We start from the raw sequence: 113,163 nt of genomic DNA, 5'->3' as shown, positions 1-113,163 counted from the left end.
CGGCACGGATCCTTGACGGATATCACGTACACGGCGCCGACGTCGCAGACGCCCGCCGGACACAACCACCTCGGCGTGTACACGCCACCGGGTTATGACCCGAAACGCGCGCAACCGTATCCGACGCGAACCTGAAGGACAGCGTCATTCCATTCGTCGAGGCCCACTACCACGTGTCGACCTCGGCGTCGCAGCGCGCGGTCGGCGGTCTGGGGAACGCGGCGTCCGTGGTGAACTCCCTGCTGTTCAACCACACGGGTGACTTCGGCTACTGCGGCGTCTTCGGGACGGGTACGAACGGCCCGTTCACACTGCCCACCGCATCGACGCTGACGGCCGACCAGGTCGCGGCGCTGAAGAAGGTCTCCGTCTCCGTCCAGGTGGTTTTGAATGACGCGTCACCCGGAAGCGCCCATGCGCTACCGGGTGGCGGGTGCTGATCAGGGGTTGTCAGCCTTCGCGGCGTCCTTGTAAGCCCGCTCCGGATGCCTGTACTGCCCTTATGGCGTGGTCTTCGGTGGGCAGAATTCCGCTTGGAGGACGTCGGTGAAGATGCTGATCGGGTCGTCCCAGGGACCGTTGGCCCAGTCGCCGTTGACGTCGATGACGAGCATGTGCTCGCCGTCGCGGGTGCCGTAGGTGTAGGACCACGAGCCGAAGATGGCGCCGCCCATGCCCCAAACCGTGGTGCCCCATGGCAGCGTCACCGAGGAGATGCCCAGCCCGTACGTCGTGTCGGGGATCCAGTTCTTGGTCGGGACCATGGTGAACATCTGTTCTTGCTGCGTGGGGGGCAGGAGCCGGCCGTCCAGGAGTGCGCGGAAGAACCGGTGGAGGTCTCCGGTCGTGGAGATCATGCTGCCCGCCGCCCAGAACATTGATGAGTCCAGTTCGGTCGCGTCGTGGATCTCCGCGTCGGGGGCGGGGTTCATCAGCTTGGTGTAGTGCCGAGGGTGCGGCCCCTGGATCGTCGGGTCGGTGCCGCTCGGCAGGTATGTCCCGTCCAGGCCGAGCGGCCGGGTGATCCGCTGGGCGATCCGGTCGGCCAGGGCCTGACCGGTCACCCGTTCGGCGATCATGCCGGCGAGGATGTAGTTGGTATTGCTGTAACCCCAGTCTGCGCCCGGTTCGAAGGCGGGCGGATGGGCCATGGCGATGTCCACGAGCAGTTCGGGGGTGTGGCTCTCGTATTGGTTCACCATTTCGGGGTCCTCTGTGTAGCTGAAGATCCCGCTGGTGTGGTTCAGCAGTCGCCGGATGCTGGTCTTCCCGCCCTGGTGACCGTGCCCTTGGACTCTTCCCGGCAGCCATTGGTCCACGGTGTCGTCCAGGCTCAGCTTGCGCTCGGCCGCGAGTTGCAGGATCACCGTGGCCACGAACGTCTTGGTGACGCTCCCGATACGGAACCGTTCTTGCGGGGTGCGTTCGCGCCCGGTGTCGGTGTCGGCCGCTCCCGCCGTGCCGAACCACGGCCCGTGGTCGTCGCGGACCTCGATGACGATGCCGGGAACGCCGCCCTCACCGACCGCCCGATCGAGCAGCCGCTGAAGAAGGTCACGGCCGGTGCCCATGGCCGACGGGGCCGTCGGGGCGGTTCGGGGGCGGGGCTGTGTCATGCCGACTCCTCACGGTGGCTTGAGAGGTGAGGAAAGCTATGTCTCCTTTCCTGGATCGTCAATCTGCCCACTTGGGTGATCATGCCGCTGAACAGTGCTTTCTTGCGGAGAAGATTGCAATGGCCTGTGCTTGATCGCAACGATCGGAAGCTCGGCCGTTGCAATGTGATGGTCGCGAATGGATACTGCGCGGATGCCCGGAAGCAGGCTGAGTGAACAGGAGCGTCGGTGCATCGCGTCGTGGCTGGCGGAAGGGCTCGGCTACGCCGAGATCGCCAGGCGGCTGGGCAGGCCGACCTCTACCGTCAGCCGTGAGGTGGCTCGCAACAGCGGACCCGGAGGCTACCGGGCGGATCACGCCCAGCAGGCCACCGAGCGGCGTGCCCACCGCCGCGGACCGGCTGCGCGACGACGGGCCCCGGCCGCCACGAACACCTACAGACGTAACTCTGAGGCGGTCCGCGCTTTCGCGGAGGATTTCGCGGCGCTGATGGAGCAGATCGGACTTCCCCGAATGGCCGCGCGAGTGCTCGCGCACCTGGTCACGACCGATTCCGGCGCCCTGAGCTCCGCCGACCTCGTCCGGCAGTTGCAGGTCAGCCCGGCGTCGGTGTCCAAGGCGATCGGTTACCTCGCAGGCCTGGACGTCGTCCGACGCGAGCGCGCTCCCCGGCAACGCCGCGAAAGGTACGTCGTCGGGGGCGATGTCTGGCTCCGGGCATGGACGGCGAGCGCCCGCAAGAACGTCCTGTGGGCGGACACGGCCCGACGGGGAGTCGAGATCTTCGGCGCCACCACACCGGCGGGAGCCCGGCTCAATGAGATGGCCCGGTTCTTCGCACGTATCAGCGCCGACATGGTCGGCGTCCCCGGCCGAGCCGCCGTCAGCGACATGCTGACCCTGCTCGCGGCACTCGTGCACGTCGGCGAGCCGCTCACAGTCGCACAACTCTCCGCCGCGTTGGGATGGCATTCGGACCGCGTCACCAGCGCCCTGCGCGGCACCGAACGGCATCCGGAGGTCGGCGACCCGCTCACCGTCCAGGCCGTCGAGCCCGGCGCCTACACCATCGCCGCAGACCACCGGCTCACAACGGCACAACGCGAAGCACTCGGCGAGCACCGGCGGCGGCGATCCGCGGCGCCCACCGACCAGAGCCGTCCCAATGGGGTTCACCGCTGTCAGCCGGTGGGCGACTCGATGCCGGCGGCCGAGGCGCAGGAAAGGCTGTGAACACCCGCAGGGCGCGAACTCGGAAACGTGCGGCGTGCACGATGGCGCACTGCCCAGCCTCCGTAAGGACGCCTTTCAACCTCGGCAGCCCCGGCCTTTTGTTTAGGAGGACTATCTGCCCACCTTCAATTCGGCGCCCAGCCGGCGGATCACCTCGGTCTCGCGAGGAATCCCGGCGTCGTCGGCCGGGGCGTGCTCGGTGATCGCGGCTCCGACCACGTTGTCGATCCGGGAGATCAGGTCGATGAGCCGTTGCGGCTTGACTCCGTCCGGTTCGGGGTAGCAGGTGGCGCTGAACTCGGGCGGATCGAGGACGTCGAGATCGATGTGCACGTAGACCGGCCCGGTGAGACCGTCAAGGACTTTCTCCAGGTCGCTGACGCCGTGGCGACGGATACCTGACTGCTCGATATAGCCCTCGATCTGCTCGCGCACGTCGGGCTCGAATGCCCTCAACCCCGCGATTATCACCTGCTCGGGTGACAACGGCTGCTCCGGAATGAGCGGTGCTGGACCCTCGCCGAGCAGCGTGCGCAGGATCATCCCGTGGAATGAACCGGACGGCAGGGTCTGCGGGGTGTACAGGTCCGGGTGCGCGTCGATCCACAGCACTGTCAACTGGGCGCCGTACCGGGCTCGGGCGGCCGACAGCGGCGCCAGGTCCACTGCGCACTCGCCGCCTACCGTGATCACCGCGTCGTCAATGCCGGCCAGAGCTTCCCTGGTGAGCCGCAGGTTCTCGATGAGCACATCAAGCCCGCGCACGCCGGCTTCGCGTTTGCCGCCGGCGTCGAGCACCGGCACTACCACGCGGGCGTCGGCCCGAATCGATTCCGCGGCGATCCGGGCGCCGGATATCAGCCGGCGGGCGTTCGGTGAGCTTGATCCTTGCCACTGGGGTACGCAGAGCACCGTTGTCATGGCCGTGACCCTATGAGCGATGATCATGAACCAGCGACACATTTCCCGCACCTTCTTGCCAAAGGTCCTTTCCGCACCCGCGGCCGTCGTCGGTGAACAGCTTGTCCACATGGGCGCGGGCGATGGCGCGGTCGCGTGGCGGGCTTGCGGCGGGCTTGCGGCGGGCCGGCTGTCGGGCAGGAGCGGTCTCCAACATCCGGCGGTCGATGTCACGAACCGGAACCGGTGATGGAGGCGAAGTCGTCCGGCGGCCCAGAGGTCGGTGGTTGCGAGGCTGATGGCACGGCGGCATCGGTGCTGGAGGTCTCTGCGTTGCGGGTGCCTTGCGGGCCGCCCGTGATCGACGTGGGGGACCAGTTGAGGGTGCGCGGGCCGCTGGGGGCGACTGGGACTCAGACGGAATGGCCGGCCGAAGTCTGCTGTTGATCGCGTGGGAATCGGGCTTGATATCGCTGCAAAAGCTGCCGGGCCCTGACGGTCACCGTCGGGGCCCGGTGGCGCTGCGGGTTTAGTGGGCGTAGACCTCCAGCGTCCACTTGCCCGCCGGTTTCACGCCTTTCATCAGCTTCGCCAGCGCGGCGTCGACGGTGCCGTGCACCTTGCCCGCCTCCGCCGGCAGCACGGCGATCTCGATCCCGTTCGTCCCGCCTTCGACTTCCTGGTCCCAGACGATGCCCATGGACTCGGCGCTCTCACAGTCGACGACCTTGGTCCGCCCGCCGATCCGGGCGACCGCCACCGCCGCGCCGTCCACACACGTCACCCGCATCCGCATCGACTTCCCCGGCTCCTTGAGCGGCACCGTCCGGGAGCTGCCGTCGGCGGTCCCGGTCACCCGTGCCAGCCGCTTCAGCCCCGCCACCGGAAGCCGCTTCGACTGCGTCGGCGGGTGTATCGACTTGGTGCAGGCGTCGGAGTTGCACTGGCCGCTGTACACCCGGACGCTCCAGTTCCCCGACATCGGCCCGTGGCTGCCCAGATACCGGTTGACGTCGGCCATCGAACTCAACGTGTTCGGGCCCTGTTCGCTGCTGTCCTGCAATGGGACGGCCACGACCTCGATGGTGATCGGCACGCCCGGTGTGACCTTGGAGACCGAGGTGGCGCTGTCGTCAGGCGAGCCCTTGCTGCAGCCGCCGCCGTCGAAGACGCCGGGCTTCACCTCCTTGTAGACCATGAAGTCACCCGAGCACCGGAGGGCGACGCCCATGAACGGCCCGGTCGGTGTGACGGTGAACCGTCCCTTGGCCCGAAGCGTTGAGAACCGCACCTCCTTCAGCGGCTGCATGCCGTCTCGCCCCGCGGACTCCGGGAAGTCCTGGTTGACGACCCCCGTCATCGTCGGCGCCGGTCCCAGCGCATGCCGCCCGCGGGCGTTTCCATCCTGCTGGACGATCCCGAAAGCCGATCCCGCGACCAGCACCACGCCGAAGGCCGCGGCGCCGGCGCGCAGCCGATTGCCGCGCCGGACCCGGCGGCGGACGCCGTCCAGCAGATCCGGGGACGGAACGCCGCGTGCGCTCCCGGCCTCCATGACCTCGGTCAGGTCCTTCAGTTCGAGTGCCATCGGTCACTCCCCTCCCTGCGGTGCGGCGGCCAGAACACCCGGATCGATCCGGAGCTTGGCGAGGGCCTTGCTGGTCTGGCTCTTGACGGTCCCGACCGAACAGCCGAGCACCGCGGCGACCTGCGGCTCCGACAGATCCTCGAAGAAGCGCAGCACCAGCGTGGCTCGCTGCCGGTGCGGGAGCCGGCCGAGCGCAGACCACAGGACCGCCTTGTCCTCGGCGGCGCCGATGCCGTCGGCCGGGTCGGGGCTGTCCGGCGGCCGTTCTGTGGGCCGCTCGCGGCGCCAATGCCGCTTCGCCCACGACGCATGCGTGTTGACGAGGACCCGGTACACGTACGGATCGGGGTTGTCCTCGATCCGCCGCCACGCCCGCCACGCCTTGACCAGCGCCGTCTGCAGCAGGTCCTCCGCCTGCGCCCAGTCGCGGCACAGCAGATAGGCCGTCCTGAGCAGCCGCGGCGACCGCTCCGTCACGTACGCCGCGTAGTCCGGTCGCTCCCGCATCCGACCTCCCAGTAGATCTCTCGCCGATATCTACCGGCTGGCCCCCTAAGATGGTTGCCCGCCCCAGCAACGCGACGAGCGCCCGCATGGCCGCCCCGGTGAGGGGCCCGGCGCACGCGGAGTGGGCCTAGTCGGCAAGGACTCTGCCCTGGGCGCGGCGCGAGCGGCTTAGCCCGCATCAATATCGAGGAGTAGCTCCAGACAAGCGCGCAGAGCATCGACGGCTGCGTGGCGGGCGCTTGAGATGACGTCTAAAGGCGCAGACCCGCCAGGAGGCGGCCGATCACCGCCGAGTACTCGTCCTTGACCCGGGGCTTGTCGGCCTCGGCCGCCTCGGCGAGGGCCATCCCGGCGGCGCCGAGGATGTTGAAGGTGACCCGCGCCATCGGCTCTACGGGCAGCTGGGGGATCTCGCCGGCGTCCATGAGCGCCACGGCCAGTTGCTCGATCAGGCCGTAGGCGAACTTCTCCTCGCACTCCTTCCAGCGCTGCCAGCCGAGCGCGATGGGCGCCTCCTGCCAGACGAGCCGCCCGTAGACCGGGTCGCAGCACTGGTCGAGGAACGACTCCTGCGCCACCATTGCCGCCCGCCACGGGTCGTCCGCGCCCGCGATCGCCTCGGTCACCCTCCGGATCATCTCGGCTTCGAGACGCTCGAACACGGCCTGGAACAGCGCGGTCTTGTTCGCGAAGTGGTGGTACACCGCGCCCCGGGTCGCCTGGATGTCGGCGGCGACGTCCTCCAGCGCCGTCCCCGCAAAGCCGTGCTCGGCGAAACGCCGGGTGGCCGCGTCCAGCAGAGCGGTCTTGGTCTCCTCCGAGTAGCGCTCGCGCCTGCTTCTGGCAGATGACATACACGGAGTATACTAACATACACAGTGCATGTTTCAGACGTGAGGTAGGTGTTCGCAATGTCGTGGAACCAGGCGCACCGGCGCCACCGGCTCGTCCACGCGGTCCTGGACGAGATCGCCCGCACCCGCCGTCCGACGATCCCGCAGGCCCTGCACCCCGAGGTCGTCGCCGAATTCGGCGGCTTCGACGGCTTCCTGGTGGAGGTCCAGCTCCGCTGGTACCGCACCTTCGACACGTGGCTGGACGAACTCCTGGAGGAGCAACCGGCCGACCTGCGCGAGGCCCTCGTCGACCTCTGGCAGGACACAGCCGAGCGCATGCCGGGAGCCCAGATCCTCCTGAACGCTCACATCGCCCACCCCGCCCTGACCGAGGTCCACGACCACCACCGCCGCCGCGTCCAGGCTGCGACGGGCATCCACATGGACCCCCTGCGCGTCCCCCGCCAGCCCACCCGCGACCCCGTCCACGACCGCGCAAGCTTCTTCTGCCTCCGCCTCTTCCATCCCCGCCCCTCAGCCTCCTGAGCATTCGGGAGGAGTTCCTAGCTGCAGGGCCGGGGCCAGGTGCCACCCCCACGGCTCGCCGACCGCGGCGTGCGCGCCGCACTCCGGCCTTCCGGGCGCCAGGACCAGGTGCGCACACCCGTCTGTGCCCCAGGGCGAGGTGCGGCCGGTGCGGGTGAACACGACGTAGCCGCTGCGGGGGCTGCCGATGACCAGGCCCTCGCGGACCGGCACGCCGGCGGCCTGCACGGCCTCGGGGGCGCCGGTCAGTCCAGGGCCACGCTGGTCTACGTGGCCGTCGTGCTCCGCGCGGCCCGGTGGCAAGGGGCCCCGGTGCGCCCCGGGACCTGGACGAGTTGAGGGGCGTCCGCCCCGGCCGGTGTCGGGCTGATCATCCGGCCTGCGGTGCTGTGCGTCGCTCAGCGGCGCTTGATGGCCCCCGGAACCCGTCCGGAGCCCAAGAAATCATTCCGGGTATCACTCAGCGTGATTGGCGTCCCGTGGGTTCGGAAACATGATCGTTCCGGGTCTGGGGCGACGAGCGAACATGAGGCTCAGGCCGGTTCGATTTGGCCGGAAACACTCTCAAGGCAACCGAGAATATGCTGATCAGGCGGGGTGCGCCGTCAGGGGCTTGAACCCCGAACCCGCAGATTAAGACTCCGCTGCTCTCATGTCAGATCAGTGCTCTCAGTGTCAGTCCATACCGCCCTGTGCACGTCTAGCCCGATTCCCGTGCCGCCGGGTGCCGCGGCGTGTCGTCCCGTACCGGGGACGCGGAGCGAACGACGAGCGAACATGGCCGCCCGCGTGGCCCGTATCGAACCATGACCCTGTCACCATGCGTGTCGAGTCATGTGCTCCGGCGGGTAGCGGCCATGTCCGAAACCATCCCATCCCTCATCCGCGGATACGTCAGAGTCATCGGCAGGCCGGGCGTTGAGGCGGTCGACGAAAGACATCCGGTCGGGTGTGCGGGCACCGGTCGACGCGGTTGCGTTCCGTTGTGTCATTCAGGGCGCGAGGTGGACCGTGCCTGTGTCGGCGATGTTGTGCAGCGCGGTTATCGCGATGACGAGCGCGGACAGCGCGAGGGCGGCCCGAGGGCCGGCGGGCGGGGTCAGCAGATCTTGACGTCCTTCTTGGGCGTGGGGGCGACGGACGGTGCGGGAAGACCAGGTTGCACCCACAGCAGGTAGAAGACCCCCTTGCCGTCGCTGGTGTCGGGTGTGGCCATGCCGTAGTGGCCCGAGCCGGTCTTGATGCACCAGACGAGGTACTTGTCTTTTGAGCCGTAGTCCTGGAACTTGTTCGACCATGCCGCGCCTGGCATTGACCGGCAGGCCGCGATGGTCGGCCGACCCTTCCCTGTGAACCGCGCGGCCTGGGCCCCGTTCACCAGGTCCATCGACCCAGTGAACGACTTCGCCCGGATATCGCCCGCGCGGGCCTCGGGCGGATCGGCCTGGCCCAGCTCGTGCCGGAACACCTTGGCCGTCTCCAGGTCGCGCGTGCCGTGCAGGTTCTGGTCCACCTTTCCGTGTCGCGCGACCCCGTCGCCAGCCGAGGTGTCGGTGACCGAGACCCGCGTCATGGAGTTCTCCGGAATGACCACCTTGAACTGGCGCTCCTTCACGTAGAAGGCGAATCGCTGGAGCTCTTGCCCGTTTACGTTCATGGTGACCTTGAGTTCCCGGCCCGTCCCGATCTCGAACACCGTCGTCTTCCGCTGCCCCTGAATGGCCTGCTCGATCAGGAGCCAGGTCCTGTTGGGCTTCACCTTGTGTTCAATAAGGTACTTGGCGAGGGTGTCCACGGTGAACACGCCGAGATTGACCGCCAGGCCGGGGACCGTCTTCGGCAGGACCTCGGGAAGGACAGTAAACACGATCGGCGAATAGATCTCATAGGCTTCGGCGATCGTGGCCACGGTGCACTGCGACCCTGTGTCGCACCCCGCGACCAGGCCGGTCGCCAGGGCGGTGGAGGCGGCAAAGATACGTGTGCGTCCGGACATGGAGATTCCTCAGATCATTTTCGATCACTGGGCTCGATCGCCTGCGAAATGAAATCCCGCATCGGTGGGACATGTCTACTAGACGGCGGTCGGCCATTCCGGGTTCGGGAGTGGCCGGAACTTGCCCACCGATAATTCTGGATCAAGTGAGCGACCCTGTCGGGAATCTCGGGGCTCGTCGGCGCGTCTCACGGGGTGGTCGATGAGTGACCGACAAACTACCGCGGGTTCATGATGACTCTCATGTCCCCCGAGGTGGTCACGTGTCGGTTCGTCCCCGGTCTGGTGTCGAGATCCCAGAGCTGACCGCGCGGGTGGCCCGCGCCAGCAATCCGAAGGGGGCCGCCGCAATGTGGGTCCGTGACCGCCTCGACGGGTTGTGGAGCGATGAGGATTTCGTCGCCTGGTATCCGCGTGACGGGCGCGCGGGTATCTCGCCTGCGCAGCTGGCCACCGTCAGTGTCCTGTAATTCCTGCACAATCTGTCCGACCGGCAGGCGGCCGAGGCGGTCCGCTGCCGGATCGACTCCAAGTACGCGCTCGGCCTGGAGCTGGGAAAGCGGGACTACGGTGCGCCCGCCGCGATCGGCGAGCCGTGGGAGTGGCACCTGGCCCCGGACCTGCCGGGCGGCGGGCCAGAGCTGGAGATCTACACCGGCGGCGCGCCGACCCTGGTTCGCGCCGCCGAGGTCGGCTAGATCGCCGCAGCCGCCCTGGCCGGAGTGGCCGGCGCCGGCCGCGTCACCGAGCACGGCACCCACCGCGAACTCGTGGCCCAAGGCGGGCTGTACGCCGAGCTGTACGAACTGCAGGCGTCGGCATACCGGCAAGACGGAGACGACGACGGCGTTCTCGCCACCAGTTCGAGGAACGGACACCTCGAACCGGGACCCCAACCCTGAGGACACCGCCCGCGGCCTCGCCGCCTGCCCTGGCGCTGGCGCACGGCAGGGTCGGTGTCCGCGCAGGCAAGGACCGTCAGGACGATGGCAGCGCCTGGTCGACCCCGCCGACACCGCCAAAGTCACCCGATGTGCTGGTCGCCTTCGTCCTGGGGTGCGGGCTGGACGATGACGAGGCGGCGTCCTGGGCGGCCGTCAGGCAGCGCATCGCGTTCGGTGGTTGCGTCACCGCGGCCGAGCCGAGGGCCCGGAGTCCGCGGTGGCGGCCCGCGGTCGGCTGGGCTGCGGTGTCGCTGAGCCTGGCGCTCACCGGCGGTGCAACGCTCTGCATGAAGGCCGACGAAGTGGTCGAAACCATCCAGACCATTGTGGGGAAGTGCCCCTGTCGGGGCGTTGAACGGGATCGCGGCTGACGTTCACCGAGGTCCAGGCCGCCTGGCCCGACGAGGTTTTTCGATGGACCGCTGCACTTTCGGGAAATGCCTGGGTGCTTGTCACATTCGTGGCCCGGGCCGCGTCAGTGCGGTGACAGGCCAGCGAGGAAGAACCTTGAGAGGGCGGTATTCATGGGTGAGACCAAGAAGTTCGCGGTGGTCGGTGCGACCGGTCGGGTCGGTCGGCACGTGGTCGAGCTGCTGCGGGCCGAGGGGCATCAGGTCGTATCGATGTCGCGTTCGACCGGCGTCGACGTGGTGACCGGTGAGGGGCTGGCGGAAGCGCTGCGTGGAGTGGACGTCATCATCGACGTGGCCAGCACACCGTCGCCCGACCAGGATGAGGCGACGACGTTCTTCACCTCGGCCGCCCGCAACCTGCACCAGGCCGGGCAGCGAGCCGGCGTGCACTGGATGCTGGTCGTTTCGATCATCGGGATCGACGGCGCGAAAGCCGGTTACAACGCGGCGAAGCTGGCACACGAGGAGGCGGCCCTTGCGGGGCCGCTACCGGTGCGGATCCTGCGCGCCGCGCAGTTCAACGAGTTCGTTGAGCTCTACCTGCAGTGGGGCACCCAGGGCGAGGTGGCCTACCTGCCGAAGATGCGCACCCAACTGGTCGCGGCGCGGACCGTCGCCGCCGAACTGGTCGCCATGGCCGCCGGCCCCGCGCCGACGGCTTCGGCGACGGCGCCGTTCCCGGAAGTCGCCGGTCCGCGCGAGGAGACCATGGCCGGCGCCGCCCGGCTGGTCGCCGCCCGGCGCGGCCTGCAGGTGCAGATTCAGGAGGTCGTCAACCCCGACGACCCCGACGCCGGACTGTACGCCGACGGTGCGCTGCTGCCCAGCGCGCACGCCACCCTCGCCGGCCCCACGTTCGAGGAATGGCTCGCCGAAATCCGCTGACGTCCCCGGACATTGAGCGGGCTTCAAGCAGTCGGCGGCGACTTTGCGCCGCCCCGCAGGAGCGGGGCGGCATACCGTCGCAGGTCATGGATCAGACGGCGGGTACGGACGGCTTGCAGCACCAGCAGCCGCCAGCACTCTTCCGGATCTCGTGGTCGGTGCGGATGCCCATCCACACAGCGCCGTCACGGTGGCGTCGAGGTTCCTCTTGGCCCCATAGTCGGGGTCGGATCGTGGTGGATGAAACCGCCCGCCGGTCAAGTCACGGCAGCCCCGTCGGTCAGACGCCACGACCGCGCCCGGCTGGTGATCGGGGTCAGGGGCGAGGCCTGGCGGGAGTGCCGATGCCGTTGGCCAGTTCGGCGCGGAAGGCGGCCGTGATCTCGTCGGGGCCGGCGGCGGTGTGTTGGGAGTGGAAGGTGCGGAGGCGCTCGACGACCGGTTGGTAGTTGGGATGCTCGCCTTTGGCGAGCCAGTACTCGGCCAGATCCAGGGCGGTACGGCCTTTCCAGTCGGGGGTGTCGTGGCCGCCGTGGTGCAGGATCTCCTCCACCAGGGCGAGGAGGATGTCGCTATCCACCTCGTGCTCGTAGTACCCGTAGCGGTCGAACAAGGCGTGCAGGGCGCCTTGGGTGCTCGCGCCGGACTCGAGCCGGAATCTCACTTCGTTCACCCGGATCTCCAAGTCCTCCCTTGACTCATAGGGCAGGTCCCGCAAGAGCGTGGCGAGGCGGTGTTCCGCGTAGTGCATGGTGTGGGCGCCGTGCTCGGTCAGAATGCGGATCGCCTCCTGCGGGTAGGGGCGGGTCCTGATCGCCAGGTCCAGCAGACGCGTGGCGCGCCGGTTGGGCGCGTTCACCGGCGCTCCCGCTTCGACCAGCATGCGGAGGATTCGCCAGTGGCCGTCGTGTTCGATGCGGTCGGCGATGGGCTCGACGGTCCGGCCGCTGCCGAGGGCGGCGAAGTGCGGGGCGTTGCCGCCCGCGGCCTGCAGAGCCGGGTCGGCCCCGGCGGCGAGCAGTGCCGCCACAACGTCCGGGCGGCGCCGCGCGACCGCATGGTGCAGCGGGGACATGCCGCGGTCATCGAGCGCGTTGACGCTCGCGCCGCCGGCGAGGGCGGCTTGGACGGCCGCCGGATCGTTCGCCTCCAGCAGGGAGCGGTCGGCGGGTGAGAGCGCACCGGTCGGACGGAGTTCCAGGACGGCGTATGCCTCATCTTGATGTGGCGAAGAGGCCCTGGTCAGAAACACGAAGCCGGCCGCCGCAAAGTGCCGAGGAGCGGCACCCAGGTAGGGATCATTCCAATGGTCCTCGGTCAGCACGTCCATGAGCGCGATGCGGCTGAGCGCGATCAGCGCGAATATCCGCCGTTCCCGCGCCTGGATCTCGCCCAGCACGGGAAAGTCGTCCTCCGCATCGGCGTGCTCGGCCAGGAGGTCCTCGATCACGCCGGTGTCGAAGGGACCTGCGGCCGCGTGCACCAGCAGATCAAGGGCCCCGTACACGGAGGAGGCCTCGCCGAGCACACGGACACCGGCCAGGTCCTCGTCCTCCTCACCGGCTTCCTCCTGATCCCCCTCCGGGTCGTACATGACCGCGGCGTAGCGCCCGCCGCAGAGTTCGGGGCGCAGCCGTCCCGAATCGGCTTCGGCCAGGCAGCACAGCAGTTCGTCAAGGTCCATGATCGTGGAGTCTGCACCAAGCCGGTCCACCCCGATACCGCGACCGTCTCACGGCGAACCGCGCAGCAGGCGAACTCGCAAGGTTCTCGGTCCGTGGGTCGCAGCGACCCGTGCGGCCGAAGCGAACAGCACAGCGGTCCAGACGAGCGTGGCGTCGGCCGAGGGGTGGGATGTTCGCGTCGAAGAGTTCGGGCCCTTGAATCCGCAGTTGCGGCACGGCCGCACATGCCGGCCGTCATGGTCCTTGTGACTGGGAAGACGGTCTACCGGATCCGCCACCGTAAACGTCGGAGCGAGTGGTGAAGGTAGGGGCGCGGCGGTGGCCGCGTCCCTGGATGCGGACGTCAGAACGCCTCTCAAACGCCGAAGTCGACCGACCTCGTGAACCTCCTGAAGGAGTGGCTCTGCACGACCTCGTGGAGTTCGGTGAGGCTCTCCCACAGAAGCCCCACCTCGTAGGGCGCGACCGAGGCGATGTCCCGCTCTGCGCCGGCGACCTCGGCGGCCGTCGTGGCCAGCAGGTTCACCAGAGACGAGAGAGCACCGCTGAGGTCGGCCAGGACCGGCCTGAGCGCCGTCGACTTGTCGAATTGCACCGTTGTAGGGGCCGTCCTTCCGGAGCCGCCATGGGAAGGTCTTCAACCGGGTGCCGAGTTCCGCAGCCGGTCGTGGTCGAGGCCCTGGCCCAGCCGCTCGGTAAGGAATCGTCCGAAGGACTCGGTCTGAGCGATCTCCATCAGGTGGCCAAGGTGTTCCCACAGCACCCACAGCCTGATCGGCCAGGTCTTGACGGGGCCGTGTGCTGCCGGCTGTGGGCACGATCGGGACGTGGTCTCCTGGGCGCAGGGCGCCGACCGGCAGCTGAGAGGCCTTCAGCCCGACAGCCACGATCTGCTGCCCTGGGCTGGGGTGAGGGTGGTGGTCGGCTGGCTGGGTGACAGCAGTGACCCGGCCCGCAGATCCACCGCCGCGATCTTTCCGGCCACCTCGTCCGCGCGGGCGATGGGGATCGTCTGGACGGGCGTGTTCACCCAGGCACGGGTGGCCGCCAGGTCGGTGGTGGTCGCCGTCACAGCGAGATGGGGCCGAGTTCGGCGGCGGTCTGGGCCAGTGCTCGGATGGTGGGGCTGTCGTCCGTGGTACGCCAGGTCAGGGCCCATTGGAGGGTGGGGGCGTCCTGGACGGGCAGGAAGACGATGCCGGGGGGATTGTTGTAGCGGGCGGCGATCTCCCCCAGCGGATGCACGCAGTGTCCGCTGGCGACCAGGGACAGGATCTCGTGGAAGGTCCGCGCGACGGGGCCGCGGGGGATGCGGCGGCCGCTCGGCGTACTTGTGGGGACCATGGACGCGACCCAGTACTCGGGGGCGTTGGGGCCGAGGTCGACGACGTGGTTGTCGGCGAGGTCTTCCAAGGACGCCGTGCCGCGCTCGGCGAGCGGGTGGTCTGCCGACACGGCCAGAACACGGCCTCCGGTGAGCACGGTGGGGCCGACGGTGAGGTCGGGCTCGGCGACGGGCAGCCACAGCACGTTCACGTCGCAGTCTCCGGTGCGCAGAGCGGTGAACGGGTCGCTGCCGTTGACTTCGTTGAACTGGACGTCGATGCCGGGGTGGCGGGTTCGGAGCGCGTCGATGAGGGGGCGTAGTTCGTGTCCGGCATGACCGAAGACGCCCAGCCGTAGGGTCTGACCCGCACCCAGCCCGGCCGCCTCGGCGCGGGCGAGTCCTTCGTGGAGAAGGTCGAGGGCCTGTTGCAGGTCTTCGCGGAGACGTCGGCCGACGGGCGTCAGGGCCACGCGTCGGCTGGTGCGGTCGAACAGGGCCACGCCGAGTCGCCGTTCCTGCTTGCTGATGGCCTGGCTGACGCGGGCCTGGGACACGTGCAGCCGTTCGGCGGTGCGGCCGAAGTGCAGTTCTTCGGCGAGCGTCAGGAAGATCTCAATGTCCCGTAGCTCCATGAATAACCCCTGCGTTATGGATCCCCCCACGAACCTTACATTGTTCCGCCGCTGACCTGCCCTGATGCTGGACATGTCACCACCCGAGAGGCGGCAGACACCTGACGGGACCATCGACAGGGCGGGGAGACCGATGAGCGACATGCAGGCGATCGCCGATCGCGTCGAGATCGAGACGCTGTGCGGAGAGATCACCGACGCGGTGATGATGCGCGACTACGACCGCGTCGCATCGCTGTTCACCCCCGAGGGCGCGATGCGGTGGCCGCACATCGACAAGGAGTTCGTCGGCCGGGAGGAGATCCGCGCGGGGATCGAGTGGGGGCAGGGGCTGTGGGAGTTCTTCGTGCAGAACGTCCACCCGGGCGTCATCCGGCTCGACGGCGACACCGCCGCCGGCCGCGCATACATCCAGGAGTTCGGCCGGATGCGCGACGGCGGCTCGCATCTGAACTACGCCCTGTACCACGACCGCTACCAGCGGACCCCCGACGGCTGGAAGTTCAGCGAACGGGTCTACGAGGTCAGGTACCTGGACTCCACCCCGCTGCCGGGCTCCCCGAACGGTCGCCCACGCCCTTGACATCGCCCGCCCCTGAACGACGACGACATTCGACCAGTCAATCAGCAAGTAGGAGGAGCTCATGAACGTCGCGCTATGGATCGCTGCCGGACTGCTGGCCGCGATCGCCCTGGTCGGCGGTATCACCAAGACGTTCGTCCCCAAGGAGAAACTGGCCGCGCAACACGGCGGCGAGTGGACGCAGAATGCCAGCGTCGGGTTCGTCAAGTCCCTGGGAGTCCTTGAGCTCCTGGCCGCCGCGGGCCTCATCCTGCCCGCCGCGCTGGACATCGCACCGGTCATGGTGCCGGTGACCGCACTCTGCTGGATCCTGCTGATGGTCGGCGCGATGGTCACCCACGGCCGCCTCGGCCAATCCAAGCTCGTGATGCTGAATTCGGTCTACCTCGTGCTAGCGGCCTTCATCGCCGGGGGACACCTCGCCGCCTGAGCACGACCCGCCCGGCCCCGGCGAGCACCCTCGGCCGCGAAACCACAGGCACCGGGCCGCCGGCAGCTCCTATTCGACCAGTAACTCAAATCAGCCACTCAGCAGGAGAACAACATGACCACGACGAACTCGAACCAGACCTCCGTGCTGATCACCGGGGCCAACAAGGGACTCGGCTTCGAGGCGGCCCGGCGGCTCGGGGAACTAGTGCTGCTCCGCAGAGGTTTGTGGAGGGGTGACTGTGCTGCGCGCTCCAGCCGACGCGCCAGCGCTTCTGGTGGTGAATGGTGTGCTCAGGGGGCGTAATGAGCCCAGGCGTGCAGGGAGAAGGCCCGGCCTTTCTCCTGCACTTGTTCCGGCTCGTCGTTGGTGGGGTGGAAACCCAAGGCCCGTGCGACGGCAATGCTGGGGACGTTGTCATCCTCGATTTCCAGCAGCACACGGGGCAGTTCCAAGACCTGGTGGGCGTAGTCGGTCAGGAGTTGCGCGGCACGCAGGGCCAGGCGTTGTCCACGGTGGGCGGTGCCGACGGCGTAGCCCATCGTGCCTCGGGAGAGGTTGAGCAGCACTTCGCCGAGGGGTTTGCGGCCGTCGGTCGTGATCGCGAGGTGGAGTCGTTGTCCTTCGGCTCGGGTCCGGTCGATCATCTCCAGGTACTCGCGTGCCGCGTCCAGGTCGAAGGGCGAGCGGAGCGGGGTGCGGTCGGCGATATCAGGCTCGTCGAACAGCGAGACCATGGCCGAAAGGTCCGCGCTCTCCCACTCTCGCAGTACGAGATCACGGCCGGTCAGCCGCACCGGCGAGACGGGCAGCGGCATGGAATCCTCCAGGTGAGCGGTGACAGGATGTTGATCTCACGCTGCCCGGGCATGGTGATGCCGCTCGTGCAGCGGCGGGCATGGCGCTCGCCAGCTGTCGCCGAGCTCCGCCAACTCGGTGCTCGGTCACAGTGAGTGGGTGCCGGGGTTGCCCAGGTAGAGGCCACAAGCGCAGTCCAGGGCCTCTTCGGGCGAGCCTGCCGGCAGACCGCTGGGTAGGATGTTGTCTTGGTTACCGTCACGGCTGGCGAGGTAGAGGGCGAAGCCCCAGGTGTGCAGGACGCGGGTGAAGTGCAGACGGCACAGTGACAGCACCTCGCCGTCCTTCAACTCGCCGACAACGTAGGCGAATCCGGCCCGGTAGCGGACCGTCACCCCGGCCAGCTGAGGCCAGTGGGTGCGGGCGTGGTCGTTCACACGCATGATCACCTGTCATGGGTGAGATGACTCGTGCGTTGTCGGCGGTCCCGGTCGTGCTCGACGAGGCAGCGCGCGGGCGGTCTGAGCGGCTGGTGAGGCTCCCCCCACAACCCCCTGATTCTCACACCCGCCACGTCCCGACCAGGAAGACCCTCCTGCTCAAGTCTGTGCGATGAGTCGGCGACCGATTCTAGAGCCCCCGGCCCCCGCGTCCCGGAGGACGGGCACAGCCCGGCGAGTGCGGGCGCCTCGCCCGCCTGGCCGCCATACCGATAATGCGAAGCGAGGGCGCCGAGCCCTCGCCGACCGGTCCCCGCCCAGTTCGAGAGCAGCACGGTCGACTTCAGCAGCGCCCGGTTCGTAGGCAGCGAGGTCAGCTTGAGGCGCGCCCGGTTCGGGGATGACGGCAAGTTGCCGGACGGCGTAGCTGATCACCTGTCGTAAAACGATCTCGTTTGACGACAGGCGCGGCTCGGTGGACGGCGGCCGGCTCAGGTCGAGCGCAGGCAGAAGGGTGTCCGGCCGGGCTGGCGTAGACGCGGCTACCGGTGCGGGTTTCCGGGGTGATCTCGTCGGTGGGCCGCAGTCGGGTGGCGCCGGCGTCGGTGGTCGTGCAGTCGGCGGTTGCGAGGTCGTCGACGCCGAAGTCGAGGTGCATCTGCTAGGAGGTGCCGTCCGGCCAGTTCGGGGCGGTGCGTCCGGGGGCGGGCTGGACGTCGATCATCGGGAGGCCGGGGGGCGTGAACGAAGTGGTGGGTCGGCGTGGGGGTGAGGGAGCCGCCGAGCAGCCGGTGCCAGAAGGAGCTCTCCTTCTCGAGTCGGCGGCGTCGATGATCACGGCGGTCAGGGTGATGGGCATGGGGGGTGTCCTGTTCGTGCTGTCGGTGGTTGCTCAGACGGTCGGGATGATGCCGCCGTCGACACGGAACCGTGCTCCGGTGAGCCATTTCGCGCGGCCGGAGGCGAGGAAGGCGATCATCTCGGCGACGTCCTCGGGGTCGCCGGGGCGGCCCATGGGAACGTTCAGGTGGTCCACGATCTGCTGGGTGACCTCTTCGGTGGTGATGCCCTGCTTCTCGGCCATGTGTTTCAGGTGGGCGGCGACACCGACGCGCACATCGAGGACATCGCCCGCAGCGCCGGCGTCGCCGTCGGAACGCTCTACCGCTACTTCGAAACCCGCGAAGCGCTGATCGAGGAGGTCTACCGCAAAGAGGTCGACGACCTGTGCGCCGCGCCCGGCGTCCTGCTGGACCAACACGCCCCGGAGGAGGCGCTGCGGCGCTTCCTGCTGCTGCTCGTGGACCACGCGGCGGTGGGCAAGGGGATGTCCAGTGTGCTGGAAAGCATCATGGCGACGGACTCACCGGTCTTCGACGACGCACGCACCCGTATGGCCAACGCCCTCTCCCTGCTGCTCGAAGCCGGCAGCGCGGCCGGCACCGTCCGCGACGACGTCACAGGCTCCACCCTGTTGCGCGCCCTGGGCGGCATCTGCGGAATGCGCGCCACGGAGGGCTGGTTGGTCGAGGCCCGTCAGATCACCGCCCTCCTCTTCGACGGCCTGCGACACGGCGCCCACAGTCACCCTGAGTCGGGCGCCGCGCGCCGTGCGCCTGGCAGCAGATCTTCACTGAACTGCAGGCCCGGGCCGACGCGAAGGACCTGATCGCCTGGGACCTCAATGTCGACTCCACCATCGTCCGTGCCCACCAGCAAGCTGCCGGGGCGCGAAAGGGGGGATCTGCAGAAGGAGCCGCCCGCCGGCATCGCCACCGAGCCGGCCGACCATGGCCTCGGACGCTCGCGCGGTGGCCTGACCACCAAGCTGCACCTGGCCGTCGAGCGGCGGCAAAAGCCCATGTCGATCGTCACTACCGCGGGGCAGCGAGGGGACTCCCCGCAGTTCGAGGTCGTCCTTGGCCGCGTCCGGGTTCGCCGGCTGGGGACGGGCAGGCCCCGCACTCGGCCGCGGCGGGTTCGCGCGGACAAGGCGTACGCCTCTCGCAAGAACCGGGCCTACCTGCGGCGGCGTGGCATCCGCTGCACCGTCCCGGACAAGGCCGACCAGGCCTGCAACCGCAAGACACGTGGCTTGCTTGGCGGTCGGCCCGCCGAAGTTCGACCCGATTGACTACCGCGAGCGGCACGCGGTCGAGTGCGGTATTAACCGCCTCAAAAGACACCGGGCCGCAGCCACCGGTATGACAAGTTGGCGGTCCGCTACGAGGCGACCGTTCTTGTCGCGGCCCTCAACGAGTGGCTGTGACCAGCACATTCGATCCACGCCCTAGTTGGGGGGTGACTCGTCGGCGAGCTGGTTGCTGCGGTCGATCTCCGGCATGTGTGTCTGGCCCAGACCCGCAGGGCGGAGAGCGGTCTTTCGAGGGACAGGCCGAGCTCGGTGAGCCGGTAGTGGACGGCGGGCGGCACGGTGGGTTCCACGCGGCGCGCGACCAGGCCGTCGCGGACCAGGCTCTGCAGGTGACGGACAGCATCTTCTGTGAGATGCCAGGAATACGGCGCCGCAGTTCCGCGAAACGGAGCTCGTCCGGAGCCTCCTCGGCCAGCACCTTGACCGCCATCGACGTCCACTTGGTGCCGATACGGTCGAGCAACTGGCGGGTCGGGCAGCGCGGATCCAGCAGATCACCCCGCTCACCGGGCCGCCGGCCGGGTTCGCCGGGCCTCGATGTGGTCACTCAGGGCTCACCACCTGAAGGGGAAGTGCCGTCTTGGACGGACCAGGATAGTTCCCTAGCATGACCTGGTCACTAGTCCTCACCAAACACCGGGAGCCTCTCCACGCCCGAGCTGCGGCGCGTCCCCGTCAACGGTGTCGAACTGAACGTCGCTCTCGTCGGATCGGGCCCGGCCGTACTGCTGCTGCACGGTTTCCCGCACACCTGGGAGCTGTGGACGGACGTCATGGCCGACCTGTCCGGCCGCTACCGCGTCATCGCGCCGGACCTGCGCGGGTTCGGCGCGAGCAGCCGGGCCGCCTCCGGGTACGACGCGGGCACCCTGGCCGAGGACGCCGCGGCGCTCCTCACCACGCTCGGCGTGTCCTCGGTCGCGGTGGTGGGCATCGACGCGGGTACCCCGCCGGCCTTCCTCCTCGCCCTGCGTCGCCCCGGTCTCGTCCGGCGCCTGGTCGTCATGGAGTCCCTTCTGGGCAGGCTGCCCGGCGCCGAGGACTTCCTCGCCGACGGGCCGCCGTGGTGGTTCGGCTTCCATTCCGCCGCGCCCGGCCTTGCCGAGACCGTGCTGGATGGCCACGAGGCCGCCTACGTCGACTGGTTTCTGCGCGCCGGCACGCTCGGCGACGGGGTGCGCCCCGCCCTTCGGGACGCCTTCGTCCGCGCATACACCGGCCGCCAGGCGTTGAGCTGCGCGTTCTCGTACTACCGGGCGCTGCCCGAGAGCGCGGTACAGATCGAGCAGGCGGTCGCCACTGCCCGCCTGACGGTGCCGACGATGGCGTTGGGCGCCCGGCCTGTCGGTGCTGCGCTGGAATGCCAGCTCCGCCCGGTCACTGACGATCTCACCGGACACATCATCGAAGACTGCGGCCACATCATCCCGCTGCACCGCCCGCGCGCCCTGCTCACGCTGCTGCATCCATTCGTGGCCGGGTGAGGACGCGAAAGCAGCGTGACCGGGGCCGGGGGCTGACATTCGATACACGCCCTAGATGTATGAAGCCCACCGGGTTCCATTCACAGCAGGAAGCCGACGCCTCATCGTGTTGAGCGCCTTTGCGTGCTCGATTCGTTGTAGGTGTCGGCGGTGACGATTTCGACAAGTGCCGGTGGGGTGTACCGGCGATGCGGCTGCCTGCACCCCGACACCGGCAAACCCTGGGGCCGCTCCTGCCCAAAGCTCCTGCCAGGTCGACGGCATGGCAGCTGGTATCCGCGGCTGGAGCTTCCCGCTGATCTGGGCGGCCGCCGCAGGCGTATCCGCCGTGGCGGCTTCGCGTCCCGGAAGGCTGCCGAGGCGGCGCTGGCGCGGTTGAGGACACCGAGCGCGGGTGACGCGAGTTCGAGCGTGTTGACGGTGGGGGACTGGTTGTCGCACTGGATCGCGACCCGCAACCGCGCCTCCTCCACCGTGCGCGGCTACACCAGCCACGTCCGTCTCTACCTGACCCCGTACCTGGGCAAGCTCCTCCTCACCGAGCTATCGGTGGCGCATGTGCATGCGATGTTCACCGCGATCGCCCGCCACACCGAGGCGCTGGGCAAGCCGATGTCGCCGGCGACGCTGAACCGGATCCGTGCGACCTTGCGGACTTCGCTCAACGCCGCCGTCCGCCAGGGCCTGCTGATCGACAATCCGGCGGCCCGGGTGGAGTTGCCGGGTGCGCGTCGTCCGCGGGCGGTGGTGTGGACTTCGGCTCGTGTCGAGCACTGGGAGAAGACCGGTGAGCGGCCGCCGGTGGCCGTGTGGACCGCGGCGCAGACGGCCGAGTTCCTGCACGCGATACGCGACCACCGCCTCTACGCCGCCTACCACCTCATCGCACTACGCGGACTGCGCCGTGGCGAGGCTGCCGGGCTGCGCTGGTGCGACGTCGACCTGGAAGGAGGCGTCGCGGTCATCACCCAGCAACTCCAGCAGTACGACGGGCAGCTCACCGCGTGCCCGCCCAAGACCGCCCGCAGCGCCCGCGTGATCGCTCTGGACCGCACCACCGTCGCCGCACTCCGCGACCACAAAGACCGCCAGCGCAACGAGCGCACCCAGGCCGACAAGCGCTACCGCGACAGCGGCTACGTCTTCACCTGCCTCAACGGCGACCCGATGGCCCCCGACCGGTTGACGCGCACCTTCACCAAGCTCATCGCCGAGCACGGGCTGCCGCCGATCCGGCTGCACGACCTCCGGCACGGAGCTGCCACCCTCGCCCTCGCTGCCGGAGTGGAGTTGAAGGTGGTGCAGGAGATGCTCGGCCATTCCAGCATCGTGCTCACCGCCGACACCTACACCTCCGTCCTTCCCCGAGGTCGCCCACAAAGCGGCCGAGAAGACCGCCGCCCACGTCCTGAAGGCCGGCCGCCTCGTTCCGGGAACGAGACGCACGCGCCGCCGCGCATCAACGTTCAAGAAGCGACGCGGACGCAAGCGCCGCGCCGACCGGAGAGTACGGACCGGCCAGTCGAATGCTCATCCGAACCGTCAGATCGGGCGTCCGCAAAGACGCTGAGCCGCACCGCCTTCGGCCAGCAGGGCGGGTTCAGGAGTAAGACCAGAGCTTTTACGGCTCCCTGTCGCTGATCCTTCGATGCGGAAAGGACAACTGAACACCTTCGGCGTGGCGGTCTGACCGAGTCCACGCCCAGATGACCATGTCCGCGACCGGGCGCTAGGAACTCTCGAAACGGCCAAGAGCATCTCGCCCGAAATGCGCGCATAGTGACGGGCGCAGGTTGGCCTCAGTTCGGCCCCATATGACGATGGCGACGACTCCCGTACAGGATGTCGTCACTGGCCAGGGCGGGGTGCGCCGTCAGGGACTTGAACCCCGAACCCGCGGATTAAGAGTCCGCTGCTCTGCCAATTGAGCTAACGGCGCGTGTCGGTATGGGTCTCGGCCGTGGCCGGGGCCCCTCGCGACAGGAAGAACAGTATCAGGACCTGTGGACCAGTGCGAACCGGTTTAGTCGCGGACGGGGAGGACGCTCATCATGCCTCGCCAGAGGGCGATCGCGGTGGCGCGGGAGCTCACGCCGAGCTTGGCGTAGATGCGGTTGACGTGGTTCTTGACCGTCTTCTCGCTGAGGAAGAGCTGGCGGGCGATCTCGCCGTTGGAGCGTCCCGTGGCGATGAGGTCCATGACCTCCGATTCGCGGGCGGACAGGCCGAGGCTGGTGCGGGACGCGTGGCGGACGCCGCGGAGGAGGTCGTGGGCGGTGAAGGAGCCGGGGACGAGGTGGCCGCAGGCGCCGGAGCGGAGGGCCGCCTCGGCGCCGGGGGCGTCGTCCGCGGCGAGGATGAAGACGCGGGAGGACGTGCTGAGCGGGGAGGTGTGGGCGGCGGCGTCGGCGTCCAGCAGGACGATGTCGGGCCGCAGTCGTTCGGCCAAGGGGAGGGCCGCGGAGGGGTCGGGGGTGTCGGCGACGACCTGGAGCTCGTCGCTGGCGTCCAGCAGGGAGATCACGCTCGCCCGGACCCGCGGGTCGCGGTTCACCACGATCACCCGCAGCGGGGCCGTCTCGTCGACACTCATCCGTCGCCCTTGGCGTGTCGCTGACATCTCTTAGGGACGGAGCATAACCGGACGATCATCGAGAGTCGATCGGACACGGCGGACGGCCGGGGCCCGTGAAGAAGCCGAGACCCCGGCCTGACGACCGGGGTCTCGGATCTGGGGTGAGTGAGGGGTCTTGAACCCTCGACATCTGGGGTGGCGCCGACCGTTTCGCTCCGAACGATCTTGGTTGAACCGGTCTCGCCGAGACCGCAAACCAGAAGGAGCTCACAGTGAGCGGAAACCGTCAGGGAAACCGAACTCAAGGCGGGGTCCCGATTCCGGGCCCGGTCCGACACCGTGTTCTCAGGAGGGCCGTTCAGGCTCGTCTCGAAGGGGCTCACCCGGACTGGGAGTTCACCGAGGACGGCGTGTCACGACCGGCTTCGACTCCCGCACCGCAGGACGGGGAGGACTGAACCTCTCTCGCTCATCTGCTGCCCGTAGCGTGCGCTAGTCGGCAGTGAAACGGCGTCCCGGCAGGGTGCGGCGATCGCCGTACTCCGCCGGGGCGTTCTCGAGCTGACCACGTGGCCGGCGTCAGCAACATGGCCATCTGATCGCTACCTGGCGGCCTTCGGGCACAAACACGTCGGTCTGCTGCCTGCTCGATCGGCTGCGGTGCGTGATCAGCCTGCGGCGGACCGTACCTGGCCACCTGTCTGCCCTTGCCTATCGGACTCGCACGTGTCTTGGCCCTCCGCTGCCTATCCGAGAGCGGGAGCCTGGCGCGTGACACAGAGAAGCCCTGGTCATCCTTGCGGTGACCAGGGCTTTTCCTGTTTCTAGCCTGGGGTGAGTGAGGGGACTTGAACCCCCGACATCTTGGACCACAACCAAGTGCTCTGCCAGCTGAGCTACACCCACCGTGGCCGGGACCGATCCCGGCTCCAAGTAGTGTAGCGGCTCCCGGGGGGTGGGTCAGCCGGAGGTGACGCCGGCGGCGATGCCGCGGGCGGTGTCGGAGTCGGGGCCGGGCTGCGGGACGAAGACGGCGGCGCGGTAGTAGCGCAGTTCCTGGATGCTCTCGGTGATGTCGGCGAGGGCGCGGTGGCCGCCCTTCTTCTCCGGGCTGGCGAAGTAGACGCGCGGGTACCAGCGGCGGGCGAGCTCCTTGATGGAGGAGACGTCCACCATCCGGTAGTGGAGGTGGCCGTCGAGGGCCGGCATGTCGCGGGCGAGGAACGACCGGTCGGTCGCGATGGAGTTGCCGCAGAGGGGTGCCTTCTTGGCGTCCTTCACATGGCTCCGGACGTACTTGAGGACGATGTCCTCGGCCTCGGCGAGGGTGACGCCGCCGGGGAGCGCCTCCAGGAGACCGGACGTGGTGTGCATGTCCCGGACGACCTGGGTCATCTGGGTCACCGACTCTGGCGGCGGTTTGATCACCACGTCGACGCCCTCGTCGAGGATGTTGAGCTCGCTGTCGGTGACCAGCGCGGCTATCTCGATGAGCGCGTCGTTGCGCAGGTCGAGTCCCGTCATCTCGCAGTCGATCCAGACCAGCCGCTCGTTCATGGATTCACCCTACGGCCATGAACGACTGCGCGGGGCATTGCGGGCGTTCGATTTAGGAGGTCACGCGGCGGGTGATATGTCCGGGGACGGGGATGCCGGGGCGGAGGAGCGGGTCAGGGGCGGGCGTGCCGAACGTCTGGCGGACGGGGAGGACACCGGCCCAGACGTCCAGGTCGTAGTCGGATTCCTCGTCCCCGGGCGGGCCCTGCCGCACCTTGACGGACGCCTCGTCCAGAGAGAGGGCCAGGACGGAGACACCGGCCATTTCCTTGCGGGTCGGCAGGCGGGCCACGTCCCACTGGCCGGGGGCCAGTTGCTCGGTGACGACGCGGAGGCCGGTCAGCTTCTCGTCCGGGTCGTCCACGAGCCGGGGTGTGCCGAAGACGACGGCGCTGCGGTAGTTGATCGAATGGTGGAACAGGGAGCGGGCCATGACGATCCCGTCGAGATGGGTGACGGTGACGCAGACGTCTTGGGACGGCCCGGCCATGAGGCTGCTCGCTCCGCTGGAGCCGTGCACGTAGAGCGTGTCGCCGAGACGCCCGTAGCCGGTGGGGATGACGCGCGGCGAGCCGTTCACGGTGAGGCCGAGGTGGCAGATCATGCCGTCGTCCAGGATCTCGTAGAGGACGGAACGGTCGGCGCTGGAACGTTCCGGATAGCGGCCCAGGCGTGTGCGTGCGGTCGAGGAGAGTGGGTTCATGTCCGTTTACGCTAGGAGACGAGTGGCCTGGCGGGTATGGCCACTTGATGCGTATAGGCGGAGACCACTTTGTCGATCGATCTGCCCCTCTCCATCGAGAGGGACGACAAGGAGCCGATGAGCGCGCAGCTCGTCGCTCAATTGCGCGTCGCCATGGGGGAGGGACGGCTTGCCGCGGGGGAACGGCTGCCGTCCAGCAGGGCGCTGGCCGTCCTGCTCGGTGTGAGTAGGACGGTCGTGACGGGGGCCTATGAACAGCTCTATGCGGAGGGCTGGCTAGAGGGCCGGCATGGCTCCGGCACGTACGTCACCGAAGGCGTCGCAGCCCCACCCACGCCCAGACCACAGAAGCCCAAGACGAAGCCAATAAGAAGGACGGCGGCCCCACACGAGATCGACCTGAGGCCCGGTATCGCGTGGATCGGAGCGCTGGACACGCCCGCATGGCGCAGAGCCTGGCGGCTGGCGGCGGGGATGCCTCCGCAGCAACGTCAAGACCCGCACGGGTTGCCGGGCCTGCGACGAGCACTCGCCGACTACATCAGACGCAGCCGTGGCGTGACCTGCCCTCTGGACGGCCTCCTCGTCACGCGTGGGGCGACGAACGGGATCGATCTCCTGGCCGCGACCGTGCTTCGTCCGGGGGACCGCGTGGGCGTCGAAGAACCCGGCTATGGCAGAGCACGCGCGGTCCTCAGGGGACGTGGCGCCGAACTGGTTCCCTGTCCTGTCGACGAGCACGGCCTCATCGTCGATGGTCTTCCCGATGACCTTCGCATCGTCTACACGACACCGTCGCACCAGTATCCGATGGGCGGCGTCCTGCCCGTTCCGCGCCGGCAGGCCCTGCTGGCGTGGGCGAGGCGCAACGGGGCGCTCATCGCCGAGGACGACTACGACGGCGAGTTCCGCTACGACGTCGCGCCCCTGCCGGCGCTCTACGGCCTGGACCCGGACGTGGTCGTCTACCTGGGCACCACGGCCAAGATCCTCACCGCGGACATGGGCGTCGGCTGGCTGGCGGGACGGCCCGACCTCGTGGCGGAGGTGGCGCTGCGCCGCGAGGAGCTGAACGACCGCACCGCCATCGTGCCGCAGGACGCGTTGAGGGTGCTCCTGGAACGCGGTGATCTCGACAGGTACGTCCGCCGGATGCGCGGCGAGTACGCGCGCCGCCGCGAGGTGGTGGTGCAGGCGCTGAGCGGGCTCCGCCTGCTCGGCGACACGGCCGGGCTGCACCTCGTGGTGGACGTTCCGGAACACGTGGCCGACCGCGTGGTCGGCGAAGCGGCCGGACGGGGGGTCGTGGTCGAGACGCTGGACCGCCACCACATGGGGCCGGTGCGCGCCTCCGGCCTGGTGATCGGCTACGGATCCGCCGCGACCCTGGCCGAGCTCCGCAAGGGCTGCGAGATCGTCCGGGGCCTGGTCGGTTAGCGCGCAGCGCGAAAGGGCCGCCGGCGCGGGCATAGGCCGGCCTCCAGCCGGGACGGTCTCCCGGCCGGGCCGGTCAGTTGGACATCGCGGGCGGGCCGACCGGCACGGGCTCCGAGGCCGGGTGCAGCGGCGCGGGGAGTCCCGGGGGCGGGGGGTCGTTCTGCGGCGGGCGGACGGTCTCGGGAGCGAGCGGACGCGGCGGCAGCAGCCGGGGTCCGCCCGGAGCGGCCGGAAGGCGGGGCTTCGGGATGGGCGCGACCGGGGTGTCGGGACCGGTGATGCGGCGGATGTCGATGCCGCCGGGATCGGGACGGTCGAGCAGCGGCACCTGGGAGGCTCCGTAGTGCCCGCCGCGCGCCCAGTCCCTGCGGCTGCGGTGCGCGTGGTACGACTGCGGCGACGGCAGCGGCGGACCGGCCGGCCAGCGGCGCGCGACGCCCCACGCGTCCAGCCACTGGACGATCGCGTCGAGTCCGGTGAGCGGCGATCCGGTGAACGGTGACCGGGACTGGCCGATCACCATGATCTGCGCGCAGACGCGTCCCTCCCGGCCGACCCGCCCGCCGAGCAGCCGGGCCGCGCGGGTGATCGGGAGCAGTTGGACGATCTGGCCGGTACCGGGGTGCCACACGAGGTGCGCCGGCCGGTCCTCCTTGAGGAGGTCGGCGGCCACCGAGCGCGCGGAGACGCTGTGCGGGTCGTGCTCGCCGGCGCACCAGACCGCGCGGGGAGCACCTCCCCGCAACGCTCCACCGTCGTGTCGTGCGTGCATGCGGCCGGCTACCGGCAGCCATGCGTCTGCCACGGTGTGTCCCCCCCAATCGGGCGGTCTAGGCCCCCGAATGGTCTAGTCCTCTTCTCTTAGCCCAGCGAGACTCGTAAGTCCAGCCTGCCGTCTCATGGGCCGGGATGACGGCTCTCGGCACCCGTGCCTGGTTGGACCCAGTCTGCTCGGGTGTCGGTGCAGATGAGTACCCCCGGTGTCCGAGGATTCCACCTTGCGTCACCATTTTCCTTTGAGACTCTCACGAAATCACCCGTCCGGTATCGGACGCCGCGATGTCGGCGCAGGTCAGCGTCGATTCTGGAGAAAAGGTGAGGTTCGCCTCCAAGTCGGCCGGAAGTGGCCGGGAAGGCGCCGCCGCGGGGTGGTAGGGGGGCGGGGTTCACAGCCCGGACCGAGCCGCGTTCTAATAGTGCGTCATGACCGTTGACGCAGAACTTCCCGCCGGGGTGCCCGGCATCGACGTCCCCCGGCTGGCGGCCTGGCTGGCCCGTGAGCTGCCCGGATCGGGACGTATCGGCGCGATCGACCTGATCGCGGGCGGGCGTTCGAACCTCACCTACTGGATCACCCTGGACGGCGGACGCCGCGTCGTGCTGCGCAGGCCGCCGCTCGGGCACGTCCTGCCGACGGCGCACGACATGGGACGCGAATACCGGGTCCTGTCGGCGCTCGGCGGCGGAACGTCGGTGCCCGTGCCGAGGACCCTGGCGTTCTGCGACGACGAGGAGGTCATCGGCGCCCGCTTCTACCTGATGGACTTCGTCGAGGGACGCGTCCTGCGGACCCGCGAGGACGCCGCGGACATCACCCCCGGGCAGGCGCGCGGACTCAGCGAGGCGCTCGCGGCGGCGCTCGCCGCGATCCACACGGTCGACGTGAAGGCGGTCGGGCTGGGCGACTTCGGCCGGCCGAGCGGTTACATGGAGCGGCAGCTCAACCGCTGGGGCAAGCAGTGGGACGGTTCACAGCAGGCCATCCGGGCCACCGGCAACACCCACGACCTGCCCGAGTACGACCGTCTCGTCGCGCGCCTCGCCGAACGGCTGCCCGCGGACGCCCCGGCCCGCCTCGTGCACGGGGACTTCCGGCTCGACAACGCGCTGGCCCGGCTGGAGCCGCGTCCCGAGATCGCGGCGGTCGTCGACTGGGAGATGTCGACGCTGGGCGACCCGCTGTCCGACCTCGGGCTGACGCTCGTCTACTGGGCCGAGGCCACCGACGACCAGGAGCTCCCGGTCGGCGCGACCATCACCTCGGCGCCCGGCTTCTTCACCCGCCGGGAGTTCACCGAGCGGTACGCGGCGCTGACCGGCTTCGACCTCGCCGACCTCGATTTCTACGTCGCGTTCGCGTGCTTCAAGCTCGCGGTCATCCTGGAGGGCATCCACGCCCGCTACCTGCAGAACGCGACGGTCGGCGAGGGCTTCGACCAGATCGGCGGCGGTGTGCCGCTCCTGCTGGAGCGCGCACACCGCACCCTCGACGCCGGCTCCCTCTGGTAGGGAAGCGGGATCAGCCTCCGGGCGGGTCCGCCTAGCAGATGTAGGACACGGACGCGGATCCACCGGGCGAGACGGAGACGGAGCCGGTCTGCTGGCCCAGGCAGAAGCCGCTCGCGCGGGACACCCGCACGCCACTGCTCTGCCCGGCGCTGAGGTGCCCTGACCCTCCGGCCCGGACGGGCCCGGACGTACCGGTGACCTGCCAGTTGACCGGGCCGCCGATCGCCCTGATCGTGACGGTGCAGGAGTCGCTCCGGCCCATGTTGCAGCCGGAGACCGACAGACGTCCGGGGGACGGCGGCTGCGGCGCGCGGGTGGTCGTCGGCGGTGCCGGTGACTTGGTCGACGGCGTCTCGGACGGGCTCTTGGACGGCGACGGCGACTCCGACGGCGACTTCGACTCGGTCGGGGACGGCGACGTCACCGTGGGCGACGGGTCGGTCGGGGCGGGCTCGGGCGTGCCCGAGTCCCCCGGCGAACCGCTGGTACCGGGCGCCGCCGGCCCGGTCGCGGCCGCGTTCGTGCCGTCGTCGCCGCCGCCCAGCCAGGTCATCGCGCCGGCGAACAGCACCAGGACGCCGACGCCCACGGCGACGGCGGCCAGCAGCGGCCCGCGGCGGCGGGGCGCCCGGTCACTCCGCCGCGGCGCGGTCTGCTGGTAGGGGAGCGGCCAGCCGTACTCGTCGAACGGCTCGGTCCAGGCGGCGATGGCGCGGCGGTTGCCGGCCCGGTCCTCGGCGGTCGCGGCGGTCAGCACGTCCAGCCGCAGGTCGGCGGGGATCGCCGCGATCGGCAGCACCGACAGCAGCCGGTCCGGCGGCAGCGGCGGCGTCTCCCGCGCCCCGCACACCGGGCAGTTCTCCACGTGCCGGACGAGCGCCGCCGACGTCTGCGGGTCCAGCGGCCACGACTCGGTCAGCGCCGCGACGCTGGGGCAGTCCTTCCAGTGGTTCTGCGCGATGAGGGACGCGTGCAGCGCGGCGGCGAGGTCCTCGCGGGCCTTCTCCACCAGCGCGAGGGTCTCCTCCAGCGGCATCCCGAAGATGCCGGCCAGGTCCACCTCGTCCAGCTCGTGCCGCACCGACAGGTCGATCGCCTCGCGCTGCCGCCCGTTGAGCGCGGCCAGCGCGCTGTGCGCCAGCAGCCGGCGCTCCTCGCGGCGGGCGAGCTGCTCGGAGGTCAGCTCGTCGTCGGCCTCGGGCGCCTCCTGCCCGGTGTGCCGGTTCGGGCTGTCGCGGCGCCGCATGCACTCCTTGCGGGCGATCGCGTACAGCCAGCCGCGCAGCCGCGCCGGCTCGGTGAGCCGGTCCACGTGCTCACGGGCGGCGATGACGACGTTCCGCAGGGCCCCGGCCGCCTCGACGCGGTCGCGCAGCAGGCCGTGGCAGTAGTCGTAGAGGAACGGCGCGTAGGTGTCGTAGACCTCGGTCAGCGCTATGACGTCCCCGGCCCGCAGCGAGTCCGCCAGCCTGATGTCGTCGCTCTGCCCGGGACCTGGCTCACCGGCCACGGGAACCCTCCCAGTCGAGTTTTTCGGTGTTCAAGAACGTGCCCCCGGTCGAGCCCCGACGCCTGTCGGCCGACTCCGGTTGCCTGATCTTGCCACCAAGTCGCTGGAATTTCTCCCCTATGTGAAGATTTCCGTGACGAATACGGCACGCGCCGTGGCCGAATCGCCTTGTGGGAGGGCCCTTGCGCAAACAAAAGTGATCTGGATCACGTTTGAGTTCAGCCGGTGCCGTTGTCCCCGGGCCCGCCGTTGTCGCGGCACGTCCACGAGACCGGCGCGCTGCCGTTGGGCGAGAAGGTGACGGCCCCGGAACCGGACTCGGTGCAGTTCGCGGAGAGGCTGACCGTCGCGCTGCTCCTTCCGCCGCTCGGCAGCGTGCCGCCGCCGCTGACGACGAGCGGCGAGGGGCCGGACGCGGACCAGGTGACGGTCCCGCCTACGGCGCGCACGGAAATCGAGCAAGTCTCCCCACGGGACAGCTGACAGGATCCGCTCACCGACAGCCTGCCGGTTCTCGGGCGTGAACTGGTCGCCGTCGGCCGGGGCGTGCGGGACGGCGTCCGCGTCCGTGTCGGGGTCGGCGTCGGTGTGCTCGTCGTGGGGGTGGGCGTCGGCGTCTCCGACTCGGTCGGCGTGGGGGAGTCGGAAGGGCTCTCGGACTCGGCCGGGGAGGACGGATCGAGGACGGACGCCGACGCCCCGCCCGAGGGGCCGTCCGCGCTCGTCCGTCCGCCGGACGAGCCGGACATGACGAAGTACGCCCCCGCCACGACGACGATGACGGCCGCCGCGGCGGCCAGCGCGGCCCAGAGCCCGCGCGGGGTGCGCCGTCCGGAGGAGTCGTGCGCGGCCTCACGGTCGACCATGGAGGGCCAGCCCCACGGGTCGAGCGGCTCGGCGCGGTGCGCGATCGCGGCGAGGTCGGCCGCGAGCGCGGGGTCGGTGGCGGTCGCCATGACGAGGCCGCGCAGGTCGGTCGGCATCATCGCGACCGGCAGCACCTGGAGGAGCCGCGCCGCGGACACGGTCCGGTCGCGGCGCGGGCCGCAGACGGGGCACGACGCGATGTGGCGGACGAGCCTGCCGACGACCTGCGGCGGCAGCGGCCAGCCGCCGTCGTCGGCGATCGCGGCGACGTCGGGGCAGTCGTCGCGTCCGGCGCGGGCGATGTAGGCGGCGGCGAGCGCCTCGTCCAGGCGGGCGTGGGCCTCGCCGGTCAGGTTCGTGGCCTCCTGCGCGTCGATGCCGAGGACGCCGCCGACCTCGCTCGCGTCCAGGCCGTGCCGCAGCATGAGGTCCAGCGCCTCGCGTTCGCGCCCGCGCAGCCCGGACAGGGCGCCGTGGACGAGCCGGCGCGCCTCCTGCCGCCGGGCCAGTTCCGCGTCGTCGAGGAAACCGTCCTCGACCTCGGGCGCCTCGTGGCGCTCGGCAGGACGGCCCGGGGCGCGCAGCCGCCGCATGGACTCGTTGCGGACGAGCGCGTACAGCCATCCGCGGAACCGGTCGGGCTCGCGCAGCACGGACACGTGCGCGTAGGCGGCGATAAGCGCGTCGTGCAGCGCGCCGGCGGCCTGGTCCTGGTCGCGGAGCAGCGCGTGACTGTAGTCGTACAGGCGGGCCGCGTAATGATCCATGACCTGGATGAGGGCGCTCGGATCGCCGGCCGCCAGCGACCGCGCCAAGCGCTCGTCATCGGCTCGATCGAAATTCGGCCAACCGGACACAGGGTCCTCCCGCGGGCTGTGCTAGGAATCCTCGTCCGCATCGTCAGGGACGGGCTTGAAAATCGAAGAAAGGGGAGCGGATGCGCTCTCCCGGCTCCGGTCGCGGACCGGGCGCTCTTCCCCGTCACGGGCCAGGGAGGAAAGCAGGTTGGAGGCCCGACGGCCCCGCTCCCCGTCGGGCCTCCATAGAAGAAGACGGTCGACGGTCGCACCCGGTTGACACCGATGGCGGGAAAAATCCAGAACTACCTGCCGCAGCCGGAAGATCACCGAGCGCTGGTCACCGGATCACCGGATCACTGGATCCGCCGGGACAGCATCTTCAGGAAGATCTTGGAGATCTCCTGCGGAGTCTGCGCGACCTGGACGTTGCCGTTCGTCGCCGCGGCGATCTGCTCCAGTTCGTTCCGGTCCACCCCCTTGCCGAACCCGATCATGTTGACCTGGATCGGCTTGTTCGGGTCCTGCATGTCCTTCAGCTGCTTCAGCGTCTCCGCCAGCGACGGGCCGCCGTCGTCGTCGTTCTTGCCGTCCGTGAGCAGCAGGATCGAGTTGCCGAACTCGGGCTTGTAGGTCTCGTTCATCTTCTTGTAGGCGGCCAGCATCGTCCGGTACAGGCCGGTGTCGCCGTTCGGCTTCGGCTGCATCTGGTTGAGCGTCGACAGGACGAGCCCGCGCCGCGTGTTCGACCCGATCCGGTCGCCGAGCGCGCCGATCGGCACCGTCTCCTTGTACGGCAGGTCGCCGTTCATGTTCGTCGAGAACAGCCACTGGCCGAGTTCGGTGTCGTTGGACATCATGCTGAGCCCGCCCTGCGACACCTGCGCGATCGCCTGCAGCCGGTTGGTGTCCGGCCCGACCTTCTCGGCCATCGACCCGGACACGTCGATCAGCGTGAGCATGCGCAGCCCCAGCGACAGCTTCGACCACGCCTGCATGACCTTCGCCACGTCGGCGCTCTTCGGCGCGGGCAGCTGCCGCGGCCGGGCCGGGCTGACGCCCGCCGCCTGGGTGAACCCGGACGGCGCCTTGCCGTCCGTCGTCCGGAACCCGGCCTCCAGGACGTCCTTGCGGGTCGCCTCCGTGCCCATCGCCTGCTCCAGCAGCCGGGCGCCCTTCTGCTTTGCGTCGTCCTTGCTGGTGACGGTGAACGGGTAGTCCAGGGACAGCGTGCCCTCGATCGGGTACAGCGCCACCGCGGGCTCGGCCGGCTTCGTCCGGTTGTACTGGTAGAGGGCCTGCTCGGACGACAGCGAGATCGGCTGCTTGCCGCTGCGGTCCTTGCGGAAGTGCTGGAACTCCGCCTCCACGGTGGGGACGGTGCTCTCCCGGACGGTCCGGACGATGCCGGTGAAGATCGAGTCCCGGTTGGGGTCGTTCGCCAGCAGCGTGCTCGTGACCATCAGCGAGCCCATGCCCGCGGCGTTCTTCATCGGGTCCGGCACGACCAGCCGCACCGAGCCCGCCGGGATCATCTGGTTCTTGGTCACCGCGCCGCCCGCGACGCCGCCCGCCGCCTTCAGCAGGTTGTCCCAGGACGGGCTGGCGGTGATGCCCTGCTTCTTCAGCTGCTCCGCGAGCGTCTGCGGCAGCCCGACGACGATCGGGCTCTGCGCCACCGAGGTCTTGGTGGAGATGACGCTGCCCTTGTCGCCCTTCTCCTCGTTCGACTGGGCCAGCGAACTCCACAGCGACGAGTCGGGGATCCACACGTCCGGGCGCTCGTTGGACGCGTTCGCCACGGCCTGCCCGGACAGCACCGTCGTCACGGCCGAGGGCTCGGCCTTCTTCACGGTGGCCTTGACGCACTTGCCGTCGACCTTGTGCTTGGCGTCGTTGAAACGTCCGGCCGCCTTCTCCACGACCGGCGCGATGTCGGGCGCCGCCGCGACCGACAGGTTCATCGCGTCGTCGCCGGAGCAGCCGCCGCCGCTCTCGGCGAACGCGTAGACGCCGACGCCGAGCAGCAGCGCCAGGCCCACCGCCCCGGCCATCGGCCCGATCAGCGCGGTCGCGCTCCGCTTGCGCTTGCGGCGCCCGTACTCGTAGCCGCCGGACCCGCCGCCATAGCCGCCATAGCCGCCCGAGTCGCCGGACCCGCCGCCGTAGCCGCCGGAGTCGCCCGGCCCACCGGAACCGCCGAAGAATCCCGACGGGCCGCCGTCCGAGCTGCGGATGGAGTCGTACTCGCTGTACCCGGTCCCGGCGAGCGGCGAGGACTCCGGAGCGGGCCCCTGCGGCGACGCGGCCCTCGGCTCCCTGCCGTAGCCGCCTGACCCGGCCGGGCCCGGCCGTCCGAGCCCGTAACCGCCCGCGTCGGACGCACCGCTGAATCCACCGGACCCGAAGACCGGTTCCTCGCCCGACTGCCGGGGCGTGAACCACTCGGGGGTCTCGCCCGACGCCCCCGGGGCGACGCCGGGCGGCGCGCCCTGCGGACCGGCCGGGGGCTGGGCGAGCGGCTGGCCCTGCCCGTCCCGCGAGCCGAACCAGTCGGACGACCCGTCGTTGGCCGGGCCGAAGACGGGCGTGGACGCGTCGTACCCGCCCTCGCCCGTCCCCTCGGGGAAGTCATTGCGATGACGTCCGCTCATGGCCTGCCCTCGATTCACCAGAAACCCGCCGATGTTCCCCGGCACTGTAGTAGTACGAACCAGAGGTTACAAAGAACTCAAAACTGATAATGCCGCAGGTCATGAGCCTATGCCCGGATGATCCTGGCATCGCCGCCCCCCGGTCACACGCAGCGATCGGGGCGGTACGAGGCGGTAGGAACATCCCGCGGAACAGGACATTCGGGACCGTCCCGCGGCCGGATCCGGCCGCCGGACCGCCTCGCGGTGCCTTGGCATCCGGTGTCCGGCGGCAGACTGGGACGATGGCCAGCCTGATCCCGGTCTCCGACCCCGCCGACCCGCGCCTCGCGGATTTCGTCCGGCTCCGCGACGTGAACCTCCGCAAGAGCCTGGAGGCCGAGCACGGCCTGTTCGTCGCCGAGGGCGAGAAGGTGATCCGCCGCGCGGTCGGCGCCGGCCACCCCGTACGCTCCCTGCTGATGGCCCCCCGCTGGGCCGATCCGCTCGCCGACCTGCTGGACGGCCTGGCCGCCCCCGCCTACATCGCCGACGACGCCACCATGGAGTCCCTCACCGGCTTCCAGGTCCACCGCGGCGCCCTGGCGTCCCTGGAACGCCTCCCGCTGCCGCCCCTCGAAGCCGTGCTGGCCGACGCCCGCCGCATCCTCGTCCTGGAGGACCTGGTGGATCACGCGAACGTCGGCTCCATATATAGGTGTGCCGCCGCACTGGGCATCGACGCCATCATCCTGTCCCCGCGCTGCGCGGACCCCTTGTACCGGCGGTCGGTGAAGGTCTCCATGGGCGCGGTCTTCGCGATCCCCTATATGCGCATGACCAGCTGGCACGACGGCCTGGGCAAGGTGCGCGCCGCCGGCTTCACCTTGCTAGCCCTGACACCTGACCAGACGGCGACACCCATAGACACGGCTTCGACGGGCGACCGTGTCGCTCTCATGCTCGGCTCGGAGGGGGACGGCCTCTCCTCACACTGGCTTGACGAGGCGGACGAGCCGGTGTGCATTCCCATGAGCCCGGACGCGATGTCCGCCGGCGTCGACTCCCTCAACGTCACCGCGGCCGCCGCCATCGCCTGCCACTCCCTCATGCACCAGGGCGCATCCCGGAGACAGTGAGAAAGCGCGCCCCTTCTTATCGTGCCGGCAACAGCCTCGGGACAGGCCGTCGCCTGAGCACAGAGACCACCGGCCGGGAGCTCAGCTGGACAGCCGCCTCGCCAGCTGCTCCGTCTCCATGAAGGCCCAGTCCTCGGGCTCGTCCTCCCAGTCGATGCGCTCGGCGGCATCGAGCGTGGACAGGAACCCCTCGTGGAGACCGGCAGGGTTGTACCGCACCACGTCCGAGAAACGCCAAACCCCGACCGCGCCCTCCAGGTCGCCGCGCCCGGCCATCAGCTCGGCCAGCCGCGCCGTGGTGGGGGAGTCGTCGCCGTAGGCCGACACCCACACCCGCACCGCGCCTTCCAGGTCGCCGTGCTTGGCCAGCAGCTCACCCAACCGTCCGGCCGCGTTCCGGTCGCCGGCATCCGCCCGGGCCCGCAGCTCTGCGATCTGATCCCGGTCCGGCATGCCGTCGCCTCCGCCCGTGCCGCTGTCAGTTCCCGAACATGCCGTGACGGGGCCGCCGGTGCGTACCCTTCACGCGCTTCGGCGTCCCGGCCGGCAGGCGGCGGCGCCCCAGCCGCAGCTGCGTCAGCAGGAGGGAGAACGCCACCATCAGCGCCGCCAGCCATGCGATCTGCGTGCTGGCCATCCGCTCGAACGTGAGGTCCTGCGCGATGGGCGCCTTGTTCCCCTGCAGCCGGCTCTGCGGCGTCCCCGATCCCGGGACCGGACTCGGCGCGACGGACGGGCTGGGAGCCTGGATCGACGGCAACGCGACCTGCGGATTCTGCGGATCGAACGACGAGTTCGGCGACGGCGGCACATACCCGTCCGCCCCCGCCCCGTTCCCACCGGACCCGTTCCCGCCGTTCGAACTACCGCCCCCACCGTTGGACGCCCCGGACGAAGTCGTGGACGTCGCCGTGGGCGAGGGCGACTTCGTCGGAGTCTTGGTGGGCTTCTTCGTCGGCGTCTTGGTCGGCGTAGCGGTAGGTGTCACCTTGATGGGCGTGTAGCTCACAGACGTCGTGTCGCCGACAGTCTGGGTCTTGTCCTTGGGTGCAGTGCCCACCACGGTCACCTTGTAGGTCACCGTGACCGTCTTCTTGATGTCCTTCGGAACCGTGAGGAAAGACGTTATGGCCTTGCCGCCGGCGTCTACGGTTCCCAGAGCACAACTGTCGGCGCCCGCTGCGGGGCAGGCTCCGGTGATGCCGGTGTCCGCGTTGGGCTCCGTCGTCACGTTGACGGCGGTCACCTTGACGTCCGTCGCCTCGCCGGTGTCCGTGGAGACCGTCGTCTTGATGGCGACCGAGCTTCCGGCCAGAGCACTGGAGTCGGCCGCGGTGACCCTCACCTTGAGAACCGGCGTCGGTTCGGCGGACCCGGACCCCGACTCTGAGGTGCTGGGGGACGAGGTGTCGGCCACGGCGGATGCGCCTCCGGCGGCGAGGATGGCCGCCGTGCCGAGCCCAACAAAGATCGGTTTCACCGCCGATCGGCAGATCACTGCCGCCGCACCTCCGTCGCGTCGCCGTTGAACGCCGTGCTCGCTGCTACCCGAGGGATCGCCTCGGGAGACATGCGAACACGGATCTAGGCGCCAAATCAACCCCGTTCGGGATCAGATGAACTCTTCGCGGATGTCCTCGATCTCCGAACGCGGCGCCCAGGTCTGCCAGACACCCAGGTCGATGCGGTCGAGCCCGAGTCTTTCGGCGACCGGCGCCCGTCCGCCCGCGTACTCGACGCGCAGCCACGTTTCATGCTCCCCGACGATGACGAAACGTTCCCCGCGCCAGCGGCACGTCGTCCGGGCGTAGCGGAGGTCCTCGACCTCGGACGCGGGGACGATGCGGCGGAAGCGGCCGGGGCGAAGCTCCTCGAACCCGTCCGTCGGCCCGGGCGCGTACAGCCTGATCTCGCCGTCGGCGCCGGGCGCGGCTTCGAAGTCGCGGCCCAGCCACCGTGCGACGTACCCGTCCCGGATCACTGCGTGGCCTCCGTCCGCCCGTTCCACGCCTCGGCGTTGGCGTCCGGCCGCAGCCAGGCGAGCCGGTCGGGGTCGTACATGGCGATGAACCGCTCGGACCGGTCCCTTGCGAGGTAGTACATCTCCGCCCCGTACGGCAGCCGGACGCTGTCCACCTTGTATTCGCGGATGGACCCTGCGCTTCCCGGCGCGAAGCCGCTTCCGAGGAACGGCGGCCGTTCGACGACCCAGCCGGCCTCGCCCCAGGCGGCGATCTCCTCCTCGGTCCGCCCGCCGAACGGGACCCGGTACAGGTCGGGGCAGTATGCGGGCCATCGGATGACGTACACGCCCTCGTCGGCGGCCGAGAAAGGCGAGTCGGCGTACAGCAGCCCCAGCGTCTCGTACAGCTGGACGGGCGTCTGCAGTTCGGCCACATCACCTGTCGAGTGCACGAAGCCGCCGACGCGGTCGTATCCCTGTTCCAGGTACCAGGCGACATGCCCGTGCGGGACGACCTTCTGCATGATCGTCGGCGTGGCGACGCGGTCGTCCGGGTCGGGCGCCATCTGCGGTGCGGGCTCGCGCCGCGGCGGCGGAAGCGGAACCTCCGGCCGCGCCGGGACGAGCCCGACCCGCACCGCCCAGTCGCTCAGCGCCCGCACCTGGTCGCCGCGCAGCGAGGCTCCGATGCGCGTCCCCGGGTTGAGCACCATGGCCCAGTCCTCCCGGGGCCACGCGCCGATCAACTCCCGGAAGTCCGCGTAGACGAACCGGGACTCCGGCAGCACCTCGCGCAACCGGACCAGCGACGTGAACACCTGCACTGCCGACCCGCTTCGCAGCGCGGCGTCCCACCGGAACTCCTGCTGAACCGGCGTCACCTCAAGCGGGGCGTCAGCGGGAATCGGGACGAGCACGTTCGCATTGAGCAGCACCCGCAGGAACGCGTCCGAGTCCCCGCTCGCCGCCGCCTCGTAGAGTTCCTGGTCGATCCGGTTTCCCGGCTCGAACGCCGGCTCGGGTTCCTCCACGGCCCGCAAGGCCCGCTCCGGCCTCTCGCCCAGCCCCGGGCCGGGGGGCGCGGCCTCCTGCTCGCCGACCGGACCGGACTGCGCACCGCCTTGAGCTGCGCCAAGCCCACCCGTCTGGCCACGACCCGCTTCTCTTGGTGCGCCGTCCGCCGGCCCGCCGGGCGCATGGACACCGGGCACAGCCTCCTCGGCCACGCCATGGTCGATGATGCGGTGCCCCGCCGTATCGCCGGGAGACGCGGTCATCTGCGGCATGCCGGAGTGACGACCCCCCGCACCCGACGCCATACCGCCCGGTTCGTTGACCGGGGGCGTGCGGGCGGGATCGCTGGTCTCACCTGCGGTGCTTGGGGCCGGCGGCGCTCCTGCGTGTCCGGCTGGGGCTTCGTGAGACGCGGACGGGGCTGCCTGCTCCGGCACGACGGGGATGCCGGACGCCTGCTCGCCGGGCACCGTTGTGTCGTGTCCAGGGGCCGGGGCGGCTGGTGGCATGGTGTGCTGGGGGGCTGGTTGCCCGGGTGTGCCGGGCGTGGGTGGACCTGCCTGTTCTGGCATGGCCGGCATGTTGGACGCCTGCTCGCCCGGCACGGCTGTGTCGCGTCGACCGGCCGCGTCGGCTGATGGCGCTTCGTGGTGGCGGCCTGGTTGCCCGGGTGCGCCGGGCCCGGGCAGGCGTGCTTGCTCCGACATGGCGGGGATGCCGGGCGCCTGCTCCCCGGGCGGCGTTGAGTCGTGTCCAGGGGTCGGGGCGGCTGATGGCAGGTCGTGGTGGAGGGCTGGTTGCTCGCGGGTGCCGGGTGCGGTCTCTGGAGGGGCGTTGGTGTGCCGTGGCTGTGCGGGGTGCTCTTCGCCAGGTCTGCTGATGGCGGGCCCGGGTACGGGGTCGTGAGGTGCGCCGCCGTGGCGACCGACGGCTTCTCCAGGTGTGTTAGGGGTCGACCCGCCCGGTTCGTTGGCCGGGGGTGTGCTGGCGGGGACGCCTGGGGCTTCGTGGGGTGCGGGCGCGTCTGCCTGTCCTGGCAGGGCCGACAGGCCGGGCACCTGCTCGCCCGGCACGGTTGTGTCGTATCCGCCGGCCGCGTCGGCTTGTGGCACGCCGTTTTGAGGGGCTGGTCGTCCGGACGCGGGTAGGGCTGCCTGTTCCGGCATGGCCGGAATATTGGGCGCCTGCTCGCCGGACGGCGTTGTGTCGTGTCCACGGGGCGCGCCAGCTGGTGGCAGGTCGTGGTGGGGGGCTGGTTGCCCGGGTGTGCCGGGCATGGGTGGACCTGCCTGTTCTGGCATGGCCGGCGTGTCGGATGCTTGCACGCCGGGCGGCGTGGTGTCGCCTCCAGCGGCCGGGTCGGCTTGTGGCAGGTCGTGGTGGCGGGCCGGGTGCTCGGGCGTGCCGGGCGTGGGCGGGCCTGGCTGTTCTGGCATGGCGGGGATGCCGGATGCCTGCTCGCCCGGTACGGCTGTGTCGTGTCCATCGGGCGCGCCAGCTGGTGGCGCGTCGTGGTGGGGGGCTGGTTGCTCGGGGGTGCCGGGCGCGGGCGTTTCTGGAGGGGCGTTGGTGTGCCGTGGCTGTACGGGGTGCTCTTCGCCAGGCCTGCTGATGGCGGGGCCGGTTACGGGGTCGTGAGGTGCTCCGCCGTGGCGGCCGACGGCTTCTCCAGGTGTGTTTGGCGTCGATCCGCCCGGTTCGTTGGCCGGGGGTGTGCTGGCGGGGGCTTCGTGGGGTGCGGGCGCGCCTGCCTGGCCCGTCACGGCGGGGATGCCGGGGGACTGCTCGTCCGGGGCGACGTTGGCGTGGCGGCCGCCTGGTTCTCCGGGCGTGCCCTGTGCCGGCCCGCCGGCCACCGTCGGGTCGGGAGCGGGCGCGGGGGAGGGGACGGCGGGGGCCACCGGGACCGCCGGGGTCTCCGGAGGCGGCGGGGTGGCGGCCGAGGGGGGAGTGGCCGGCCCGCGAAGGGTGCGGACCTGTTCGCCCGGCATGGACGCGTCGATGGGCGTGCCCGGGTTGAGGACGAGCGTCCAGGCGCCGTCGGGCCAGGCGCCGACCATCTCCTGGACGCTCGGCATGATGAAGCGGGATGAGCCGATGGCCTCGTTCATCCACTTCAGGGACGTGAAGATCTGGATGGACGTGCGGCCGTGGACGGGGACGGGCCGCCACGGGAACTCGCGGTCGCCGGGGACGATCCCCCAGGGTGTGTCGGCGTCGGCGGGGACCAGCACCTGGGCGCCGAGGAGGATCGTGAAGAAGCCCTCGGTGTCGCGGCGGCGCGCGGCGTCCAAGAGGCGCTGCTCGATGTCGTTCTGTGGCTCGAAGCGCTCCGTCATGCGCTGGGCGGCGCGCTGGTCGGCCCAGGTGGCGAGGCCGGGGAGCTGCTGGGCGAGGACGGTGCCGCCGGCGGGGGAGCCGGAGTTGATGGCGAGGAGCCAGTCGTGGTTCGGCCAGTACCGCAGCACGACGGTGAACGGCAGCATGATGGACTCGGTCCCGGACCCGGCCGCCTCGGCGAGCCGTTCGGGCGAGGTGAAGACGGGCACCACGGTGGAGCCGTCGACCTCCCGTGTCTGCCACGGGAAACCGGGGCGGCCCGGACGCAGCGTGAAGTCCATGTCGTCCGGGACGGGCAGCAGCACCTCGGTCCCGGCGAGCGTCTGCAGGAACAGGTCGTGGTCGTTGTTGGCGGCGGCGCGCAGGAGTTCGCGTTCGACGTCGTTCGCCGGCTGGAACTCGGACCGGGCCGTCTCGCGGGGCAGCTCGCGGTGCTGGCCGCTGAGCTCCTCCCACGGCGCGGACGCGCGGCCGACCTGCGGCGGGCGGCCGTCGCCCTCGGCGACCTGCCGGACGAACCAGGACGGCAGCCGCGCCTCGATGGGCAGGGCGGCGCCGACGCCGCGGGCGGGCGCGTCGATGGCGAGCCACCAGCGGGCGTCCGGCCAGGTCTCGGCGATGTCGCCGAACCGGACGGTCATGAAGTGCTGGACGGACGGGCCGAGGCAGGCGCGCATCGCCGCCGCTGACGTGTACACCAGGACGTGGACCCGGCCGTCCTCCTCCTGGGTCGGCCATGACGGCTGGGTGTCGCCCGCGAGCACGCCGTCCACCATCTCGGGCGGGACGGGTACGACCAGCTCGCTGTCCGCGATGAGGCGGAAGTAGCTCTCCTGGTCACCGGCCCGTACGGTCTCCTGCAGTCGGCGTTCCAGTTCCGACGTGGGTTGCCACGCGTCGGCCACGGCCGCCACCCCCTGTTTTTCTCCGTGCTCGTCCCCGCGCGACTGCCTACGCTACATGGGCGAACAGGACCAAAGAGCATAATCATCTGTCCGCCCGGGAGAGTCCGCAGGTCAGCGCGCCGCCAGCTCCGCGAGGGCGGTGAGGAGGCGGTCGATGTGCTCCTCGCTCGTCCCGAGGCCGACGCTCGCGCGGACGGCGGTCCGCTCCCCGCCCAGCAGGTGCCGGACGAACGGGTGCGCGCAGAACTTTCCGTCCCGGACGCCGATGCCGTGCTCCTCCGACAGGGTAAGCGCCACGTCGCGCGCGTTCCACCCGTCCACGATGAACGACACGATCCCGACGCGCGGCGCCCGGTCGCCCCACAACGTCAGCTCCCGGACGTGCGGGAGCGCCGCCAGCCCCGACCGCAGCCGCTCCACCAGCGCCTCTTCGCGGGCGGCCACGTCCGCCCAGGCCGGGGACAGCGTCTCGCAGGCGGCGGCCAGCGCGATGGCGCCCAGCACGTTCGGCGATCCTGCCTCGTGGCGCTGCTCGGCCGACGCCGCCCACCGCGTCGTCGCCCCGACCGACGCGCTCGCGCCGCCGCCCCTCAGGTACGGCTCGGCGGCGCGCAGCCAGTCGGCTCGTCCGGCGAGCACGCCCGCACCGAACGGCGCGTACAGCTTGTGGCCGGAGAACGCGACGTAGTCCAGGTCCAGCGCGGTCATGTCGAGCGGACGGTGCGGGACGAGCTGCGCCGCGTCCACCGCGATGCGGGCGCCGTTCCGGTGCGCGACCCGCGCCAGCTCGCCGAGCGGCCACAGCTCGCCGGTGACGTTGGACGCGGCGGTGACGACGAGCAGCCGCGACCCGGTCGGGGATTCGCGCAGTGCGCGGTCGGCGGCCGAGATGGCCTCGGCCGGGGTGGCGGGCGCCGGCAGCCGGACGGCGCGCTTCCACGGCAGCAGCGACGCGTGGTGCTCGGTCTCGAACACGACGACGCTCGTCCCGGCGGGGACGGCGTGCGCGAGCAGGTTCATCGAGTCGGTCGTGTTCCGCGTGAACACGACCGCCGACCGCCGCCACGCGCCGAGGAACGACCGGACCGTCTCCCGCGCCTCCTCGTACGCGCCGGTCGTGACCTGGGACGCGTAGCCCGCCCCGCGGTGGACGCTGCTGTAGTACGGCAGCGCACGGGTGACGGCCTCGTGCACCGCCTCCAGACAGGGCGCGCTGGCGGCGTAGTCGAGGTTGGCGTAGGGGACGTGGCCCCCGTCCCGCAGCGGCACGGGGACGTCCGCGCCGACGACGCGGGGAAACGGGCGAACCCGGACCCCCTCGGGGCGCGTCACAGCGGGCGTGATGGGAGCGAGCAGCGTGGGCATGCCGGAACCTTCCGGGTCAGGGACCCCGGGACGTCCGTCGGGATCCGCGCTTGCCGGGACGCGATGTCGCGTCCGGCCAGGTCCTCACCCGGGGCACCCCATCGCGGACGAAGGGTTGCCGGCCAGCAAGCCGGGGCTTGACGCTGGCGCTCATGACCTAGTGCGGAAGTATATGCGGGTCCCATCCGGGAGCAAGAGGGAGGGTGCGATGCGGTACGGGGTGGTTCGGGCGCTGGTCGCCGGCGCGGTGACGCTCGGCGCGTCCGGTCTGCTGGGCGCGTGCGGGACGGCGGGCGGCAACTCCGGCCAGGTGTGCACCGACACGAAGAAGGCGTTCCAACAGTACATCGCCCAGGTCCGGAGCATTCCGGCGGCGGAGCCCGCGCGGTGGCGGCAGGCGACCGAGCAGCTCGCCGGGCGCATCGACCGGCTGGCGAAGCAGGCCGACGACGACGCCCTGAAGAAGGCGCTGACGACCGAGGCGGACCGGCTCCGCGCCGCCGCCCCGGGCGTCGGCGGCGGCGACGTCTCCCAGCTCGACGCCGTGATGAAGGACACACCGGCCCGCATCGGCAAGGCCTGCGCCTGAAGGCGCAGGCCCGCGTCTGACCGAGGTCCTAACCGCTGGAGCCGAGACGGCCGATCGGGCCGTCGCCGGTGCCGCCGTCCCCGGGCCCGCCGCCGTCGCCGGTGCCCGGGTCACCGCCGTCTCCGTCGCCTCCGCCGGGGTTGGTCGGCACGATGGTCGGCAGGCCGGTCGGCGGCGCCGGGGTGTCGGGCGCCTCCGTGGACGGCGGCGGCGCGGACGGGCCGGTCGGGCCCGGCTGCTCCGGGCCGCCCGGGGTCGGCTCCTGAGTCGGCTGCTCGCCGTAACTGCCGCCCGGTGTCATCGACGGCGACCCGAACGACTCGGGCTCATATCCCTTGATGTTCACCGCGTCGGTCATGTACGAGCGCCAGATCTGCGCCGGCAGCTGCCCGCCGTAGGACCCGTAGCCGGGGATGTTCAGCGGCTTTCCGTCGCTCCGGAACATTGCGACGGTCGTCGCCATCTGCGGGATGAACCCGTTGAACCAGATCGCGCGGCCCTCGTCGGTGGTGCCGGTCTTGCCGGCGACGTCGCGGCCGTCCGGCAGCTGCGCGCCCGTCCCGGTGCCGCCCTGCACGACCTTCTGCATGGCGTACGTGGCGTCCCGCGCGTTCTGCTGGCTGAACGCCCGGTTGCCTTTCTCGGTGAACGTGCGCTTGTGGTTCTCGTTGTCGGTGACGGACTTCACCACGAACGGCGTCCGGTGGACGCCCTCGGACGCGAACGTCGCGTACACGCCCGCCTGCTGGACGGGGTGCAGCGACACGATGCCGAGCGGGAACGTGGCGGCGTCCCGCTGCGCCGGCTTCATCTGGGACGAGGGGATGCCCATCTTCTCGGCCATCTTGACGATCTGCTCGTTGCCGATGTCCTGGCCGAGGTTGACGTAGGCGGTGTTGATCGAGTGCTCGGTGGCGGTGACGAGGTTCACCATCCCGAAGTTCTCGCCGCTGTCGTTCTTGATGGACGAGCCGCCGAAGTACTGCGGGGAGCTCCCGTCGTAGCTGGTGGCGAGCGACTTCCCGTCGTCCAGCGCGGCGGCCAGCGCGATCGGCTTGAACCCGGACCCGGCCTGCGCCCAGTCGCCGAAGGCGCTGCTCAGCGCCTCCTCCAGGTAGCCGCGGCCGCCGTAGAACGCGAGCACCTGCCCGGTGGACGGGTCGACCGACACGCCCCCCGTGCGGATCTTCTTGCTCATCCCGGTCGGGGTGTTCTGCGTGACGGAGCGCTTCATCGCGTCCATCAGGCGCTTGTCGAACGTCGTGGTGATCTTCAGGCCGCTGCGGTTGATCTCGTCCTCGCTGTAGCCGCGGCGCTCGGTGAGCTCCTTCTTGGCCACGTTGACCATGTAGCCCCGCTGGCCCTTGAGGACGTCGGTGATCTTCTCCTTGACCGGGACCGGGAACTTCAGCGACGCCGCCTGGGTGGAGCTGAGCGCCCCGTCCCGGACCATGTTGCCGACGATCGCGCGCCAGCGCTGCTCGGCGTAGACGCGGTGGACCCCGGTCGGCTCGGCGAAGTTGCTCGGCTGCTGGATCGCGGCGGCGAGGTAGGCGCTCTCCGCGGGCGTCAGCTCCGAGACGTCCTTGTCGTAGTAGGCCTGCGCCGCGGCTTGCACCCCGTAGGCGTCGCGCCCGAAGTAGATGGTGTTGAGGTACTGCTCCAGGATCCAGCCCTTGGACTTCTCCCGGCCCACCTTCAGGGAGACCATGACCTCCTTGAGCTTGCGGGTGACCGAGCGGTCCTTGCCGATGCCGCCGTAGTAGTTGCGGACCATCTGCTGCGTGATCGTCGAGCCGCCCTGCAGTTGCCGGCCGCTGACCGTGGACCAGAGCGCCCGCGTGGTGCCCTGGACCGACACCCCGGGGTCGCTGTAGAAGCTGCGGTTCTCCGCCGCGATCACCGCGTCCTGGGTGCTCTTGGGGATCCGGTCGAGCTTGACGGCGTCCCGGTTCACGCCGGTCTTCGCGATCTCCGTCTTGCCGTCGGAGTAGTAGAACGTCGGGCCCTGGGCGATCGCCTGCTCCTGCGCCGACGGCACCGGCGTGAACAGGTACGCGACGGCGAACGCCGCGATGCAGAACCCGATGAAGCCGAGCAGCAGGAACAGTGTCCGGCGGAGGAACTTCCTCCTGCGGCTGCGCGGCTTGCCGGGCCCCTTGCCCCCGCCGCGTCCGCCGCGTCCCGGGCCGGTGCCGGGCGGCGGCCCTCCGTGGCTGGACGAGCCGTGCTTGGACGAGGCGGCGGGCATGGTCTTGGTATCACCGGTCGCCGGCTTCTCGACACCATCCGGCGCCGTCGCATCGGATGCGGCGGTCGCGGCGGCCTTGGCGGGTTCGGTCGTCTCGGCGGGCTCCGCTGCCTCGGGCTCCGCGGCCTCGGGCTCCGCGGCCTCGGCCGTCTCGGCGGCGGACGATTCGGCGTCGTCCGCGCCATCGGTCGCGCTATCGGCCTTGCGCGATTCGGCCTCGTCGCCCGCGTCGCCGGCCTCTCCGACGCTCTTGTCGCCGTTCTGAGATATGTCGGCCTCGTGGGCGAATTCTGCGTCTTGGGTGGATTGTTCGGTATCGGATGCGGTGTCCGCGGTCAGCGTCGCGGTCGCGGGGCCGTCCGTGCCGGCCGGCGCCCCGCCGTCGGTGTCGTCGCGGTCCACCTCGCCCGTCCCGGTGGGCTCCTCACCCTCCGGGCTCTTTTCGCTGTCGCTCACAAGCCCCCCGTGGTCAATGCGTTACAGACGATACCTGAGGGGATCCGTGCGCCGGGCCGCCCAATGCGCATCTCATGGCCTCCCAATAGGGAGACGGGCGATCCGCCTCTCCGGTTGTCGTGACGGAAGTCGCAACCCCGTTTTCCGGAGAACGCCGAGCGGCGGGCACCCGGCCGGGTGCCCGCCGCTCGCGCGGCTCCGCCGCGGTCAGCTCACTTGTAGACCTTGGCGAGGATGTCCACGACGAACACCAGGGTGTCGTCGCCCTTGATCTTGGGCGGGCTGCCCTTCTTGCCGTACCCCTCGTCCGGCGGCAGCACGAGCAGGACCCGGCTGCCGACCTTCGCGCCTGTCAGGCCCTTGTCGAAGCCGGGAATGGTCTGGCCGGTGCCGATCGGGAAGGTGGCCGGCTGCTTGCTGTCCCAGCTGGAGTCGAACTTGTCACCGGACTTCCAGATCTTGCCGGTGTAGTTGACGACGGCCTCGTCGCCCTTGGCCAGCGCCGGTCCGTTGCCCTGGACGAGGGTCTTGACCTGCAGCTTGCCGGGCGCGTCCTTGCCCGGGATCGTCACCTTCGGCTCCTTGCCGGCGCCCTTGTCCTCGACCTTGGGCAGCGTCTTGTCGTCCAGCTTCTGCGCGGTGCCCTGCGGCTGCTGGCTCTTCGGGACGACGGCCTGGACGTCCATGACGAAAAGGATCGCGTCCTTGGCGGAGATCTGCTGCGGGCTCAGCTGGGTGAGCTCCTTGGACGGCGGGAGCTGCAGGACGAGCCGGCTGCCGGCGGTCTTGCCGACCAGGCTCTTGTCGATGTCCTTCAGCCCGCTCTTGCCGACGACGAGGTGCATGGGGCCGCCGCCCTGCGGGTTCTGCTGGCCCTCCTCGTACGACGAGCGGACCTTCTCGCTGGAGCTCTTCACCCGCGAGTTGTCCTCGTCCTTGTCCTTCGACCACTTGTAGGTGGCGAACTGGACGTAGACGGTGTCGCCGTCGGCGGCGGCGGGACCGGTGCCCTTGATCGGCGTGGTCACCTTGAGCGTCTTGGTCGGCTCCAGCTTGGTCGGGATCTCGACCTTGGGCTCGGCCGCGAACTTGCCGGTCACCTTGACCTCGGGGTCGGGCCGGTTGACCCACCAGTACACGCCGCCGGAGATCGCCAGCGCGGCGACGACGATCCCGGCGATCATCATCATCCGGCGCTTCTTCGCCTCCTTGGCGGTCAGCGCGGACGGCCGGTTCAGCCCGCTGCCGCGGCCGGCGCTGATCCCGTGCGGGGTGAACTCGGGGCTGCGGATGTTCTGGGCGTTCGGGATCTTCGCCTTCGCCTTGACCGCCGGCTTGCCCCGGGGCTTGTCATCCTCGGACATATTTCCTCACTTGCTCCGGGTTCGACGACACCACGAACGTGACCACCCTTCCAGGGCCGGGCTAAGCACAGCGTGAAAACCGTGTAAAGGAGGCCGACCCGCAATCTACCGGTCACGCGCAAGAGGCGGAGCCGTCTGGCAGGGGACAGGGGAAGCCGCCAGGATAACGCCGCCTGCCACCCCTTCTCACGCCCCCACGCCCGATGCGGTGGCAGGCTGGGGGGATGCGCCTTGCGACATGGAATGTCAACTCGGTCAAGGCACGCCTTCCGCGCCTTCTCTCCTGGCTGGACGAGACGAGGCCGGACGTCGTCTGCCTCCAGGAGACCAAGTGCCGCGCCGACCAGTTCCCGGCCGCCGAAGTGGAGGAACTCGGCTACGAGACCGCCGCGCGCGGGGACGGGCGGTGGAACGGCGTGGCCGTCCTTTCCAGGGTCGGCATCGAGGACGTCTCCGAGGGTTTCCCGGGCGAGCCCGCCTACGAGGGCGAGGCGGAAGAGCAGTTGAAGCTGTCCGAGCCCGTCCCGCTCGCGCCGGAGGCCCGCGCGCTCGGCGCCACGTGCGGCGGGATCCGGGTCTGGTCGCTGTACGCGCCGAACGGCCGCACACCGGATTCGGCGCACTACGCCTACAAGCTCGCGTGGTTCGCGGCCCTCCGCGAGGCGCTCGCCGCCGAAATGGCCGGCGGGACACCGCTCGTCGCGTGCGGCGACTACAACGTCGCCCCGACGGACGAGGACGTCTGGGACCCGGCCGTGTTCATCGGCTCCACCCACGTCACACCCGCCGAACGGCAGGCGCTCGCCGAACTCCGCGACCTCGGCCTGCACGACGTCGTCCCGACCCCCATGAAGGGCCCCCACCCTTACACGTACTGGGACTATCGCGCTGGGATGTTCCACAAGAACATGGGCATGCGCATCGACCTGTTCTACGCGACCGAGGACGTCGCTCGGCGGGTCGGTTCGGCCTATGTCGACCGGGAGGCCCGCAAGGGCAAGGGGCCGTCCGACCACGCGCCCGTCGTGGTCGACCTCGGCTAGCCTCCCGAACGGGCGAGGAAGCGCCGCTTGCCGGCGTCGTCGGCCTGTTCCAGGACGGTGAAACCGTCCGGCAGGAGGGAAGCGGGCTCCCCCGCGCCGAGGCACCACGCGGCGGGCAGATGCGGCCGGTCCCGCCGGGCCTCCTCCGTGAACGCCTCCCAGGCGAGCAGGCCACCGGGCAGGACGGCCCCGGCCGTGCGCTCGAACACGGCGCGATCCCAGAAGCCGGTGCACAGGACGAACGCGTATCCGGCCGGGTCCGGCCGCCAGGCGCCGAGATCGGCCTGGACGATAGTGATCAGCTCTTCGAGTCCGCGGCGCCGGGCCTCGGCGCCGAGCCGCCGCAGGGCGGTCTCGGAGATGTCCACCGCCGTCACATGACGCCCCGTCTGGGCCGTCAGCAGGGCGCTGCCGGACGGCCCGGACGCGAGATCGAGCGCCGCGCCGTCCGGGATCTCCAGCGACAGCGAGCGCTCCGCCAGCGGATGGGCCGCCGACAGCCCGGAGGCGCCCTCGTACTTGGCGTTCCACCGGAGCCTGTCCGGGTGCCCTGCCAGTTCCGCCGGGACGTCGTCCATGCGGACGACCCTAACGGCGCTCCGCGATCAGGAGCATGAACATGGCCGTGGGGAAGCCCTTGCGCCACCACGGATCGTCCCGGAGCTGCTCATCGGTCGGGTGCGGTTCGCGCAGGTCCGCGATGACGAATCCGGCGTCTCGGAGCGTTCCAGCGTAGTACTCCAGCGGCCGGAGCCAGCTTGTGATCATCGAAGGGGATTCCAGGCCGTCCACCAGGAACCGCTGATCGATCCCGCGCGAGGCGAAGTACTGCGACGCCGGGACGCTGTTCGACGCGCCCTGCTCGGCGTTCTCCACGTAGAAGCAGGGGTGCAGGGTGAGCAGGATCAGCCGCCCGCCGCTCTTCAGCACGCGGGCGAACTCGCCGATGGCGCGGGTCGGGTCCTGCAGGTGGCTGAACAGGTGGTTGCAGAGGACCAGGTCGAACTGCGCGTCGTCCAGCGGCAGGTCCTCGACGCTGGCGCGGGTGAACGTGGCCGTTCCCTCGGGCGAGGGATGGGACGACGCCGCGTCGATCAGCCCCTGCGCCGCGTCCACCCCCGTCACGTCCGCCCCCATGGAGGCGAGCGTGCGGGACAGGTAGCCCTCGCCGCAGCCCGCGTCCAGGACGCGCAGGCCCGCGCAGGGCCCGACGGCGTCGAGGACCGCGGCGTCGGTCAGTTCGGTGCGGTACCGGTCGCGGCGCTCCCTGATGACCTTGACCCAGTACTGCGCGTTCGCCTCCCACCGCTCACGGGTCAGATTGGCGATGGCTTGCGCCGTGTCCTCCACCGGCTCCCCATTCTTCGAAAAAACCTGGTTCAGGCGTTGCCCTTGAGCCGCCGCACCAGCGTGTTGCAGGTCTGTCTGATCCTTCTGTCCCGGCAGTCGGTGACGCGCAGTTCCAGCGCCTGCACCAACTCGGTGATCTTCCCGCCGAACGCGGGGTCGCGTTTGAGCGCCAGCGGAATGTACGTCGACACCAGGTAGTACAGGTAGGCGTCGTTGTAGGCCGCGATCTCGCGCAGCACCTCGGTGGCCGTGTTGCGCAGCGAAAGGGAGCTCGGGAGGGTGAAGTCGCTGCTGATCCGGCCGTCTCTGGTGTAGGTGGGGAACGCCCATTCCTCAAGGGCGGCGTACACGGGCGTCGCGTCGAGTTCCTGGCGGTAGCGCTCCGCCAGCTCGACGTCGTTCGAGCTGATCAGCGAGCCCATCACGACGCCGCGCATCATGAACGCGGTCTGCCGTCCGGGGACCTCGAAGCCGAGGTCCGCCTCCAGCGACCCGGTGACCTTGCTGACCTGGTGCGTCAGGATGTTGAGCGCCAGGATCGAGTGGAACGAGTAGGTCTTGCGGTTCAGGCGGGGGGCCAGTTCGACGGACGAGTCGAAGAGTTTCTGCGGGTCTTTCAGGAGGCCCTGGCCGGCCTCGACGGAGTAGAGCGCCTCAAGCGCGGTGTCCTGCTCGCGTCCCCAGAAACGGGCGATGAACGAGGACGTCTTCTGCGTCGCCTGGCCGCGCATGATGTAGAGCGCCGCCTCCAGGGCGTTCAGCAGATGCTGCTGCGCGACGGCCGAACGCTCCAGGGCGTCGAGGTTGACGGTGAGCCCTTCGCCGTTCAGGTCGCTGACCAGCCCGTTGCGCCTCTTCCGGACGGCGTGCGCCATCGAGTACTCGGCGATTCCCGGGACGGACGACATGAGGCTCTGCAGCGACCGCCCGCTGACCCGGTCGAGCCATTCCGCGTTGTCCCACAGCCGGAAGATCGTGCTCTCGTCGAGCCCTGAGAAGGCCGCCACGTCGGACATGTTGAGTCCCATGTCCTTGGTGATGTCGGAGAGAGACTTCGGCTCACCGTCCGTTGTCATCACTCGCCCTAGATGTGGCACTTGTTGACGCTTCGATCGTAGCGAAGCGCCGGGCGCCCGGCTCGGGCGATCCGGAGATGTGCCCGTCCTGTCACCGTTCGCGGTGAGCCGGCCGGAGGGCAGCGTCACGGAAGCCATGGCCACCGGTCACTCCGGTACGCGCCCGATGCAGCCGACGAGCGGCAGCGGGGCGGTGACGTCGGCGGTGCGGGGGAGCGGCAGCCGGGCGGGATAGGGGTCGATCATCCGGAGGCTCCGGCAGATCCCGGCGATCTCGTCCTCGCTCCGCGGCCGGAAGGGCGTGTCGACCGGCTGCCGCGGCCCGGAGATCGGGTCCAGCGCCGGCGACCGCTCCGCATGGGTGATCACCACATGGCTGCCGGGGGCGAGCCCGGCGGCCAGCGCGTCCACGATGCCGCGCGGGTCGTCCTCGTCGGCGATGAAGTCCAGCACACCGAGGAGGAACACCGCGGCGGGCTCGCCGAAGTCGATCAGCCGCCGCAGCCCGGGATCGCCGAGCAGCGCGCCGGGGTCGCGGACGTCCCCGGCGAAGGCGCCCATGTCCCCGTCGACGGCGAGCAGCGCCCGCGCGTGCGCGACCACCATCACGTCGTTGTCGACGTAGGCGACGCGGCAGGACGGGTCGGTCCGCCGGACGATGTCGCCCAGGTTGTCGTCCGCCGGCAGTCCGCAGCCGATGTCGACGAACTGCCGGAGGCCGGCGTCCCCGGCGAGCAGCGCGGCGGCGTGGTCCAGGAAGCCCCTGTTCGCCTGGACGAGCCGCGGCACGATCGGACAGCTGCGCAGGACCCGCTCGGCGAACTCGCGGTCCGCGGCGTAGTTGTCCTTGCCGCCGAGGAAGTAGTTGCACATTCGGGCGACGCTGGCGGACGGGCGGCGTCCGGCCCCGGGCGGGGGCGTCTCGGCCCCTAGGCTCAGCGTCGACCCGGATGTCACGGCAGCCGCCACCCCTCCCGGACGCCCACCCCGAACCAGAAGGTGGACGCGCCGTTCTTTCCGCGGCAGGTGCCGAAGTCGGTGGCGAGCGCCTTCATCAGGACGAGCCCGCGCCCCCCGACCGGGAGCTGCTCGTCCACCGGCCGCGGCGGACCCGGGGCGGCGCCCCCGTCGGTGACCTCGACGCGGACGTACCGGTCGACGTGCAGGACCGACAGCGTGATCGTCCCGTCCCGCCGGGGCCGCGCGTGCACCACCGAGTTCGTCATGGCCTCGCTGGTCAGCAGTTCGAGGTCGCCGAGCTCGGAGCGGTCGGCGCCGAAGTACTGGCCGACCAGCTCCCGGACGTAGGACCGGGCGAGCCGCACGGCGGGCGGCGTGGCGGCGAGGTCGATCTCGCCGATGAGGCGCCCGGACGACTTGCCGTTGTTCCAGGCGGACGGGATTCCGATTTCCAGCGAGGGAGCGGGCGGGGGGACCAGCACGGGCGCCCCGGACCACGCGTCTGATGCGTTCATGGCGTCGTTGGTTTCACGTCTCCGTGTCGCACTGTAAGCGAACATGTGTTCTTCGGCCTGGTCGATTTCGGACGTGGAAGTGAAACAACACACACTCTGACGCACCCCTCGCCGACCAGTCACCAACGCTTGCGCGCATGCAAGGACCCTGCTGTGACCTGTGTCGGGTCACCTATCGTCCAAGATCCGCCACGACCTGCGACTTCACCCCTGGATGCGGTGCACGGTGAAGCCCGGCGCGCCCTCGCCGAGGGCGTCACGGACCTGGTCGAACGGCATGAGGACGGCGTATCCGCCCTCGATTCCCACCGGCCGGCCCGGAAGGTTCGCGGCGATCTGCCGGCCCTCGCCGTCCAGGGCGAGGTACTGGGCGGCCCCGCCCTGGACGGCGGGCTCCCGGACGGCGAAGAACCAGGCCCCGATCGCCCCGTAGCGGGTGAGCGTGCCGGTCTCCAGCAGATCGTGGATCTTCGTGACGCCGCCGCCGGTCCGGATCGTCACCGCGCGCCGGCCGGGGTCGAGCCCGGTGGCGGCGCCCGCCTGGCAGACGATCAGCTCGTCGGTGTCCCCGTCGCAGCGGACGAGCGGCGCGCTCGTCCCGGCCAGCTCGCGACCGGTGGCCCGGTCGAGGACGACCCCGCCCTCGGCCGTCCCGATCACGACGGTCTTGCCGCCCTCGTCGTGGAGGAGTCGGGGATCGCGGTAGCGCCCCGCGAGGTTCCACCGGCGCTTTCCGTCCGAGGCTCCGTAGGCGATGAGGTCGAGATGCTTGACGGTCCAGTCGTCGCCCTGATCGGTCTTGGTGGCCAGGACGAGGCCACCGCCGATGCTCGCGGTCTCCACGCCGCGCTTGCGCCACAGCTCCCGCCGGGACCCGGTCGCGTACACGACCATCTCGTCCTGCGCGCCGTGCGACGCCTGGACCGTGAACGTGTCGTCGTCGGCTTCTTCCAAGAGCACGTAGCCGTCCCCGGACAGAACCTGTTTCTTCCAGCGGAGGCGGCCGTCCTTCAGCGAGAGCGCCGCGATGCCGTACTCGTTTCCAGGTCCTTCGTAACCCACGAGCGACAGCGCTTCGGCGCCCTTGCCGACAATGTGGGGGACGCCGACGAAATCCGCCTTGACGCCGTCGCCGAGCGACCCGCCCTTTCTGACCGACCAGCGCACCTCGCCGGTCCGCACGTCGGCGACGACCTGCCTGGTGACGTGGTCGTCCTTGCGTTCCCTGCCGGTGTAGACGAGCACGTCGCCGGCCTGTTCGGTGCTGATCACCGAGCCCAGCCCGGTGTCCTTGACGGGCGGCCGCGCGGGTGCCGGTCCCGCACCGGCGGTCCACAGCGGCGCCGCGTCGATCCGTGGTGGCCGGAGGGTCGGCCTGGCCGGCGGGGTCGGCTCGGACGGTTCGGCGCCGGCGGCCGCCGCGCGCATGACGATGCCGTCCGGGGTGGACGAGGTCGAGCCGGCCCGCCTCACACGGAACGCCGCCGCGCCCTCCGACATGGCGACGATCTCGCCGGGCGGCCCGGACCCCAGCCGGTTCGCGGCCCGATCGACGACGGCGTGCCGCTCGGGCTTACCGTCGCTGGACGATCCCTCGATGAAGATGCGGTCCTTCCAGACCATCACCACGCTGGCCATCGTGTCGCCGAACGGCTGCTTCTTCGCGGCGACGAGCCGCCCGCGACCTCCTGTGCGGATCGTCACCAGCCGCCCGGACAGGCCCGAGCAGGCGATCAGTGTCGCGCCGTCGTCGGCGCAGCCGTAGAGGTCGGACGTCCCGGACTCTCGCGGACCCTTCACGACCTTGCCTGTGGCGACGTCGGCGAGCACGGTGCGTTCGTCGGCGTACGTCCGGCCCGGAGCCGTCTCGCGCACCGTGACGGCGGCGGTCCTTCCGGCGACGGCCTGCAAGTGGGAGGCGTCGAAACGCCCGTCCAGGGTCCAGCGCCTCTGGCCGGTCCGCACGTCCAGGGCGAAGACGTCCGTGTCCCTGCGCTGCTCGCCCCAAGTCGACGGTGCCTCGCCGCCACGCGTCTCCCCGAGGACGACATCCCCTGAGACCCGGTAGGCCCAGCCGTCCGCGTTCTCCCACAGCTTCCGGCCGGTGGCCGGATCGAGCGCGATGGTCTTCGGGTCGAGGCCGTCCTTCGATTCCACGCTCGTGAGCAGGACGCGCCCGTCCGCGGCCAGGAGTCTCACCTTCTTGTCGCGGTCTTCGTCGCCGTCGTCGCCGGAGCGTGGACGGATCAGCGCCTGCTTCCAGCGGACGGAACCGTCCTTTCCGGAAAGTGCGGCGACCCCCGTCTCGGTCTTGCGGCCCTGACCGCCCTTCGTGTACTGGACGAGGACCGTCCAATCGCTCCCCTGGCCGTACACGACCGGCTTCCCCGTCACACCGCGCAATTGCTCTGCCTTGTAGCCGGGCCCCGGATGAGCGGTGGCCCCCTTACCGCCCTTGAGCGGGTAACCGGCGTCGACGACCCAGCGCGGTGCCCCGGTCCGCGAATCGACGACGGCGAGCCGGGCGCCGCCGAGCCGCACATCCCCGGCGACAACGGCGACATCACCGAGCAACTCGACCCCGGCGACACGTTCCATGCCTGGCTTCCGCTCGTCCCACAGCGGTTTCTCGCCGAACGCGACCGGCGCCGGCTGCTTCTCGCCGTCCGGCAGCGCCTCCTCGCCCGTCCCGCCGCACGCCTTCACCGCGACGACGACGACCAGCAGGATCGCCAGCAGGGCACCGCCCCACAGCAGGCGAGGACGGCTCGTCATCGGGCCCAGGCGAGATCGCAGCATGCGAGTTAGATCGCCCGGATCCGGGGGCCGGTTCCCGGCGCCTGCCGCGGATGTTCAGAGCATCCAGTGGCCGCCCGCGTGCCAGCCGAGGAACCGGCGGCCCTGCGGCGGCGTCCCGTCGTCGAGGCTCCCGCCGGTCAGGACGTGCCGGAGTCCCGCCAGCACGGGATCGAGCCGCCGGACGACATGGGACGGCTGCCGGTCGAGTTCGTCCTGCATCCATGCGACGACGGCGACCTGCTCCTTCACTCCGCACAGCGCCAGGTAGAAGACGGCCTGCCGCCACGCGTAGGCGGCGTCCTTGACGGCCCTCAGCGGACGCGGGTTTCCCTCCACCTGCCGCATGAGCCGGCACGCGACGCCGAACGCGCGCCGGGCGAGGTCGCCCCAGCCCTCCGCCGGATCGACCCCGACCGGGTGGACGAGCGCGGCCAGGTTGTGCGTGGTGAGGATCTGCGCCTGCTCGATCACCGTGCCGTTGGCGGCGACCCACGACGCCCCTGTGCGGTCTCCGGCGCGGTCCTTGCAGATGTCGGCGAACCCGTCCTTGAGCGTCCGGACGGCTGCGTAGTCGATGCCGTAGTACCGCTCGTACAGCGAGCCCTCCAGCACTTCACCCGCGAGCTGCGCCGCCCTCAGGAACTTCGGCGAGAACGTGCCCATGAAGATGTCGGCAGCCAGTTCCTCCACGAACGGCACGCGCACGCCGGCGCGCTCGGCCAGCGCGCCCAGCGCGCTGACCATCGGGTTGGGAACGATGGTCCCGGGGAAGCCGTCCAGGGTCAGTTCAGCGAGCTGCACCAGAACGGTTTGCGCGTTGGCCTGCGCGGCCTCGTCCGCCCGCCGGTACCTCGCCACCGCCGCCACCCACGGCAGCTCGTCCAGCCGCACCTGGTGCTCCAGGTTGAAAAGCAGCAGCGACCGCCTGTTGCGAAACGCCCCGGACACGGCCGTCATCAGCCTTCTCAGCGCGGGATCCGGGTAGGACAGCGCCGTCGTCGACGCCACCAGCTGCGGCACGAGTTCCGCCAGCACCTCCGCGGACGGGACGATCCCGCGCTCGACCAACGTGCCGACCGGCGCCTGCAGCGCGTTCTCGACCACGTCCCGAAGCCGTGCCGGCAGCTCGACTTCACGGCCGCCGACGGCGACCGCTGCCAGGAACGGGTCGGTCGACGGCACGCCGTCGTCCTGCGGGACCGAGCCCAGCCGCTCCGCCACGACCTGTGCCAGCACGTGATGCGTCGGCCGAGCGGCGTCGGCGGCCTGCTGCTCCCGGACGGCGGTGTGCCCGGCCGTCCCGGGCGCTCCCCGCTTCGCGACCATCGAGTCGACGGCGTGCTGGAGCAGCCCCGGCGGCCGCCGCCCGGCGAGCACCTCCTCCAGCGACTTCCGCAGGATCGCGAGATTCTCCTTCGGCTTCCGATGCTTCCCGCACAGCGTGTGCTTCCGGGCCAGCTCGGCGTACCGGTCCAGCAGCGCGGCGCCCCGCTCCCGCCACCCGTCGGGCTCGGCCGCGAGGACGCGCCCGTCGCGGACGGTTTCGAGCCAGTGCTCCAGCAGCTCGTCCGCGAACGGGTTCCACACCGACAGCGCCTCGTTCATCGTGGCGACCGCCGTGTTCGGCCGCCGTGCCGCGAGCCGCCTCCGCACGCCGCCGGCCGTCTCCCGGCAGGCGAGCGCCGGGTCGCCGGGCCGTTCGCGGCCCGGCCTCGGCAGGAACCGCAGCCGGGCCGCGAACGGCCCGATGGCCTCCAGGACGTCCAGCGCCGCGACCCGGTCACCGGCCCGCAGCAGCCACGCGACGACGAGCAGCGCCGCCTCCTCCGGCACGGCGGCCTCGAACCGGCCGCCGTCGAGCAGCCCGTTCAGCTCGCTCAGCCCCGCGTCGGTCAGGTGATGCGCGAACAGGGAGTGCCGGTCGGCCGGGATCCCGGCTCGGCGCGCGGTCTCCGCCTCGTACTCCAGCAGCGGGCCGCCGGCGGCGGCGTCCCCGGTCGCGAACCCGCCCCGCACCACCTCGGGCGTGACCCAGGCGGGAAGCCCGGCGACGGGCGTCCGGGACCCGATGGCCAGCGACCCGTCCTTCATCCCGGCGACGACCCGCTCCCAGCGGCCCAGCCGCTCCTCGGCCCGGCGGCGTGTCTCGTCGTCCTCGTGGGTCAGCGCCGTCACCAGCGCCTTGGCCATCTGTCCCGCCGCGTACCCGGGATTCGCCCGCAATTCCTCGTTCATAGCCAGCGTGGCGGGTTCCGCCCCCGCGCCCTCCGAGTCCCTAGCCCGGTGCTCTGCTGCTGAGCTACACGCTGTCGGCGGCCACGATATTGATCAGGCGTTTCCGGCCGCAATCAGGATTTGCGGCCCCAGGCGGAGATGAGCGGGCCCATGGTGAGGTCGAGGCGGCCTGAGGCGATCGCGGTCAGCAGGCGTTCGATCTCTTCGGCGGTGGCGTGGCCCCCGGCGATGAGCCGGTCGCGCACCTGCAGGATGGTCGCGGTCTCCAGCACTCCGCACGCCGGCGACCCGATGGGGAAGAACGCCTCGGCACGGACGTCGGCCAGGCCCGCCTCGCGCAGCAGCCGGGGGAGCTTGCGGCCGTAGGCGAGGTCGGCGCCGCGCTCGGCGAGCAGCTTGCGGAAGCCCTGCCGGACGGTGTTGGCGAGGCGTTCCTCCGGGCCGTGCTCTTCGGGACAGGCCAGCGGCTGCAGCGCGGGGTCGGCGTCCTCGACGAACAGCACGCCGCCGGGACGCAGGCTGTCGATCATCGTCCGGAGCGCCCGGTCGCGGTCGGCCAGATGCACCAGCACGAGCCGCGCGTGGACGAGGTCGAACGGCCCGGCGGGCGGTTCGTCGCGCACGATGTCGTGCTCCCGGACGTCCACCGGCGTGCCCGCGAGCCACGACACGTCGATGTCGGTGGCGAGGACATGGCCGGTGTCACCGACGCGCTCCGCCAGCCAGGAGGGCACCGGGGGAGCGCCCGCGCCGACCTCCCACACCCGCCATCCCGAAGTGACGCCGAGGTCGTCGAGGTGGCGGAACGTCCACGGATCGAACAGTTCCGCGAGCGCCTCGAACCGCGTGCCCGCCTCGACTTGCCGGTTGCTCAGCAGATACTCCATCCCCCGATGATGCCCCCGCCGCGTCCTCAGGGGAGGAGTTCCGGAAGGAGGGTGTCGCGCAGGTTCGCGAGGGCCGTGCTCTCGGACGTGGCGGCCTCCACCCGGCGTGCCAGCGCGGTCGCGAACTCGTCGAATCTCCGGGCTCGGTCGTCGCCGGGCCAGGGGACCTCGAAGGCGGCGACGTCCTGCCATCTGGCGCGGGGCATTCGCGTGCCGTCGCCAATGGCGGAGGCGTGCGCGACGACTTCGTCGCTCGACAGGGCCGCGAGCAGCCAACCCCGGTGAGCGGGTTCTTTCGGACGGACGACGAGGATGTCCGTGGACGCGACGCCGTCCACGAAGGCGAGACCGACCTTATGGAAGTAGGGGCGAAGCTTGCCGAAGAGCACATCACCCGGCGCGAAGCGCTTCTTCGCGCTCGTGACGGCGGACGCGTCGGTCCATGCCGAAAGCCACATGTGCCGTTTCGGCATGTGCTCCAAGGCGATGTAGTTCTCGTCGCGGGCGATGAGGTGGGGCGGCACATTCGAGCGCACCAGCTCCCCGAGCGCGCCGATCGGTATTCGGGACGTGGACGCCGATTCCTCGTACCGGGCGCGGATCAGCGCGTCGCCGCAGGAGGCGATGCGGCCGTTCACGGCGATCTTGTCGTCGAGGGCCCCGAGAACGGACGCCGCCGCGTCCTGTTCCGTCCTGGACAGGCGGCGCACGGTGAGGCGGTTCAGGATCCCGTGGGTGAGGAGCGGCTGCCCAGACCCGATGCGATATCGGTTCAGGCCGAGCCTCTTGAGGAGGTAGTAGACGTAGCGGGGATTCACGTCTTCTTTGGCCGTGGCGATGATGGCGTTGTCGGTGACCCAGCATTGGTCAGGGCTGTAGTGGACGGCGCCGCAGTAGGTCCCGACGCGTCCGATCACGGTGGTGCGGGGCCCGGCGTTGAATCCGCCGGAAACGCCGATGACACCGTTGGCGCCGTAGGTGGTGTAGGCAGTGCCCGCGGCCGGGTGCGACCGGCCGTTCGAGAACGTCACGAGTTCGCCCAGCGCGACGTGTCCGTCAGCCATCCAGGCGCCCGAGTTCCGCCCGGACGACTTGGTCAAGGCGCGCCGACTCCTCGAAATGCGTGAACAGCTCCTTGGTGAGCCGCTCGACCCGGTCGGCCGCGGGCTCGTCACCGGTGTCCGGCTCGATCGCGCCGACATAGCGGCCGGGCGTGAGGACGTGGTCATGCGACCGGATTTCGTCCAGGCCCGCGGAATGGCAGAACCCGGGAACGTCCGAATGGCCTCGGCCGCGCCAGGATCGGTACGCGCCGGCGATTCGCGCGATGTCGTCGCCCGTGAGAATCCGCTCCGTGCGGTCGGTCATCGTGCCCATGTCCCGGGCGTCGACGAAGAGCACCCGGCCCGGCGTGTTCTTGCTCCTGTCGAAGAACCAGAGGCACGCGGGGATCGGGGTGGTGCGGAAAAGCCGGTCGGGCAGCGCGACGACGCACGACACCAGGTCCGCCTCGACCATCGCCGCACGGATCTCGCCCTCACCGGAATGCCGGGACGACATCGAGCCGTTCGCCATCACCACACCGGCGCGCCCGCGTGGGCCGAGCTTGGAGACGACGTGCTGCATCCAGGCGAAATTGGCGTTCCCGGCCGGCGGGACGCCGTACCGCCAGCGCGGGTCGCCGGGATCGCGGTACCAGTCCGACATGTTGAACGGCGGGTTGGCCAGGATGTGATCGGCGGCGAGCCCGGGATGCGCGTCCGCGAAGAACGTGTCGGCGTACCGGATGTCGCCCGCGATCTCGTGCACGGCCAGATTCATTTTGGCCAGCCGCCACGTCCGCTCGTTCGCCTCCTGGCCGTACACCGCGATGTCGTCCAGCCGTCCGCGGTGGCTCAGGACGAACTTCTCCGCCTGGACGAACATTCCGCCGGAACCGCAGCACGGGTCGTACACCCGCCCTTTGAACGGCTCCAGAATCTCGACCAGGAGCTTGACCACGCTCGATGGCGTGTAGAACTCGCCCCCGCGTTTCCCCTCGGCCCGGGCGAACTTCTCCAGGAAGTATTCGTAGACCTCACCGAGCACGTCACGCGCGGACCTCTCGCCGAACTCCACTTCCCCGATCAGATCGACGAGTTCACCGAGGCGCCGCTGGTCGACCCCGGCGAAGATCTGCGGAAGCACGCCGTCCAGCGACGGGTTCGCCCGCATGACCGCGCCCATCGCGGAGTCGATCCGTTCCCCGAGCGAGCCCTCCCGGTTCCCTGGCTTCGCGGCGACATCCGTCCACCGCGCCCCGTCCGGAATCAGGAAGGCTCCGTCCGACACGTACTTGAGGAAGACGAGCCCGAGAACGAAGTCCTTGTACTGCGCCGCGTCGACGGATCCGCGCAGCTTGGCGGCGGCCTTCCAAAGGACCTCGTCCATCCGCGTGACTTTAGCGCGGACCTGCTCGACCAGCCGGTCATGGTGTTGGACGGACGAGTCACCGGCTGCGAGGCTGCGGTCCGTGGTGGTCGTGGGTGTTCTGGCCTTGGCGGCGCTGGCGGGGTGGCTGTATCTGGCTTTCGGCCACGGCGCGTTCTGGAGGACCGGTCCCGGGCTCCCCGAGGCGGCACGACCGGACGAGTGGCCGGAGGTCGCCGCCGTGGTCCCGGCCCGCGACGAGGCGGCCGTCCTGCCGGAGACGCTGCCGACCCTGCTGGCCCAGGAGTATCCGGGCGTGTTCCGGGTGGTCCTGGTCGACGACGGGAGCGGCGACGGCACCGCCGAGACGGCCGTCCGGCTCGCGGGAGGGAACTCGCGCCTGCGGGTCGTCGCCGCGAGAGAACGCCCGCCGGGGTGGGCGGGCAAGGTGTGGGCGATGTCGGAGGGCGTGCAGGCGGCGGGCGAACCCCGCTACCTCCTCTTCACCGACGCCGACATCGCCTACGAGCCCGGAGTCGTGGAGAAACTGGTGAGCGCCGCCATCGCCGATGACCGGGATCTCGTGTCGCAGATGGCGACGCTGAACACGCGGACGCGCTGGGAGCGTGTGATCGTTCCCGCCTTCGTGTACTTCTTCGCCCAGCTCTACCCGTTCCGCCGCGTCACCCGGGACGGGACGCGCACCGCGGCGGCGGCCGGCGGCTGCATGCTCGTCCGCCGCGGTGCGCTCGCCGAAGCGGGCGGCCTCGCCGCGATCCGCGACGCGCTGATCGACGACGTGGCCCTGGGGCGCCTCATCAAGCGCGCCGGCGGACGCTGCCGCCTCGACCTCGGCCGCGAGGTGGTCAGCCGCCGTCCCTACCCCCGCCTCGCCGACCTCTGGACGATGATCGCCCGCAGCGCCTACCACCAGCTCCGGTACTCGCCGGCCCTGCTCGCCGGCACCGTTCTCGGGCTCCTGCTCCTCTACGCCGTCCCGCCCGCCGCGACGATCGCCGGGCTGGCCGCGCGCAGCGGTGTCCCGCTCGTAGCGGGCGCGCTCGCCTGGATGCTCATGGCGGTCACCTATTCGCCCATGCTCCGCTTCTACGGCCTGTCGCCTCTGCGCGCGCCGGCCCTGCCGCTGGTGGCACTGATGTACGCGGCGATGACCCTGGACTCTGCGCGCAGGCACCGCGCGGGGAGGGGCGGCGCATGGAAGGGACGCACGGCCGCGGCTCCGTCGCGGAGATGAGCTCCTGGTGAGGGCCGTTTTGTCGGGAGGTCACAAATCGGGTGCCTCCGATGCGTCCCCGGCCTCATTGGAGTAAGTGTCTAGTTACGTTAGGGTCGGGTGGCCGTCACTCCGGCGGCAAGGGCGATGACGAAGGGTTACCCGCCATGTCCATCACCGTCCGCCTTGTCCTGCGCACCGTGGTGGCGTCCTGCATCGGGATCGCCATGACGGCGGCCGCTCTCCAGGGCCCGGCCGCCGCGGCCCCGCAGAACACTCCGCAGAACGCCACGACTCCCGCCGAGGACCCGTTCTACAAACCGCCGTCCCCGCTCCCGGACGGCAGGCCCGGCGACGTCATCCGGTCGCGGCCGGCGGCGTTCACCGTTGACCCGATCGGCCACTCGCCGTACGAGGGCGTCAAGTCATGGCAGGTGCTGTACCGGTCGGAGACCGTGGAGGGGCAGCCGAACGCCGTGTCGGGCATGGTCCTCGTCCCCACCAAGGCGTGGACGGGCCAGGGCAAGCGCCCGCTTCTGTCCTACGCGGTGGGGACGCGCGGTCTCGGCGATGCGTGCGCCCCGTCCTACACCCTCACCCAGGGCATCGACTACGAAGAGCTGTTCATCGCCGACGCGCTCAGCCGCGGATGGGCCGTCGCCGTCACCGACATGGAGGGTCTCGGCACGCCCGGCCAGCACACCTACGAGGTCGGCGGCTCCCAGGGCAAGGCCCTCCTGAACGTGGCGCGGGCCGCGCAGCGCCTCCCCGACGCCGGCCTCGGCGGAAGCCCGATCGGTCTCTGGGGCTACTCCCAGGGCGGGACGACCGCCGGCTGGGCGGCGGAGCTCGCGAAGACCTACGCGCCGGAACTCACGGTCAAGGGCGTGTTCGCCGGCGGCGTCCCGGCGGACCTGCGGGCCGTCGCCAAGGGCCTGGACGGCTCCCCGTTCGTCGCGCTGATGTTCATGGCGGCGGTCGGCTACGACGCCGCCTACCCCGAGCTCGACCTGGACAAGTACCTCAACGACAACGGCCGGGAACTGATGGACAAGACCAAGGACATGTGCCTGGTCAGCTTCGACGGCCCGGCCACGGTGCTCCAGACCGCGTTCAAGCACATCGGCGACTACACCACCAGCGACCCGATGGCCACGCCGCAGTGGCAGCGGCGCCTCGACGCCAACAAGCTCGGCTCGACCGCCCCGAGCGCCCCGGTGCTCCAGACGCAGGCCGTCTACGACGAGATCATCCCGTTCGAGCAGGCCGACACCCTTCACAAGGCGTGGTGCGCGAAGGGCGCCAACGTGACGTGGAAGACCTACACCCTCGCTGAGCACGCCACCGGCATGCTCTGGAGCGAGCCGGACGCGATGACGTTCCTCGCCGACCGTTTCGCGGGCCGGCCGGCCACCGGCAACTGCTCCGCCTGACGGGAATCCGTAGGGGCCATCCCGCTCCCGCAGGGGGCAGGATGGCCCTTATGGATCTGGTGGAGTTCCTCCGAGCCCGGCTGGACAAGGACGAGCGGATCGCCCGCGCCTGTTCCGGCACCCCCTGGAAGGCCACACCCTCCGGAACGGTCAGCACGGACACCGACGAACCCGCCCATGTCGCGACGGTGGACAACGACGCGTACGCCGAGCACATCTCCCGCCACAACCCGTCCCGGGCGCTCGACGAGGTGACGGCCCGCCGCCAGATCCTCGACGAGTACGAAAAACAGTCGTGGATCCTCGGCCAGGGGCACCGGTCACCGGAACTCGAAGCCGCCCAGGCCGTCCGCGAGACCGTCCTCCGCCTCCTCGCCCTCCCGTACGCGTTCCATCCCGCCTACCAGGAGGAATGGCGTCCCCAGACCTCGCCCTGATCGCATCGTGGAACGCGACTGACACGACGGATCGGGGGAAGGTAACCTCGATGTTGGCCGAGAGGCGCTGCAACGGGCGAGAGCCCGCCACGCTCGGCCCCCTCCACACCGACTTCCGCAAGGGCGCCTCCCACATGACCTGGGAGGTGCTCGGAAAAATATGACTCAGACGAATCTGCGCGAACTTCTTGAGCGGCGGATCGCGGTGCTCGACGGCGCCTGGGGCACGATGCTCCAAGGCGCGGGCCTCACCCCCCGGGACTACCGCGGCGACCGCATCGGCGACGACCACCCGAAGGACGTCACCGGCGACCCCGACCTGCTGAACCTGACCCGGCCGGACGTGATCCTGGACGTCCACCGGCAGTACCTCGACGCCGGCGCCGACATCACGACGACCAACACGTTCACCGCGACGAGCATCGGCCAGGCCGACTACGGCCTTGAGGGCCTGGTGCGCGAGATGAACGTGCAGGGCGCCCGCCTCGCCCGGCAGGCCGCCGACGAGTACGAGGGCCGGTTCGTGGCCGGCTCCGTCGGGCCGCTCAACGTCACGCTCTCGCTGTCCCCGCGGGTCGAGGACCCGGCCTACCGCGCCGTCACGTTCGACCAGGTCAAGGACACCTACGCCGAGCAGATCGCCGGTCTCGCCGAGGGCGGCGTCGACCTGCTGCTGATCGAGACGATCTTCGACACGCTGAACGCGAAGGCCGCGATCGCCGCCGCCCGCGAGGTCGCCCCGCACCTGCCGCTGTGGATCTCGGTGACGATCGTCGACCTGTCCGGCCGGACGCTCTCCGGCCAGACCGTCGAGGCGTTCTGGCGGTCGATCGAGCACGCCGAGCCGCTCGTCGTCGGCGTGAACTGCTCGCTCGGCGCCGACCAGCTCCGCCCGCACGTGGAGGAGCTCGCGCGGATCGCCGGCACCTACACCGCCTCCCACCCGAACGCCGGCCTGCCGAACGCGTTCGGCGGCTACGACGAGACCCCGGACGAGACGGGCGCCAAGCTCGGCGAGTTCGCGTCCTCCGGCATGGTCAACCTCGTCGGCGGCTGCTGCGGGACGGGCCCCGCGCACATCGCCAAGATCGCCGAGGCCGTCCGCGGGACGGCGCCGCGCGAGGTCGCGCGGCCCGCGAAGGCCAGCCGGTTCAGCGGCCTGGAGCCGTTCGAGATCGGCGCCGACACCGGCTTCATCATGATCGGCGAGCGGACGAACGTCACCGGCTCCAAGCGGTTCCGCAAGCTCATCGAGGCGGGCGACCACCAGGCGGCGGTGGACGTGGCGCTGGAGCAGGTGCGCGGCGGTGCGAACCTGCTCGACGTGAACATGGACGCCGACCTGCTCGACAGCGAGCGGGAGATGACGACGTTCCTGAACCTGATCGCGACCGAGCCCGAGGTGGCCCGCATCCCGATCATGGTCGACAGCTCGCGGTGGAGCGTGCTGGAGGCCGGGCTGAAGACGGTCCAGGGCAAGGGCGTCGTCAACTCGATCTCGCTCAAGGAGGGCGAGGAGCCGTTCCTTGAGCAGGCCCGCCGCATCCGCGACTTCGGTGCCGGCGTCGTCGTCATGGCCTTCGACGAGACGGGCCAGGCCGACACGACCGAGCGCAAGGTCGAGATCTGCGGCCGCGCCTACGACCTGCTCACTCGGAAGGCCGGGTTCCCCGCCGAGGACATCGTGTTCGACCCGAACGTCCTCGCCGTCGCGACCGGCATCGCCGAGCACAACGGATACGCGAAGGCGTTCATCGACGCGTTGCCGCTCATCAAGGAGCGCTGCCCGGGCGCCCGCACCAGCGGCGGCATCTCCAACCTGTCCTTCTCGTTCCGGGGCAACGAGGTCGTCCGCGAGGCGATGCACTCGGCGTTCCTGCTCCACGCCGTCCGCAACGGCCTCGACATGGGCATCGTCAACGCCGGTCAGCTCGCCGTCTACGAGGACATCCCCGCCGACCTGCTCGAACTCGTCGAGGACGTGCTGTTCGACCGGCGCCCGGACGCGACCGACCGGCTCGTGTCGTTCGCCGAGAACGTCAAGGGCGAGGGCACCAAGCGCGAGGTCGACCTGTCCTGGCGGAACGCCCCGGTGGCGGAGCGGCTGTCGCACGCCCTCGTCCACGGCATCGTCGACTTCATCGAGGAGGACACCGAGGAGGCCCGGCAGCAGGCCGCCCGTCCGCTGGACGTCATCGAGGGCCCGCTGATGGACGGCATGAAGGTCGTCGGCGACCTGTTCGGCTCCGGAAAGATGTTCCTCCCCCAGGTGGTGAAGAGCGCCCGCGCGATGAAGCGGTCGGTCGCCTACCTGGAGCCCTTCATGGAGAAGGAGAAGGAGGAGGCGCTGCGCGCCGGCCGCGTCGAGGAGGACCGCGGCCAGGGCAAGATCGTCCTCGCGACGGTCAAGGGCGACGTGCACGACATCGGCAAGAACATCGTCGGGGTCGTCCTCGGCTGCAACAACTACGACGTGGTCGACCTCGGCGTGATGGTGCCCGCCGCGAAGATCCTCGACACCGCGGTCGCCGAGAACGCCGACGCGATCGGGCTGTCCGGCCTGATCACCCCGTCGCTGGACGAGATGGTCTCCGTCGCCGCCGAGATGGAGCGGCGCGGGATGCGGCTGCCGCTGCTGATCGGCGGCGCCACCACGTCCCGGCAGCACACCGCCGTGAAGATCGCGCCCGCCTACGACGCGTCGACCGTCCACGTCCTGGACGCGTCCCGGGTCGTCGGCGTCGTCTCCGACCTCCTGGACGAGGACCGCGCCACGGCGCTGGACACCGCCAACCGGGAGGAGCAGGCCAGGCTCCGCGAACAGCACGAGAAGAAGCAGCGCCGCCCGCTCCTCACGATCGAGCAAGCCCGGGCGAACCGGGAGCAGGTCGACTTCTCCGACGTCCCCACGCCCGGCTTCACCGGCGTCCGGATCGTCCAGCCCGACCTGGCCGCGATCCGCGAGATGATCGACTGGCAGTTCTTCTTCCTGGCCTGGGAGCTGAAGGGCAAGTACCCGGCGATCCTCGACCAGCCCGTCGCGCGGGAGCTGTTCGACGAAGGCAACGAGCTGCTCGACCAGATCGTCGCGGACGGCTCGTTCGAGGCCCACGGCGCCTACGGCTTCTGGCCCGCCCACGCCGACGGCGACGACATCGTCCTTCCGGGCGCGGGGAGCTTCCCGATGCTGCGGCAGCAGACGTCCAAGCCCGAGGGACGCCCCAACCGGTGCCTCGCCGACTACATCGCCCCGTCCGGCGACCACCTCGGCGGGTTCGCCGTGACGATCCTCGGCGCCGAGGACCTCGCCGCGAAGTTCGAGGAGCAGAACGACGACTACAAGTCGATCATGGTGAAGGCCCTGGCGGACCGGCTCGCCGAGGCGTTCGCCGAGTACGTGCACCTGGAGGCCCGCCGCGCCTGGTTCGAGCCGGACGCCGACCCGGCGCTGGAGGACCTGCACGCCGAGCGCTTCCGCGGCATCCGCCCCGCGCTCGGCTACCCGGCGAGCCCCGACCACAGCCTCAAGCAGACCCTGTTCGACCTCCTGGACGCGGGCCGCCTCGGCATGAAGCTCACCGAGTCGTTCGCGATGGCGCCCGCCGCCAGCGTCAGCGGCCTCATCTTCGCCCACCCGTCGTCGCGCTACTTCACTGTCGGCCGCGTCGGCAAGGACCAGATCGAGGACTACGCCCGCCGCTGCGACCTCCCCGTGGCCGAAGTCGAACGCTGGCTGGCCCCCAACCTCGCCTACGACCCCACCTGACGTCTCCCCTGAACCCGCCTGACACCCGCCGCCCCGCGGCCGTCAGGCGGGTTCTTCTATGCCGAATGTCGCCGAATAGTCGGATTTCTACTCGAACATTGAATGGCAAAAATCGAAAAAGAGCAGCGTTGCCAACCGATTACCAATAGTCTCCATCCATGCCCACGACAGAACACGAGCTGCCTCTGGAGATGGTCCGCAACCGACCGCAGCTCGTCCCAGCAATCCTGCGGACCGTCTTCGGCCTGAACCTGCCCGAGGGTGGACGTATCACGCTGACCTCGGAGTCCTATGCCGAGCTGAGCCCGGCCGAACTGCGCTGCGACGCCACAGTCCTGCTCGATGACCCCGAGACCCCGACCCACGGCATCGTCGTGGAGTCCCAGACTCGGTTCAAAAAGGACAAGTTGTTCAGCTGGCCGGCCTACCTGGCCCTGCTGAGGCAGCGCCGCAAGTGCGGGGCGATCCTCCTGGTCTTCTGCCCCGACCAGGCCGGCGCGCGAGCCTGCGCCGCCCCGATCGACATGGGGCACCCCGGCTGGGTGCTCAAGCCCCTCACAGTTCACCCCGGGATGCTGCCGCCCGTCACCGACCCGGAGCAGGCCCGGCGGCTCCCCGAACTGGCGGTGCTCGGCGCTCCCGCCCATGCCGACGGACCGCATGCGGAAGCCGTCCTGACCAGCGTGACCGCCGCGCTCGGCAGCCTCAGCGGCGACACCGGCGCTCTGTACCATGATTATCTGATGACGCGGTTCTCTGACGCCGCCCGCAAGATCCTGGAGGACACCGTGGACATCAAGAACTACGAGTGGCAGTCGGACTTCGCAAAGAGCCACATTGCGAGGGGCCGCGCGGAGGGCCGTGCGGAGGGCCATGCGGAGGGCCATGCGGAGGGCGAGGCGAAGGGCGAGGTGAAGTCCGTGTTTCTCGTGCTGGATGCGCGCGGTATCGCCGTGCCCAATGACGTCCGTGAACGTGTCGTCAGCTGCACCGACACCGACCAGCTCGACCGTTGGGTGCGGCGCGCGGCCGTGGTCAACACCGCCGAGGAACTCCTCGACTGATTCCAGCGGTCGGCTCCGCTTCGCTGAGGATGTGACGTCCTTTGCCGCCCGCAAGATCCTGGAGGACACCGTGGACATCAAGAACTACGAGTGGCAGTCGGACTTCGCAAAGAGCCACATTGCGGAGGGCCGCGCGAAGGGCGAGGCGGAAGGCAAGGTGAGGGCGCTCCTGATCTTGCTGGATGCGCGCGGCATCGCCGTGCCCAATGACGTCCGTGAACGCGTCAGCAACTGCACCGACATCCACCAGCTCGACCGCTGGATCCGACGCGCGGCCGTGGTCAACACCGCCGAGGAGTTCCTCGACTGAGTCCAGCGGCCGGTGTGTCGGCGGGGCGTGCGATCATCCTGGGCGTGGAGATCGAGAAGCTGGCGGAGCGGCTGGCCGGGCCTGAGCAGAAGGCGGCGGGCGATGCGCTTGTTGCCATCGGCGGTCCGGCCGTGCGTCCTGTCTTGGACGTCCTCTGTGACGAGGAGTCGCCGGTCGACTGGGCCACCAGTGCCATGGTGCTGCGGCGTATCGGGCGTCCCGCGCTCGACCCGCTGATCGAGGCCATGGCCACGGCTCCCACTCCCGAGGTGGCGCGCCGCTGTGGCTGGGCCCACTCCGGGCTCGAGATCGACGACCTGTCCACGTTCGTGCCCGGCCTGAGCCATCCGAGCCCGAAGGTTCGCGACAACACGGCCTATGTCCTGCAGCTCAAGGGCACGGCCGCCCTGCCGTACGTGCCCGGCCTGATCGCCCTCCTGGACGACCCGGACGCCGACGTCCGGCGACGCGTCATCTGGGCTCTCCAGGAGATCGGCCCGGACGTGGTCCCTCTCCTTCACGACGTCCGCCGCTCCGGCGCCGGCCGGCTTCGGCGTCCCGCGCTGGAGGCTCTCGCCGCCATCGGCGGCCCGTCCGCGCTGGAAGACCGTGACCGGGCACTCGTCCGCCGGCTGATCCGCGTGAAGCTCGCTACCGAGACGCCCGAGTCCATGCACCTGTGCGGCACCTGGTACGCCGTCCCGACCGGCGACCAGCCCGCCGTCATGGACGCTTTCGGCCTGTCCGACCCCGAAACCGTCACGATGCGGCTGGGCGCGTCCGCCTGGAACCACGACCACCATGCCTGGAGCGGCGAGCACCGCTCATGTCGTCGGGTCTACGTGACCCCGCGGCTGGACGGCTGGACTCTCGTCTTCGGCGAACCCTTCGACTCCCACGACGACGAACTCGACCCCGCCGCGGTCCAGGGCCACTGCCGCGAACTGAGCCGCCGCTTCGGCGCCGCCCACTGGTATGGCGCGAGCTGTGGCGACAGTTGGACGGCCTGGTGCGTCGCCGAGAAGGGCGAGATCGCCCGCTACTACGACATCGAGGACCCGGACGACCAGATCGGCTCCCACGCCGCCGAGGACGACCACGTCCTTCCACACATCGATGCCTTCCCCGACGGTGCCTTCGACGGCGTCGACTACAACGACAGCGACGCCTTCCTGGCCCGCTACCTCCAGGTCAAGAAGGACCTCGGCATCCCTGACAACGCCCACGCCACGACCGTCGCCGCCCGCGCGTCGGTCGACCCGGCCGCCCTGGGCCCGGCAACGGACGTCCAGGGCCATGGCGTTCTCGCGCTGACACCATGCGGCCGGGAGCACGGCCATCCTCGGGGAGCCCTCGACATCTGAGGCCGCATCCATGGGCGGTAGATCTTTTGTTTTCGCTGGTCGGCTGTGGTTTTAGCCGTTTCGTCGCGGATTCTCAGGCTATGTCCTCGGAGTCAGGGGATGTCAGCGAGAGAGTGAAGTACTGATCATGGCGGAGGCGGACACCGGAGGCCGCGGCAGCGACAAGGCCCAGGACCTCCCGGTCGCGGAGCTCAAGGAGGCCGGCCGGGAGCTCGTCCAGGCGCTCATGCTGCGGACGCTCGAAAAGGTCGGCGGCAGGATCGAGGGACTGACCCAGCGGCTGAACGACGCCGCGGACGGCGGCGGAGCAGGGAAGAAGGCGGCGGCCGCCGGCGCGAAGAAGCTCGCCGAAGGCGAATCGCCGCTCAAGGCGGGCCTCAGCGCGGGGGCGGCCGGTGCGAAGGAGAAGGTGAAGAGCGCCGTGGGCGCCGGCTCCGGCGACGGCAAGGGGAACGGCGGCGGCAAGGGGGACGGCGGGGGCCCCAAGGTGGTCAACATCATGGAGGAGTTCGATGTCGGGCTGCCGCGCCGGGTCGCCTACGACCAGTGGACGCAGTTCGCCGACTACCCGAGCTTCACCAAGAAGGTGGAGAGCGTCGAGCAGGAGTCGGACGAGAAGATCAACTGGCGAGCGAAGATCTTCCTGTCCCACCGCGACTGGGAGTCCACGATCACCGAGCAGATCCCCGACGAGCGGATCGTGTGGACGTCCAAGGGCGCGAAGGGCTACGTCGACGGCGCCGTGACGTTCCACGAGCTCGCACCGACCATGACACGGATCCTGCTGGTGGCCCAGTACCACCCGGACGGCTTCTTCGAGAAGACCGCCAACCTGTGGCGTGCCCAGGGACGCCGCCTGCGCCTGGACTTCAAGCACATCAAGCGCCACATGATGACGCACACCCTCCTCAACCAGGAGGAGACCGAAGGCTGGCGCGGCGAGATCCGTGACGGCGAGGTGGTCAAGACCCACGAGGACGCCCTCAAGGAGGAAGAAGAGGCCCGAGGGCGAGAGGACGGCGACGAGAAGAAGGAGAAGTCCGAGGACAAGACGGAGTCTGAGGAGAAGACCGAGTCTGAGGGCAAGGCCGAGTCCGAGGGCAAGGCGGAGTCCGAGGAGAAGGCGGAGTCCGAGGAGAAGGCGGAGTCCGAGAAGAAGGCCGAAAGCGCCAAGGCCTGACGTCCTCGCAGGTGGGGATGACCCTGAGGGGGATGTACACGCGGGAAGCCGTGGGGCGGACCGAACATCGGGGGAATGATGGGCGACGGCAAGCTGGAGCCTGAACGCGAAAAGAACGAATCCGGCGGCGAGGAAGAAGGCCTGACCGGCAGGACGCTGACGCCGGACAAGCGGTCGCGCTCCGAAGGCCCGGACGTCTTCCTGGACGTCCCGTTGCTCAAAGTGGACGAGATCTCCCTTGAGGTCGAGAACCTGGACGCGCACGTCTCGCTCGTCGCCGAAGTCCTCGACCTGCTCAAGCTGAACGTGGGCGCGGACGTGTTCCTCGGCAGGGTCAAGCTGGAGATCAAGGGGGTCGAGGCGCAGGCGCAGCTCGAAGTCCGCCTCGACAACGTGGCCCTCATCGTCGACCGCGTCCTGACCACCCTCGACCGCAACCCCGAGATCCTCCAGCACATCGGACGCGGTGTGGAGTCGGCGGCCCGCAACATAGGCGCCGGAACCGGGACCGCGGTGGGAGAGGTCGGCGAGGGCGCGAAGGGCGCCGTCGAGGACGTCGGCCACGGCGCCGGCGAAGCGGTCGAGAGCGTCGGCGAAGGCGCCGGTGGTGCGGTGGAGAGCGTCGGCGAGGGTGCCGGCGGCGCCGTCAAAGACGTGGGCAAGGGCGCGGGCGGCGCGGTCGAAAACGTCGGAGAGGGGGCAGGCGGCGCCGTCCAGGACGTCGGCAAAGGCACCGGACGTGCGGCCGAGGAAGTGGGCAAAGGCACAGGCGAGGGCGTCAGCGATGTCGGCAAGGGTGCCGGTGGAGCGGTCGAAGACGTCGGTCAGGGCGCCGGTCAGGCGGCGGAGGCCACCGGCAAGGGTGTCGCCGACACCGCGGGAAAGGCCACGGAGGCCGCGACCGGCAACGGAGGCGGCACCGAAGAGACGAAGGACACCGAAGAGCCGCAGCCCCAGGAGACCGAAGAGCCGAAGCCCAAGGACGCCGAGAACCCGGGCACCTCCGATGGCGACCAGGAGGAGGACACGGCCCTCCAGGCTGCTCTCCACGAGACCGAGGAGTCCGTGCGCGACCTGGGGCGGGCGCTCCTCCGCATGGTCTCCCAGCGGCGGGGAGGCGAATGACCATGGGCGGAGACGAGCTCCGCCCGACGGTGATCCGCTTCACGGCGAACGTGAAGGCCGACGAACTCCGCTTCGACGAGGCACCGGAAAGCTCGGTGGTGTTCACCGGGGACGCCGCCGACGAGTCGACGTCCGGCAGCACCCGGACGAACCTCCCGGACGAGGTGGAGGAGAACGTCACCTACCGCGACGTCCAGGTCCACTACAAGATCGAAGCGAAGCTGCGCCGTCCGTCCGATACCGCCTGATCGCCGTAGACGCGTCAAGAGGTCTTGGCGTCATGCGCCAGGAGAGCCAATTGGGTGCGGTTGGTGAGACCGAGCTTGCCGAGGGAACTGGAAATGTGCGCCTTGACGGCCCCGACGGAGAGATAGAGCCGTTCGGCGATCTCCGGGTTCGACAGGCCGTCCGCCACGGCGGCGGCGACGTCGCGTTCGCGGGGCGACAGGGATTCCAGGCGGCGGCGCGCTTGCAGAGCGCGCGTGTCCGCGGACGATCCGGTCGTGACGTGATCGATCAAGGTGCGAGCGACGGTGGGCGCCAGCACCGGTTCGCCGACTGCGGATCGGCGGACGGAATCGACGATCTCGTCTGGACGCGCGTGCTTGAGTAGAAATCCTGCGGCCCCTGCGCGCAATGCCTCCAGCACCGTGGCGTCGGCGTCGAAGGTGGTCAGCACTATGACCGTGGGAGCGGAGCCGCGGGTCGTGAGGGCCCGGGTGGCGGCGATGCCGTCAATGTGCGACATCCGCACGTCCATGAGGACCACGTCGGGTGCGAGGCGGTCCACGGCGTCGATGACGTCGGCGCCGTCGGCCACGTCCCCGACGACCTCCAAGTCCGGGGCACCGCGGAACATCAGCCGCAGGCCGGTGCGTACGAGCGGATCGTCGTCCACCAGAAGGACCCTGATCGGCTCTGCGGTCATGGCGGCCATGGTATTCGTACCGTGAGCCGGAAAACGCCCTGGTGCGCGGCGTGCTCAAGCGTGCCGCCGTCGAGCGCGGCGCGTTCGGCCAGACCCGCGAGGCCCGTGCCGCTCGCGGGCGGGCCGGCCACCCGTCCCGGGAGGGGATTGGTGACGGTCACCTCAAGGTCGGTGCCAGGGTGCCCGTGGAGATGCACCGAGACGGGCGCGCCTGATGCGTGCTTGCGGGCGTTCGTAAGGCCTTCCTGGACGGTCCGGAAGGCGGTGCGCTGCGCCTGCGGGCGCAGCGAGTCCGGCGCATTGGTCTCCATTGTGAGAGTGACCTGCTGGCCCGCTCCTCTCGCCTCGGCGACGAGCGCCGGGATGTCTTTCAGGCAGGGAAGCGAGCCGAACGATTCCGCGCCGTCGTCGGACCGCAGCACCGTGAGCACCTCGGCGAGTTCGGTGAGCGCGAGGCGTGCGTTGCCGTGGACGACCTCTGCCGCTTCCCGTACCTCCGCCGCTTCGAGCGGCGGGCCTTCCCCGGCCTCCGCCCGTTCCGTCCGGTAGAGGAGTGCGCCCGCGTGTACGGACAGCAGTGAGACCCGGTGTGCGAGGACGTCGTGCATCTCCCTGGCGATCTGCTCTCGTTCGGCGCGCCTGGCGGCGGCGAGCCTCAGCATTCCCTCCCGGTGCAGGCCGGCGACGAGACCGCGCCTGACACGCACGGCCTTTCCCCAGCCCAGCGCACCGAGCGCCATCGCCACCAGCCATGCCGCGTTCTGCCCACCGCTCAGGCCCGGCGGAGGGAAGAGCGACCCGGTCGGAACGACGGCCAGCATGTGAAGAGCGGTGACGAGCTCGGGAACGGGACGTTCGCGACGTACCGCGACCGAGAAGACGGAGACGATCGCTGCGCCCTCCGCACCGCTCGAAACCAGCGGCGAGACGGCCACGAGCAGCGTGACGAGCAAGGGAAGGCTCCGCCGCCACCAGAGTGCGAGGCATGCGATGGCCCCGATGCAGAGGTCCGCCGCATTGAAGGGAACATCGGCCGGGGGATTCCTGTGCACGTCGAACCAGACGAGCGCCGCGGCGGCGAAAAGCACGGCGTCGACCACCCAGTCCCGGGGCGTCCGGCGGCGGGGGCCGGCGCTGTCGCCATGGAGAGCGGCCAGTTCACCCGGCAGCGTCCAGACGGCCGCCTGACTGAGGGGCTGCATGACCCCGAGCGTACGATCCGGAAGTACCGTCGAGTCCTGGTCGATCGGCCAGGATGTTCGGCCACCTGGCCAATGCCGACCGTGAGGTGCGGGCGGTGCGCTTGAAGGCATGCGCCTGAGCGAATCGAAGACCACCGCCATTGCGACGATCACATTCGTCGCGACCGCCGCCGCCGCGCCGGGCCCCCGACCGGACGCGACATCGGTGATCGAGGTCCAGGGCGAAGTCGCGGCCCGGACGAACATCCCCACCGCGGCCGACGCCAGGGCCTCGGGCCGGTCCTACCTCGCTTTGGAGAGCACGCAAAAGCGGGGCTGGTACGCGACGTACCGCGTCCGTGCCCGCACTTCCGGCGCTTACCGTCTGGAGGCTTTCGCGACATCTCCCATGGGACGGGACGAGGACTCGCGGATCGGCTCGTACATCGATCTCTCGGTGAACGGGGCCCCATCCGAACAGGTCGCCGGATCGCAACCGGAATGGGCTCGGTCTCCACGGGGCTGGGGCGACCTTTACCGGCTGAATCTCGGCGACGTGGAGTTGCGGCGTGGAAACAACACCATCACGTTCAGGGTGAACGAGGCGACCGTCGTGGATGACTCTGTGCTCTACCGGCTGCTGCTCGACAGATTCCGGTTGACCCCTGCCAAGGTCGCTTTGCGCGACGTCCGCATCCAGGATCCACTTTCCGGTATCGGCATCTACCGGGGAGAAGAGCCGGCCGTCCTGAACTTCCGCCTCAACGCAAGAACGACCAAGGCCTGGCGAGGGCGGTACGAGATCACCGACTACTTCTCGACGAAGGTCGCCGCCGGCGCGGTGACGATCCCCGCGGGCTCCGCCGCGGCGTCGGTGCGGATCCCCCGCTTGGCGCCCGGTCACTACACCGTCAGAGCATCCCTGCCATCGTCAGCACCATCGCGGATCGCGGGGCGCTTCGCGCACCTCCCGGCGCGTCGGCCGGTCGGCGGATCGGCGAGCCGGTTCGGCGTCAACACGTTCGTCTCCTCACTCGTTCCTTCATCCCGGCTCGGGCCGCTCGCCGACGCCCTCGGGCAGATGGGGGCCGGGTACATGAGAGACGCGGGCTCGTGGCCGGCCGCGGCCCCGCGACGCGCCCATTACGTCCCCACTCCCCAGGATCAGATCCTCCGGACGTTCCACGGGCATGGGCTCCAGACACTGGAGGTGCTGTCAGGGCCTCCCGATTGGGCGATCACACCCGCTTCGGTTCCGCTGCCGTCCGACCTGCGGGACGCCTACGGCTACACGGGGCATCTGGCCCGCAAGTCCGGCGGCGCCGAACCCGACGCAGTTCAGGTGTCGAACGAGCCGGACGTCGACGACACATCCAGCACCGGCGACCAGCACGCGGCATACGTCAAGGCAGCGGCGCTGGGCGTCGCCGACGCCCCGGGTGACCGGCCTCTCATCGTGCTGCCGGGGATCGCTGCGACGGACCCGTTCCAGCGGCTGATGCTGCGGAACGACGTCGCACGCTACGGCGATGCCTGGGCATTCCATGGCTACGGCGACGCGACGGGCGCGAACCCCGCCGTGCCGCAGGCCGCCGAAGAACAACGACGGCTGCGGAAGCGGTATGCGGCAGGACGACCGATGTGGATGACCGAGTCGGGCATTTTCGTGCACTCTGGTAAGAGCTCTGGCATGACCACGGGACAGCAGCGCGTCCAGGCCAGATATCTCGTCCGCGCGGCCGTCGAGGACCTCGCTTCCGGGGTTGACCGGCATTTCTGGTTCGTCGGACCGCCTACCCATGACGACGGGATCAGTTTCGGAATCCTGAGCCCCGAGTTCCAGCCGTGGCCCGCTTACAGCGCTCATGCGGCAATGGCATCGTTCCTTGGGGAGGCGAACTTCGTTCGCCGACTGCACCGGCTGCCCCGTGGTGCCAGCGGTTTCACGTTCGACAGCGGCCGCGAGACGGTGGCCGTGCTGTGGGCGGCGAAGCCCGTGAACGTCGACGTACGCGGGCGTGGCCCGGTCTACAACATCATGGGAGCCAAGGAGCGGGGCACGGCGAATGGCAACGGGACCGTACGAGTCAAGGTCTCACCCGATCCCGTCTACGTCATGTCCGGGCGGGCTGCGAGGCCGCCGCGTCCCCGTCCGGCCTCGCGGCGAAAGACTTTTTCTACAGCTGAGCACATCGTTTTGAACCAGCGGTTCGCCGTGACGAACAGCGCGCCCGGCAAACAGAGCGGTGATGCTCCACCGCCTCACGGGTACCGCCTCAACGCCAGGACTCGCATGTTCCTGGACGTGTACAACTTCACCGACAAGCCGCAGACCGTCGTCCTGCGGGGCAGAGCGACGGGCGGCTGGGCGGTGCGCCCTGCCGGCCGTACCACAGTCCGGATTCCGGCGAGGGGCCGCTTCAGCGTCCCCGTGCTCCTCGACTCCCAGGGCGGGGTCAGGAAGGGACGAGATCAGCAACTGATCTTCGAGGCCACCCTCGGCGGCCGGACCGTGCCCCGATCGGCGTCCTGGATCCAACTCCGCTGATACCGGCGGCCCCCACCCGGAGACCGAATCCGCTGGTCACGCCGACGACGCCGACACCAAGCCCGCACCCGCCGCTGCCACGGCGGTGGGCCATCGGCCTGGAAAGAAGTGGTTGGGGTCGGCCTGTGCCTGCATGAGTTGCCGCCGTGTTGCCGTCATGACCCCGCGGCCCTGGAATGGTTCGCCGCCGACCTCTACGTCGAACAACCGACCTGACCCCACCTGCCCTCCGCACGCGGGGTGAGGCATGAAGCCCCCGATGCCGCTGCGTCCCGGTACCACCGCACGTCCCGCAACCGCTTCCGGGTAGCGACCGCAACGTCCCGGGCCGTCGGCCCGCAGTTCGGGTTTGGCGGTGGCTGGGCGCACGGCCTGGGCGCGGCGCTCCCCGGTCTGGCCCGGGGCGAGCCCAGCACCTGAAGCACTCGCTCACGCTCGGCCGCCGACAGTTCGGCCAGGTGGTGAAAAGGGCGGCGTGGCCCGAGCCTTTCCGGACGGGGATTGCGGTGCCGATGCAGCGTCAGGCGGGATTTGCCGAGGATGCGGTATGCCCGGGCGGTGCCGAGTAGTTTCTCGCTACGGGATTCGAGTTCGGCCGCCTCGCACTTTTCACTTCGGCGCGTAGTTCGGCCGTTTCCTGTGACTCGGCGCCGTGCTGCAGCCTGCCCGATGTGCCGGCCAGTGTTCCCTTCTCGGCCTGCTTGCGCCAGTGCTCGACATGAGAGTGGTGCGGCCGTTCAGATCGCAGCCGGGTACCGCGTTCGGGGCTGCCGGAAGAGCGTCATAAGCGGTCAGGATCCTGGCTTTGTACGGAGAGGGGGTGGTGGATGAGCGGGCCCAGCCACCCTTTAAGTCACCGCTGAAAGGGGGAGTCCCACGGCGCCCGCCCGCCCGTACGCTCGTCGCGTAATTCGGAGATTCCCAGAGAGGAGCCCCATGATCATCGGTAAACGCGCCGTGACCGCCGCCCTGGCCGCAGGTGTCGCGGTTTCGGGCACGCTGGTGGCGGCGCCCGAGGCGGGAGCCGGCGCCGCCCCGCCGCCGCTCGGCTGGAACTGCAAGGCGGGCAAGGACAGCGACAGCGACCCTGGCGGCTCGTCGGGCTGGGTCCGCAGACGGTGGAAGACCAGCAAGAGCAACTTCGCCGAGGCCAGGTTCGCTGCCAAGGGCGAGAAGTTCGGTGTCTACAACGGGACCAAAACGTCGGTCGGCGGCACCCTGTACGTCAAGTACGGGAGTAAGTGGAAGAAAAAGAAGACCCTCACCCTGACCAAGAACGATGCGTACAAGTTCCGGGACCTGTCGATCAAGGACGGGCGGAAGGTGTACATGAAGGTGTGGGTGCATAAGCGGGGCAGTTGCAAGAGCCCTGTCTTCACCGCCTGACCCGCTGACGTGGGGGCGAGGGCGCCGGTCCCGGGACGGTGGGGACGGCGCCCCGGCCCCGCCAAGAGGCCCGTCGCCGCATGGACCCCGACCGTGGTAGCGGTTGGAAACCCGACGGCCAGCGGGGGGCGGAGGGCGGGGTCAGTGGGGTTGGGTGGTGATGCGGTCGAGCCATTCGCGTAGGAGGGTCTGTTCTCCGGTGGTCAGGGCCGTGGTCTGGGGGAGGGCGGCGCGGAGGGCGGTGGCGGCGCCCGACGGGCCGGGGGACGCGGTCGCCGGAGCGCCGGTGGTGATCGCGGCGATGATCGCCTCGCGGGCGAGGACGGACAGTGCGTGGTCGCGCTCGCCGGCGGGCATCGCGATCAGCGTGATGACGGTGCCGCTGCCGGCGGCATGGACGAGCCGGACGGCGCGCTCTTCGCCGACGCGGAGCCGGCCCGCCGCGGCGATCCGGCGGATGTGCCCGGCGAGGATCTCGATGCCGGCGGCCGCGGCCGGCGGGACGGCGCCCGGGCGCGGCTCGTTCATCAGCAGGTACAGCGCCGGGTTGGCCAGGCCGAACTCGATGTGCATGTCCCAGCCGGTGCGCAGGTCCTCGACCGGGTCGGCGGTGGGCTCCACGCCGGTCTTGTCGTTCAGGTAGGCGGCGAAGCCCTCGGCCGCGACGGCGTCGAGCAGTCCCCGCTTGTCGCCGAAGAGCCGGTAGATCGTCGGGGCCTGCACGCCGGCGGCGGCGCTCACCGCCCGGGTCGAGACGGCCTCCCGGCCGCCACTTGCGAGCAGTTCGGCCGTGGCGGCGAGGATGCGCTCCCGCGGCCCATCACCGGGCGAGTCGGCTACCTCCATGTTAGTGACGATAACAGGATTCCATTAGCGATGGTTCGATATCAGTGTTAACGTCAATGCGTTATCAGTGATTCATGGTCGTCGGCGGTGACTCGCCGCGACCGGACCATCGGGAGGACGTCGTGATCGTCGTGACCGGAGCCAGCGGGCTCCTCGGGCGGGAGATCGTCGAGCGGCTGGCGGAACGCCTGCCCGCCGCGCGGATCGGAGTGAGCGTCCGGGACCCCGAGAAGGCGCGGGGCCTGGCGGAGCGGGGCATCCGCGTCCGCAGGGGTGATTTCGCCGATACCGCCAGCCTCGCGCACGCCTTTGAGGGGGCGTCGCAGGTTTTGATCGTGTCCATCGACGGCATCGGGGAGACCGCGGTCCGCGCGCACAGGGCGGCGATCGACGCGGCCGGAACGGCGGGTGCCAAGCGGATCCTCTACACCAGCCATATGGGCGTGAACCCGTCCTCGCCGTTCCCGCCCATGGCAGACCACGCCGCCACCGAGGCGGCGCTTCGCGACTCCGGCATGATCTTCACCGCGCTCCGCAACGGCTTCTACGCGTCCACGACGGGGTTGCTGCTCCGCGCCGCCCTTGCTACGGGTGAACTGGCCGTGCCGGAGGACGGGCCGGTCTCCTGGACGGCCCACGCCGATCTGGCCGAGGCCGCCGCCGTCATCCTGGCCGAGGAGCCGTTCGACGGTCCGAGCCCCGCGCTGACGGGAAGCCAGGCGATCGACATGAACGGTGTCGCGGCGCTCGCGTCCGAGCTGACCGGACGCACGATCCGGCGGGTGGTCGTCTCGGACGCCGACTATCGTGCCTCACTCGCCGGTCACGGCGTGCCCGAGCCGGCAGCGGACATGCTCGTGGGTATGTTCGCCGCGAGCCGGCAAGGCGAGTTCGCCCAGGTCGACCCGGCACTTTCGGGTCTGATCGGCCGTCCGCCGACATCGCTGCGGGACGTCCTGAAGGCGACCCTCGCGTCGACCGGCTGAGCCGCGGCCTCCGTACCGGCGTCTTTGTCGGTGGTCGTCGCTACGCTCGCAGCCCTTGCGGGACGGGAGGACAGGGTGATCGTCGAGCGGACAGGGGACCTCCTGCGGGACGACGCGCAGGCGCTGGTCAATCCGGTCAACACCGTCGGCGTCATGGGCAAGGGGCTCGCGCTCCAGTTCAAGTGCGCCTTTCCCGCCAACTTCGCCGCATACGCCGAGGCGTGTTCCGAGGGCCGTCTGCGTCCGGGGGAGATTCTGTGCGTGCCGGTGGAGGGCGACCGCTGGGTCCTCAACTTCCCCACCAAGCGCCATTGGCGGGCCCGCTCCCGCGTCGAGGACGTCCAAACCGGCCTGGACGCCCTGGCCCGCGTCCTGGGCGAGCGGCACATCGCGAGCGTGGCCGTCCCGCCCCTCGGCTGCGGCCACGGCGGCCTCGACTGGGCCACCGTCCAGCCGATGATCGCCGCGGCGCTCGGCCCGCTGAAGGCCGACGTCCGCCTCTACGTCCCGCCGCCGGCGCCTGAGGGCTGAACCGGGGCCGGTGCGGGCGCGTCGGTAGGGGTGGTTCTCGAAGGGAGAGGGATGCTGAATCTGGACGGGTGGAAAGCGATCGACGGGGTGCTCAAGGCGCGGTACGGGGACGCGAACCGGCTGGAGTGGGACGCGCCGATGCCGTATCGGCCGATGGGGCCCATGCCGATGGGGCAGTTCGTCACCAACACGATCGCGATCTATCCGCGGGACGAGCCGGTACCGCACTGGCATCTCATCGGCTACGCGCTGACCGCGCCCTTCGAGGAGCGCGGCTACGAGTTCACGTTGCGGGTGCCGCGCCATCCGGAGGAGGAGGGGCCGCCGAACTGGGCGATGGTCCAGTTGGAGAACCTTGCGTCGTACGTGGTGAAGAGCGGCAACGACTTCAACGCCGGGCACTACATCGAGTTTCCGGATCCGCTCGATCCCGAACGTCCGGGCTCGTCGATCCGGGCGGGGGCGCTGGTCCTCGACCCCGAGCTCGGACAGGCGCGGACGGATGTCGGGGAGGTCGCGTTCCTGCAGTTCGTCGGGATCACCACGGATGAGCTTCACGCGGCGCAGTCGTGGCACGTCGAGGGCCTCGTCGAGGCCCTCGCGCCGCATCTCCCGGCGCTCGTCACCGATCTCGACCGGATGTCGCTGGCGGACGTTCCCGGCGTCGCGAGGACCGTCCGCGAAGGTTCCCGGCGGGACGGGTCCGGTACCGGCTTCCTGTTCTTCCAGCAGCTGGCCGCCGACACGTCCGACGGCGTCACGCTGGAGATCGGGGTGCGGCACGTTCCGCAGTTCACCCGGGTGCTGCCGGCGCGGGTGCCGCACGGGAACCCGCTGATCCTGCGCGGGCCCGGCATGCCCGTCGTGCTGCTTCCCGGGCGGGCGTTCGGCCACAGCGAAACCGGACAGGCCCTTGAGATCACGCTGCCGGACGCGGTGAGCAGGGCCGTCGCCGAGGCCGTCCAGCCGCGGCCCGGCGCCTACCGGGTCGGCCCGCTCACCGTGAACGTCGTGCCTTAGCCCGGTTGCTCCGCGAAACGGCCTTCGCGGGCAGGCCGCGCGCGAAGGGGCGCCCGCCGGGGACGCCCCTTCTGAACACTCAGCGGCGCGCGAGGACGGGGGCCTCGGTGATGGTGACGCCGGGGGCGACGGCGCTGCGGCCGTTCTGGAAGTTGCGCTCGACCTCGGCGACCTCGGCGGGATTCGGGTCGGGGTTGCGGCAGGACGTCCCGGCGCTGGCCCCGGACATCAGGTCCGAGCACAGGCCGGTGCGCCGGTCCGGCAGGCCGAGGATGTGGCCGAGCTCGTGGGACGCGATCCGGACCGTGTAGTGCCCTTCCTGCACGGCCTCCCGGCCCATCCAGACGGTGCCGCGGCCGAGCCCGGCGGGCTGGGCGCGGGGCCAGCCGTCGTCGGCGTAGACGACCACGTCGGCGGGGGTTCCCGCCACGAACCGGACGTTGCCCACGTGCTCGTTCCAGATCCGCGCGCCCTCGTCCACGGCGGACCGGAACTCGGCGGCGCGGCTCGCGTCGTACCTGATCGTGCGGACGGCGGCGGGCTGCGGACGCGGGGACGCCGAGGCGGGCACGCCCGTCCCGGTGAGGAAGGCCAGGCCGAGCAGCAGCGCGGCGCACGCCCTCAGGAGCTTTCTGGAAGCCATGGGAGAGACTCCTCGTGATAGCGGGGGGGTTCTCCCGACTATTGATCAGCAACGCGGAAACGGCCAATGCCGGACACCGCCGGCGGCGCCGGAACAGAAGCCCTTCTGTTCGTCCCGCCGGGACGACCTGCGGACTTTCTATGAGCGCCCCGGGCAACTGAAAATCGAGGCGTTTTTCAACCCGTTGAACTCGCCGTGCCTGCCGGCCTCACGGTGCGGGGCCGGGCGCGCGGGCCGGGGCAGGTCCTAGGCCGATCGGACGTGCCGGAACGGGACCGGCGGCCGACGCGGACGGCCCCTCCCGGCGAACAGCATGAACGCATGACCGCAACAGACCTCACCGCCAAGGCCGCGGCGCGGCCGGCGTCGGCGACACCCGGCTGGGCCGCGCTGCTCGCCGCGTCCATCGGCCAGTTCCTCGTCGTCCTGGACATCTCCGTCGTCAACGTCGCTCTGCCCCACATCCGCGAGGGCCTCGGCCTCGGCGCCACCGGCCTGCAGTGGGTCGTCAACGCCTACTCGCTGACGTTCGCCGGGTTCCTCCTGCTCGGCGGGCGCGCCGCCGACCTCTTCGGCCGCAAGCGCGTCTTCATCGCCGGCCTCGGGCTGTTCACCGTCGCCAGCCTCGCCGGCGGGTTCGCGCAGGACGGCGCCATGCTGATCGCCGCGCGTGCCGCGCAGGGCCTCGGCGCCGCGATCCTCGCGCCGGTCACGCTGTCGCTGGTCACCGCGACCTTCCCGGAAGGCCCGGCGCGCACGAAGGCGATCGCCATGTGGACGGCCGTCGGGACCGCGGGCGGCGCCACCGGCGGCCTCGTCGGCGGGCTGCTGACCGACTACCTCAGCTGGCGCTGGGTGCTGCTGATCAACGTCCCGGTCGGCGCGGTGGTCGCCGCGATCGCCGCCCGCTGGCTCCGCGACGAGCGGGACGCGGCCGGGCGCCGCCGCCTCGACGTGCCCGGCGCCGTCCTCGTCACCGCCGGCGTGGGGCTGCTCGCGTTCGGCATCGGGCAGACCGAGGACCACGGCTGGACCTCCCTGATCCCGCTCACCGCCGGGCTCGTCCTGCTCGCCCTGTTCGTCGCCGTCGAGGCTCGCGCCCCGGAGCCGCTCGTCCAGCTGCGGCTGTTCCGGCTGCGCAGCGTGGCGGTCGGCAACCTGGCCACCCTTGTCGGGACGATGGCGGGCTTCGCGCTGTGGTACTTCCTGTCGCTCTACATGCAGAACGTCCTGCACTACAGCGCGGTCCGCACCGGCCTGTCCTTCCTGCCGCACACCGCGGGCATCATCATCGGCTCGCGGCTCGCCCCGACCCTGATGGCCCGCATGGACGCCCGGCTCCTCGCCGGGATCGGCGGGCTCATGGCCGCGGCCGGGTTCGCCTGGCAGAGCGTCGTGCTGGACGCCGACGGCACCTTCCTGACCGCGATCCTCGGACCCGGCGCCACCATGGCGCTCGGCTTCGGCCTGCTGATGACCCCGCTGGTGGAGGCGTCGACCAGCGGTGCGGACGCCTCCGAGGCGGGCGCCGTGGCGGGCGTCGTCAACACCTCCCGCACGATCGGCGGCGCGATCGGCCTCACCGTCCTCGGCACGGCCGCCGCCAAGGCCGGCCCCGACCTCGTGGACGGCTACTCGGCGGCCTTCCTGATCGCGGCGATCATCACCACCGCCGGCGCGGCCATCGTCCCGTTCCTGCCGAAGCCCCGGCGAGCAGGTCAGGAGGACGCGGCGGCGGCGTGACGCACGGCACCGGCCGCGACGACCGGCACAGCAGAACGGGCGCCGCCCGGATGGGGTGCGCCCGTCATGCGAAGTGCGAGGAGAGCGAAAGGGCTGGACCATTTCAAAGATGAGAAGGAAGCCCCTTCATGGCCTCGCGGAACCGACGGTAGCAGTCAGGCCGGGACCAGGTCACCCAGGTTTTCCGGGGTGAAGACCCGCGAGTCCTCGTGCAGTCCTTCGGGACGTTCCAGGCCGATGAAGGTGACCGGTCCGTCGGGCGCCGAGCCGTCCCAGAGGGTCGTCTTCTCCGCGTCGAGGAGGTCCGTCAGGTAGCGGACGTCGAGGTGGCGGCGCTCAACGATTCCGCGCACCAGCATGGACGTCGTCACCCGGTTGTTCTCCACCCGGTTGAAGTTCGCGCCGCCCCTCAGGTGCAGGTGCAGCCACTTGGCGCGCCACCGGCCGTCGTCGCCGCGCATGAACACCATCGGGAGCGCCACCCGGCCGGGTCCGCGCAGTTCCGACTTCATCCGGACGGTCCGCGCCTCGAACGGGCGTCCCTGCTGCTCCTCGTCGCGAAGCATGAAACCGAAGAACGACTCCTCGACCTCCTCGAACCCTTCCCCGGAATAGATGTGCACCTGCGGAACGATGAACCGCGACGTGACCTTCGCCAGCGACAGGTTGATGAATTCCGAGGCGCCCTCGGGCGCGTCGGTGATGTCGCCGGAATGCTCTCCCGCGACGGTCGTGAGGTTCGTCCAGGAGAGCCATTCCGGGTTGCGGTAGTCCTCATCGAGCATGAGCGCGGAAAGGTCGAAGTCCGTGGTGTGCCGGCGCTGCCGCCAGTAGACGAAGAACCGCAGCAGTTCGCCGTCGACCGCCGATACCGATCCGCGCGGCAGGACGCCGAAGCCGTTCCCGGCCACCTTCCCGCTGAGCGGCAGCGCGACGTCGAGCGCGTCCGGGTCGACGACCAGATGCCCGGCGGACGGGAGCCGGCCGCGGATCTCCTCGTCCAGGAACGCCGAGAGCCGCGCCACAACGTTCGGGTCCAGCGGCGGGCGGGTGTCGGGCGCCGTCACGCCGCGGCCGAGCCGGTTGGCGAACAGCCGCGTCCGGCCCGTCGCGTCCGCCCGGTTGAGCAGGTGCTCGCGCACCGACAGCAGCACCCGCCCGGACACCCGGCCGGCCACCGATCCGGCCGCGTCCAGCACCGCGTCCTCGGCGCCCGGCGCGAGCCGCAGCAGCCGGTCGAGCGACCGGAACAGCATCCCGGGCGCGCTCTTCGCCACGTTCGCGGCGCCGGCGACGTCGCCCGACGCGAGACGCGCCTCGATGCGCGCGGCGAACGACGGTGCGCGCTTCTCGCCGCGCGCGACTGCGAACACGTCCGCCGCGCCCGTCCACCTCGGGTACTCGTGCGGGTGGAGCTTCTCGCCGAGACGCTTCCACCGCTCGCGCCAGGCGGCGACGTCCCCGAGCTTGCCGGGGTCGTCGCGGACCACGCCGTCGAGCGCGGCGAGCAGCGCCCGGCGCACCGGACGGGACATGGACACGAACCGCGTCGGCTCCTGGAGGGTGACGTCGCCGTCCGACAGTTCGCACGCCAGGCGCAGCACGTCGGTGACCGTGTCGACGAGCGGTTCGCCGCCGTGTCCCAGGCGCGCCCGGTTGACGACGGCGCGGTTCTCCCGCACGGGGACGCCCCCGGGAACATCGGTGGCCGCGTACCGTCCGGCCAGCTTGCGGAGTGCCGCGAGGTCCTCCTCCTTGAGGGGGGTGACGCTGCCGGCCAGCTCCAGAAAGAGCCGCTCGCCCTCCTCCTCGATGTCGCGTCCGAGATGCAGGACGGTCACCCGGTCGCCCGCGGCGGCGATCAGCTCGTCGTGCGCGGCGAGCATCTCCTCGTAGGTGTGCTGGTAGCGGCCATAGCCCTTCAGGGTGAGCAGGTTCAGGACGCCGTGCCGCAGCGATTCGGTGGCGGCCGGCGCGGTCTCCGGGTCGCGCAGCGTGTTCCGGAGAAGGCCCGTCCAGAAGTCCAGGGTGTCGGGGACGTTGCGAGGGAAATCCCGGAAGTACGCGTTGTGCCCGACATGGCCGCCCGCCATTTCCCGGGCGGCCGGCAGCGTCCATTTCGCGATCCTGACGACGGTGTCCTCGGGCAGGCCCGACAGCGCGGTCATCAGGTCGCCGGACAGCTTGAACCCGGCCGACATGAGCGCCGCGTCGAACCGCCGTGCCGCCGCCGCCCCGTCTCCGGACGGTCCGTCTCCGGACGGCACGGGAACGCGGAGCGTGCGCATGACGATCTGCTTTTCCAGCCAGGTGCTCACCGCGCCATGGTGACAGAGCACCATAAATCAATGCACTCGGTTAAATCGACCTGATCAGGATGCGATCGGCTGCGGTTCCAACCGTGCGTCCCGCGCCGGCGGACGGGTGAGACGGCGTCCCAGACGCTGCGCGGGCGCTTCGATCCAGCGCTGCGACGCCCAGCTCACCGCGAGCAATATCAGCACGAAGAATCCGAAGCCCACCGCGTCCTCGCGGCCGGAGACACCGAGGAACTGCGCGGCCACCATCAGCAGCAGCGGATGGAACAGGTACACCGAGAAACTGATGGTGCCGAGACCGGTCGCCCAGCCGGGGAACCGCCGGTGCCGCAGCCGCCACGCCGCCGCGAAGGCCCCTGCCGCCGCCAGCACCGCGCCGCACCAGACCAGCTGGGCGTGCCGCCCGTAGGGAGCCGCGTTCCACACACCGGCCGCGAGCGCGCCCGCCAGGACCACGGCTCCCGTCACCGCGGCCGCGCGGCGGGTGATCTGACCGTGCTCGGCGCGGTGGATCGCGGTGCCGGTGAACATGGTCGCCAGCATGACGAGGCCCTCCCACGCGCTGATCCGGCCGTTGACGGTCACCAGGACGGCGGCGACCAGCCCGCCGAGGAGCCCGCCCGCGGCCCGCGGCGCGGGCCGCCGGGACACCCCCGCCCCGATCGCCACCAGCAGCGCGGCGGCCGTCACCGCGACCACCGGGCCCGTCCCCACGGTGCGCGACAGCAGGGCCGCCGGCGCGTGCGCCCCCGTCAGCAGCCCACCGGCCGTCAGCGTGACGGCCACCAGCGCGACCACCGTGAGGACGACGGCGGCGGGCGCCGACCGGCGATGCCCGCCGACGACGAACAGCGCGACGATCAGCAGGTAGAAGGCCATCTCGTAGGACAGCGTCCACAGCACGTTCATCGCGTTCGGGACGTTCAGGACGTCCTGCAGCATCGTCATGTGCGCCAGGAGTGCCGTGGCGGGGGAGTACTGCTCCAACCCCGCGCGCAGCCCGAGCACGCCCAGCAGGAACGGCAGGACGGCGAGGAAGCACGTCACCGCCAGCAGCGGATAGATGCGGAAGAACCGGCCGATCCAGAACCCGCGGACGCTTCCGCGCCGCTCCAGTGACGCGGGAACGACGTATCCGCTGACGAGGAAGAAGACGAGCACGCCGAAGAGCCCGGGATCGAACCAGTCGGCCATCCGCACGCGTAGCCCAGGGAGGTACACATAGCTCCCGTGATGCAGTGCCACCGCCAGGGCCGCCCCTCCCCGCAGCGCGTCAAGCCACCCAAGCCGGGACGTTACGGGGGAAACACCCGAAGCGGGAACCATTCCGACAGACTAGACGCTCCATCCCCATCCGCACCGGGCACCATGGAGATCATGACGACACCGCCGCTGACTCCCGACGACCTGCTGACCACGACGCGCACCGTGCGCAAACGCCTCGACCTGCGCCGCCCGGTCCCCATGGACCTCGTCCGCGAATGCCTGGAGATCGCCGTCCAGGCGCCGAGCGGGAGCAACCGGCAGGGCTGGCAGTGGATCGTCGTCACCGACCCCGGGACGCGCGCGGCGATCGGCGAGTACTACCGGCGCTCGTTCGCCGCCTACGCGCAGGCGGGCGGTTCCGGAGCCGCGCTCTACCAGGACGATCCCGAACGCGCCGAGGTGCAGCGCCGCGTCGGGGAGAGCGCCGCCTACCTGGCCGAACGCATGGGCGACGTGCCCGTCCTGGTGATCGCGTGCCTGCGGGTGCCCGGCGGGCGGCTCCCGGCCGGCAACCAGGCCGGCCTGTGGGGTTCGCTGCTGCCCGCCGTCTGGAACTACGCCCTCGCGGCGCGCGCCCGCGGGCTCGGCACCGCGTGGACGTCCCTGCACCTGACCTACGAGCGGGAGATCGCCGAACTGCTCGGCATGCCCGAGGACGTCCGCCAGGGCGCGCTCATCCCCACCGCGTACTACACCGGCGACACCTTCCGGCCCGCCCCGCGCGTCCCGCTGGAGGAGATCGTGCACCACGACCGCTGGTGACGGGGTTCTCCGAAAGGTCGACGCGCCCGAGCCTCGGCCCTTTGCGGGCCGAGGCTCTCCGTGGGCGGGTCAGAAGCCGGCGGTGATCTTGGTGAACTCCCACTGCTGCTGGTCGATGCCGCTGCAGTTGGACGTCACGCCGCCGCCCGCGCAGGGACGGTCGCGGTTGACCGACCAGTACGCGAGGCGCGCCAGGCCGTGGGACCTGGCCCAGTCCCGGATCTGCGTCCACGTCGCCGGGGACGTCAGTTCCTGCTGGTCGGACAGGCCGTTCATGCCGGAGATGCCCATGTGCGAGTAGGCGGTGGCGTCCGACCATCCGAACGCCGACTTGAGGGCGTTCTTCAGACCCTCGGACGCGTTGACGGTGCTGCCGTACATGTTCGAGCCGCCGCCGAAGTCGAACGGCATGATGGTGAAGACGTCGACGTTCGCCTGGAGCGCGGCGGCCTGGTTGATGAGCCGGGTGCCCCAGTAGTTCGGTCCGGTGGTGGAGGTGCCGAACGTCAGGATCGTCTGGATGCCGGGGTTGTTCTGCTTGACGATCTTCAGCGCGCCGAGGATGCGGTCCTGGACGGTCGCGTTCTCGAACTCGTCGCTGTTCTCGATGTCGATGTCGATGGCCTTGAGGCCGAACGCGTCGATGACCTTCTGGTAGGCGCCGGCGAGCGCCTCGGGGGAGGAGCAGTTCGGGCCGAGCTTGTTGCCCGACCAGCCGCCGACGGACGGCAGCACGTCACCGCCGGCCGCGCGGATCTGCGAGATCGCCTGCGCGTCCACGCCGCCCTGCAGCGGGCGGTTCCCGTCCCACGCGGGGCTGCAGCCGCCGCCGGACAGGATGAACGCCATCGTGAACCACTTGATCCCGGTCGCGTTCATGACCGTGGACGGGCTCGGCGGGTCGCCCCAGCCCATGTACAGGTAGGGCGCGGCGCGCCGGGTGGTGGCGGGCGGGGTCGTGCAGCCGGACGTGGTGGCCGACACCGAGCCGCTCGCCGCGGACTCACCGGCCGAGTTGTAGGCCCTGACCGTGTAGGTGTGGTCCGAGCAGGTGGCGAGGCCGCTGATGGTGGTGCTCGTTCCGGTCACGGTGGCCCGGACGGCGGAACCCTCGTAGACGCGGTAGCCGGTGACCGTGCCGGACGAGGCGGACCACGACAGCGTCAGCGAACTGTTCGTCTTCGCGGTCACGGCCGGGGCGCCGGGCGCGGAGGGAGCGCCGGGGGTGCTGCCTCCGCCGGTGCAGGCCGAGCCGTTGATCGTGCAGTTCTGCGGCGTCCCGGACCCGCTGACGATGAAGCCGAACGAGACGGTCGAGCCCGCGGCGACGCTGCCGTTGTACTCGCGGTTGGTGAAGGCGGCGTGCTGCCCCGACTTGGTGAGCAGCGCGTCCCAGTAGGTGCCGACCGAGGAGCCGGACGGCAGGTCGAACTCCACCTTCCAGCCGGACACGGCGGACGCGGTCTCGTTCTTGATCGTGTACTTGGCCTCGTAGCCGGAGCCCCAGTCGGACGACTTGGTGAAGGTCGCCGTCACGGACGCGGCGCCGGCCGTCACGGGGACGAGCAGGGCGAGGAGCAGGGAGCAGAGGGCGGTGAGCAGGAAGCCGGGCAGAAGTCTTCTTCGCAAGGTCACTCCCGGGTAGGAGATGTGGACGAGCGGGAATCCCCCGAACCCCGAGTCGGTCGTGATGCTGCGCTCAGTACGCGGCGGGAGGCGGGCGTGGCACGGTGCGGTCCTCTGATCTAATAGGAAACTTTCCTATAAGGTAGCGCCACTGGAGAGTCGGCGAAAGTCATGCCGTGGTCGGAGAACGGGTTTCGACCGTGGTCGGATGACCGGGAGACGCGGGCGGCCGAAGCTGGGCGCCATGACATCACGGACGAAGGCCACCCCGGCGATCAGGGTCGAGGGGCTGACGAAACGGTACGGCCGCCGCACGGTGGTCGACGATCTGACGTTCACGGTCAGGCCGGGCGCGGTGACGGGCTTCTTCGGCCCGAACGGCGCGGGCAAGACCACGGCGCTGAAGGCGGTCGTGGGGCTGGCGCGGCCGTCGGCCGGCGCGGTATCGGTGCTGGGGGCGCCGGTGGCCTCGAAGGCGCCGGACGCGCGCCGGATCGGCGTCCACATCGAGCCGTGCGGCGCGCACCCCGCCCGGTCGGCCCGCGCGCATCTGCGGACGCTGGCGCTGTCGGCGGGGCTGCCGCGCCACCGCGTCGAGGAGGTACTGGAGATCGCCGAGCTGACGGGGGCGGGGGGCCGCCGGGTCGGCGCCTTCTCGCTGGGGATGCGGCAGCGGCTCGGCCTCGCCGCCGCGCTGCTGGGCGACCCCGAGATCCTGGTGCTGGACGAACCGGCCAACGGGCTGGACCCGCAAGGGATCCGATGGCTCCGGACGATGCTGCGGGACCGGGCGGCGAAGGGCGGCACGGTGCTGCTGTCCAGCCACATGCTCGCGGAGGCGGCGCAGACGGTCGACGACGTGGTCGTCATCGACCGTGGCAGGCTGGTGCACGAGGGACCGATCAGTGAGGTGGAGTCGCTGGAGGACGTGTTCCTTGAGCTCACCGGAGGGTTGGAGCGATGATCGGCCTGCTTCGAGGGGAACTGCTCAAGTCGCTGACGACCCGTGCCGTGTGGGGGTTCGCGGCCGGGGGGATGGCCTTCGCCGCCCTGAACGCGGTGCTCGTCGCCGTGGCGTCGGGGACGCTCGACGAGGTGCCGGAGAAGAAGGAGGCGCTGTCGGGGCTCCCCGTCCTGCTGCTGCTGTGGGGACTGGTCGGCGCGGCGGGCGAGTACCGCCACCGGACCGCCGCGCCCACGGCGCTGGTGGCCCGGCGCGGCCGCGGAACCGTCCTGGCGGTGCGGATCGCGGCGTACGCGCTGACCGGGCTCGGGCTGGCGCTGCTGATCAACGCGGTCTCGGCCGGCGTGGCGCTGCCGCTGCTGGCGGACCAGCCAGGCCCGGACCTGACGTCCGGCCAGGTGACCGAGGTCGTGGCGGGCAACGTCGGCGCGCTCGTGCTCGCGACGGTGCTGGGCGCGGCGATCGGTGCGCTGATCCGCGCCCCGGTCGTCGGCGCGGTGGTGCTGCTGATCCTGGACCTGGTGGTGCAGCCCCTGGTGAGCGGGTCGTGGGAGCGGGAGGCGAACCTCTCGCCGTTCGGCGCGGCGGGCGTCATGACGGGCGGGACCCACAACACGACTCTCACGGTCGCGCAGGCCGGCGCGGTGTTCGCCGCCTGGACGGTGCTCGCGGTGCTGGTCGCGGTCGTGTGCGAACGACGGCGTGACCTGGCGTGAACGTCGCGGAGCGGATCCGGGCGGTGCGGGGCTTGCAGGCCGTGCACCGCCCGGTGCTGTTCGACATCGCGGTCGCCGTGGCGGCGACCGTGGTGGAAGTGGGGCTGCTGTTCAACGACGGCACCCAGGCTGTGCCCCTGCCGATCGCGGTGACCGTCCTCACCGGTGCGGTGCTCCTGGCCCGCCGCCGGTTCGGGGTGGCGGTGACCGCGGTGACGGTGGCGTCGGCGGCCGCGGTGACCGCGGCCGGGTACTCGCCCGGGGGCGCGCCGGCCGTCGTCGCGCTGTGGTCGCTCGCCGAGACACGCGACCGGCGCGTGTCGCTCGCGGTGCTGGCACCGGTGGCCGTGTTCCTGGAGGTCGACAACGTCTGCAGCCCGCCGGTGTCGATCGGGGCGTGGATGCTGGGCGCCAACATGCAGACGCGCCGCCGCTACGTCCAGGCGGTGGAAGAACGGGCCGCCACCCTCGAACGCGAACGGGAGCAGCTCGACCTGATCGCGGCGCAGCGCGAACGCGGCTCGATCGCCCGCGAACTGCACGACATCGTCGCCCACTCGGTGACGGTGATGCTGATCGGGGTCCGCGGCGCCCGCGACGTCCTGGAGACCGAACCGCAGGTGGCCGCGCGGACGCTGGAGCGGGTGGAGACCAGCGCCGAGCAGAGCCTGGCCGAACTGCGGCGGATCCTCGTCCTGCTGCGCGGGCAGCACGCCGCGGAGACGCGACCGCAGCCGTCACTGGCCGACCTGGACGAACTGGTCGCCGGGTACCGCGCGGCGGGGCTGCCGGTCCGGCTGGAGATCGCCGGAGAGCCGCTGGACCTGCCGAGCGGGGTGGAGTTGTCCGCCTACCGGATCATCGAGGAGGCGTTGACCAACGCCCTGAAACACGCCGGGGCGGCACAGGTCACGGTACGGCTGAGCTCCGGCGGAGCGGACCTGGAGGTGCGGGTGCACGACGACGGTGCGGGAACCGGCGAGCCGGGTCCCGGCGGGCACGGCCTGGTCGGGATGCGGGAGCGGGTCGCGCTGCTCGGTGGTGAGCTGGAGACGGGCCGGGTCCCCGGTGGCGGGTTCCGGGTCGCGGCGCGGTTGCCGATCGGGGAGCGGGCATGACGATCCGGGTGCTGATCGTCGACGATCAGGAACTGATCCGGATCGGCTTCCGGCTGTTCCTGCAGACCCGGCCCGACCTGGAGGTCGTCGGCGAGGCCGCGGACGGCCGCGAGGCCCTCGTGCGGGCGGCGGAGCTGCGGCCCGACGTCGTCCTCATGGACGTCCGGATGCCGCGGATGGACGGCGTCGAGGCCACCGCCCGCCTCACCAACCGTCCTCCAGCCCCCACCCACCGCCATTCAACCGACGAGCTCCGCTCGGCCGCCCCTCTGCCTCGGGTGCTGATCCTCACCACCTACGACCTCGACGAATACGTGTTCGGTGCGCTGCGTGCCGGGGCGTCGGGCTTCCTGTTGAAGGACGCGCCCCGCGAGCGGCTGCTGGAGGCGATCCACGTCGTCCACCAGGGCGAGGCGCTGCTGTCCCCGTCGATCACCCGCCGCCTGATCGAGGACTACGCCGGCCGCACCGACCCGGTCCGGCCCGCACCGGATCTGCTGACCGCGCTGACCCCGCGCGAGCGCGAGATGCTCCTGCTCGTGGCCCAGGGCCTGTCGAACCAGGAGATCGCGGCGCGCCTCGTCGTCACCGAGGCCACCGTGAAGAGCCATGTCGGCAGCGTGTTCGCCAAGCTCCACCTCCGCGACCGCGTCCAGGCCGTCGTGCTGGCCTACGAGCACGGCATCGTCGTCCCGGGCCGCCGTCCCGGCCGGCATTGAACGATCACGCATCACCTCGCGGGCTGGAGTTCGGGGAGGGGGCGCAGCCCGGGGGCCAGGGCGAGGGTGACGGTCACCGAGGCGGCGGCCATGAGAGCCATCGCGGTCGCCGGGGAGGTCACCTGGGCCACACCGCCGGCCACGGCCGCGCCGACGCCCTGCATGGTGAGCATGCCGGACGAATGCAGGCCGAGGGCGTGGCCGTGCATGGAGACCGGGGTCAACGCCATGAGGCGTTCCTGGAGGAGCAGCGTCGCGGCGTAGCCGATCGAGGCCAGGAGGACGGCCGCCGCGCCGAGGGGCAGCGGCGGGTCGACGGCGAAGAGCAGGTACGGGACGGCCAGGAGGAGGCGAAGCGGCGGGCCGAGGCGTTCCCGCAGATGCCGGGGGACGAAACGGCCCGTCACGGTGTCGCCGATCAGCATGCCGACGGCGGCCACGGCGAGCAGGAGCCCCGCGTGGTGCGGGGAGTACGAGACGAAGAGGGCCTCGCAGCCGACGATCAGCCCGTTCGGCACCCACATCGCCAGATAGGTGTAGCGGCGCGGCGCCGAGGAGAGCAGCCGCACGTTGGTGTGCCAGGTCTCGCGGAGACTCGGGCGGCCCGCGGCCCGGGGCGGGCGCCGGCTCAGACCGGCCACGGCCATCGCCGCGGTGACGAGGTAGAGCGCGGCGCCGGTGAGCAGGGCGCCCCGGGGCGAGAGCGCGACGACGAGGACGCCGCCGACGGCGAATCCGCAGATCTGCATGGTTCCCACGGACATGTTCAGGACCGAGCGGCCGATGAGATAGCCGTCCTTGGGAAGGATCTCGCTCAACAGCCCGTAGCGGACGCCGCTGCCGAGCGAGGCGACCAGCCCGAGGCCCAGCACGAGGACGAACAGGGCCGCCACCGGGAGGCCGGGCACCGCAAGGACGGCCGTGCCCGCGGCGAAGATCAGGGCGGTGCAGGCGAGCGCGGCCCTCGGCGGCAGGCGATCGGCGGCAGACAGGATGGTCAGCGCGCCGATCATCTGGGCGAACGAGCCGCCGAACATGCTCAGCGCCGAAAGCAGCGGCGACCGGGTCGAGTCGTACACCAGGGTCCCGAGCGCCAGCGCGCCGACCGTCTGTGCGGACGCCTGGACCGTGAACGACGCGAAGAGCGGCGTGTACTCGGGGGTGCGGAAGAGAGCCCGATACGTGTGCATGATCCGAAGGGTCCGAGGCGCCGGCGGGCCGCCGGTAATGTTTCGCGCGGAGGCGAAACATGGGGTGGTGGCTGATCAACGCGGACACGCTCGCGGGCGGGCGGTTCGTGGTCTCGGCCCTCGCGGAGACGACCGCCTGTATGAAGGTCCTGGACAGGGGCGATGCCGCGCATCCGGGAGAGCGGGCATGGCTCGACGCCCACCTGGACGCGTACCGGCGGATGCTCCGGCAGGAGCCCATCACCGCCGCGCTGCTGAAGGCGGCCCTCGGGACCAAGACCAGGTGGATCGCCGACTTCCTCACCCCACCCCACCCCGGCGTGGGCTCGCCGACGTTCGACGAAGAGCTCGCCACCGTTCGCCGGACCCCGCCTGAGCGGGCGCATGCCGACCTGGACGTCTCGCTGGGGCACCCCCTCTCCGCCGGGTTGCGCCGTCCGGACGTGGCCGAGCGGATCGCCGGCCTGCTGGAGTGGGTGTGGACGCACACCGTCGAGCGGGACTGGGAGCGCCGCCGCCGCGTCATCGAAGCCGACGCGGTCGCCCGCGCCGGCCAGCTGAGCCAGGGCGGGTGGGCGGCCGCGCTGGACGACATGCGTCCGGGGATGCGCTGGCTCGGCGACGGCCGCCTGCAGATCAACGTCCACGATTTTCCACCGCGCGACATCTCCGGTGCACAGCTGCTCTTCGTCCCCGTCACGCCACGGGCGGGGTGGGTGGCCTGGGAGGACCCGGATCCGTCCCGGTACGTGATCGTCTACCCCTGTTCGGGTCCGCTGGCCGGCGCGGACGACGCCGCCGTCCCCGAGGCGCTCGAACGGCTCCTCGGGGCGGCGCGCGCGAGCGTTCTCGTCCTGCTCGCGACACCGCTGAGCACTACGCACCTCGTGGCACTGACCGGCCAGGGGCTCGGCTCGGTCGGCCGCCATCTCAGGGTGCTGCTCGACGCCCGCCTGATCGACCGGCGCCGCGCCGGACGGTCCGTCCTCTACTACCGCACGTCCGTCGGCGACGCCCTCGTGAAAGCGCAGGCCGGCGGTCCGGGGTGACGCCCGCACACCGCCAGGCCGCGCGGGCGGCGGGCTCACCCGTTTCCGGGTGTCACCAGCCCGGATTCGTAGGCGAGGACCACGAGCTGCGCGCGGTCCCGGGCCCGGAGCTTGATCATGGCCCGGTTGATATGGGTCTTCGCGGTCACGGGGCTGATCACCATGCGCCCGGCGATCTGGTCGTTGGACAGGCCCCGCGCGGCCAGGGCGACGGCCTCGCGCTCGCGGTTGGTCAGCTCCCTCAGCCCCGGGCCGGCGACCGTGGTGAGCGGCTCGGCGACGTACCGGCTGATCAGCATCCTGGTGATCGACGGTGCGAGCAGCGCGTCCCCGCGCGCGGCGACGCGCACGGAGTGCAGGAGGTCGTCCGGCTCGATGTCCTTGACGAGGAATCCGGCGGCCCCGGCGCGCAGCGCGTTGAAGACGTACTCGTCGAGGCCGTAGTTGGTCAGGATGACGACGTGCACACCCGCGAGGTCCGGGTCCGCGGCGATGCGCCGGGTCGTCTCTATGCCGTCCATGACCGGCATCTGGATGTCGACGAGCGCGATGTCGGGCGAGTGCTCCCTGATGAGCGCGAGGCCCTCGGCGCCGTCGGCGGCCTCGGCCACCACCTCGATGTCGTCCTCGGCGTCGAGCAGCGCCCGGAATCCCCTCCGCAGGAGCGGCTGGTCGTCGACCAGCAGGACACGGATCACGACGGCCGGCCGACGGGGAGCTCGGCCTGGACGCTGAAGCCGCCCTCGCCGCGCGGTTCCGCGCGCAGGCGGCCACCGAGGGCGGTGACCCGCTCGCGCATCCCGAGCAGTCCGGCGCCGGGCACCGGGGCGGTGCCGGGTTCGGCCTTGCCGTCGTCGTCGACCCGTATCGCGAGGGTGCCGGGACGGTAGTCGATCCGGATCGACGCGGTGGCCGCGGCCGCGTGGCGGGCGGTGTTGGTGAGCGCCTCCTGGACGATCCGGTAGGCGGTCCGGTCCACGGCCGTCGGCACGTCGTGCCGCTGCCCTTCGATCGTCAACGTCGTGTTCAGGCCGATCCCGCGAGCCCGTTCCACCAGGTCGGGCACGTGGTCGAGGCCGTGTGAGGGGGTCCCGGCGTCGTCGCGCAGCGTCTCCAGGGTCGCGCGCAGCTCCCGGGTCGCCTCACGGGCGGCCTCCCGGATCGCCAGCAGCGACTCCGGCACCTCCTCGCCGCGCTTGCGGGCCAGGTGGACGGCGACCCCGGACTGCACCTTGATGATCGAGATCTGGTGGGTGAGCGAGTCGTGCAGCTCCCGCGCGATGTGCAGCCGCTCCTCGCTCGCGCGCAGCCGGGCGGTCTCCTCGCGGGTGCGCTCGGCCTCGTCCGCCCGCCGCTCGGCCTGCCGCAGCGCCTCGCCCGCCGCACCGGCGGCGACCAGCCAGGCCAGCTCCAGGACGCCCCGGGCCTGCGCGATCGCATCGGCCGCGGACCCGCCCGCCGGGGAGGCCATGACCGCGAACGGAAGAACGGCCAGCAGGGCCACGCTCAGCGCCAGCGTGGCGACCCGATGCCCCGACCGCACGGCGGTGTACACCGCGAACAGGTACGCCACGGCGGGCACCTCGAAACCGAGCGCGCGATAGCCCACCGCGCACAGCCCGGTGACGACCAGGACGGGGACCGGCGCACGGCGTCCGGCGGCCAGCGCCAGGCCGCCCGTCACGACCAGCGTGTAGCCGAGTACGTCGAGGTCCGTGGCGGAGTGATCGTCGGTCAGCGCCGTGACGAGCAGCACCGCCGCCACGCAGAAGGCGATCACCCAGCCGCCGGTCCTGGCCCAGAGACGGGACGGTGCTGTGCTCATAGGCGCACCCTAGCCAGGTCTTTCCGCCCACGACTCCTGCCCGCGGACGAGTGCCCGGCTACCGCACACGCAGTACTTCCGCGCCGCCCGCGGCTTCCGCGGTAACGGGATGCGCCATCAACAGAACCGGGCCAGTCCCGCCAGAGCTCCACCCGTTCGGGAGGTCTCGGTTTCCCTGCTCGATTTCCTCTTCCTTTCGAGCCGCTGAAATTCGACGGCCGGAGTGTGGTCAAGGACGCCTCCGGTGACGGCGTGACGATGGGGCTGGGCGGGGAAAGAGCGGAGAAGGCCGAGACGCCCCCCGCAGGGTCCGGCCGAGAGCGCGGGCATCCTGGCGGCAGCCGTGATCTTGTTCATCGCCTTCGGGTCATTGGTGGCGATGGGCCTGCCCATCGTGACCGCACTGATGGCGATCCTCGGCGGCATCGCCCTGACCAAGCTCGTGGGGTACGTGGTCCCCTCGCCGGACTTCACCGCGCTCGTCGCCGCGATGATCGGGCTTGGTGTCGGCATCGACTACGCACTGTTCATCGTGACCCGCTACAAGGAGAGCCTGCAGGACGGCGACGAGCCTGAGAGCGCCACGGTCAAGGCCATCACGACCGCGGGCCGCGCGGTGCTGTTCGCCGGCACGACCGTCGTGATCGCGCTGCTGGGCCTGGTCGCCATGGGACAGCGGCTGATGACCGGCGTGGCGCAGCGCAACACCTCGCACGAGATCCTCTCCGAGGGGTTCGGTCCGGGCTACGGCGCACCACTGATCTTCGCCACGGAGGTCGACTCCAAGGACGCCGATCTCAGTCCCGTCGTCGACTCGGTCAGGAAGACCGAGGGCATCGCCTAGGCGACGCCGCCTCGCGTCAGCAAGGACGGGCAGGCCGCCATCTTCATGGCCTTCCCCAAGACCGGATACCAGGACGAGGCGACCGCGGACCTGGTGCACGCGCTCCGCGACGACGTGCTGCCCAAGGCGCCCGGCGGCGAGGAGGTCTACGTCGGCGGCCCGAACGCCGGCGCGATCGACTTCGCCGAGGATGTCGGCTCGCGCCTGCCCCTGATGATCGCGGTGGTCATCGTGCTGTCCCTGGTGCTGCTGATCGCCCTGGTCCGGTCGGTCACGATCGCGCTGCAGGCAGCCGTGATGAACCTGCTGTCGATCGGCGCCGCCTACGGCGTGCTGGTCGCGGTCGTGCAATGGGGACGGCTCGGCTCGGTCCTCGGTTTCCCCACCGACATGCCGATCACGGCCGCGGCCACGATCATGATCGCCGTCTTCATGACCCCTTTGCTCGGCCCGGACGTCTCGGTCAAGCAGATAGGCCTGGGCATGGCCGTCGCCGTGCTCATCGACGCCACCGTCGTCCGGATGATCCTCGTCCCCGCGGTGATGGAACTGTGCGGCGAGGCCAACTGGTGGATGCCCGGACGCCGGGCGCCGAAGGCGGCCGCGGCTCCACGCCCCGAGGTCGGAGAAGAGGCCCGGGGCTGAGCCGCCGGGCGCCGGTCGTCTCCGCCCTTTCGGCTGGAAAGTATGTCCCGATACGTCGAATCCGCTACTCTCAGAGACCGCTCGCTTCTCATCCGTCGCGTTGTGCACTAGAGTCCCGTTCTCAAGCGTGCTACGGACGGCCTGTCTCATAGTCCGCTCCCGGAACGGCTGCCCCCCGGCCACCTCACGCGGAGGTCACATGCACGGCGACCTGGAAACCCTCTACGACGCCCACGCGCACCGCCTGTACGCGCACTGCTGGTCGCTGCTCGGCGACCAGGGCGCGGCGGACGCGCTCAGGGTCACGCTCGCCGAGGCGGTGCGCTACCCGGCTCGCGGCGAGACGGTGCTGTGGCTGCACCACCTGACCCGCACGGTCTGCTCCGAGCGGGGGGCGTTCAGCCGCCACGGCCGTCCCGTCTTCGCCCAGGCGGACGCCGACCCGCTGCTGAAGGCGGTCGGCGAGCTGTCGGCCGGCCACCGCGAGGCGCTGCTGCTGTCCGCGGGCAAGTGGCTGGAGTTCCGCGACATCGCCAGCGTCCTGCGCGTCTCGCTGGGCACCGTGCGCGAACTGGTGCACGAGGCCCGCACCGCGCTTGAACGGCTCGTCCTGGACGCCCTCATCCGCGGCGTCGCCGACCCCGCCAAGCACATGGACGTCATCGCGGCGTTCGAAAAGGGACGGCTCCCGCACCTGCTGGCCCGCCGTGCCCCCACCTGGGCGCCCGCCCCGCTGCGCGACCAGGTGCTGACCACCGCCGACCCCGAGCGCGATGAGTTCGGCCGCGCGCCCGCCGCCCCGGCCGGCCAGCTCGTGGTGATCGGCTCCGAGGCCGGGACGACCGAGCGGAGGCGGGGCGGCGCCCACCGGCGCAAGGCGGCCCTCAAGGCCGTCGGCGGCGCCACCGGGGTGGCGGCCACGGTCGCGGCCGGCCTGCTGATGACGTGGCCGTCCGGAGGGGGCGGCGCGGCGAACGCCCTCGGACCGCACGACAACACCCGTCCGGGCCCCGTCCCGGCGGGCGGCGTCACCGACGAGCCGTCGAAGAGCCCGGGAGCCGGGAAGCAGGACCCCGCTCCGACCGCGACGCCGACGACCGCCAAGCGGAGCCCGGTCACCGAGGAGCCCACGGGCCCGGACGGCGGATCGAACCGCCCGGCGAAGCCCTCGGAGCCCGAGCGCGACACCCCGTCCGCGCCGCCCGCCACCCCGCCGACTTCGCGGCAGCAGACGCCCCCGCCGCCCCCGCAGAAGTCGCCCGAGCAGCCGCCGGACGACGACTCGGGCTCGGACAACCCGCTCAAGCCCATCACCGACATCGTCGGCGGTGTCACCTCCCCGATCGTCGGAGGCCTGACCGGCCGCTGACCCGACCGCCCTGCGGTGCGAGCTGCTTTCAGGGAGGCCCAGGCCACTCGTCGCACCGTGACGGTGGGCGTCACGATCGACTACGCCGTGGCCGCGGTCGTCGATGTGACAGCCGGCCGCACCGAACAAGAGGTCGACCGCGAGATCAGCATGCAGCTCCTCCATCCTCGCCGCCGCCGGCGCCTCTGCCGCCGGCGCCGGCGTTTGCAATGAGACCGGGCTGATCTGAGCCTGCTGAGATCGGCAGGCTGAGCAGCAACAACGGCGACTGGACAATCTCAGCGCTTCGCCTGGGCCCGGCCCCCGAGGGTCGGGCCCAGGTCATGTAAGCGCGAAATGCCGTGTCGGCGCCTCCAGGCCATGCGGTAGCAGCGGGCACGTCATCCTGGCCGAGATCGTCCCCCTCTGATCAGCGCCGCCGCGGCAGTCTCCGAACACTTCGCCGCTCTGGACGGCCGGGGCGTGTTTCGCAGCAGGTCGCCCATTCGTTGACAGTGGCGATTTCACCCTATTTGGGAGTGGGTGCCCGTGGCGGCGCGAGCCCTTGGGGATGAACGTGTCTTTGGGGAATGCGGTGCAGACCTTTAGTTGAAATGTTGATTTAAAGGATGATCTTCAGGGTCTTGTCTTGGCGTTATTTGGATCGGTTTCTTCGCATGCGAGGATCGGCTTTGGCGGAATGGAGAAATGTCGGCTGAGTAATTGATCGGCGGGGGGCCGGATGTACGAGACCGAGCGGCGCGAGCGCACTGTGGGCGGGGCTCCTCCGGCGGGCGGGTACGAGCGCTACGTGGGCGGCAGTCCCGAGGTCGAGCGGGTGCACTTCGAGAAGCTCGCCCGCGACATCATGCGCGTCCAGTCGAAGATCAAGAAGCGTCGCCGCGCGGCGGGGATCGACCGCGCCTTCCACGCGAAGGCTATCCTCGGCGTCGAGAACGCAAGGCTGACGTTCCGTCCGGATCTTCCCGACGACCTCCGCGCCGGTTTCGCCCAGCCCGGTGCCGCCTACCCGGTCACCGTCCGGCTGTCCAACGCGAGCGGCGCGCGGCAGGCGGACTTCGCGCCCGACCTGCGCGGTGCGGCGCTGCGGATTCAGGTGGGCCCCGACGAGGCCCATGACCTCCTCATGACGAACTTTCCCGTCTCCCACGCGCGGAACGCGCGCGAGTTCGTCGCGTTCGCACAGGCGATGGCGGGCGCGGACACGAACCTGCGCAAGGGGGTGGCGCTGTTCCTGAAACTGCCCGCGGCGGTGGGCTGGTCCACCGCCACGCGCATGCGGCGAAACGTGTCCGCGGGTGCCCGGCACAAGGTGCGGAGCCTCGCCCTGGAGACGTACTGGAGCCGTGGTGCGATCCTGTGGGGCGACGGCGGGCCAGTGCGTTTCCGGCTCCGGCCCTCCGCGGGAGCGACGCCGGCACCTCCACCGTCGCAGACCGATCCCGACTACCTCACGCGTGAGATCTCCGCACGGCTGGCCGGCGCGGACATCAGCTTCGAACTGGCCGTCCAGCGCTATGTGGACCCCCGGCGGACGCCCATCGAGGACGGCGCCGCCGACTGGGCGGACGAAGACGCACCGGTCGTCCCGGTGGCGACGCTGACGATCCCGAGGCAGAACCTCGACACCGCGGACGCGCGCGGCGCCGCCGCCCGGGTCGACGAAATGGCGTTCGACCCCTGGAACACCACCGAGGAGTTCCGGCCGCTCGGCAACATGAACCGCGCCCGCAAGGCCGCGTACGAGGCGTCCAGCGCCCATCGCCGGAAACTCCGGTTCAGCACGCCGCCCCCGAAGCGCAACGTCGTCGTCGGACGGCTCCTGCGGACCGGCTTCCGCGCGCTCAACAAACGCGTTCCCTGGCACAGGCTGCCGACCCCGGCCGGTCTCCTCAACGTCGAGGTCGTCCGGCAGGAACTGCGCCGCCGCAACCTCATCGACACCGAAGTCCGCGAGGCCCCTCCGGGGGCTCGTCCCGTGCCCCCGCCCATCGATGAGCAACTGCGGGTCAGGCGCAGTTACGACGGCACGTACAACGATCTGTCCGCGCCGTCGATGGGCTCCATCGGCTCACCGTTCGGGCGCAATCTCGCCCCCGTCTATCAGCCCCACCTCTTCAACGAGCCCAACCCGGTGACCGTCAGCAGGGAACTGCTCCACCGCAGGGAGTTCATTCCGGCACGTTCGCTGAACGTCATCGCCGCCGCGTGGATCCAGTTCCAGGTGCACGACTGGGTCGCGCACAAGCGGTGCCCGACCGGGACGAAGAACGTCGAGGTCCCGTTGCCGCCCGGCATGACATGGCACAACACCCCGGGCGGAGAGGCCGAGAGCGTGATGCGCTTCGCCGACAACGAGGGCGTCCACCCCGGCGACGCGGCGGCCGGGCCGCCGATCCTGTTCTCCAACATCGCCTCCCACTGGTGGGACGGCTCAGAGGTCTACGGCGGCGACGAGATCATGGCGCGGTCACTGCGCGAGCCGGACGGGGGCGCCGCCCTGCGCCTGGAGGACGGCCATCTGCCGGGCGGCGCGGACGGCATCCCGCTCACCGGCTTCAGGGAGAACTGGTGGCTCGGTCTCAGCGCCATGCACACCCTCTTCGCGCGCGAGCACAACACCGTGTGCGAGGCCCTGCGGAGCGAGTATCCCCGCATGGACGAGGACAGCGTCTACCACACCGCGAGGCTCATCGTCTCCGCCCTCATCGCCAAGATCCACACCGTCGAGTGGACCCCGGCCATCCTCGCCACCGACCTGATCGAGATCGGGCTGAACGCCAACTGGTCGGGTCCGCCGCGGAACTGGCTGAGCCGGCTGGGGCTGTGGCTGGTCGACACGCACGCGCGCACCGGCATCCCCGAGACGCTGCCGGACCACCACACCGCGCCCTACTCGCTCACCGAGGACTTCGTCACCGTCTACCGGATGCATCCGCTGATCCCGGACGACTACGAGATGGCCGATCACGGGTCCGGCCGGACGCTGCGCACCCTGGGGTTCACCGACCTTCAGGGCAGCGCGACCGAAGGGGTCATGCGCGACGTCGGGCTGACGAACTCGCTCTTCTCGCTCGGCATCGCCAACCCGGGCGCGATCACCCTGTACAACTACCCGCGCGCACTCCAGGCGTTCGAACGGGACGGAGAGGTGATCGACCTGTCCGTCGTCGACCTCGTGCGCAGCCGCCGGCGCGGCGTCCCGCGCTACAACGACTTCCGCGCCGGCCTGCACAAGCCCCGCATCCGGCGCTTCGAGGATCTGAGCACCGATCCGGAGACGGTGGCGCGGCTCAAGGACCTCTACCGGAGCGTCGACGAGATCGACACCATGGTCGGCCTCTTCGCGGAGAATCCGCCCGAGGGTTTCGGGTTCAGCGACACGGCCTTCCGCATCTTCATCCTCATGGCCAGCCGCCGGCTGCAGAGCGACCGCTTCCTCACCGTCGACTTCCGGCCCGAGATCTACACGCCGCTCGGCATGGACTGGATCGAACGCAACGGCATGACGAGCGTCATCCTGCGCCACTGCCCCGAACTGGCCGCCGTCCTGCCGAGGGACACCAGCGCGTTCGCGCCGTGGCGGCGGGCCGCCGCGGACGGGCACGCACCCGGTGTCCGGCACGGCTGAGAGGAGGACGACATGTCCGTGGACCGCCTGACCGGTCACCAGGGCCTGGAGGCCCTTCGTTCCCAGCCGGTGCTGGAGACCATCTGGAGGCGGCGGACCCACCGGGTCAGCCGGGGCGCGTCCGTCCCCGCCGGTTCGATGAGCTACCGCTCCCCGCACCGGCCGATGCCGCTGGAGGACCTTGAGGAGGCGGTGCTCATCGCGCTCACCGGCTGCTCCGGCCTGACCATGCCGGACCGCCTGTTCGAGGACCCGCGGGACGGGACGTCGATCATGGCCAAGCCGAACCTCACCATGGAAGGGCGGACGGCGGGCAGCCCCGACAACGCGCAGGGCACCCACTTCTTCATGATCAACGACACCGGGACCTACTTCCTGCGGAAGCTGCCGCCCGCGCCGGACCTGCCGTTCGACGCCGCCACGCTGGTCGACCGGGCGCGCCGGGCCAAGGTGAAGGTCCTGGACCACCGGCTCGACGTCGCGGAGGGCAAGCGCGACTTCCCGGCCTACCTCGACTCCAACCGCTTCCTGTCCAACATTCCGGGAACCACGGTCTTCCTGCCGGTCGTCGACCTCTCCCACCAGTACATCAACGCGCTGATGTACCTGCTCACCCAGCCGGAAGGGGCGAGGCCCGTCATTCTCGACGACCGCAATTTCTACCGTCCGGCGGGCGTACGAAAATGGGTGCAGAACGGTTTTCTGAACGCCGACATCAAACTGCCGCTCGGCGCTCTGGGGCCGATGCGCACCCAGATCGAGGCCGACCTTCTCCTGCAGAACATGATGCTGGTCTCGGACGCGATGGGCCTGGGCGCCTGGATCCACGCGTCGATCCACCCGCTCATCGCGCTGGGCGATCCGAAGTTCTCCCGCACCTACGGCCGGATGCTGGGATTCGACTTCGTGACGCCGCGCTTCCGTCCCGCCGACATCCTGCGCTGGCACATACCTCTGCCGAAGTACGCCTCGGCGCGTTCCCATCCGATCGGGCTGCGGGCCGACGGGGAGCACCTCATCAAAGCCGCCTGCCCGCCCAACTACCCGTCCATGGAGAAGGCGGTCGACGCCGTCGTCGCGGCGAAGTTCGGGCCGAACGGCGTCTACGCCGACAAGGACCTCTTCGCCCGCATCTACAAGGGCGACTACGGTCAGCGGTACCTGGCCGAGGCGAGCGCGTACGACCAGCGGGTGATCGACTGCGCACGCGACATCTGCACGTACATCCACGACACGCACGGGCGGTTCCCCGCACACGCCGACGCCATTCATGTGCCCGGCATATGGCTGCAGACGCACCATATCGAGTCGGAGTACTACGAGCGCTTCTTCGTGAACGGGACGACCGACGCGCACGCCCGGCATTCGGAGCGGTGGCACGGCACGCCGGACGGCGGGCCACCGCCGTGAATCCACGCGGGCGGCGGACCGCGGCCGCGGCCTGACCGAAGGGGGGACGATGCAGGTCTACGAAGCACTCGTCAGGGGACTGGAAAGCGCCGGCGTCGACACCGCGTTCGGCGGCAACGGGGAGAACGTCGCCTCCCTCATGCTGGCACTCCGGCATTCGCGGCGGATCAGGCCGATCATGACGCGGCACGAGCAGGCGGCTTCATTCATGGCGTGCGGGTACGCGATGTACACCGACAGGCTGGGCGTCTGCTTCGCGACGGTCGGTCCGGGGGCGTTCAACCTGTTCTCCGGTCTCGCGGTCGCGCTGTCGGACTCCTACCCGGTACTGGCGATCACCGGCTACGTCGATCTCGCCTGGCGCGGGCGCGGCGCGGTGAACGACACCTCCGGGCTGAACGGCACGCCCGACTCGCAGGCGATGTTCAGCGCGACGACCAAGAAGTCCTTTCTGCTCACCCACGCCGGCGACACGAGCGACGTCCTCGAAGAGGCCGTGAACATCGCGTTCGAAGGACGTCCCGGGCCGGTGCACATTCACGTGCCGCAGAATCTCACCCGTGAAAAGGTGACCACCGGTGATTATCACGACGTCGCCGTCAATGTGGCGCCGGTGCTGCCCGACCCGGAAGAGGTCGAGGCGATCGCGGACGTCCTGGCCGGCGCGCTGCGCGACGACCGCAAGATCGTTGTCCTCGCGGGCTTCGGCGCGATCCGCAGCCACGCGGAGAAGGCGGTGCTCGGCCTCGCCGAACGGTTCCAGATCCCCGTGATGACGACGCTGGACGGAAAGGGGATCATCGCCGAAACCCATCCGCTGGCGATCGGGGTGTTCTCCGAGAGCGGCCACGCGAGCGCGTGGAAGGCGTTCCGCGAGGCCGACGTGGTGCTCGCCGTCGGCAACTCCTTCAGCCAGCATTCGACCTTCGGGCTGCGGCCGGACCTGTTCGACGGCAAGACGCTCATCCAGGTCAACATCGCGGCGAGTGAGATCGGCAAGTTCTACGTTCCCGAGCACCGGCTCGTCTCCGACGCGCGCGCGGCGGTCGAGGCGATCGGCGACGCGCTGGCGGAGCGGGCCGCCGGGCCGGTCGAGCCGGCGCGCGTCGCGGGCCAGGACTACGAGGCGCGGCGCATCGCGCGGCTCCCCGGCGAGATCCATCCGGGCCGGCTGGCGCAGCAGATCGGCCGGATGCTGCCCGAGCGCGCGATCCTGCTCGCCGACGCGGGCGCTCACCTGGCCTGGCTCGGCTACTACGTGGACCTGGAGAAGGGCCAGAACTTCCGCAAGATCGGCGCGTTCGGGCCGATGGCCGGGAACGTCAACGGCGCCATCGGGGTGAAGCTGGCGCAGCCCGACCGGACGGTCGTCGTCGGCTGCGGCGACGGCTGCTACGCGCTGGCCGGGTTCGAACTGCTGACCGCCGTCCAGTACGACGTGCCGGTGATCTGGGTGATCTTCAACGACGACGAGTACAAGCTCGTGAAGCTCTACCAGCTCGCGACCTACGGGGAGTCCGCCCTGGTGGAGTACCAGAACCCGGACTTCGCCGCGTACGCGCGCCTGTGCGGTGCGGACGGCCATCGCGTGACGACGATCGACGAGTTCGAGGACGCGTTCCGGACGGCCCTCGGATCGGGCCGGCCGACCGTGATCGACGCCAAGATCACCCGATGGGCCCTTCCGCACTACAGCACCTCGCCGAAGGGCGTGCTCCACGGCGCCTGGGAGACGCTCGAAAAGCGGTTGCGCCATGAGTGACGGCGGCCGCCCGCACCGGGAGGAACGATGAGGGTTTACGAGGCCATCGTCCAGGGCCTGGAGGACATCGGCGTCGAGGCCGCTTTCGGCGGTGCCGGGGAGAACGCCGCCGGGCTCATGCTGGCGCTGAAGCACTCCCGGCGGATCAGGCCGATCATCGCACGGCACGAGCAGGCGGCGTCGTTCATGGCGTGCGGGTACGCGATGTACACCGGCAAGCTGGGCTTCTGCTTCGCCACCGCCGGGCCCGGGGCCTTCAATCTGTTCTCCGGTCTGGCCGTGGCGATGTCCGACTCCTACCCCGTCCTCGCCGTCTCGGGATACGCCTCCCGGAAATGGCAGGGATGGGGGTCGCTCAACGAGACCTCCGGCCTGAACAGGACGCCCGACTCGCAGGCCATGTTCGCGGCCACGACCAAGAAGTCGTTCCTGCTCACCGACGCCGACGACACCTGCGACGTGGTCGAGGAAGCGGTGAACATCGCGTTCGCCGGGCGGCCGGGCCCGGTGCACATCCACGTGCCCGAGGATCTGACCGAACGGGGGGTGGAGGTCGGGAACGTCCGGCCCGTCCGGCTCGATGTCGCGCCGGTCCTGCCCGACCCGGCCCGCGTGGAGGAGATCGCATCCGTCCTGGCGGACGCGATCGCGAACCGCAGGCGCGTCGTGGCACTCGTGGGGTTCGGCGCCGTCCTGAGCGGGGCGGGAACGGAGATCAGGCGGCTCATCGAGCGGTTCCAGATCCCGCTGCTGACCACGCTCGACGGCAAGGGCATCGTGTCGGAGGGGCATCCGCTCTCGGTGGGCGTCTTCGCCGACAGCGGCCACGCGAGTGCCTGGAAGGCCTTCCGGGAGGCCGATGTCGTCCTGTGCATCGGGAACTCCCTCAACCAGCACGCCACGTTCAACTACCGCCCGGACCTGTTCGACGGCAAGACGCTCATCCACGTGAACATCAGCGACACCGAGTTCCGCAAGGCGTTCAAGCCCGACCACGAGCTCCTGTCCGACGCCCGGCCGGCGGTGGCGGCGTTGCACGACGCCCTGGAGAAGAAGGTGGGCGATGTCCCGGGCGCCGAGGTCGACGGCCGGGACTGGGAGGCCCGGCACATCGTCCACCTGACCGGGAAGATCCACCCCGGAGAGCTGGCGCAGGCGATCGGCCGGATGCTGCCGGAGCGCGCGATCCTGCTCGCCGACGCAGGCGCGCACCTCGCCTGGCTCGGCTACTACGTGGAGCTCCAGGAGGGCCAGAACTTCCGCAAGGCCGGTTCGTTCGGGCCGATGGCCGGGCACGTGAACGGCGCCATCGGGCTGAAGGTCGCCCACCCGGACCGGACGGTCGTCGTGGGCTGCGGCGACGGCTGCTACTCGCTGTCCGGGTTCGAGTTGATGACCGCGGTCGAAAATGACATCCCCGTCATCTGGGTCATCTTCGACGACCGGGAATTCAAGCTGATCAAGATCTTCCAGATCGCCACCTACGGCGAGTCCGCGCTCGTCGAATTCGAGAACCCGGACTTCGCCGCGTACGCCCGGGCATGCGGCGCCGACGGCCACCGCGTGGAGACGCTGGAGGAGTTCGAGGACGCGTTCCGCACGGCGCTGGCCTCGGGCCGTCCAACGGTCATCGACGCCGTCATCACCCGGTGGGCCATCCCGCACTACAGCCCCTCGCCCGAGGGCGTGATCGCCGGCCTGGTCGAGACCTTCGAGAAACGCTTCCGCGACCGATGACGTCATTCACGGAGGAAGGCATGCGTCATCTCATCATGTGCTGCGACGGCACATGGAACACGCCGGAAATGGAGTCCGTCACCAACGTGCGCCGGCTGTACAACGCCCTCGACAACACGGACGAGGACGGTCACCGGCAGTTGTCCTGCTACCAGCCGGGTGTGGGCACCTTGCGGAACAGGCTGCTCGGAGGCGCGTTCGGGCTCGGACTGTCGGACAACGTGATGGACGCCTACCGCTGGCTCGTCGGCGAATACCGCCCGGGCGACCGCATCTGGCTGTTCGGCTTCAGCCGCGGCGCGTACACCGCGCGCAGCCTCGCCGGCATGATCTCGTCCTGCGGGCTGATCGACACCACCGGGATGGGCGAGGCGACGGTCCGCGAGAAGGTCCGGCACGTCTACGATCACGGCTACCGCGAGCGCGGCACCGGCCGGCGATGGCGGCGCGGCCTGGCCTTCCGGTACGACCCGGACGACCGGGAACGGATTCCGGTGCACTTCGTCGGAGTGTGGGACACCGTCGGCTCGCTCGGCATCCCCGACTACCTGGGCTGGCTCAATCTGCTCGACCCGTCCCGCGGCCATGACTTCCACGACCTGAGACTCAACCCGTACATCAGGCACGCGCGGCACGCGGTGGCCATGGACGAACGCCGCGCCCCCTACGTCCCGGCACTGTGGGCCGAGCCGTTCACCGGCGGGCAGGACGTCAAGCAGGTGTGGTTCCCCGGCAGCCACAAGGACGTGGGCGGCGGGCACCTGCGCACGGGCCTGAGCAATGGTGCGCTCCAGTGGATGATCGACGAGGTGCGCGGCGGCGAGCTCCCGCTCGGCTTCCGCAAGACGATGGTGGACCAGATCCGGCCCGATCCCCTCGACGTCCTGCACGACGACGACCGCGGCATGATCGGAGTGGTCGAGCCTCTGGCCGACCTCAAGCTCCGGCCGCTGCTCGAAGTCGCCCTCCAGCCGCGGCCGCGCGCGGTGCCCAAGATCGACCCGAGCGAGCGCGACCCGGCCGTCCACCAGTCGGTGTACGACCGGCAGCGGAGGTCGCCCATCACCACCGGACCGTATCGTCCTACCAAGGTCCTGTCGCAGGGGCGGCCGGAGACCGTCGAGGTGTTCGCAGGCGAGCCGTGGAACGAGACAGGGCTCTACCTGGAGGCCGGTGAGTACCTCTTCACCGCCGAGGGCGAGTGGCTGGACGGCGGCATCGTGTCCGGCCCGGCCGGTACCGGCGGTCTGCGCCGCTTCAACCCGCTGACCGAGCGGCTCCGGCTCGTGCGGACCCTGCTCGGCGGGGTGGAGCGCCTCTTCGGCGCGGCGACCGGGAACCGGGCGGCCCACTCGATCGGGGCACGCCGCGACGTGCGCCTGCCCTGGATGTCGCTCGTGGGCGTCGTCGCCAACGACGCGGTGAGCGTCACGGGCGAGATCACCGCCCATGAACGCATTGCGATCGGCGCGGGAACACGCCGGCGGGTACGCAAGAGCGGCTACCTGTACACATTCGCCAACGACGCCTGGGGTTCCAGCGGCGACAACCGGGGCAGTGTCCAGCTCACCGTGACCATGGTCTCCGCGGGCCATGGCGTGCGGGAGGAAGACGGGGAGAGGCAGCGGCCTCTCCCCGCGAGTGGATGATCGTCAGGCTGCGGTACGCGGGACGCGTACCGCAGTCCGATGTGCCGTCCGGCCGACGTGACCGCAGGCAGGACTTGTGCTACGGCCCTCCCTTGACGGAAGGGCCGACGTGCGGCGGCTCCTCCGGGAACGGAAGGATCTTGGCGGCGAGCGCGGCTCCCACCACGACCACCATCCCGATCCAGCCCCAGACATCGGGGGCCTGCTCCCTGCCCAGAAGACCGAGAGAGGCGCCCAGAAGGCCGACCACATTTCCGATCGGACTGTCGAGCAGGTAGAGCATGCCCGACACCGACTCCGGAACCTTGCCTCCTGCCCAGGCGGCCATGATCGTCGGAATCATGAAGGCCAGGATGCCGGCGATGGCGCCGAAGAGGAGCACCTTCGGCGACAGCGCGGCATACCCGCCTCCGATGGCGAAGCCCCCCACCAGCACCGTGACGGCGATGATGGGAAGCGAGCGCAGATCGGCCACCGCTACGAGTGCGAGCCTTTCCTCGTCCGGAATGACATCGCCGAACAGGCAGTGGAGGTAGTTCCAGTAACTCCAGGCGCTCAGGAGACCGCAGGCGAGACCGAGCAACATGTCCATGTGGAAGTCCCCGAACGCTTCCAACGGTTTGTTGACGACGATCACGCCCACGGCCATGATGCCACGGAGCGCGATTTGCAGCCTCGCAATGCGAGACTTCCTGTTCTCCCACAGCTTGCGGCCCTTGAGGCACAAGGGCCCCAGGGCCGACATTGTCGCGATCGTCCCGATGCCCACGGAATGGACACCGACGACGAACGGGACGTTCACGATCACGTT

At 70.5% G+C, this 113,163-nt stretch carries 101 protein-coding genes, 3 tRNA genes, 3 pseudogenes and 1 riboswitch (2 of these 108 only partly in view); of the genes and pseudogenes, 53 read left to right on the top strand and 54 right to left on the bottom strand.

Annotation, left to right across the window (positions count from 1 at the left end; all coding sequences use genetic code 11):
• Positions 1-135, top strand: partial view of a hypothetical protein gene (locus ACQPZP_RS34310; protein ID WP_433473839.1) — the 3' portion only. Its footprint begins 294 nt before the window's first position; the window shows 135 of its 429 coding nt (coding positions 295-429); its start codon lies off the left edge, out of view; it ends in the stop codon at positions 133-135.
• Positions 136-173: 38 nt separating this feature from the next.
• The gene (locus tag ACQPZP_RS34305) at positions 174-440 is read left to right on the top strand and encodes a hypothetical protein (protein ID WP_433473838.1); all 267 of its coding nucleotides are present in this window, start codon (positions 174-176) and stop codon (positions 438-440) included.
• 60 nt (positions 441-500) lie between these two features.
• Here the strand turns inward: ACQPZP_RS34305 and ACQPZP_RS34300 are convergent, their stop codons facing one another.
• Entirely contained in the window at positions 501-1,616 is a 1,116-nt protein-coding gene (locus ACQPZP_RS34300) for a serine hydrolase domain-containing protein (protein ID WP_433473837.1), read from the bottom strand.
• 178 nt (positions 1,617-1,794) lie between these two features.
• Here ACQPZP_RS34300 and ACQPZP_RS34295 point away from each other — a divergent pair.
• Both ACQPZP_RS34295 and ACQPZP_RS34290 read left to right on the top strand, forming a co-directional pair.
• Positions 1,795-1,941 (top strand): annotated as a pseudogene (locus tag ACQPZP_RS34295) (helix-turn-helix domain-containing protein); the annotation flags it as partial.
• A gap of 165 nt (positions 1,942-2,106) precedes the next feature.
• Positions 2,107-2,850, top strand: coding sequence for a MarR family transcriptional regulator (locus tag ACQPZP_RS34290; protein ID WP_433479722.1), 744 nt, complete (start codon positions 2,107-2,109; stop codon positions 2,848-2,850).
• Between the two features lie 111 nt (positions 2,851-2,961).
• Here ACQPZP_RS34290 and ACQPZP_RS34285 read toward each other — a convergent pair whose 3' ends face one another.
• On the bottom strand, positions 2,962-3,771 hold the full coding sequence (locus tag ACQPZP_RS34285) for an arginase family protein (protein WP_433473836.1): 810 nt from the start codon (positions 3,769-3,771) through the stop codon (positions 2,962-2,964).
• 19 nt (positions 3,772-3,790) lie between these two features.
• Between ACQPZP_RS34285 and ACQPZP_RS34280 the strand changes: the two genes are divergently transcribed.
• Positions 3,791-4,000: a hypothetical protein gene (locus ACQPZP_RS34280; protein ID WP_433473835.1), complete on the top strand. Its 210-nt coding sequence runs from the start codon at positions 3,791-3,793 to the stop codon at positions 3,998-4,000.
• A gap of 279 nt (positions 4,001-4,279) precedes the next feature.
• Here the strand turns inward: ACQPZP_RS34280 and ACQPZP_RS34275 are convergent, their stop codons facing one another.
• The 3 genes from ACQPZP_RS34275 to ACQPZP_RS34265 form a co-directional block, all read right to left on the bottom strand.
• Positions 4,280-5,338 (bottom strand): hypothetical protein, encoded by a 1,059-nt coding sequence (locus tag ACQPZP_RS34275; RefSeq protein WP_433473834.1) that lies wholly within the window; start codon positions 5,336-5,338, stop codon positions 4,280-4,282.
• A 3-nt stretch (positions 5,339-5,341) separates the two neighbouring features.
• On the bottom strand, positions 5,342-5,845 hold the full coding sequence (locus tag ACQPZP_RS34270) for a SigE family RNA polymerase sigma factor (RefSeq protein ID WP_433473833.1): 504 nt from the start codon (positions 5,843-5,845) through the stop codon (positions 5,342-5,344).
• Positions 5,846-6,096: 251 nt separating this feature from the next.
• Positions 6,097-6,699: a TetR/AcrR family transcriptional regulator gene (locus ACQPZP_RS34265; RefSeq protein WP_433473832.1), complete on the bottom strand. Its 603-nt coding sequence runs from the start codon at positions 6,697-6,699 to the stop codon at positions 6,097-6,099.
• Positions 6,700-6,756: 57 nt separating this feature from the next.
• On the opposite strand from ACQPZP_RS34265, the gene ACQPZP_RS34260 reads away from it, so the two are divergent.
• On the top strand, positions 6,757-7,227 hold the full coding sequence (locus tag ACQPZP_RS34260; RefSeq protein WP_433473831.1) for a hypothetical protein: 471 nt from the start codon (positions 6,757-6,759) through the stop codon (positions 7,225-7,227).
• Here the strand turns inward: ACQPZP_RS34260 and ACQPZP_RS34255 are convergent.
• The gene (locus ACQPZP_RS34255; protein ID WP_433473830.1) at positions 7,216-7,530 is read right to left on the bottom strand and encodes a hypothetical protein; all 315 of its coding nucleotides are present in this window, start codon (positions 7,528-7,530) and stop codon (positions 7,216-7,218) included. The genes ACQPZP_RS34260 and ACQPZP_RS34255 overlap by 12 nt on opposite strands.
• A gap of 796 nt (positions 7,531-8,326) precedes the next feature.
• Positions 8,327-9,223, bottom strand: a complete 897-nt coding sequence (locus ACQPZP_RS34250) for a hypothetical protein (protein WP_433473829.1) — start codon at positions 9,221-9,223, stop codon at positions 8,327-8,329.
• Positions 9,224-9,486: 263 nt separating this feature from the next.
• On the opposite strand from ACQPZP_RS34250, the gene ACQPZP_RS34245 reads away from it, so the two are divergent.
• The 4 genes from ACQPZP_RS34245 to ACQPZP_RS34230 all read left to right on the top strand — a co-directional run bounded on the left by ACQPZP_RS34245 (position 9,487) and on the right by ACQPZP_RS34230 (position 11,465).
• A complete protein-coding gene (locus ACQPZP_RS34245) occupies positions 9,487-9,693 on the top strand; it encodes a hypothetical protein (RefSeq protein WP_433473828.1) in 207 nt (68 codons plus the stop codon).
• 252 nt (positions 9,694-9,945) lie between these two features.
• Complete coding sequence (locus ACQPZP_RS34240; protein ID WP_433473827.1) at positions 9,946-10,125, top strand: hypothetical protein; 180 nt, start codon at positions 9,946-9,948, stop codon at positions 10,123-10,125.
• 131 nt (positions 10,126-10,256) lie between these two features.
• Positions 10,257-10,538, top strand: a complete 282-nt coding sequence (locus ACQPZP_RS34235) for a hypothetical protein (protein ID WP_433473826.1) — start codon at positions 10,257-10,259, stop codon at positions 10,536-10,538.
• A gap of 153 nt (positions 10,539-10,691) precedes the next feature.
• Positions 10,692-11,465, top strand: coding sequence for an SDR family oxidoreductase (locus ACQPZP_RS34230; RefSeq protein ID WP_433473825.1), 774 nt, complete (start codon positions 10,692-10,694; stop codon positions 11,463-11,465).
• Between the two features lie 316 nt (positions 11,466-11,781).
• On the opposite strand, the gene ACQPZP_RS34225 is transcribed toward ACQPZP_RS34230, so the two are convergent.
• From ACQPZP_RS34225 to ACQPZP_RS34210, 4 genes are all read right to left on the bottom strand, one after another.
• The gene (locus ACQPZP_RS34225; protein WP_433473824.1) at positions 11,782-13,149 is read right to left on the bottom strand and encodes an ankyrin repeat domain-containing protein; all 1,368 of its coding nucleotides are present in this window, start codon (positions 13,147-13,149) and stop codon (positions 11,782-11,784) included.
• Between the two features lie 356 nt (positions 13,150-13,505).
• Complete coding sequence (locus tag ACQPZP_RS34220; RefSeq protein WP_433473823.1) at positions 13,506-13,745, bottom strand: hypothetical protein; 240 nt, start codon at positions 13,743-13,745, stop codon at positions 13,506-13,508.
• Between the two features lie 276 nt (positions 13,746-14,021).
• Entirely contained in the window at positions 14,022-14,222 is a 201-nt protein-coding gene (locus ACQPZP_RS34215) for a hypothetical protein (RefSeq protein WP_433473822.1), read from the bottom strand.
• Entirely contained in the window at positions 14,219-15,109 is an 891-nt protein-coding gene (locus tag ACQPZP_RS34210) for a LysR family transcriptional regulator (RefSeq protein ID WP_433473821.1), read from the bottom strand. The genes ACQPZP_RS34215 and ACQPZP_RS34210 overlap by 4 nt, the downstream gene beginning before the upstream one ends.
• 133 nt (positions 15,110-15,242) lie before the next feature.
• On the opposite strand from ACQPZP_RS34210, the gene ACQPZP_RS34205 reads away from it, so the two are divergent.
• Together ACQPZP_RS34205 and ACQPZP_RS34200 are read left to right on the top strand one after the other, a co-directional pair.
• On the top strand, positions 15,243-15,692 hold the full coding sequence (locus tag ACQPZP_RS34205; RefSeq protein WP_433473820.1) for a nuclear transport factor 2 family protein: 450 nt from the start codon (positions 15,243-15,245) through the stop codon (positions 15,690-15,692).
• A gap of 61 nt (positions 15,693-15,753) precedes the next feature.
• Positions 15,754-16,122 (top strand): DoxX family protein, encoded by a 369-nt coding sequence (locus ACQPZP_RS34200; RefSeq protein WP_433473819.1) that lies wholly within the window; start codon positions 15,754-15,756, stop codon positions 16,120-16,122.
• Positions 16,123-16,415: 293 nt separating this feature from the next.
• Here ACQPZP_RS34200 and ACQPZP_RS34195 read toward each other — a convergent pair whose 3' ends face one another.
• The 4 genes from ACQPZP_RS34195 to ACQPZP_RS34180 all read right to left on the bottom strand — a co-directional run bounded on the left by ACQPZP_RS34195 (position 16,416) and on the right by ACQPZP_RS34180 (position 18,444).
• Positions 16,416-16,940, bottom strand: a complete 525-nt coding sequence (locus ACQPZP_RS34195; protein WP_433473818.1) for a GNAT family N-acetyltransferase — start codon at positions 16,938-16,940, stop codon at positions 16,416-16,418.
• Between the two features lie 126 nt (positions 16,941-17,066).
• Positions 17,067-17,363 (bottom strand): hypothetical protein, encoded by a 297-nt coding sequence (locus tag ACQPZP_RS34190; RefSeq protein WP_433473817.1) that lies wholly within the window; start codon positions 17,361-17,363, stop codon positions 17,067-17,069.
• Between the two features lie 370 nt (positions 17,364-17,733).
• A complete protein-coding gene (locus ACQPZP_RS34185) occupies positions 17,734-18,018 on the bottom strand; it encodes a hypothetical protein (RefSeq protein ID WP_433473816.1) in 285 nt (94 codons plus the stop codon).
• Positions 18,019-18,252: 234 nt separating this feature from the next.
• Positions 18,253-18,444, bottom strand: coding sequence for an SDR family oxidoreductase (locus tag ACQPZP_RS34180; protein WP_433473815.1), 192 nt, complete (start codon positions 18,442-18,444; stop codon positions 18,253-18,255).
• 9 nt (positions 18,445-18,453) lie between these two features.
• On the opposite strand from ACQPZP_RS34180, the gene ACQPZP_RS34175 reads away from it, so the two are divergent.
• Both ACQPZP_RS34175 and ACQPZP_RS34170 read left to right on the top strand, forming a co-directional pair.
• Positions 18,454-19,029 carry a TetR/AcrR family transcriptional regulator gene (locus ACQPZP_RS34175; protein WP_433473814.1) on the top strand — a complete coding sequence of 192 codons (576 nt, stop codon included), beginning with the start codon at positions 18,454-18,456 and terminating at the stop codon, positions 19,027-19,029.
• A gap of 36 nt (positions 19,030-19,065) precedes the next feature.
• Entirely contained in the window at positions 19,066-19,494 is a 429-nt protein-coding gene (locus ACQPZP_RS34170; protein ID WP_433473813.1) for a transposase, read from the top strand.
• Positions 19,495-19,583: 89 nt separating this feature from the next.
• On the opposite strand, the pseudogene ACQPZP_RS34165 reads toward ACQPZP_RS34170, so the two are convergent.
• Positions 19,584-20,062 (bottom strand): annotated as a pseudogene (locus tag ACQPZP_RS34165) (winged helix-turn-helix transcriptional regulator).
• A 112-nt stretch (positions 20,063-20,174) separates the two neighbouring features.
• Here ACQPZP_RS34165 and ACQPZP_RS34160 point away from each other — a divergent pair.
• Both ACQPZP_RS34160 and ACQPZP_RS34155 read left to right on the top strand, forming a co-directional pair.
• Positions 20,175-20,999, top strand: a complete 825-nt coding sequence (locus ACQPZP_RS34160; RefSeq protein ID WP_433479721.1) for an alpha/beta fold hydrolase — start codon at positions 20,175-20,177, stop codon at positions 20,997-20,999.
• 150 nt (positions 21,000-21,149) lie between these two features.
• Positions 21,150-22,640: a tyrosine-type recombinase/integrase gene (locus tag ACQPZP_RS34155; protein ID WP_433473812.1), complete on the top strand. Its 1,491-nt coding sequence runs from the start codon at positions 21,150-21,152 to the stop codon at positions 22,638-22,640.
• A 225-nt stretch (positions 22,641-22,865) separates the two neighbouring features.
• Here the strand turns inward: ACQPZP_RS34155 and ACQPZP_RS34150 are convergent.
• From ACQPZP_RS34150 to ACQPZP_RS34130, 5 genes are all read right to left on the bottom strand, one after another.
• Positions 22,866-22,938 (bottom strand) — tRNA-Lys (locus tag ACQPZP_RS34150).
• A gap of 84 nt (positions 22,939-23,022) precedes the next feature.
• A complete protein-coding gene (locus tag ACQPZP_RS34145; protein ID WP_433473811.1) occupies positions 23,023-23,592 on the bottom strand; it encodes a response regulator transcription factor in 570 nt (189 codons plus the stop codon).
• A gap of 812 nt (positions 23,593-24,404) precedes the next feature.
• A tRNA-His gene (locus ACQPZP_RS34140) sits at positions 24,405-24,480 on the bottom strand.
• Positions 24,481-24,534: 54 nt separating this feature from the next.
• Positions 24,535-25,131 (bottom strand): oligoribonuclease, encoded by a 597-nt coding sequence (orn, locus tag ACQPZP_RS34135; RefSeq protein ID WP_433473810.1) that lies wholly within the window; start codon positions 25,129-25,131, stop codon positions 24,535-24,537.
• Positions 25,132-25,183: 52 nt separating this feature from the next.
• A complete protein-coding gene (locus tag ACQPZP_RS34130; protein WP_433473809.1) occupies positions 25,184-25,834 on the bottom strand; it encodes a pyridoxamine 5'-phosphate oxidase family protein in 651 nt (216 codons plus the stop codon).
• A 69-nt stretch (positions 25,835-25,903) separates the two neighbouring features.
• Here ACQPZP_RS34130 and ACQPZP_RS34125 point away from each other — a divergent pair, with 69 nt between their 5' ends.
• Positions 25,904-27,271, top strand: coding sequence for a PLP-dependent aminotransferase family protein (locus tag ACQPZP_RS34125; RefSeq protein WP_433473808.1), 1,368 nt, complete (start codon positions 25,904-25,906; stop codon positions 27,269-27,271).
• A 73-nt stretch (positions 27,272-27,344) separates the two neighbouring features.
• Here ACQPZP_RS34125 and ACQPZP_RS34120 read toward each other — a convergent pair whose 3' ends face one another.
• Positions 27,345-28,016 carry a hypothetical protein gene (locus tag ACQPZP_RS34120; RefSeq protein WP_433473807.1) on the bottom strand — a complete coding sequence of 224 codons (672 nt, stop codon included), beginning with the start codon at positions 28,014-28,016 and terminating at the stop codon, positions 27,345-27,347.
• 458 nt (positions 28,017-28,474) lie between these two features.
• On the opposite strand from ACQPZP_RS34120, the gene ACQPZP_RS34115 reads away from it, so the two are divergent.
• Positions 28,475-29,560, top strand: coding sequence for a phosphotransferase family protein (locus ACQPZP_RS34115; RefSeq protein ID WP_433473806.1), 1,086 nt, complete (start codon positions 28,475-28,477; stop codon positions 29,558-29,560).
• Positions 29,561-29,591: 31 nt separating this feature from the next.
• Here ACQPZP_RS34115 and ACQPZP_RS34110 read toward each other — a convergent pair whose 3' ends face one another.
• The 3 genes from ACQPZP_RS34110 to ACQPZP_RS34100 all read right to left on the bottom strand — a co-directional run bounded on the left by ACQPZP_RS34110 (position 29,592) and on the right by ACQPZP_RS34100 (position 35,388).
• The gene (locus tag ACQPZP_RS34110; RefSeq protein ID WP_433473805.1) at positions 29,592-31,070 is read right to left on the bottom strand and encodes an RNA polymerase sigma factor; all 1,479 of its coding nucleotides are present in this window, start codon (positions 31,068-31,070) and stop codon (positions 29,592-29,594) included.
• A gap of 218 nt (positions 31,071-31,288) precedes the next feature.
• Positions 31,289-32,752, bottom strand: a complete 1,464-nt coding sequence (locus tag ACQPZP_RS34105) for an RNA polymerase sigma factor (RefSeq protein WP_433473804.1) — start codon at positions 32,750-32,752, stop codon at positions 31,289-31,291.
• Positions 32,753-33,090: 338 nt separating this feature from the next.
• Entirely contained in the window at positions 33,091-35,388 is a 2,298-nt protein-coding gene (locus ACQPZP_RS34100) for a substrate-binding domain-containing protein (protein WP_433473803.1), read from the bottom strand.
• 284 nt (positions 35,389-35,672) lie between these two features.
• Here ACQPZP_RS34100 and ACQPZP_RS34095 point away from each other — a divergent pair, with 284 nt between their 5' ends.
• Complete coding sequence (locus ACQPZP_RS34095; RefSeq protein ID WP_433473802.1) at positions 35,673-36,506, top strand: TrmH family RNA methyltransferase; 834 nt, start codon at positions 35,673-35,675, stop codon at positions 36,504-36,506.
• 81 nt (positions 36,507-36,587) lie between these two features.
• Here the strand turns inward: ACQPZP_RS34095 and ACQPZP_RS34090 are convergent, their stop codons facing one another.
• The 5 genes from ACQPZP_RS34090 to ACQPZP_RS34070 all read right to left on the bottom strand — a co-directional run bounded on the left by ACQPZP_RS34090 (position 36,588) and on the right by ACQPZP_RS34070 (position 44,093).
• On the bottom strand, positions 36,588-36,959 hold the full coding sequence (locus ACQPZP_RS34090) for a hypothetical protein (protein WP_433473801.1): 372 nt from the start codon (positions 36,957-36,959) through the stop codon (positions 36,588-36,590).
• A gap of 25 nt (positions 36,960-36,984) precedes the next feature.
• A complete protein-coding gene (locus tag ACQPZP_RS34085) occupies positions 36,985-37,851 on the bottom strand; it encodes a hypothetical protein (RefSeq protein WP_433473800.1) in 867 nt (288 codons plus the stop codon).
• A 267-nt stretch (positions 37,852-38,118) separates the two neighbouring features.
• Entirely contained in the window at positions 38,119-38,487 is a 369-nt protein-coding gene (locus ACQPZP_RS34080; RefSeq protein WP_433473799.1) for a hypothetical protein, read from the bottom strand.
• Complete coding sequence (locus ACQPZP_RS34075) at positions 38,484-42,728, bottom strand: SseB family protein (protein WP_433473798.1); 4,245 nt, start codon at positions 42,726-42,728, stop codon at positions 38,484-38,486. The genes ACQPZP_RS34080 and ACQPZP_RS34075 overlap by 4 nt, the downstream gene beginning before the upstream one ends.
• Before the next feature lie 111 nt (positions 42,729-42,839).
• Positions 42,840-44,093: an aminotransferase class V-fold PLP-dependent enzyme gene (locus ACQPZP_RS34070; protein ID WP_433473797.1), complete on the bottom strand. Its 1,254-nt coding sequence runs from the start codon at positions 44,091-44,093 to the stop codon at positions 42,840-42,842.
• 41 nt (positions 44,094-44,134) lie between these two features.
• A riboswitch (SAM riboswitch) is annotated at positions 44,135-44,251 on the bottom strand.
• A gap of 50 nt (positions 44,252-44,301) precedes the next feature.
• On the opposite strand from ACQPZP_RS34070, the gene ACQPZP_RS34065 reads away from it, so the two are divergent.
• A complete protein-coding gene (locus tag ACQPZP_RS34065; protein WP_433473796.1) occupies positions 44,302-44,682 on the top strand; it encodes a hypothetical protein in 381 nt (126 codons plus the stop codon).
• 28 nt (positions 44,683-44,710) lie between these two features.
• Here the strand turns inward: ACQPZP_RS34065 and ACQPZP_RS34060 are convergent, their stop codons facing one another.
• Positions 44,711-47,389 carry a transglycosylase domain-containing protein gene (locus tag ACQPZP_RS34060; RefSeq protein WP_433473795.1) on the bottom strand — a complete coding sequence of 893 codons (2,679 nt, stop codon included), beginning with the start codon at positions 47,387-47,389 and terminating at the stop codon, positions 44,711-44,713.
• A 212-nt stretch (positions 47,390-47,601) separates the two neighbouring features.
• A complete protein-coding gene (locus tag ACQPZP_RS34055) occupies positions 47,602-48,753 on the bottom strand; it encodes an FKBP-type peptidyl-prolyl cis-trans isomerase (RefSeq protein WP_433473794.1) in 1,152 nt (383 codons plus the stop codon).
• 224 nt (positions 48,754-48,977) lie between these two features.
• Between ACQPZP_RS34055 and ACQPZP_RS34050 the strand changes: the two genes are divergently transcribed.
• Complete coding sequence (locus ACQPZP_RS34050; protein ID WP_433473793.1) at positions 48,978-49,796, top strand: exodeoxyribonuclease III; 819 nt, start codon at positions 48,978-48,980, stop codon at positions 49,794-49,796.
• Here ACQPZP_RS34050 and ACQPZP_RS34045 read toward each other — a convergent pair.
• The 11 genes from ACQPZP_RS34045 to ACQPZP_RS33995 all read right to left on the bottom strand — a co-directional run bounded on the left by ACQPZP_RS34045 (position 49,793) and on the right by ACQPZP_RS33995 (position 62,048).
• Complete coding sequence (locus tag ACQPZP_RS34045) at positions 49,793-50,374, bottom strand: class I SAM-dependent methyltransferase (protein ID WP_433473792.1); 582 nt, start codon at positions 50,372-50,374, stop codon at positions 49,793-49,795. The two genes, ACQPZP_RS34050 and ACQPZP_RS34045, sit on opposite strands and share 4 nt — an antisense overlap.
• Before the next feature lie 10 nt (positions 50,375-50,384).
• Positions 50,385-51,146, bottom strand: a complete 762-nt coding sequence (locus tag ACQPZP_RS34040) for a class I SAM-dependent methyltransferase (RefSeq protein WP_433473791.1) — start codon at positions 51,144-51,146, stop codon at positions 50,385-50,387.
• A gap of 29 nt (positions 51,147-51,175) precedes the next feature.
• Positions 51,176-52,222: a hypothetical protein gene (locus ACQPZP_RS34035; protein WP_433473790.1), complete on the bottom strand. Its 1,047-nt coding sequence runs from the start codon at positions 52,220-52,222 to the stop codon at positions 51,176-51,178.
• A gap of 147 nt (positions 52,223-52,369) precedes the next feature.
• The gene (locus ACQPZP_RS34030; protein ID WP_433473789.1) at positions 52,370-53,179 is read right to left on the bottom strand and encodes an SAM-dependent methyltransferase; all 810 of its coding nucleotides are present in this window, start codon (positions 53,177-53,179) and stop codon (positions 52,370-52,372) included.
• On the bottom strand, positions 53,176-53,697 hold the full coding sequence (locus ACQPZP_RS34025; RefSeq protein WP_433473788.1) for an ATP-binding protein: 522 nt from the start codon (positions 53,695-53,697) through the stop codon (positions 53,176-53,178). Before ACQPZP_RS34025 ends, ACQPZP_RS34030 begins: the two co-directional genes overlap by 4 nt.
• 204 nt (positions 53,698-53,901) lie before the next feature.
• Positions 53,902-56,472: a PQQ-binding-like beta-propeller repeat protein gene (locus ACQPZP_RS34020; protein ID WP_433473787.1), complete on the bottom strand. Its 2,571-nt coding sequence runs from the start codon at positions 56,470-56,472 to the stop codon at positions 53,902-53,904.
• 78 nt (positions 56,473-56,550) lie between these two features.
• Positions 56,551-58,731 carry a transcriptional regulator gene (locus ACQPZP_RS34015; protein ID WP_433473786.1) on the bottom strand — a complete coding sequence of 727 codons (2,181 nt, stop codon included), beginning with the start codon at positions 58,729-58,731 and terminating at the stop codon, positions 56,551-56,553.
• Between the two features lie 2 nt (positions 58,732-58,733).
• Positions 58,734-58,805 (bottom strand) — tRNA-Pro (locus ACQPZP_RS34010).
• 39 nt (positions 58,806-58,844) lie between these two features.
• Positions 58,845-59,618, bottom strand: coding sequence for a class I SAM-dependent methyltransferase (locus ACQPZP_RS34005; RefSeq protein WP_433473785.1), 774 nt, complete (start codon positions 59,616-59,618; stop codon positions 58,845-58,847).
• A 26-nt stretch (positions 59,619-59,644) separates the two neighbouring features.
• On the bottom strand, positions 59,645-60,682 hold the full coding sequence (locus ACQPZP_RS34000) for a hypothetical protein (RefSeq protein WP_433473784.1): 1,038 nt from the start codon (positions 60,680-60,682) through the stop codon (positions 59,645-59,647).
• Positions 60,675-62,048 carry an N-6 DNA methylase gene (locus tag ACQPZP_RS33995; protein ID WP_433473783.1) on the bottom strand — a complete coding sequence of 458 codons (1,374 nt, stop codon included), beginning with the start codon at positions 62,046-62,048 and terminating at the stop codon, positions 60,675-60,677. The genes ACQPZP_RS34000 and ACQPZP_RS33995 overlap by 8 nt, the downstream gene beginning before the upstream one ends.
• An 82-nt stretch (positions 62,049-62,130) precedes the next feature.
• Between ACQPZP_RS33995 and ACQPZP_RS33990 the strand changes: the two genes are divergently transcribed.
• From ACQPZP_RS33990 to ACQPZP_RS33945, 10 genes are all read left to right on the top strand, one after another.
• On the top strand, positions 62,131-63,282 hold the full coding sequence (locus ACQPZP_RS33990) for a glycosyltransferase (RefSeq protein WP_433473782.1): 1,152 nt from the start codon (positions 62,131-62,133) through the stop codon (positions 63,280-63,282).
• A gap of 146 nt (positions 63,283-63,428) precedes the next feature.
• On the top strand, positions 63,429-64,694 hold the full coding sequence (locus ACQPZP_RS33985) for a lipase family protein (RefSeq protein WP_433473781.1): 1,266 nt from the start codon (positions 63,429-63,431) through the stop codon (positions 64,692-64,694).
• A 50-nt stretch (positions 64,695-64,744) separates the two neighbouring features.
• On the top strand, positions 64,745-65,131 hold the full coding sequence (locus ACQPZP_RS33980) for a DUF6221 family protein (protein WP_433473780.1): 387 nt from the start codon (positions 64,745-64,747) through the stop codon (positions 65,129-65,131).
• Between the two features lie 160 nt (positions 65,132-65,291).
• Positions 65,292-68,897, top strand: coding sequence for a methionine synthase (gene metH, locus ACQPZP_RS33975; protein WP_433473779.1), 3,606 nt, complete (start codon positions 65,292-65,294; stop codon positions 68,895-68,897).
• 158 nt (positions 68,898-69,055) lie between these two features.
• Complete coding sequence (locus tag ACQPZP_RS33970; protein WP_433473778.1) at positions 69,056-69,961, top strand: hypothetical protein; 906 nt, start codon at positions 69,056-69,058, stop codon at positions 69,959-69,961.
• A gap of 31 nt (positions 69,962-69,992) precedes the next feature.
• Positions 69,993-70,271 (top strand): hypothetical protein, encoded by a 279-nt coding sequence (locus tag ACQPZP_RS33965; RefSeq protein ID WP_433473777.1) that lies wholly within the window; start codon positions 69,993-69,995, stop codon positions 70,269-70,271.
• A 44-nt stretch (positions 70,272-70,315) separates the two neighbouring features.
• Positions 70,316-71,635 (top strand): HEAT repeat domain-containing protein, encoded by a 1,320-nt coding sequence (locus ACQPZP_RS33960; protein WP_433473776.1) that lies wholly within the window; start codon positions 70,316-70,318, stop codon positions 71,633-71,635.
• 127 nt (positions 71,636-71,762) lie between these two features.
• Positions 71,763-72,815 carry an SRPBCC family protein gene (locus tag ACQPZP_RS33955; RefSeq protein ID WP_433473775.1) on the top strand — a complete coding sequence of 351 codons (1,053 nt, stop codon included), beginning with the start codon at positions 71,763-71,765 and terminating at the stop codon, positions 72,813-72,815.
• A gap of 75 nt (positions 72,816-72,890) precedes the next feature.
• On the top strand, positions 72,891-73,940 hold the full coding sequence (locus ACQPZP_RS33950) for a hypothetical protein (protein WP_433473774.1): 1,050 nt from the start codon (positions 72,891-72,893) through the stop codon (positions 73,938-73,940).
• Entirely contained in the window at positions 73,937-74,188 is a 252-nt protein-coding gene (locus ACQPZP_RS33945; RefSeq protein WP_433473773.1) for a hypothetical protein, read from the top strand. The genes ACQPZP_RS33950 and ACQPZP_RS33945 overlap by 4 nt, the downstream gene beginning before the upstream one ends.
• A 14-nt stretch (positions 74,189-74,202) precedes the next feature.
• On the opposite strand, the gene ACQPZP_RS33940 is transcribed toward ACQPZP_RS33945, so the two are convergent.
• Both ACQPZP_RS33940 and ACQPZP_RS33935 read right to left on the bottom strand, forming a co-directional pair.
• Entirely contained in the window at positions 74,203-74,877 is a 675-nt protein-coding gene (locus ACQPZP_RS33940; protein ID WP_433473772.1) for a response regulator, read from the bottom strand.
• Entirely contained in the window at positions 74,865-76,070 is a 1,206-nt protein-coding gene (locus tag ACQPZP_RS33935; protein ID WP_433473771.1) for a sensor histidine kinase, read from the bottom strand. Before ACQPZP_RS33935 ends, ACQPZP_RS33940 begins: the two co-directional genes overlap by 13 nt.
• A gap of 109 nt (positions 76,071-76,179) precedes the next feature.
• On the opposite strand from ACQPZP_RS33935, the gene ACQPZP_RS33930 reads away from it, so the two are divergent.
• Both ACQPZP_RS33930 and ACQPZP_RS33925 read left to right on the top strand, forming a co-directional pair.
• A complete protein-coding gene (locus ACQPZP_RS33930) occupies positions 76,180-78,597 on the top strand; it encodes a hypothetical protein (RefSeq protein WP_433473770.1) in 2,418 nt (805 codons plus the stop codon).
• 936 nt (positions 78,598-79,533) lie between these two features.
• Entirely contained in the window at positions 79,534-79,983 is a 450-nt protein-coding gene (locus ACQPZP_RS33925) for a hypothetical protein (protein ID WP_433473769.1), read from the top strand.
• Positions 79,984-80,124: 141 nt separating this feature from the next.
• Here the strand turns inward: ACQPZP_RS33925 and ACQPZP_RS33920 are convergent, their stop codons facing one another.
• Positions 80,125-80,829 (bottom strand): TetR/AcrR family transcriptional regulator, encoded by a 705-nt coding sequence (locus ACQPZP_RS33920; protein WP_433473768.1) that lies wholly within the window; start codon positions 80,827-80,829, stop codon positions 80,125-80,127.
• A gap of 74 nt (positions 80,830-80,903) precedes the next feature.
• On the opposite strand from ACQPZP_RS33920, the gene ACQPZP_RS33915 reads away from it, so the two are divergent.
• The 3 genes from ACQPZP_RS33915 (at position 80,904) to ACQPZP_RS33905 (ending at position 83,366) form a co-directional block, all read left to right on the top strand.
• Complete coding sequence (locus ACQPZP_RS33915; RefSeq protein WP_433473767.1) at positions 80,904-81,815, top strand: NAD(P)H-binding protein; 912 nt, start codon at positions 80,904-80,906, stop codon at positions 81,813-81,815.
• Positions 81,816-81,890: 75 nt separating this feature from the next.
• Positions 81,891-82,346 carry a macro domain-containing protein gene (locus ACQPZP_RS33910; protein ID WP_433473766.1) on the top strand — a complete coding sequence of 152 codons (456 nt, stop codon included), beginning with the start codon at positions 81,891-81,893 and terminating at the stop codon, positions 82,344-82,346.
• A gap of 51 nt (positions 82,347-82,397) precedes the next feature.
• Complete coding sequence (locus ACQPZP_RS33905; protein ID WP_433473765.1) at positions 82,398-83,366, top strand: suppressor of fused domain protein; 969 nt, start codon at positions 82,398-82,400, stop codon at positions 83,364-83,366.
• Positions 83,367-83,445: 79 nt separating this feature from the next.
• On the opposite strand, the gene ACQPZP_RS33900 is transcribed toward ACQPZP_RS33905, so the two are convergent.
• Entirely contained in the window at positions 83,446-84,009 is a 564-nt protein-coding gene (locus tag ACQPZP_RS33900) for a snapalysin family zinc-dependent metalloprotease (RefSeq protein WP_433473764.1), read from the bottom strand.
• A gap of 321 nt (positions 84,010-84,330) precedes the next feature.
• Here ACQPZP_RS33900 and ACQPZP_RS33895 point away from each other — a divergent pair, with 321 nt between their 5' ends.
• Entirely contained in the window at positions 84,331-85,752 is a 1,422-nt protein-coding gene (locus ACQPZP_RS33895; RefSeq protein ID WP_433473763.1) for a DHA2 family efflux MFS transporter permease subunit, read from the top strand.
• Between the two features lie 155 nt (positions 85,753-85,907).
• Here ACQPZP_RS33895 and ACQPZP_RS33890 read toward each other — a convergent pair whose 3' ends face one another.
• Positions 85,908-88,070: a hypothetical protein gene (locus ACQPZP_RS33890; protein WP_433473762.1), complete on the bottom strand. Its 2,163-nt coding sequence runs from the start codon at positions 88,068-88,070 to the stop codon at positions 85,908-85,910.
• Positions 88,071-88,124: 54 nt separating this feature from the next.
• The gene (locus ACQPZP_RS33885) at positions 88,125-89,396 is read right to left on the bottom strand and encodes an acyltransferase family protein (protein ID WP_433473761.1); all 1,272 of its coding nucleotides are present in this window, start codon (positions 89,394-89,396) and stop codon (positions 88,125-88,127) included.
• Between the two features lie 51 nt (positions 89,397-89,447).
• Here ACQPZP_RS33885 and ACQPZP_RS33880 point away from each other — a divergent pair, with 51 nt between their 5' ends.
• Entirely contained in the window at positions 89,448-90,098 is a 651-nt protein-coding gene (locus ACQPZP_RS33880; protein ID WP_433473760.1) for a nitroreductase family protein, read from the top strand.
• 69 nt (positions 90,099-90,167) lie between these two features.
• Here the strand turns inward: ACQPZP_RS33880 and ACQPZP_RS33875 are convergent, their stop codons facing one another.
• Positions 90,168-91,727: a cellulose binding domain-containing protein gene (locus tag ACQPZP_RS33875; protein ID WP_433473759.1), complete on the bottom strand. Its 1,560-nt coding sequence runs from the start codon at positions 91,725-91,727 to the stop codon at positions 90,168-90,170.
• 241 nt (positions 91,728-91,968) lie between these two features.
• Between ACQPZP_RS33875 and ACQPZP_RS33870 the strand changes: the two genes are divergently transcribed.
• From ACQPZP_RS33870 to ACQPZP_RS33855, 4 genes are read left to right on the top strand one after another with little or no spacing between them, the layout of a single operon-like run.
• Complete coding sequence (locus ACQPZP_RS33870; protein ID WP_433473758.1) at positions 91,969-92,688, top strand: ABC transporter ATP-binding protein; 720 nt, start codon at positions 91,969-91,971, stop codon at positions 92,686-92,688.
• Positions 92,685-93,404, top strand: a complete 720-nt coding sequence (locus ACQPZP_RS33865; protein WP_433473757.1) for a hypothetical protein — start codon at positions 92,685-92,687, stop codon at positions 93,402-93,404. Before ACQPZP_RS33870 ends, ACQPZP_RS33865 begins: the two co-directional genes overlap by 4 nt.
• On the top strand, positions 93,401-94,522 hold the full coding sequence (locus ACQPZP_RS33860) for a sensor histidine kinase (RefSeq protein WP_433473756.1): 1,122 nt from the start codon (positions 93,401-93,403) through the stop codon (positions 94,520-94,522). The genes ACQPZP_RS33865 and ACQPZP_RS33860 overlap by 4 nt, the downstream gene beginning before the upstream one ends.
• The gene (locus tag ACQPZP_RS33855; protein WP_433473755.1) at positions 94,519-95,241 is read left to right on the top strand and encodes a response regulator; all 723 of its coding nucleotides are present in this window, start codon (positions 94,519-94,521) and stop codon (positions 95,239-95,241) included. Before ACQPZP_RS33860 ends, ACQPZP_RS33855 begins: the two co-directional genes overlap by 4 nt.
• A gap of 11 nt (positions 95,242-95,252) precedes the next feature.
• Here ACQPZP_RS33855 and ACQPZP_RS33850 read toward each other — a convergent pair whose 3' ends face one another.
• The gene (locus tag ACQPZP_RS33850) at positions 95,253-96,431 is read right to left on the bottom strand and encodes an MFS transporter (protein ID WP_433473754.1); all 1,179 of its coding nucleotides are present in this window, start codon (positions 96,429-96,431) and stop codon (positions 95,253-95,255) included.
• A gap of 59 nt (positions 96,432-96,490) precedes the next feature.
• On the opposite strand from ACQPZP_RS33850, the gene ACQPZP_RS33845 reads away from it, so the two are divergent.
• Positions 96,491-97,480, top strand: a complete 990-nt coding sequence (locus ACQPZP_RS33845) for an ArsR/SmtB family transcription factor (protein ID WP_433473753.1) — start codon at positions 96,491-96,493, stop codon at positions 97,478-97,480.
• A gap of 35 nt (positions 97,481-97,515) precedes the next feature.
• Here ACQPZP_RS33845 and ACQPZP_RS33840 read toward each other — a convergent pair whose 3' ends face one another.
• Both ACQPZP_RS33840 and ACQPZP_RS33835 read right to left on the bottom strand, forming a co-directional pair.
• Positions 97,516-98,178, bottom strand: a complete 663-nt coding sequence (locus tag ACQPZP_RS33840) for a response regulator (protein ID WP_433473752.1) — start codon at positions 98,176-98,178, stop codon at positions 97,516-97,518.
• The gene (locus ACQPZP_RS33835) at positions 98,175-99,305 is read right to left on the bottom strand and encodes a sensor histidine kinase (protein ID WP_433473751.1); all 1,131 of its coding nucleotides are present in this window, start codon (positions 99,303-99,305) and stop codon (positions 98,175-98,177) included. The genes ACQPZP_RS33840 and ACQPZP_RS33835 overlap by 4 nt, the downstream gene beginning before the upstream one ends.
• A 328-nt stretch (positions 99,306-99,633) precedes the next feature.
• Between ACQPZP_RS33835 and ACQPZP_RS33830 the strand changes: the two genes are divergently transcribed.
• The 10 genes and pseudogenes from ACQPZP_RS33830 (at position 99,634) to ACQPZP_RS33785 (ending at position 112,352) form a co-directional block, all read left to right on the top strand.
• Complete coding sequence (locus ACQPZP_RS33830) at positions 99,634-100,149, top strand: MMPL family transporter (protein ID WP_433479720.1); 516 nt, start codon at positions 99,634-99,636, stop codon at positions 100,147-100,149.
• Between the two features lie 27 nt (positions 100,150-100,176).
• A pseudogene (locus ACQPZP_RS33825) lies at positions 100,177-100,491 on the top strand (MMPL family transporter); the annotation flags it as partial.
• A 48-nt stretch (positions 100,492-100,539) separates the two neighbouring features.
• Positions 100,540-100,794 carry an MMPL family transporter gene (locus tag ACQPZP_RS33820; RefSeq protein WP_433479719.1) on the top strand — a complete coding sequence of 85 codons (255 nt, stop codon included), beginning with the start codon at positions 100,540-100,542 and terminating at the stop codon, positions 100,792-100,794.
• A gap of 199 nt (positions 100,795-100,993) precedes the next feature.
• A complete protein-coding gene (locus tag ACQPZP_RS33815; RefSeq protein WP_433473750.1) occupies positions 100,994-102,163 on the top strand; it encodes an RNA polymerase sigma factor in 1,170 nt (389 codons plus the stop codon).
• Between the two features lie 57 nt (positions 102,164-102,220).
• On the top strand, positions 102,221-102,376 hold the full coding sequence (locus ACQPZP_RS33810) for a hypothetical protein (RefSeq protein ID WP_433473749.1): 156 nt from the start codon (positions 102,221-102,223) through the stop codon (positions 102,374-102,376).
• A gap of 508 nt (positions 102,377-102,884) precedes the next feature.
• The gene (locus ACQPZP_RS33805) at positions 102,885-105,794 is read left to right on the top strand and encodes a peroxidase family protein (protein WP_433473748.1); all 2,910 of its coding nucleotides are present in this window, start codon (positions 102,885-102,887) and stop codon (positions 105,792-105,794) included.
• A 12-nt stretch (positions 105,795-105,806) separates the two neighbouring features.
• A complete protein-coding gene (locus tag ACQPZP_RS33800; RefSeq protein ID WP_433473747.1) occupies positions 105,807-107,204 on the top strand; it encodes a hypothetical protein in 1,398 nt (465 codons plus the stop codon).
• A gap of 49 nt (positions 107,205-107,253) precedes the next feature.
• Positions 107,254-108,966 carry a thiamine pyrophosphate-binding protein gene (locus ACQPZP_RS33795; protein WP_433473746.1) on the top strand — a complete coding sequence of 571 codons (1,713 nt, stop codon included), beginning with the start codon at positions 107,254-107,256 and terminating at the stop codon, positions 108,964-108,966.
• Between the two features lie 27 nt (positions 108,967-108,993).
• Complete coding sequence (locus ACQPZP_RS33790; protein WP_433473745.1) at positions 108,994-110,703, top strand: thiamine pyrophosphate-binding protein; 1,710 nt, start codon at positions 108,994-108,996, stop codon at positions 110,701-110,703.
• A gap of 20 nt (positions 110,704-110,723) precedes the next feature.
• A complete protein-coding gene (locus ACQPZP_RS33785; protein WP_433473744.1) occupies positions 110,724-112,352 on the top strand; it encodes a DUF2235 domain-containing protein in 1,629 nt (542 codons plus the stop codon).
• Positions 112,353-112,431: 79 nt separating this feature from the next.
• On the opposite strand, the gene ACQPZP_RS33780 is transcribed toward ACQPZP_RS33785, so the two are convergent.
• Positions 112,432-113,163: the 3' portion of a hypothetical protein gene (locus tag ACQPZP_RS33780; protein ID WP_433473743.1), read on the bottom strand. Its footprint extends 213 nt past the window's final position; 732 of the gene's 945 nt are visible here — the last part of the coding sequence; its start codon lies off the right edge, out of view — the gene reads right to left on this strand; its stop codon occupies positions 112,432-112,434.

Source organism: Spirillospora sp. CA-142024 (assembly GCF_050942325.1).
Taxonomy (GTDB): Bacteria; Actinomycetota; Actinomycetes; order Streptosporangiales; family Streptosporangiaceae; genus Spirillospora.
The sequence above is the reverse complement of the archived record's forward strand: the minus strand, read 5'-3'. Positions and strand labels throughout refer to the sequence as shown.

Excerpts from the sequence above, each read along its gene's own strand:
- ACQPZP_RS34285 (WP_433473836.1), bottom strand. The coding sequence starts at position 3,771 with ATGACAACGGTGCTCTGCGTACCCCAGTGGCAAGGATCAAGCTCACCG.
- ACQPZP_RS34025 (WP_433473788.1), bottom strand. The coding sequence starts at position 53,697 with ATGAACGCATCAGACGCGTGGTCCGGGGCGCCCGTGCTGGTCCCCCCG.
- ACQPZP_RS33805 (WP_433473748.1), top strand. The coding sequence starts at position 102,885 with ATGTACGAGACCGAGCGGCGCGAGCGCACTGTGGGCGGGGCTCCTCCG.
- ACQPZP_RS33785 (WP_433473744.1), top strand. The coding sequence starts at position 110,724 with ATGCGTCATCTCATCATGTGCTGCGACGGCACATGGAACACGCCGGAA.
- ACQPZP_RS34275 (WP_433473834.1), bottom strand. The coding sequence starts at position 5,338 with ATGGCACTCGAACTGAAGGACCTGACCGAGGTCATGGAGGCCGGGAGC.
- ACQPZP_RS33930 (WP_433473770.1), top strand. The coding sequence starts at position 76,180 with ATGCGCCTGAGCGAATCGAAGACCACCGCCATTGCGACGATCACATTC.
- ACQPZP_RS33795 (WP_433473746.1), top strand. The coding sequence starts at position 107,254 with ATGCAGGTCTACGAAGCACTCGTCAGGGGACTGGAAAGCGCCGGCGTC.
- metH (WP_433473779.1), top strand. The coding sequence starts at position 65,292 with ATGACTCAGACGAATCTGCGCGAACTTCTTGAGCGGCGGATCGCGGTG.
- ACQPZP_RS34290 (WP_433479722.1), top strand. The coding sequence starts at position 2,107 with ATGGAGCAGATCGGACTTCCCCGAATGGCCGCGCGAGTGCTCGCGCAC.
- ACQPZP_RS33820 (WP_433479719.1), top strand. The coding sequence starts at position 100,540 with ATGCCGATCACGGCCGCGGCCACGATCATGATCGCCGTCTTCATGACC.
- ACQPZP_RS33940 (WP_433473772.1), bottom strand. The coding sequence starts at position 74,877 with ATGGCCGCCATGACCGCAGAGCCGATCAGGGTCCTTCTGGTGGACGAC.
- ACQPZP_RS34185 (WP_433473816.1), bottom strand. The coding sequence starts at position 18,018 with ATGCACCTCGACTTCGGCGTCGACGACCTCGCAACCGCCGACTGCACG.
- ACQPZP_RS34205 (WP_433473820.1), top strand. The coding sequence starts at position 15,243 with ATGAGCGACATGCAGGCGATCGCCGATCGCGTCGAGATCGAGACGCTG.
- ACQPZP_RS33850 (WP_433473754.1), bottom strand. The coding sequence starts at position 96,431 with ATGCACACGTATCGGGCTCTCTTCCGCACCCCCGAGTACACGCCGCTC.
- ACQPZP_RS34015 (WP_433473786.1), bottom strand. The coding sequence starts at position 58,731 with ATGAACGAGGAATTGCGGGCGAATCCCGGGTACGCGGCGGGACAGATG.
- ACQPZP_RS33905 (WP_433473765.1), top strand. The coding sequence starts at position 82,398 with ATGCTGAATCTGGACGGGTGGAAAGCGATCGACGGGGTGCTCAAGGCG.
- ACQPZP_RS34265 (WP_433473832.1), bottom strand. The coding sequence starts at position 6,699 with ATGTCATCTGCCAGAAGCAGGCGCGAGCGCTACTCGGAGGAGACCAAG.
- ACQPZP_RS34145 (WP_433473811.1), bottom strand. The coding sequence starts at position 23,592 with ATGAGTGTCGACGAGACGGCCCCGCTGCGGGTGATCGTGGTGAACCGC.
- ACQPZP_RS34020 (WP_433473787.1), bottom strand. The coding sequence starts at position 56,472 with ATGACGAGCCGTCCTCGCCTGCTGTGGGGCGGTGCCCTGCTGGCGATC.
- ACQPZP_RS33815 (WP_433473750.1), top strand. The coding sequence starts at position 100,994 with ATGCACGGCGACCTGGAAACCCTCTACGACGCCCACGCGCACCGCCTG.
- ACQPZP_RS34250 (WP_433473829.1), bottom strand. The coding sequence starts at position 9,223 with ATGTCCGGACGCACACGTATCTTTGCCGCCTCCACCGCCCTGGCGACC.
- ACQPZP_RS33885 (WP_433473761.1), bottom strand. The coding sequence starts at position 89,396 with ATGGTTCCCGCTTCGGGTGTTTCCCCCGTAACGTCCCGGCTTGGGTGG.
- ACQPZP_RS34090 (WP_433473801.1), bottom strand. The coding sequence starts at position 36,959 with ATGCCGGACCGGGATCAGATCGCAGAGCTGCGGGCCCGGGCGGATGCC.
- ACQPZP_RS34045 (WP_433473792.1), bottom strand. The coding sequence starts at position 50,374 with ATGGACGACGTCCCGGCGGAACTGGCAGGGCACCCGGACAGGCTCCGG.
- ACQPZP_RS34000 (WP_433473784.1), bottom strand. The coding sequence starts at position 60,682 with ATGGCTGACGGACACGTCGCGCTGGGCGAACTCGTGACGTTCTCGAAC.
- ACQPZP_RS33880 (WP_433473760.1), top strand. The coding sequence starts at position 89,448 with ATGACGACACCGCCGCTGACTCCCGACGACCTGCTGACCACGACGCGC.
- ACQPZP_RS34035 (WP_433473790.1), bottom strand. The coding sequence starts at position 52,222 with ATGACAACGGACGGTGAGCCGAAGTCTCTCTCCGACATCACCAAGGAC.
- ACQPZP_RS34065 (WP_433473796.1), top strand. The coding sequence starts at position 44,302 with ATGCGGTACGGGGTGGTTCGGGCGCTGGTCGCCGGCGCGGTGACGCTC.
- ACQPZP_RS33970 (WP_433473778.1), top strand. The coding sequence starts at position 69,056 with ATGCCCACGACAGAACACGAGCTGCCTCTGGAGATGGTCCGCAACCGA.
- ACQPZP_RS34190 (WP_433473817.1), bottom strand. The coding sequence starts at position 17,363 with ATGCGTGTGAACGACCACGCCCGCACCCACTGGCCTCAGCTGGCCGGG.
- ACQPZP_RS33935 (WP_433473771.1), bottom strand. The coding sequence starts at position 76,070 with ATGCAGCCCCTCAGTCAGGCGGCCGTCTGGACGCTGCCGGGTGAACTG.
- ACQPZP_RS33845 (WP_433473753.1), top strand. The coding sequence starts at position 96,491 with ATGGGGTGGTGGCTGATCAACGCGGACACGCTCGCGGGCGGGCGGTTC.
- ACQPZP_RS34100 (WP_433473803.1), bottom strand. The coding sequence starts at position 35,388 with ATGAGCGGACGTCATCGCAATGACTTCCCCGAGGGGACGGGCGAGGGC.
- ACQPZP_RS34195 (WP_433473818.1), bottom strand. The coding sequence starts at position 16,940 with ATGCCGCTGCCCGTCTCGCCGGTGCGGCTGACCGGCCGTGATCTCGTA.
- ACQPZP_RS33955 (WP_433473775.1), top strand. The coding sequence starts at position 71,763 with ATGGCGGAGGCGGACACCGGAGGCCGCGGCAGCGACAAGGCCCAGGAC.
- ACQPZP_RS34095 (WP_433473802.1), top strand. The coding sequence starts at position 35,673 with ATGGCCAGCCTGATCCCGGTCTCCGACCCCGCCGACCCGCGCCTCGCG.
- ACQPZP_RS33855 (WP_433473755.1), top strand. The coding sequence starts at position 94,519 with ATGACGATCCGGGTGCTGATCGTCGACGATCAGGAACTGATCCGGATC.
- ACQPZP_RS33985 (WP_433473781.1), top strand. The coding sequence starts at position 63,429 with ATGTCCATCACCGTCCGCCTTGTCCTGCGCACCGTGGTGGCGTCCTGC.
- ACQPZP_RS34230 (WP_433473825.1), top strand. The coding sequence starts at position 10,692 with ATGGGTGAGACCAAGAAGTTCGCGGTGGTCGGTGCGACCGGTCGGGTC.
- ACQPZP_RS34260 (WP_433473831.1), top strand. The coding sequence starts at position 6,757 with ATGTCGTGGAACCAGGCGCACCGGCGCCACCGGCTCGTCCACGCGGTC.
- ACQPZP_RS33835 (WP_433473751.1), bottom strand. The coding sequence starts at position 99,305 with ATGAGCACAGCACCGTCCCGTCTCTGGGCCAGGACCGGCGGCTGGGTG.
- orn (WP_433473810.1), bottom strand. The coding sequence starts at position 25,131 with ATGAACGAGCGGCTGGTCTGGATCGACTGCGAGATGACGGGACTCGAC.
- ACQPZP_RS33995 (WP_433473783.1), bottom strand. The coding sequence starts at position 62,048 with ATGGACGAGGTCCTTTGGAAGGCCGCCGCCAAGCTGCGCGGATCCGTC.
- ACQPZP_RS34050 (WP_433473793.1), top strand. The coding sequence starts at position 48,978 with ATGCGCCTTGCGACATGGAATGTCAACTCGGTCAAGGCACGCCTTCCG.
- ACQPZP_RS33900 (WP_433473764.1), bottom strand. The coding sequence starts at position 84,009 with ATGGCTTCCAGAAAGCTCCTGAGGGCGTGCGCCGCGCTGCTGCTCGGC.
- ACQPZP_RS33865 (WP_433473757.1), top strand. The coding sequence starts at position 92,685 with ATGATCGGCCTGCTTCGAGGGGAACTGCTCAAGTCGCTGACGACCCGT.
- ACQPZP_RS34115 (WP_433473806.1), top strand. The coding sequence starts at position 28,475 with ATGACCGTTGACGCAGAACTTCCCGCCGGGGTGCCCGGCATCGACGTC.
- ACQPZP_RS33980 (WP_433473780.1), top strand. The coding sequence starts at position 64,745 with ATGGATCTGGTGGAGTTCCTCCGAGCCCGGCTGGACAAGGACGAGCGG.
- ACQPZP_RS33925 (WP_433473769.1), top strand. The coding sequence starts at position 79,534 with ATGATCATCGGTAAACGCGCCGTGACCGCCGCCCTGGCCGCAGGTGTC.
- ACQPZP_RS34180 (WP_433473815.1), bottom strand. The coding sequence starts at position 18,444 with ATGGCCGAGAAGCAGGGCATCACCACCGAAGAGGTCACCCAGCAGATC.
- ACQPZP_RS33950 (WP_433473774.1), top strand. The coding sequence starts at position 72,891 with ATGATGGGCGACGGCAAGCTGGAGCCTGAACGCGAAAAGAACGAATCC.
- ACQPZP_RS34270 (WP_433473833.1), bottom strand. The coding sequence starts at position 5,845 with ATGCGGGAGCGACCGGACTACGCGGCGTACGTGACGGAGCGGTCGCCG.
- ACQPZP_RS33790 (WP_433473745.1), top strand. The coding sequence starts at position 108,994 with ATGAGGGTTTACGAGGCCATCGTCCAGGGCCTGGAGGACATCGGCGTC.
- ACQPZP_RS34280 (WP_433473835.1), top strand. The coding sequence starts at position 3,791 with ATGATCATGAACCAGCGACACATTTCCCGCACCTTCTTGCCAAAGGTC.
- ACQPZP_RS33945 (WP_433473773.1), top strand. The coding sequence starts at position 73,937 with ATGACCATGGGCGGAGACGAGCTCCGCCCGACGGTGATCCGCTTCACG.
- ACQPZP_RS34070 (WP_433473797.1), bottom strand. The coding sequence starts at position 44,093 with ATGCCCACGCTGCTCGCTCCCATCACGCCCGCTGTGACGCGCCCCGAG.
- ACQPZP_RS34055 (WP_433473794.1), bottom strand. The coding sequence starts at position 48,753 with ATGTCCGAGGATGACAAGCCCCGGGGCAAGCCGGCGGTCAAGGCGAAG.
- ACQPZP_RS33870 (WP_433473758.1), top strand. The coding sequence starts at position 91,969 with ATGACATCACGGACGAAGGCCACCCCGGCGATCAGGGTCGAGGGGCTG.
- ACQPZP_RS34005 (WP_433473785.1), bottom strand. The coding sequence starts at position 59,618 with ATGGAGTATCTGCTGAGCAACCGGCAAGTCGAGGCGGGCACGCGGTTC.
- ACQPZP_RS33895 (WP_433473763.1), top strand. The coding sequence starts at position 84,331 with ATGACCGCAACAGACCTCACCGCCAAGGCCGCGGCGCGGCCGGCGTCG.
- ACQPZP_RS33915 (WP_433473767.1), top strand. The coding sequence starts at position 80,904 with ATGGTCGTCGGCGGTGACTCGCCGCGACCGGACCATCGGGAGGACGTC.
- ACQPZP_RS33800 (WP_433473747.1), top strand. The coding sequence starts at position 105,807 with ATGTCCGTGGACCGCCTGACCGGTCACCAGGGCCTGGAGGCCCTTCGT.
- ACQPZP_RS34300 (WP_433473837.1), bottom strand. The coding sequence starts at position 1,616 with ATGACACAGCCCCGCCCCCGAACCGCCCCGACGGCCCCGTCGGCCATG.
- ACQPZP_RS34210 (WP_433473821.1), bottom strand. The coding sequence starts at position 15,109 with ATGGAGCTACGGGACATTGAGATCTTCCTGACGCTCGCCGAAGAACTG.
- ACQPZP_RS34225 (WP_433473824.1), bottom strand. The coding sequence starts at position 13,149 with ATGGACCTTGACGAACTGCTGTGCTGCCTGGCCGAAGCCGATTCGGGA.
- ACQPZP_RS34200 (WP_433473819.1), top strand. The coding sequence starts at position 15,754 with ATGAACGTCGCGCTATGGATCGCTGCCGGACTGCTGGCCGCGATCGCC.
- ACQPZP_RS34130 (WP_433473809.1), bottom strand. The coding sequence starts at position 25,834 with ATGAACCCACTCTCCTCGACCGCACGCACACGCCTGGGCCGCTATCCG.
- ACQPZP_RS33920 (WP_433473768.1), bottom strand. The coding sequence starts at position 80,829 with ATGGAGGTAGCCGACTCGCCCGGTGATGGGCCGCGGGAGCGCATCCTC.